The following is a 114,189-nucleotide window of genomic DNA, read 5'->3' as shown; positions in this document are numbered from 1 at the left end:
GTTGGGGGCGTTCACGCACGAAGCGGTGGCGGTGGACCCGATTGGCCGGCGGCTGTACCTCACGGAGGACACGCCCACGGGGCGGCTCTACCGCTTCACTTCGGCGAAGTGGCCCTCGCTCGAGGAGGGCACGCTGGAGGCGGCTCGCGTGACGGGAGACCCTCGCACGGGAGTGAAGGTGCAGTGGGTGCCCGTGTCGCCCCAGGCTCCGGCAGCGATGCAGGCGGCGGGGAGGGAGACCACCGCGTTCCCGGGTGGTGAGGGCTGCTGGTACGACGGCGGCGTGGTGTACTTCACCACGAAGCATGACAACCGAGTGTGGGCGCTCACGCCGCTGACGGGGCGGCTGGAGGTGCTGTACGACGCGGCCACGTATCCGAGCGCGCCCCTGCGCGGCGTGGACAACGTCACCGTGTCACGGGCGCGGGAGTTGTTCATCTGCGAGGACGGAGATGACTTGCAGATGTGCCTGCTCACGCCGGACCGGAAGGTGACGCCGTTCCTCCAGGTGATGGGGCACGCGGGTTCGGAGCTCGCGGGCGCGGCGTTCAGCCCGGATGGCAAGCGGCTCTACTTCAGCTCCCAGCGCGGCTCGGACAGGCGCGGGGTGACGTACGAAGTGAAGGGCCCCTTCCGCGCCCGTGGCTAGGGGACCGTGGCAGCAAGCCCCCGAGACGGCTCGTCAAACGTGATGGGGCAGCCCTCCTTCAGAGCCCGCGTGTCGGATGGTGACCGGGCGGACGAGCGTTCCTCTGGAAACCTCCCCCTCCGGAGGCATACCTTCCGGTAGCGATGGGAGTTCCCCCTTCACAGCTCGGGCTGTTCGACACGGTGCGGACCGAACGGCCCGCGTCGACGCCTCAGCCCGGCCGCGCGCAGAAGCCAGCCTCCACCGCGCGACCAGGTCGCGAGGAGCAACGGCGCGCGGCGGCACTTCCCGTTCGCGACGAGCCCGCTCCCGCGCCTCGCTTCGCCGAGGATGTCGAGGCGACCACCGCCCCACTCTTCTCCGAGCACGACGAGCCTGCGCCTCTCTTCGCCGAGGATGTCGAGGCGACCACTGGGCCGCGCTTCTCCACGCACGGCGAGCCCGCTCCCCCGCCTCGCTTCCCCGAGGATGTCGCGGCGACCACCGCCCCGCTCTTCTCCGAGCACGACGAGCCCGCCCCCGAGCGCCGCCTGCCCGAGCGTGAAGAAGCGCTGCTCCAGGCCGCGAGCCTCGCGCGCCGCCTGGCCGTGGAGCTGGGCGCACCGGTCCACCTTCGACTCACCGACAACCGCGCCACGCTGGTCAGCTTCCGCCGCGTCGCCCAGGGCCTGCGGCTGCGCGTGCACCACCTCTTCCTAGAAGCCCCCGACGATGTCGTGCGCGCCATCGCCCGCTATGCCGTCCGGTCCGACGCGAGCGCCGGTGAACTGCTCGAAGCCTACGCCCGCGAACGACAGGGACTCGTTCGCCGCGAGCGGCGGCCCGGCAAGGCCCTGCGCACCCGGGGCCGCTGCTACGACCTGCGCGCCGTGCAGTCACGCCTCAACGCGGACTGGTTCGACGGCCGCGTGCGCGTGGACATCGGCTGGGCGCGACGCCCCTCCAAGGGTCGCCGGCGCACCATCCACCTGGGCGGCTATGACGCGCGGCTGCGGGAAATCCGCATCCACCCCGCCCTGGACCGCCCCCACGTCCCCGCCTTCGTCGTGGACTACCTCGTCTTCCATTCGATGCTGCACGCCGACCTCCACGAAGAGGGCGGCTCCAACCTCGACGCCGAGGGACGCTGCACCCCAGGCCACTCGCCCGCATTCCTCCAGCAAGAAGACACCTTCCCGCTGCGAGACACCGCCCAACGCTGGCTGCAGGACAACCACACCTCCCTGCTGCGCGGCTGAGCGTCGACACGTCTCCACACGCCCGCCGACTCCGTGCGGTTGTCCGCGCTCCGGAAAACGAGCGATGGCGGCGGCGTGGCAGACCCCTGCATGCTCCACGGCCATGCGCTACTTCAGCGTCGACGAAGCCAACCGACTGGTGCCCCTGCTGAGCCGCACCTTCGAGCACATCCGCCCGTGGGTGGAGCGCGTGCAACAGCTCGTGGAGACGCTGGGCACCCCCGAGGGCAAGGCCCTGTCCAATCAGGAGGCGCTGCGCGAGGAGCGCGACGCCCTGCTGGAGAGGGTCCGCACCGAGCTGCACCACTTCCACGAGATGGGCCTGGAAATCAAAGGCGCGCAGGGGCTCGTCGACTTCCGAGCCCACCGCGGTGACGAGCCGGTGTACCTGTGCTGGCGCATCGGCGAGTCCGCCGTCTCGCACTGGCATGGCATGTACGACGGCTTCTCGGGGCGACGTCCCATCGACAGTCCGGACGAGTTCGCCCCCACGTACCTCAGTTGAGCCACACCCTCGGCTCAGCCGCCGTTGAAGCTCTTCTGGAGCAACGTCATCTTGTTGCGCGCGGCCAGCAGTTGCTGACGCAGGGAGTCCGCCTGCCGCGCGATGTCGTTGAACTCGCTCTGCTCCGCGGCCTGGCTCAACGACTGGGCCTCGTCCGCCACCTCGGACATGCGGTCCTGCAGGGACTGGAACGTCACGGCCAGCGCGGCCTGCTCCTCCGGCGTCTTCGCGTTCTGGCGCTGCGTGGCGAACTCCTGCATCCGCACGTTGAGCTCCGCCGCGCTCTGCCCCAGGCCGCCGTAGCGCACCAGCAGGTCCTTGAAAGTCTCGGTGCGCGCCTGGAGTTCCTGCGCGCGCACGTGCACGGCCTCGGCCTGGGCCTGCTGCCTGTCACGCACCTGGGAGATGGCGCCCACCAGGGCGCTGACCCGGGCCCGCAGCTGCTCGTCCATGTCGGCCAGGGCCTTCAAGGTGGCGGAGGCTCGCTCCAGGTGTTTCTCCGCCTGAAGGGGCGCGTCCTGGAGCTGTTGGGCCAGGGCCTCGAATCGCTCCAATCCCTCGTCCAGGGAGCGGGCGGCCTCGACCAGCTCGGAGTCCTGCGGTTTGTCTCGCTTGCTCATGGGCGAGCGGGAACATGGCACGCGCGAGGGGCACAAGGGGCGAGGACTTCACGGCGGATACGTCCAGGGCCCGCCTGCCCCCTGCCCGGCGGGCCCGGCCATGGGCACGGGCGGCCCCTTTCCCACGCTCGCCAGACACACCCATCGTCCCCAACTTCCCGACATCCAGCAGACCTGTCTGTCGCGAGGTTCACACATGCCCAGGGCTCACTCCCTTTCCGTGCTCGTCACAGGCGCCACCGGTCGGCAGGGCGGCGCCGTGGCGCGCTACCTCCTTCACCGGGGACACCGCGTCGTGGCCTATGTCCGCCAATCCGACTCCCCTTCCGCGCGCGCGTTGGAGTCCCTGGGCGCCGAGCTGTCCGTGGGCGACTTCGACGACGTGGATGCGCTCGCCCGGGCCGCCAGCGGCGTGGATGCGTTCTACGCCATGGCCACGCCCTTCGAATCAGGTGTCGAGGCGGAGATACGCCACGGCCTGAACCAGGTGGACGCCGCGCGGCTCGCCGAGGTGAAGCACCTGGTCTACGCGTCGGTGGCGGGAGCGGACCGGCTGACGGGCATCCCCCACTTCGACAGCAAGCACCGGGTGGAGCTGCACGTGCGCCGCAGTGGCCTGCCCTTCACCATCCTGGGGCCCACGTTCTTCATGGAGAACTTCACCAGCCCCATGTTCGAGGAGGGACTGAGGGCGGGAGTGCTCGCCTTCGGGCTGCCCCCTTCACGCGGGTTGCAGATGGTGACGACCGACGACCTGGCCGCCTTCGCGACGCGGGTGATGGAGGACGCGGAGCGCCACGCGGACCAGCGCATCGACGTGGCGTCGGACGAGGTGACGGGCCAGCAGGCGGCGGGCCTCCTGTCGATGGTGAGCGGCCATCGCATCCACTTCGAGCAACTCCCGCTGGACTTCATCCGCGAGCGCAGCGAGGACCTGGCCACCATGTACGAGTGGTTGGACCGGGTGGGCTACCACGCGGACATCCTCACGCTGCGCCACAGCTATCCGGACCTGCGCTGGCACACCTTCGAGGACTGGGCGCGGCGTCAGGACTGGAGCGCGCTCACCTCGCCCGCCTGGCCGCACGCCGCCGCCGAGGTCACCCCGCCTGCCGAACAGTGAGGCCCCGCGCCCCCTGGCGACGCGCCGGGGTGGCGCCGCTCACGCGTGCTCGGCGTGCCTTGCCGCTGCCTACCTTCGAACAGAAGGAGGCATCTCATGCGCTCGCTCGTGCCCGTCGCCGCGATGTTGCTGGCGGCAGGCTGTGTCACTGAATCGAATCTGAAACCCTCGATGGAAGCCCAGGTCCTCCAGGGAGACAAGGACACCGCCGTCGCGGAGTCCTCGGGGGTGACCTTGGTGGCGGATGGCGCCGCGTGGAAGGGCAGCCCCTCCAACCTGGAGCGCGCCCTCACGCCCGTCTACGTACGACTGGAGAACCAGAGCGGCAGGACGCTGCGCATCCGCTACGAGGACTTCTCGCTCGTCGGCACGGAGTCGCGCTTCAGCTACTCCGCGCTGCCACCCTTCACCCTGCGACAGCCGGTGGCGTCGTCCTCGTCGATGGAGGGGACGCTGGAGGGCACGGGAGGCTCGGGGCGCGGCGCGGTGTACATCGGCGCGGGGCCCGCATGGCGCACCGGCAACTGGAGCTACGGACCGCGAGGCGCGTGGGGCAGTCCCTTCTACCCATATTATGGCCCGTACTACCCGGGGCCCTACACGACGTATCAATGCGAGGAGCCCCTGCCCACGCGGGACATGCTCCAGAAGTCCCTGCCCGAGGGCACGCTGGCGGACGGCGGCACCGTACAGGGCTTCATCTACTTCCAGGTCGTCACCGGCCGGGAGAACGGCGTCGTGCTCCAGGCGCGACCCGTGGACGCGAACAGCGGCGAGTCGTTGGGGACGCTCAACATCCCATTCCGGGTGGGAGAGAGCTGAGCGCCCACGCGCCGTCACCGTGACGGCGCGCGGGCCGATCGTCAGTGGAGCGTCATCGAGACGCAGCGCGAGGACGCGCGCCGGTGGCCGTTGAGCAGCGAGGCCTCTCCCGTGACGCCCAGCTCGCGGCGGATGTCCGAGCCGCGCATGGGAAGCCCGAAGAGGGGCCCCAGCAACACCAGGTCCAGTGATGCGGCGACCAGGGGTCCCAGGCCCAGCAGGGCCACCGCGGCGCCCCGGGCCGTCCCGGTACGCAACCCGCCCAGCACCAGACAGGAGCCCGTCACGATTCGCAGCCAACGCCCCGTTCGCGATGCCATGAAGCCGACGACCATGCGCACCTCCCCAGGGCGAAGATGGACACGCTCCGGCGAGCGACCACGGGCCTGACCTCTCCGCTCGGATGCCATGCGGGCGTCCGGACAAGCGCCCTCTTCAGTGGGTGGCCACCGCGTCTGGCTCGAGCGGCCAGGGCAACGCCGCGGCGGCCTGCCGCCCCAGCCTGCCCCGGGACTCCAGGAGGTGCTCCAGGGCCACGGCCGCGAAGTCCCGAGGTTGCTCGGGCGGGCGCCGCTGCTCCAGCGCATGGACCGCGGAGAGCTGCGCGCAGGAAGACACCAGCGCCATGTGCGTGAAGGCCTGGGGGAAGTTTCCCAGCGCCTCGCCGGTGAGCGGGACGGCCTCCTCCGCGTACAGCCCCACGTCGTTGGCCAGTCCCAAGAGCCGCGACAGCAGCACCTCCGCGTCCTCCCGCCGTCCCTCATGGGCCAGCACATCCACCAACCAGAAGGAGCACAGCAGGAAGGCGCCCTCTCCGCCCGACAGTCCGTCCGGCGCGAGGTAGCGGTACAGCAGGCCACCGGACTCCAGCCGCTCGCGCACCCGCCGCACCGTGCCGCGCACCAGCGGATGCGCCAGGGGAAGGAAGCCCAGGGCCGGCACCAGCAGCGTGGACGCATCCGCCACGTCCGAGCCCCGCGACTGCGGAAACCAGCCGTCCGCCGCGCACTCCATCAGGTAGCGACGCAAGGCCTCGCGCTCCCGAGCCCAGCGCACCAGCGGCACCGGCAGTCCTCGCTCCCGCGCCAGTCGCAACCCCCTGTCCAGCGCCACCCAGCACAAGAGCTTCGAGTGGATGAAGTGTCGAGGCGCGTCCCGCATCTCCCACAGCCCCTGGTCCGGCAGTCGCCAGCGTCGGCACACCTCTTCCACGAGTCCGGAGAGGAAGGCCCAGTTGCTCGGCGTCACCGGCCCGCCCGCGCGCGCATACAGCCACGTCGCCTCCAGCAGCTCTCCGGGGACGTCGAGCTGGAGCTGCTTCACCGCGCCATTGCCGATGCGCACCGGGCGCGAGCCCGCGTGTCCGGATAGGTGGCTCAGCTCCACCTCGGGCATCAGGCGATGGCCCTGGATGCCGTACATGATTTGCACGTCCTCCGCGCGCCCCGCGCTGGTGCGCCGCAGCCAGTACCGGAAGGCATCCGCCTCTTCGCGGTAGCCCAGCACCAGGAGCGAGATGAGCGTCAGCGACGCGTCCCGCAACCAGGTGAAGCGATAGTCCCAGTTGCGCGAGCCCCCGAGCTCCTCGGGCAGCGACGTGGTGGGCGCGGCCACGAGCGCCCCGGTGGGCGCGTACGTCAGGGCCTTCAGCGTGAGCGCCGAGCGCCGCACCGCCCTCGCGTGCTCGCCCGTGTATTCGCAGCGGCCAATCCACGTCCGCCAGAAGGTGAGCGTGTCCTCCAGGCGGCGACGGAAGTCGTCGAGGGACGGCGCGTCCGTGGGAACACGCTCGACGAAGGACGGCGTCCACGCGGCTTCAATCCACGCCTCGTCTCCCGCGCGCAGCGTCCAGCGGGCGCGCAGGGAGGACTCATGGGCCATGAGCGGATGCGTGGCGGCAATCCACAGCGCGTCCGCGCCGCCGACGACCTCCGCGGTGCGCGATGACGTCAGCCGCACGCGAGGGACGAAGGCGCCATACTCGAAGCGCGGGGCCACCACCGCGCGCACCCGGACCTCTCCGTCGAGACACCGCACACGCCGCAGCAGCGCGTGACGAGTGCTCACGCTCGTTCCGCCCGCCGCGCCGGGCGACACCGGCATGCAGTCCACCACCTCCAGCACACCACGCGACGTGGTGAAGACGGTGGCCAGGACGTTGGTGTCCTCCACGTAGGCGCGCGTGGCGGTGAAGGGGCCCTCGGGTGACACGCCAAAGCTGCCGCCCCGCCGCGCGTCCAGGATGCGGCAGAAGACAGCGGGCGCATCGAAGCGTGGGAAGCAGGCCCAGTCGATGGAGCCGTCCCGTCCCACCAGCGCCGCGGAATGACAGTCACCCAGGAGGGCATAGTCGGCGATGCGTCGCATCCACGCTTCCTTCCCGGGAAGGCTCGCTTGTTTCAGTCCTGGAGACAGACCTCCTCACACCGATGGGGACGCGCGGGCGCGGTTGCAACCAGGCTTCAGCCCATTCCCGGACTCACCGCGTCGGTCGCCTGCCTCCTGTGAAACATCCCTGTCGACTGAAACATCACCCGCACGCCCGGGCGCCGAGTCGCGGGGGTAGCCGTCTCCCGCAAAGCCTCCGAGGGGCCGTCTCACCGTGCGGGCGTTGCACCCGGCGAGGTCCCTCTCCAGCTTGGCCACGAGGGGCTTCTCCCACGCCCCCAGGGAGCTCCCATGTTCAGCCGAGCCGAGATTCAGAAGGGAATGAAGGTCCGCGGCAATGATGGCCACACCATTGGCCGCATCATCGACATCACGGAGAAGGAGCTCATCGTGGAGAAGGGCCTGCTGCGCCGCCATGACTTCGCGGTGTCCTTCGACGATGTGACAGAGGTCCTCCACGGAGAAGTGGTGCTGCGCCATGGACGCGACAGCCTCTTCTCCGCCCCCCGAGAGGTGCCCCCTGTCGAACACTGAGCGCTAGTCCGCGCGCGCGGCCCCGGGAGCGGCGGTCGTCAGCGGAGCATCATTCCACCCCGCGCGGGCGTCGTCCTCGCGAGCGGCGCGCTTGCCTGCCTCCACGTCCACGCGCCACAGCACCGCCGCGCCCGCGCCGAAGAAGCCGAGCAGCGACAGCACCGCCAGGCGACTGGAGCCCGTCAGCTCCACCGTGGCCGCGAACACCAGCGGGCCCGCCACCGCCGTCACCTTCTCGAAGACGCTGAACAGGCCGAACATCTCCGCGGCGCGGTGACGCGGAATCATCTGCGCGAACAGCGAGCGGCTCAGCGCCTGGCTCCCGCCCTGCACCATGCCCACCAGCAGCGCCAGCGCGAAGAAGTGCACGGGCGAGCTCATGAAGTAGCCCAGGAACGTCACCACCACGTACACCGCCAGCGCGAACATCAGCGCTGGCTTCGAGCCCACCCGCGACGCCGCCTTGCCGAACAACACCGCGCAGGGCACGCCCACCGCCTGCGTCATCAGGAGCGCTCCCATCAACGCGCCCTGGCCAATGCCCAGCTCCGTCCCATACAGCGTGGACAGCCGGATGATGGTGCCAATGCCATCGCTGTAAAGCAGATAGGCCACCAGCAGCAGCAGAGCCTGCCGGTACTGCCGCAGTGCCCGCAGCGTCTCCGCGAGCTGCGAGAAGACGCCGGTGAGCGACAGCCGGGGCAGGGGCGCGCCGCTCGGGGGCCGAGGCTCGGGGACGCGAAGGAACAGCGGCACCGAGAACGCGCCCCACCACAGCGCCACCGTCACGAAGGACACGCGCGAGGCCGCCGCCGCGTCCGGCAGCCCGAACCAGCCGGGCTTCACCAACAACACGAGCTGCGCGGCCAACAGCAGCCCGCCCCCCAGATAGCCCAGCGCGTAGCCCGCGGTGGACACCCGGTCCAGCTCCTCGTCCCTGGCGATGTGGCGCAGCAGCGCGTCGGAGAAGACGATGCTGCCCGTCACCCCCACGTTGCCCAGACCGAAGCACACCAGCGCCCAGGCCCAGTCACCGGGCCCCACGCCGGCCAACCCCACCGTGGCCAGCAACCCCAAGGCGAGGAAGCCGCCCAAGAGCGCCTTGAGTCGGCCCGCCCTGTCGCTCAGCGCGCCGAGGACGGGCGACAACACCGCCACCGTGCCCAGCGCCACGGCCGTGACGGCGGCGAAGCGGCCCGTGGCCACCTCACGCTCCAGCCCCTTCGACGCGACGGAGGCGTAGTAGATGGGAAACACCACCGCGATGACGGTGGTGACGTAGGCGGAGTTCGCCCAGTCGTACATCGCCCACGCGCGCAGCTCCGGCCGCGTGAGCCCCAACCGCGACATGAGCGAGTCCCAGACCCTCATGCGCTGAAGTCCAGGCCCTGGATGGCGTCATCACCCCGCGCGGCTTGATACACGTGCCACGCGGCCGCCAGGTCCTGGAAGGGCAGCCCCACCGCGCCAAACACCGTCACCTCTTGTGGAGACGTCCTGCCGGGTTTCAGCCCGGCAATCACCTCGCCCAGCTCCGCGTGGATGGCGTCCTCGCCCAGCCCCACGTTGCCCACGGCCCCACTGGTGACGGACAGGCCCCGGTGGTCGCAGATGAAGCGCGCCTGTCGCAGCAGCTCCGCGGAGACCTCCGCCTTGCCCGGCTCGTCCGCGCCCAGCGTGGTGACGTGCGTGCCCGGTCGCACCATGCCGGGGTGGAGGAAGGGCTGCCGGCTCCACGTCGCGGCGATGACGATGTCCGCGTCCGCCACCGCGTCCGCCACGGAGTCCTCGGGCCGCACCGGCAGGTTCAGCTCCTTGTACATTCGCGTGGCGAAGGCGAAGGCGCGCGTGGGGTCCGTGTCGTAGACCCGCACGTGGGACAGCGAGCGCACCAGGCGCAGCGACTTGAGTTGCATCACCGCCTGCGCGCCCGCGCCGATGATGGCCACCCGGCTCGCGTCCGGCCTCGCCAGCACGTCCGCCGCCAGCGCGCCCATCACCCCCGTGCGCACCGCCGTCAGGTGTCCGGAGTCCATCACCGCGAGCAGCTCACCGGTGGCCAGGTCATTCAGGTGCAGCACACCCTGGATGGCCGGCGTGCTCGAGGGGAACTTCGCGTGCACCTTCACCGTGTACGCGGGGATGCCGGGCAGACAGCCGGGGAGGAGCGCCATCACGGTGCCCTCGGCGTGCAGCGACGCGCGCACGCGCTGGGGAGCCACGGTGCGTGCCAGGGCATCGGTGCGGAAGGACTCTCGCAAATCCTCCAGCAGGGTGAGCGCCTGGAGATTGCGAGACACATCGGAGCGGGTCAGCAGGAGGGTGCGCATCTGCCACTCACCCTAACCGAGCGCGTGCACTCCGACAGCCCCCGACGTCGTCCTTCGGGGTCAACCGATTGCCGGTGGACGGACGAAGGCCTCGTCCAGCGGGGAGCGACGGACGACTCCGGCGGGCGCCACGCGGGCTCCTCGGATGACGAGGGTTCGGGGTGGCCCTCGCACGCGCGACTCCCGCCAAACGGAGGGGCCGGACATACATACAACTGCCCAGGTGCCCAGATTCAAGTCAGGGCGGCGCGAGGGGGCGGGGCCTCAGGAGGTCGGTGATGCTGGAGCCGGAAACACGCTCCACGGAGCACGGCGAGCCCGAGCGGGAAACACCGCTCAGGGCGTCGGACTTCCTGCGCGCGAATCGAGAGGCCCTCTTGTCGGAGTGGGAGCATGCGATGCACGCGCTCCACGCCGGCTTGCGCGAAAAGCCCTCCTGGTTGCTGGACCACATGCCGGGGCTGCTCGTGTCGCTGGCGGACGCGCTCGACCAGGGCGAACAGGGCCCCGACACCGCGCTGGCGGACGAGCACGCGGTGGTGAGACTGGACCAGGGCTTCGACTTGGGCGAGGTGGTGGCCGAGTACGCGCTCCTTCGCAAGTGCATCCTCCGGAGGCTGGAGGCCCAGGCCCGGCCCCTCGAACCCGGGGAGTTGGAGCGACTGGAAGGCGCCCTGGACCGGACGGTGGTGCGGACGGTGCAGCGCTTCGCGGAGGAGCGACAGCGCAGCCTCCAGGCGCTGGACCGCATGGCACAGGCCACGCTGGACGGCCCCGCGGTGGACACGCTCCTCGTGCGCCTGCTCAACGTGGTGATGGAGTCGACCCTTACCGTGGACTCGGCGGGGGTGTTGATGTTGGAGGCGGACCGCCTGGTGGTGCGCGCCGCGGTGGGGCTGGGCGGAGACAAGGCCCTGGGCAGCTCGCTGGCGCTGGGCGAGGGCTTCGTCGGCGAGGTCGCCGCGACACGCCAGCCCATGACGCTGCGCTCGGCCTCCACGGACTCGCGCGTCGTGCTGCCGGTGCTGCGCGACGTGGGGCTGCGCGCCGTCTACGGCGTGCCCCTGGTGGAAGGAACGCGGCTTTTGGGCGTGGCATACCTGGGCTCGCGTACGTCTTTTGGCTTCTCCGACGCGGACCTGTTGCTGTTTCGCACCATGTGTCAGCGCGCCGCCGCGTACATCCTCCAGGCCCGGCTCCAGGACATGGAGCGGGATGCGCGGGTGGAGGCCCAGCGCTCGCTGGCGCTGCTCGACGCGCTGCTGGCGGCCTCGCCCCTGGGCATGGCCTTCCTGGACCCGGAGCTGCGCTACCTGCGCATCAACCAGACGCTGGCGGACATCAACGGCTTCCCGCCCGAGGCGCACCTGGGCCGGACGCTGCGGGAGATGCAGCCGAAGGCGGTGGCGGACCTGATGGAGCCCTTGCTTCGGCGCGTGCTGGAGACGGGCGAGCCCCTGCAGTCCTTCGAGTTCGCCACGCCGACCTCGCTGATGCCGCCGCGAGGCAAGCGCATGTGGCAGGTGACCTTCTATCCGGTGCGCGAGCCCCAGGCCTCGGGGCTGTTGGGCCTGGGCTGCGTCCTGGTGGACATCACCCACCACAAGCAGACGGAGGCCTCGCTCCAGCGCGCGGTGGACTTCCGGGAACAGCTCCTCGCCGTCCTGGGACATGACCTGCGAAACCCGCTCAACGCCATTGGCGCCTCGGCCTTCCAGTTGGCGCGCGCGGAGGAGCTGGAGGCGCCGGAGCGCCGCGCGGTGGAGCGCATCCGCAAGTCCGCCGGGCGCATGGGGCGCATGATTACGGACATCCTCGACTTCGCGCGCAGCAAGCTGGGCGAGGGCATCCCCGTCTCACCCCAGCCGATGGACCTGGCGGACGTGTGTCAGGCGACGCTGGAAGAACTCCAGGTGAGCCACCCGGGGCGTCCGCTCCTGTTCGAGTCGTCGGGAGACACGTCGGGCGACTGGGACCCGGACCGGGTGGCGCAGGTGCTGGGGAACCTGGTGTCCAATGCACTTCAGCACGGAGGCGGCGACACGCCGGTGCACACCCGCGTGCGTGGAGAGGCCCACGACGTGGTGCTGGAGGTCCACAACCGCGGCGAGCCCATTCCCGCGGAGCTGCTGCCGCGCATCTTCGACCCGTTCAAGACGCCGGTGGCGACGTCCGAGTCGGCCTCGACGTATCAGAAGCAGCGCAGCCTGGGATTGGGCCTCTACATCGTCCACCAGATTGCCCGCGCGCATGGCGGCCGCGTGGAGGTGCGCTCCTCGGAGGAGGAGGGCACCACCTTCCGCGTGTACTGGCCCCGCGCGAAGAGCCCACCCGCGCGGGTGTAGCCCTTACTTCTCCTGCGCGGAGACGGGCGCGGGCGTGAGGGCCAGCGTGTGGATGGCCTCCGCGAGCATGCGCGTGCCCAGGTCCAGGCTCTCCAGCGAGATGGACTCGTCGGGCGCGTGGCCGGTGTATTCCTCGCCCGGGAAGCCAGGGCCGAAGTCCACCGCCTTGGGGAACAGCCGCGCGTAGGTGCCGCCGCGCACGGACGTCGCCTTCGCGTCTGGTGCTTTCTTGTGACGCTTGTAGATGTCCAGCAGCGTGGTGACGAGCGGCCCGGACGTGTCCGCCACGTGCGCGTCACCCACGTAGCGCCCGCCACCCTCCTTCACGCGGCCTCCGGAGTCCTGGCCCACGCGCTCCGCGGCGTGGTCCAGCGAAGCATTGAACGCCGCCGCATCCTTCCCCTGGGGACGGCGCATGTTGACGCCCAGGCTCACCTTGCCATCCGCCACGCGCAGCACGGTGGGCGAGACGATGAGCGTCCCCATCAGCCCGCCGTCCGAGTACACGAGACCCAGCTTCTCACCGTGGTGGTCGCGGTCGAAGCGCGTGGCCAGGACGTGCAGCATGGCGGCGATGCCGTTGTCCTCCATGAGCAGCCTCGCCGCGACACCGGACAGGCCCCACAGCGCGTTGTTTCCCTCGTCGGCGATGGAGGCATGCACCGCCTTGCCGTGGACGGTGAGCACCACCGCCCCACCCTCCTCCTTCACGTCCGCCTTCAGCCCGGGGCGCACCCGCTGCTCCTCGGTGACGGCGCTCCTGACGGTCTCCAGGGCAACGGCGAGCGAGCCCTCCTCACCGGGCAGGAGTTTCAGCGTGGCCATGCCGGGCACCTGCGTGAGGAACTCGCCGGCCTTCACGTCCACCGGCCGCAGCGCGACCTTGGAGGACTTCAGAGCCGGCCCCACGGGCGCGACGAGGTTCCACGCGACGAAGCCGGACTGCGCGGCGACGACGGGGTAGCCCGAGTCCACGGAGATGACGTGCGTGGGCTTGGGCTCGGTGGCCGCGTACTTCGCCATGCCGTTCCAGTCGCTCTCCTCGCCGTTGCCGACGATGACGAGCACCTTGCCCTGGGGCTTGAGCCCGAGCCTCCGCGCGTGGTCGAGCGCCACCAGCGCCGACGCGAGCGGCCCCTTGTCATCCTCCACGCCCCGGCCGAACAGGCGGCCCTCCTGGACATAGGGTTCGAAGGGCGGGCGCTTCCACTCGTGCACGGGGGCGGGGACCACGTCACCGTGGAAGACAAGGCCCAGCGTCGGCGCGCCCTCGCCCCAGGCAATCTCGAACACGTCGTTGTCGCCCACGACGCGGTACGCCATGCCATGGGCCTTGGCCCACTTCTGGAGGAAGCGGCCCATGGCGGCGATGTCGGGGCTCTTCGCGGGAGGCGCCTCGCTGCTGACCGTCTTGAAGCGCACCAGCTGCTTCGTCAGCTCCACCACCTCGTCGAGCGCACATGTTTGCACATACGCGGCATGGCGCTGCTGGGCGGAGGCGCCCTTCATTTCCTGCGCGGAGAAGCGGCTGGCGCGGCAGCGGGAATCCGCACCGGCGAGCGCGAGGGAGGGGACGAGACACAACAAGGCCGTGGCGATGGGGAGGCGCATTCGGTGGGAGACCCTATTTCAGCGGGGCAGGTCGGCCTACCTTGGCGGAGGAGGGCCTGTGGCCCCAACACCGCCTGTCTGGCCGTCTGCTCCTTCTAGGGGTGAAACCAGACGGGCGGGAGGCTATTCCTAGGGCATGTTCTTCAACTCCACCAAGAAGCTGCGGATGCCGTCCCCGGCGGAGGCGCTGCCGGGCCGTACGGAGGAGATGTCCGTTCCCCCCAAGCACGAGGTGCTGGGCACTCCGCTGAAGGGGCCTGTTCCGGAGGGCTACGAGGTCGCCATCTTCGGCCTGGGCTGCTTCTGGGGCGCCGAGCGCAAGTTCTGGCAGACGCCCGGCGTGTACAGCACGTCCGTGGGCTACGCGGGGGGCCTGACGCCCAACCCCACCTATCGCGAGGTGTGCAGCGGCATGACGGGCCACAACGAGGTGGTCCGCGTGGTGTTCGACCCGAAGAAGCTCAGCTACGAGCAGTTGCTGCGAGTCTTCTGGGAGAGCCACAACCCGACGCAGGGCATGCGGCAGGGCAACGACGAGGGCACGCAGTACCGCTCCGGCATCTACACCACCAGCGAGTCCCAGAAGCGCACCGCCGAGGCCAGTCGGGACGCCTACCAGAAGGCGCTCACCGCGAAGGGCCTGGACACCATCACCACCGAAATCATCCCGGCGCCCGAGTACTACTTCGCCGAGGACTACCATCAGCAGTACCTGGAGAAGAATCCTGGTGGGTACTGCGGCCTGGGCGGCACCGGCGTGAGCTGCCCCATCGGCGTGGGCGTCAGCGCCTGAGCCGAAGTCCGTGACAGGAGTCACCGGGAGGCACCTTGGGTGCCTCCCGTCGGGGGGCAGCCTGGGGGCTCGGTGGCCCTTCCGTTCGACCGATGCGGCTACTCTGGATCGAGTGCCCAGGTCCCTTCCTCCCAGCGCTTCAATGCCTGCCCGGCTTCGAAGGGCACGAGCCCCTTGCCCTGGGCGGCTTCTTCCAAAACCGCCTTCGCCGCGGCCGTCCGGTAGCGGAGCAGATGGGCGGCGGCCATGACACGCACATCCATGCGCTCATGCTTGAGCAGGACGAGGAGGGCATCACGCCCTGCGTTTCCATTGGCCAGGAGTTCGTCGACGGCGGCACCGTACTTCCTGGCGTGCTTGTTCCCGGTCTTGGCATCTCCTCGAAAGATGGCCTCGGTCTGCGCCGCCACGTTCAGCGCGAACTGCTCGACCAGTGTCTCCAACGTCATCGCCAGAACCCCTTCGCCACGTTCTCCATGGCCTGCAGCCCGAAGTCACGCTGGGCCTCATAGGACCGCGTGCTCAACCATTGCCGCACGGTCAAGGTGCTGGAGCCCGTGATACTACGCCGGATCGACGAGTAGAGAGCGCTGACGTCGGCGTGCAGGCTCTTGTCCAAAGGGATGATGTTCTCGGTGTTGTGGAGGGCCTGGGGGCCAAAGCGGTTCACGTTGCCCGGGGTCTGCTCGACGATGTGGTGCCACTCCTTGTTCTTGCCCGCCGGGCCCATGGCCTTCTTGAAGCCACTGAACGAGCCCCAGGCCCTGTAGCCCATGGGACGCGCCTTGGCGGAGGCGCCGCCGCCCGTGTCTTTGGCCGCCATGGCCACGGCACCGGGGGCGAGGGCGATGGTGACGGTCTCGGCGCTCACGGTCACCGCTCCCACGTCCGCGACCGCCGCGAGCCTGAGGCCCACCTGCGCTTCGGCCTGCACCGCTGCCTGCGCGGCGCCTGGGAGCCTTGGCACCTTCGACCCCACCCCCGCCGCCGTGTTTCCAATGGCGGCCACGGCCAACATGGCGAACGCGCGCGCCGCGTTGCGGCCCATGACCTGGCCGTAGCGCTCGCCCGCCTCGCGGAGCTCGTCAAACGTGGTGGCCCGCTCGGCCTCCTCCACCAGTCGATTGAAGCCCACGATGAGGGTCCAGAACGTATCGACCCCCACGTAGGCAATGAGGGTGGCGGTCATCACGGCGGCCACGCCCTTCGAGAAAGGCTCGGGCACCGCGAGCAAGATGCAGTACGTGGTCCACGTCCAAAGAACCGCCGACATCATGGCCTGGGGGTCGGTCATGTCCTTGAAGGCGTCCAGCATCTCGTCCAACACGACGCCCTGTGCCAAGGCCATGGCCAGGGCGTAACGGCCATCCCCGGTGACCGTGGGGCTCTCCACCAGGAGGCGCAGGCAATCGCCGGGCTTGTTCGTGCGCTCGCACCAGCGCAGGTATGCGCGCGTCAGCTCCACCTCTGTCGCGGGTTGTTCGCCCTCCAGGTGTTCGCCCGGTCCCAACGGGATGACGCGGTGGCCGCGTGGCTCGTACAAGTACGAGCCACTGCGCGAACCCACCTCGAACAACCGCCGGGCCATTTCCTGGGGACGAGTGGACGGCCGCACGTTCTGGGCGAGCGCTTCTACAGCTTCAACGAAGTCGTCTTCGTCCAACTCCACCGGCGCGGCATCGCCGCTGAGTGGGGTGAAGACGATGGGCTCGCCGTTGCCCGTGTGCAGGCGCACGGACTTCGTGGTGCCGCTGCATCCGGCCATCATCACGAGCAGCAGCGGAATCGACCATCGCGGCGACATACGAAGCCCTCCTGGCGATGGCCCCCATTCGTCGGGAGTCCGTCGTCGACTTAAAATCGTGAAATACCAGATAGAGCTGACAGATGCTCCGAGACTTAGCTGCGCCCGTGAGCTGGAGATTCGGGGCGCCGGCGTTTGAGGAAGGGTTCAGGTCTGGGCTTCTCCAACGCGGCCCCGGCCATGCTGGTGCGGGCCCGCCCCTCGCCCCGGATGGACGAGGTGGCGACTGAAACGTTGTCTCTCCCCCGCGAGCGCACCGAAGCGACACACGGCCACGCAATCGAGCCGCCGCTGAGCCGTAGGTGCGTTGGATATCAGAGGGGGAGCAACACACCATGCGTGTCGACGGCTCATCACGCCCGACTCAAACCATCTCATCCGAAGGCGCGACTGAAACAGCCCGGAACGAGACATCGTCTCAAAACCACGTCGTCGAGCAGGAAGACACTTCCGGCACGGAGGGCTTCGACTCGACCTCCCGCTTCGAGGACGGTGACGGCGGCGCCGTCCACCGCGAGCGGCTCCAGCCACCACCACCTCCACCTCCTCCCGAAGAAGAAGAGGAAACCCCCGTCCCGCTTCCGCTGAAGGACCTGAAGCGCGGCGACTCCGGCCCCGAGGTGAAGGCGCTGCAAGATGCACTGGTGACGCTGGGCTATCTCACCGAGGAGCAGGTCGCCACGGGGCCGGGCCAGTTCGGCCCGAAGACAGCGGCGGCACTGGAGCGCTTCCAGGCAGAACACGACGTGACGGCCACCGGCCAGTACGCGGCGGGGACACGCGAGGCACTCACCCAGGCCCTCACGACCCAGGGCGGCGCACGGCGGCCAGCCATGTCCGCCGAGGCCGCGTTCATCACCCAGTTCACCTCCGAGTACAACCCGACGGGTCCGCGCGGCAGCACCAACTGCGGGCCCGCGAGCCTCGCGATGTCACTGGCATACACGGGCCACATGCCCCCGGGGCTCTCCAAGGAGCAACAGGTGGACTACGCCCGCGCGCTGATGAGCCCACGTCGCGAGAGCGAGTTCACCCACGTGAAGGCGTCCGACGGCACGCGCGTGCCGCAGTTGGACAGGGACCGCGAGCTGACGGGCGGCACCATGGTGGGTGATGGCATCAAGGCCGCGGGCCTCGGCTCTCGCTACGGCCAGGGCTGGGAGGCACTGGACCAGCAGCTCGCGGCGGGAAACCCTGTCATCGCGAATGGCCAGACGAACGCGAAGTGGCGCGACCAGTTCCCCGAGCGCATGGGCTCCGGAGACATCGGCCACCTCAACGCCATCCTCGGCAAGACGCCCGACGGCAAGTACCTCGTCGCGGACCCACTGCACACCGGTGGCCCCGTGGCGATGACGCGCGAGCAGCTCGGCGTCTTCTTCTCCCCCACTCGGGGACAGCCGTCCTTCACCGCGCTGGAGGGCGCCTCGCGAGCCACGAGTCCAGCCGCCAACGCGGGCTCCAGCGCGGGCACGAGCGTTGGCGACTCCATCGCGGGCAGGCTCGACGAGGCCGCCCAGGGACTCCCTGTCCCTGAGCCCGAGCTCACCACTCCGAAGTCGGGCGTGGGCATCGTCAGCGTCTCCGCCGGCACGGATGTGAAGACGCGCGCGGCGCAAGACGCGAAGGCGTTGGAGAGCACGCTCAAGAACAGCCTGGAGCAGGGCGCGCGTCAGTTCGAGCAGTTCATCGCCAGCAACCCGGACCCCGTCTACCAGGAGGCGTTCGTCCGCGCCGCCGAGCCGTCCCTGGCGAAGATGGGCCAGCTCTTCGCCGGCGTGTCTCCGGAGACGAATCGCCAGCTCCACCCCCGTCCGCCGCTGCGCCAGCCCGACCTGGACAATCCGGAGGTGCTCAAGAAGCTTGCGGACCAGGAGAACCGCATCGAGCACCAGACGTTCTACTCCCTGACGCGCGCCACGGAGCTCTTGAAGGACCCCGCCGCGGGAATGGTGGGCAAGGCCTTCACGCGCGACGCGCCTCCGGGCTTGGTGAACATGTCGATGACGAGCGCGGTGCGCACCGCCGTCAACTTCGGGCTCGGCACTCGACTCGCGTTCGACATCGAGCGCTCGCTGAATCGGAGGGAAGTGATTGCGCCGGGCAGCACCGCGCCCACGTACGGCAAGGACCAGGCGGCGCTTCACCGCACGCTGTGGAGCGCCATCGACGGCGTGCGCGGCGACTTCGCCATGGCCGCGGAGAAGGCGGAACTGCACCAGAAGAAGCTCACCGCGCTGCTCGGCGGCCCCTCCGCCATCCTCACGCCCCAGCAGCAGAAGGACTTCATCTCCGCCTATGTCGGGCAGGCCGGCATCCAGAAGGACCTCGCGGAGTTCGAGCGGCTGGGCAAGCTGCTCGCCACCGCCGCGCCGGACGGCGTGCCTCAAGGCTCGGATGACCCGCGTGTCGCCGCGCTCGCTCGCGAGCTGCCCCGCATGGCGGAGACACAGGGCGGCGCCAGCTACCTCGCCGGACAGCTCGCGGCCAAGGCGGAGGACGCACCGCTCTTCCTCGACGTCGTGGGCAAGCTGAAGGACGGCAAGGACTTCGACGAGAAGCTCGCCCTCGCGCTCGTGAAGAGCGCGGGCACCGGCGCCCTGCTCGCGGCCGGCGGCAAGTCCCCGGGCACCGCCCAGAAAATCTTCGACGGGCTCGCGCGCTGCTCGGATGTGTTCGGCATGAAGCCGGACGACATGAAGGCCTACGTCCGCCTGCTGCGGACCATCAAGCCAGGCACCTCCGAAGCGGACGTGCGCAAGACGACGCAGTCCCTGAACGCCCTCCTGACGGAACAGGAGACGGGCCTGCCCTACAGCGCGAACTCTCCTCGGGGACAGGCGCTGCGCGGGCTGGGGTTGCTCGTCGTCGGCACGGCGTTCGCCGGAGACGCCAGCAACTGGAGTCAGGCGGACCTCGCCGCGAAGCTCAAGATTGTCGGCGACGGCCTCAGCTTCACCGCGGACGGCGGAGTGTTCCTCGCTGGCGTGCTCGGCAAGACGGCGACGGCGGCTTCTACCGTCGCGGCGCTCGGCAAGGCGTCCGCCATCGGCGCGGTGCTGGGCGCGGCGGGAGACGCGTTGCAGAGCTTCCAGTACCTGCGCGAGGGCGACGGCTGGAAGGCCAGCGCGTCCGGAGCCCAGGCCCTGGGAGGCGCGTTGATGGCGGGAGCGGCGCTCTTCAGCTGGGCACCGGGCTTCCAGGTGCTCGGCGCGGCCCTGTTCCTCGGAGGACTCGGCGCCAAGTACCTGGACCCGGAGAAGGAGCGCACCCGCGAGGAGCAGGTGAAGCTGCTCACCGCCAGCGGCATGGACGCCACGCTCGCGCGCAACCTCATCACGCTGGGGCCGGAGCTGCTCGACCAACGGCTGTGCCAGGACCTGGCCATGTCGCCGGAGCAGGTGCAGAAGCTCATCGCGGACCACCCGTCGCTGGGGCAGAGCGCCACCCACCTGGACAGCCTGGTGCAGGCCGCCGACGCCATGAAGATTGACGGCGCGCGCTTCCAGGAGTTCCTCGAGCGGCTCGCGAAGGCCCACGGCGTCGACGTGGGCACCCTCGCCCGCGAGGTGCACACGCGCTTCTTCGGACACCCGCCCTCCAGTGGCGCGGGCGGCGGCGAGGTGTACCTCTCCCAGGCCCATGAGTTCCGCGCCTGGGTGGAGTCACGCACGCCCGAAGTCGCCACGTGGGCAAAGCAGAACGAGACGCGCTGAACCCGCATCGGTCGAAGTGGGCGCGCGACAACACTCGCCGCGCGCCCGCACCCGACGCCCTTGTCGACAACGCAACGCGGCACCCGCGTAACCTGATGAAACTTCAACGCGGAGCACCGTCACGCCTTTCTCGACTTGCCGCGTTAGCAGGTCTTCGTTTGACTTTCTTTGCCGTCCGAAGAAATAGAATCATGGGTTGAAAGGAAAGGACCGCTCGGACGCAGAACCGTCTCGGTATGCGCTGGCTCACCCCCTCCCCTACTTTCTCCAGCGGCCCGCTTTTCGTCCCCATGCGATTACCAACCCCTTTTGTGCAGGCCACGCACCGTGTCAGGAGTCTGCTGACGCGGGTGTGTGCGACAGCGGTAGCAGTGGGTGTGATGGCGTTCGGCGCGGACGCGAGCGCCCAGGCCGGAAACCTCGCGCTCAACCGACCGACGGTGACGTCGTCCGCGGAGCCGGGACTCACGGGCAACTACGCGGTGGATGGAGATGGAGGCACGCGGTGGGGCAGCACCTTCACCGCGAACGAGTGGATCTACGTCGACCTGGGAGCGAGCACCACCATCAGCCGCGTGGTGCTGACGTGGGAGACGGCGTACGCCATCGGCTACAAGGTGCAGACGTCCCCGGACGCGGCGAACTGGACGGACCTCCGCACCATCACCGACGGCGACGGCGGGACGGATGACCTGACGGTGTCAGGCACGGGCCGCTACGTGCGCATCCTCGGCACGGTGCGCGGCGCGGTGGACTACGGCTATTCGCTGTGGGAGTTCGCCGTCTACAGCGGCACGGCCACCACGGGCGACCTGGCGAAGAACCGTCCCGCCACGGCCTCGACGGTGGAGGGCAACGCGGCTCACCTCACGCCGGGCTATGCGGTGGACGGCAACACGACGACGCGCTGGTCCTCGGACCCGCTGGACGGCCAGTGGATTCGCGTGGACCTGGGCTCGGCGAGGACGCTCGGCAAGGTGGTGCTGAACTGGGAGGGCGCCTATCCGTCGACGTATGCGATTGAAGGCTCGACGAATGACAGCACCTGGTCACCGCTCGCGACGAACATCACCGACGGCGCGCCGGGCCGCCGCGAAGTCACCGTGTCCGGCTCCGCCCGCTACGTACGCGTGCGCGGCATCACCCGAGGCACCGGCTACGGCATCTCCCTCTGGGACTTCGAGGTCTACGCGCCCGGTGACGGACCGCAGGAGCCGCCGCCGCAGACGACGAACCAGACCATCAAGCTGATGTTCCCGGAGCTGGCGTACGCGAAAATCAACGTCTCGCCCGCGCCCATCAGCGTCACGCCCACGCCGGAGGAAGGCAACACCACGCCGTCGGTGCGCAACCCGCCCGGGCCCTTCACCTACGAGCTGACCTTCGCTCCCAACACGACGATTACGCTCTCCAAGAATCAGTTCTCGCCCACCGCGCCCAACACGGACATCCGGCTGGCGGTGACGACGTCCACCGGCACGGTGCTGCGCGGGCAGAGCGTCACCTCGCTCGCGGTGCAGGGCGCGGAGTGGAAGGTCGAAATCTTCACCACGGGCGGGCCTCCGGACGGAAGAGACCGCACCATCATCCCGGACCCGTACCAGGCGCCCGCGCCTCCCGCCATCGCGGGTGCGTTCGCCGTCGTCGCTCCGGCCAACAACGCCATGGTGACGAACACGCGCCGTCCCACGTTCCAGTGGGCCGCCGTCGCGGGCGCGGCCAACTACAAGCTGTATCTGAACATCAGCCGCGTCGACTACGACTGGATGGCCGCCGGCAGCCTGCTGGACCGCTACACGCTGATGACCACCACGACGGGCACGTCATTCACGCTGACGCAGGACCTGCCGGACCGCTGGACATACAAGTGGTACGTCGTGGCCACGCAGGCCAGCGGCACCACCAGTCGCTCGGACTTGCGCCAGTTCAGCCTGTACCTGCCGGTCGTCGAGACGGCGGCGGACGGCGTCGCGCTCATCAACGGCATGCGCGACTTGAACAAGAACGGCGTCATCGACCCGTACGAGGACTGGCACAACCCCATCGTCACCCGCGTCAACGACCTGATGGCGCGGATGACGACGCGCGAGAAGGCGCTGCAGATGTTCTACGAGGCCAAGACCTTCCCCGAGGCGGGCTTCACCATGGGCCCCTTGAGCCCGGAGGACATCGTCAGCTTCCAGCGCGCCTCGGCGGGCACGCGGCTGGGAATCCCGAACGTCGACGCGGGTGACTCCATCCACGGCTACAAGACGAGCTGGCCCACGCAGCCGGCGCTGGCCGCCTCCAGGGATTTGGACACCGTCTACGAGCTGGGTGACATGCAACGCCGCGAGCAGCTCGCGGTGGGCAGCCGAGGCACCCTGTCGCCGCTGGCGGAGGTGGGCACCAAGGTCCTCTATCCGCGCATCCAGGAGGGCAACGGCGAGGACGCGGACCTGTCGGCGGGTCTCACCCGCGCGCTCATCGCGGGCCTGCAGGGCGGTCCCGAGGTGAACCCGCACTCCATCTGGGTCACCACCAAGCACTGGCCCGGCCAGGGCGCGGGCGGCGAGGCCGGAATCACCTATGACGGCACCACCATCCACTACCACATGCGTCCGTGGCACGCGGCGCTGGAGGCGGGCACCAGCGGCATCATGCCCGGCTACGCGGGCAGCTGGCTGTTGGGCCCGGAGGGTTACGGCGCCGGTGACAGCGTGGGCATCCTCAACTACCTGCGTGTGAATCTCGGGTACCAGGGCGTCATCTGCTCGGACTGGCTGCCGTCGGGTGCGTGGACGCGCTCGGCGACGGCGGGCTCGGACGTCATGGGCGGGGCGAACCCCGCGCAGATGGGCGACTTCGAGACGGCGGTGCCCATCGCCCGCATCAACGACTCCGTGCGCCGGATTCTGGACCTGAAGTTCCGCCTGGGCATCTTCGAGGACCCGTACCGCAGGGGCCTCGCGGGCACGTCCGAGTGGCACACGGCGGACCACAAGGCGCTGGTGCGGCGCGCGGCGCAGAACGCGATGACGCTCTTGAAGAACGACGGTGCGCTGCCGCTGCGGCTGGGCGCGGGCTCGAGCATCGTCGTGGCGGGGCCTTGCGCGGATGCGGGCCCCTGCATGGTGACGTGGCGCTCGGACTTCCACGGCACGGAGTTCGGGGACCTGACCATCTACCAGGCCATCAAGCAGCGCGCCGAGGCGGCCGGCATCACCGTCTACAAGGACAACGCTCCGGCGGGAGTCACGCCCAACGCGGCCATCGTCGTGGTGGGCGAGAGCTACTTCACCCACGGCACCGAGTGGGACAAGGAGAAGCCCTACCTGCCCGGAGACCCGATTGGCCCGGCGCATGATGCCAAGTGGGGCAACCAGTACGGCCTCATCACCGGCTTCCGCGCGCGCAACATTCCCACGACGACGGTGCTCATCCTGCCGCGTCCGTATGTGCTGACGAACGTCGTCCCGCAGACCAATGCGCTCCTGGTGGCGTACCGGCCTGGAGACTCGGGAGGCCCGGCCGTGGCGGACATCCTCTTCGGCGACGTGTTCCCGCGCGGCAAATTGCCGTGGCAGTTGCCCAGGGGCATGGACCAGGTCGGCACCGACGTGGAGAACAACCAACTGGAGCAGTGGGACATCCCGTTCGACTTGGGCGCCACCGCCGCCGAGCGGGCGGCCATCAAGTCTCGGATTGCCCAGGGCCTGCCCATCCTGCCCATCTATGGCAACCCGCTGTTCCAGTACGGCGCGGGCATCCAGGGCTTCGGGCTGACGGATGCGACGCCGCCCACGGCGTTCACGTTGCAGACGCCGGCACCGGGCTCCACCATCACCACGCGGCCGAACTTCACGTGGACGGCGAGCAGCGACCCGCAGACGGGCATCCACCGCTACGAGGTGTTCCTGGACGGCAGCCCCTTCCCTGTCGCGACGACGCGCACGAACTCCGCGCCCGTCATCAACGCCGCGCTGGGCAACGGCGCGCACACGTGGTTCGTGAGGGCCTACAACTGGGCGGGCGGTGTCACGCAGTCCGCCACGGCGACCTTCACGTTGAACGACACGGCGCCTCCGGCGGCCTTCGCGGCGCTGGTGCCCGCGGCGGGCGCGGCGGTGCCGGGTGCGTCGACGACGTTCATCTGGGAGCAGACGACGGACGTGGGCGCGGGCGTGTCCAGGTACGTGCTCGTGGTGGACGGCACGGACCGCGCGCCGGACGTGACGCCGAAGGCCTACGTGGGCACGTCGACGAACCTGGCGCTGGCGAAGAACGTCTCCGCGACGTCGTCGGAGTTCGGCAGCCCCAACGACGCGGTGGACGGCAACGTCACCGCCACGCGCTGGTCCAGCCGCACCGACGTGGCCAGCCCTGACACGGAGTCCATCACCGTGGATCTGGGCGCCGTGTACTCCATCAAGCGGGTGAACCTGTTCTGGGAGGCGGCGTACGGCAAGCAGTACGCCATGGAGGCCTCCGTGGACGGCACGACGTGGAGGGCCGTGTACACCGAGGCCAACGGCAATGGCGCGCAGGATGACCTGCTCAACCTGAGCGGCGTGGGCCGTTACGTGCGCATGCGAGGCATCCAGCGCGCCACGGGCTATGGGTACTCGCTGTGGGAGTTCGAGGTGTACGGCGTGGGGACCGAGCAGACGACGCTGACGGGCCTCGCGGCGGGCAGCCACACGTGGCGGGTGCGGGCGGTCGACGGAGCGAACAACACCACGCTCTCCAGCGGCCCCATCACCTTCACCAAGTAGTCGGCCCGCACCGGGACGAGGGGAAGACGGCGGCTGACCTCCCGGCCGTCTTCCCTTCGCGTGTCGGGGCAAGCCCTGGTGCCAATACTCACAACGAAGCAGCACGGGCTCGCTCATGGCGAGCGCCCGGTTCTCCGAGCCGCGCTTCTTCCGGATGCATGTGACACGGCAGCACCCGGTCAACAGTCGTACAACCGACGCCACTCTGTCCCCATCGCGTCGCGTGACAACCTGTCACGACACCCTGTCACCCGTGAATCCGCGACGCGTGACAGGAGGGGTCTTCGCCAGGCCCGCAAGACAACGCGGGCCCGCCCCGGCGCGACGCGGCCCCGAGTGAAGACAGACACGCGCACGTCCCTGGCATCGAGCTTGCTCTTGTCTCCTTCACCCTTCACGGGGGAGGAGGCAGGACACGATGAAGCACAAAGTCTTCTGGCGGTACGCGGGGTTCCTCTCTGGCGCGCTCATCCTCGCGGGAGCACTGGTCGCAGCACGCACGTTCCATCTCTTCACCAAGCCCCCGCTCGACGATTCCGACTCGAGCGTGGACATCCGAAGCGTGGGCGAGAACGCCTACGAAATCACCAGCAAGGACCCGCTCGTCGACACGTTGCAGCCCCGGCACTCGGAGATGGCGATGCAGGCCCGCATCGTCCCCGCCTTCAAGGATGGCAAGGCGCAGGGCTTCAAGCTCTTCTCCATTCGCGAGGGCTCGCTCTACGACAAGCTGGGCTTCCAGAACGGCGATGTCATCCAGCGCGTCAATGGAATCTCGCTCGACACGCCGGAGAAGGCGCTGGAGACCTACGCGCTCTTGAAGACCGCCCGCAGGCTGGAGGTGGACCTGCACCGCGACGGAGCCCCGCTGCGCAAGGTCTATGACGTGAAGTAGGGGAAGGACAGCACAGGCCCGGAGACGGGGACGCTCGTGACGAGCGCCCACTCCATCCCGGGCCCACGGACCACTCAACCCAGGTTGTGGAAGACGCGCTGCACGTCGTCGTCCTGCTCCAGCGAGTCCACCAACTCGAGGACCTCGTTGGCCTTGTCCTCGGGCAGCTCGATGAGGTTCTCCGCGATGTACTCGGAGTCCGCCGAGATGGGCGTCAGGCCCTTGGCTTCAATCGCCGTCTGCAGCTTGCCGAAGTCGGAGAAGTCACACCGGATGATGAGCTGCTTCTCGCCCTTCTCACCCGTGCCCTCGCCCAACTCCTGGAGGCCGTGGTCGATGAGCTCCAGCTCCAGCTCGTCCTGATTGAGCCCCTCCGGGTTGAGGCGGAACACGCCCATCCGCTTGAACATGAACGCGACGCTGCCCGCGTTGCCCATGTTCCCGGAGTACTTGTTGAAGCGCATGCGCACGTTGGCCACGGTGCGCACGACGTTGTCCGTGGCGGTCTCCACCAGCAGCGCGATGCCGTGGGGCGCGTAGCCCTCGTAGAGGACGATTTCGTACTGCGTCGCCGTCTGGCCGCTGGCGCGCTTGATGGCGGCCTCGACCTTGTCCTTCGGCATGTTGGCCGCACGGGCATTCTGGAGGACCCGGCGCAGCGTGGAGTTCGTGTCCGGATTGGGCCCACCGGACTTCACCGAGATGGCGATGTCCTTGCTGATCCGCGTGAACACCTTCGCCATCTTGTTCCAGCGGGCCATCATCGTGGCCTTGCGCGTCTCGAAAATGCGTCCCATGGGTCGATGCGACTCTTTGGTAGGGGGGCGTTGAAGCGGTGCGGCCAATCTAGCGCAACTCGGGTGGGGCGCCCGCGCTTCGTGTGCGGGGCGGCGGCCTACCCGGCGCTCGGTCCACGAAACGGGCGGGCGGCGACCTCCAGGCCACCGCGCCAGTCCCCTCCCAAGGGCCCTGCGAATGACTCAGCGCGCCTGCTGCGCGGGAGCCTGGGGCTGCGCCTGCTGCGCGGGCGTGAGGCTGTTGGCCCCCGTCCCCTGCTCGCCGTTGGCGAAGGCCCGCTCCATGTGGGCGTCGAGCTGCCCCACCGCCATCAGCCCCGCCATCCGGAAGTCGGAGATGAAGGACCAGAGCGGGTACTTGAAGCTCGCGGGCTTGTTGCGCTCGATGAAGAAGTGGCTGAACCACGCGAAGCCGTAGGCGGCGACCAGGGCGGCCGGCACCAGGGCCCCGCGTCCGGTGACGATGGCCGCCACGCCCGTGGCCAGTCCCAGACTGGTGCCCACGAAGTGGAACCGTCGAGTCACGGGCAGTGAGTGCTCGCGCAAGTAGAACGGCCAGAACTCGCCATAGGTCTGGAGGGGCTTGGGCATGGAGTGAAGTTGTGTCCAGGCAGGGGCATCCCGTCAACCCGCTCCAGGTCGGAGCGTGAAATCAGGGCCCTCGACGGCCCCCGAGGGCATGGCCAGCGAGCGGGCAAGCGGCCCCCTGGTGCGCATTTCCCGACAGGTGGGCCCCCTCCCCCGCCGGGGACGACCGGACTCCGAGCCCGGGGCTACTTCTTCACCTTCTTCGCGGCGGCGCGGAAGCACGCCTCGAACTTCTGGGTCTTGCTCTGGACCAGGCCCAGGTGCTTCATCATCGCCATCGTGGCGGAGCTGCTCCTGTCGCGGATCTCCGTATCCATGCACGTCATCGCCGCGTCCCAGCGCGAGCACATGCCCGTGTCGCTGAAGAGGTTCTGGCCCTGGATGCACTTGTCGAGGAGCGGCAGGAACCCCTTCACCGTCGACTGGGCACACGGCATCAGGTGCTTGTCGAAGCAGGCCGACGCCTCCTTGAGGAAGCGCTCCGGGAGCGGCTTCTCACCGACGACGGCGCACACCTTCGCCCGGTCCTCTTGAATCGTCTTGAAGAGCGCCAGCGTGGTGGACATGGTGGCCCCCGCCACCTCGGGACATTGCTGGGCCCGTGCCCGCAACGGACAGATGGCGATGACGGCGACGAACAGCACTCCCGCGAATCTCGACATGTCGTGCTCCTGGTGCCCCGCCCACCAGAGGGTGCCGCCGTGGACGTCCGGGCGTTCTCCTGAAGTTCTAGCGCCAGGGACAGCACTAGAAAAAGCAGGAAAACCAGTACCTCTGGTATGAGGGCTCGCGGCCTCTTGGGACGGCTTCTCGCCCCCCTCGTCGCCCCTGGCGCATGCCGTCGCTCCACAGTTTTCCGCTCGTCATGCATCGCGAGACGGGCCCTCTCCACCTCGTACACGGGTCGTGGGAGACTCGGAGCTGATGACGGATTGGATTCCCAAGCCGAACCCCCAGGTGGACCTGCGCTCCCTGGTGCTCAGCGCGGAAGAAGGCTTCGTGCTCTCGCGGCTGGATGGAGCGACCGCCGCGCGGAATCTGCCCGCCCTCACCGGTCTGCCGCCCGAACGACTCCAGGGCATCCTCACGCGACTGGTGTCGCAAGGCGCGCTGCTCCCCGCCGCGCAGCAACCAGCGCCCGCCGCCACGAGAAGTCCCGCCGCGAGCCCCACGCCGCCCCTCCCCGGCGCCGCGAGGCCCCTGGCCACGATGCCCCCAGGTGGAGCAGCCACGGGAGGCCCTGTTGTCACGGTCCCCTCCCCTGTCGGTGGCTCGGCGCCCGCACCGCGCACCGCCTCGCCCTCCACGGTGAGCCCGGGCTACGAGCCGCTCGCCGCACCCGCCACGGAAGCCTCGTCGCCGGACGACGAGGAGCTGCCGATGCTCGACCTGCTGCCCCAGGAGGCGGAGGAGCCCGACTCCTCGGAGTCCGGAGCCCCTGACGGCGAGGCTCCGGAAGAGGACACGGAGGACGTGCCTGAAGTCGCGCTGGGCAACTTCCGCCAGCTCTTCGAGACGCGGTTGCATCCGCAAACGGAGGATCAACGCGTGGCGCTGGCTCGCGCGTGTGAGGACCCGGAGCTGTCCGCGCTGTGCTTCGACCCGCTGCCTTCCGTCGTCAAGGCGGTGCTGGAGAACTCTCGTGTGGGGCTCGCGCATGCGCGGCTCATCGCGCGCAACCACCGCAACCCCGTGGGACTGGAGGCGCTCTGTGGCCGCGCGGCCTTCACGGCGGACACGGGCGTGCGCCGGTGGCTGGTGCGCAATCCGCAGCTGCCCTCGGGACTCTTCCGGCGCCTGTGGAGCTCGCGGCGACTGATGGAGCTGTACAAGGTGACCATCGACCGCGACGTACCAGAGGGAACGCGGCGCTCTTCACGCGAGGTCCTCCGTCAACGCTTCACCACCGGCCCCGCCGAGGAGAAGGTGGAGCTCATCCTCAACACGGAAGGCCGAGCACTCGCGTCGCTCATCGGCATGTCCGTGGACGGCAAGACGGCGTCTCTCTTGTGCGGGCGCACGTATCGCTCACCGATGCTCATCCAGAACATCGCCCGCTGGAGCGCGGCGCCACCGCCCCTCATCGCGCACCTGTTGAAACAGGAGGCGGTGCGCCGCCAGCCTCAGTTGCGCATGTTGCTCACGCGCCACCCCAATGCTCCGGCGGACGTGAAGCGCGGCGGCGGCTGAACCTCACGGCCTGCGCGCGGTGAGGATGGGCTGGTGGAAGCCGGTCTCCTCGGGCGAGTACCAGCGCGTATCCATCAGCCCCGCCCGGGTCAGCGCGCGCTCCACCTCCACGCGCTGGAGGGCCCGGTAGACGCCGGTGTGCTCCGTCGCCTGCCAGCCCGCGCCCTCGGGACGGAGGATGAACTGGTGCACCGTGTACGTGCGGCCGTCGGCGGCCCAGTCCCAGACCTGAAACAGAATCCGGCGCCCCTCGGGGGCATCCAGCACGCGCTCCGAGGTGAAGCGCGGCTGCTGCGCCATCAACAAGTCGTAGTCGCGCACGCTCAGCGCCAGCATGCCGCCCGGCTTCAGCTTGGAGGCCATCGCGTGCGCCGCGGCATCCAGGTCCTCGTCGGTGAGCAGGTGCGGCACGGCGTTGTCGAAGGCGAGCACCAGGTGGAAGGTGCCTGACACCTGCGTGTCCAGATGCCGCATGTCCGCGACGCCCGTGGTCAGCGTGATGCCCATGGCGCGCGCTTCGCGCTCGGCGCGAGCCACGGCTGCGGGGCTCAAGTCCGTGGCATGGACGACGTAGCCTCGGCCCGCGAGCCCCAGGGCCTGGGTGCCGATGCCGCACGCGCAGTCCAGCACGCGCCGAGGGGGAGGCTCGCCACAGCGGCGCAGCAGCGCATCCAGCGCGGCGCCCTGCCGCTCCACCGACTGCGCCCAGTTGACGAAGAGCAGGTGGTACTCCTCCGCCAGCCCCTCGTAGAACCCGAGCACGGAGTCACTCATGCGCACGGGCTCCGTGAGCACAAGTCCCGTCTTGGAGTGAGTCGCTCCGGAGGTCTCATGTCCCGAACGACCGTCCCTCCACGGCCTCGATGGCGGCGCGCAGGTGCGCGGGCACGGGCACGGTGTCGTTGGTGACGTAGTTCAGGGTGACGATGACGGCGGTGCCCTTCGTGTAGAGCACACCGTCCTCCTCGCCGAACACGGCGTGCTCCAGCGTGACGGACGTCGTGCCGATGCGGGAGACGCGAGCGCAGGCCACGAGGCGCGCCGGGAAGACGACGGGGCGCACGTATTCGGCCTGGGTGGCCTTGAGGATGGGGCCCACGCCGCCCGGGGCCCGGGTCTCTCCCGTGCCCGACGGGCCCGTCATTCCGATGCGCACGAGGTAGGAGATGCGGGCGGACTCGAACCACGTGAAGGTCCGAGCATTGTTGGCGTGGCCGAACGCGTCCATCTCACTCCAGTGCAGGGTGAAGGGGACGGCAACGGGGAAGTCCTGGGAGGTGAGGTCCGCCATGTCGGGCAGGGTGCCCCAGTCGAGGCCATGAGGGAACGAAGAACACCGCCTGCCTGCCCTCCAGTCAGGGGCCGTGGCCGTGATAATCCAGCTACACGATGAGTCCACGACTCCAGATCTCCGCGCTGGCCCTCATGGGGCTCGGTATCGCCACTCCAACCTGGGCCGGCGAGCCCGCGCCCCAGACATCGCCCGGTGTGAGCTCGCCCCGTCCGACTGTCGACACATCGCGAGCCACCGCCGCGCCAGGCGCGAAGCCCACGCCACCCGCCGACACGCGAAGCGCTCACGCCTCGAGCCCCACCGCCGCGCCGGGCGCGAAGCCCGTGCGACACCGCGTCACCACCGCCGAGGCCCCGCGTCACATCATCGCGGGAGGCAAGGGCCGCGCGACGCTGTTCCTCAACGAGGGCACGGGCGCCACCGCCGCCTCGCTGACGCTGCTGGAGCTCCAGCCCGGAGGCGAGGTCCCCGAACACACGCACGACACGAGCGTCGAGATTCTCTACATCGAGGAAGGCGCCGCGGACATGACGGTGTCGGGGCAGACGATGCGCGTGAGCAAGGGCGACGCGGTCTACATCCCCGCGGGAGCGAAGCACTCGGCACGTGTCGTCTCTCCAGGCGCGCCCTTCAAGGCCGTGCAGGTCTACGCCGGCCCCGGACCCGAGCAGCGCTTCACCCAGGGCCCGAGGGAGAACATCCCCCATGGCAAGTGAGCGGGACGGGGCGGCGGCGCGCAAGGACGGCGAGGCACCCGCGACACAGTCCGCGAAGGTGACGACGGGTGAGCGTCCTCACCTGGTGGAGTCGAGAAACGAAGCCGCGCTCATCTCCGACAGCGGCACGGCGACGAAGCCTCGGCGGCACGCGGGCATGGTGCGCTGGCTGCACCCGGCCCAGCTGTTGCGCACGGGCCTGGATGCGCTCGTGGCGGCCGTGTTCGGCGCGCGCGCGGACCATCGCCTCATCGAAGCGGTGGTGCGTCCGCAGGAGCCCTACTTCGACTACTCGCAGGAGACGCTGCCCGACGGCGACTTCTGGCTCGACTACGTCGCGGACACGGGAGACGGCTGGGACTCCACGTACACGGTGGCGCGACTGCTGGCCCTGCCGGAGCTGAAGCTGACCGTGCGAGGACAACCCAGGGCGGGTGAATACGACACGAAGCGTGGACGCGTGCTCGTCTCTGGCGGCGACGGCGTCTACCCCGGCGCCAGCCGTGAGACCTACGAGGAGCGGCTGATACAACCGTACGAAGCGGCCATGCGTCGCTCTGTCGCGCCCAATCCGGACCTGTTCGTCATCCCGGGCAACCACGACTGGTATGACGGCCTGTCTTCCTTCATGCGGCTGTTCTGCGCGAACCGGTGGATTGCCGGACGGCGCACGCGGCAGAGCCGCAGCTACTTCGCGCTGAAGCTGCCGCATCGCTGGTGGCTCATCGGCACGGACGTGCAGCTCAACAGCGACATCGACGTGCCGCAGGTGGAGTACTTCCGGCAGGTGGCGGAGAGCATGGGCCCGGAGGACCGCGTCATCCTCTGCAACGCGGAGCCGGCGTGGATTCTCGCGGCCACGCAGCGACGCAAGGGCAGCTACCTGGAGAACAACCTGGAGTACCTCCAGGAGAAGGTGCTCGGCCGGCGCATCAGCGTCTTCCTCGCCGGAGACCTGCACCACTACCGGCGCCACGAGGATGCCGCGGGCCGGCAGAAAATCACGGCGGGCGGAGGCGGCGCGTTCCTGCACCCCACGCACGCGCCCAAGGCGCACGTGCTGCGCGACGGGTACAAGCTGGAGAAGAGCTTCCCGGACGAGCGCACCTCGCGGAAGCTCGCGCGAAAGAACCTGTTCCTCATCCGCTACAGCCCGCTGTTCGGCTTGATGACCGGGGCGCTGTATCTGCTGCTCGCGCTGGCCGCGTACGCGGAGGTGGGCTCGCTGGGCGTCGCTCAGCTCGGCGACGTCGTGATGGCGGTGGCCAACAGCATGGTGAGCCGTCCCTGGACGATGGTGCTGGGGCTGGGCACCATCGGCGGGCTCATCGGCCTCGCGGATTCAGCATTCGGGAAGTGGCGGTGGTTGGCGGGCACGCTGCACGGACTGGGGCACATCCTCGCGGCCTTCTTCGTGGCCTGGGGTGGGACGTACATCGCGGTGAGCGGGCTGGGCATCTGTCCGGAGCTGACGCCCGACGGACTCAACTGCACGGCGGGCTGGGCACACCTGGCGGGCAAGTTCCTGATGTCCTCGGGGCTGACGTTCCTGGGCGGCTTCCTGGTCGGCCCCTTCGTCATGGGGCTCTACCTGTGGCTGAGCGTCAACGTCTTCGGGGCGCACTCGAACGAGGCGTTCATCTCGCTGGCGCTGCCGGACTGGAAGAACTTCCTGCGCCTGCACATCAACGAAGCGGGGCACCTCCTGGTGTACCCGGTGGGAATCGAGCGGGTGCCTCGCAAGTGGAAGCAGGTCCACGCCGGTCCCCATGCGCCCGCGTACGAGCCGGATGACTCGAAGGCCACGCCGCCCGCGCTCATCGAACCACCCCTGCGCGTCTAGGCCGTTTTCCCTGGAGGCGGACGTGCCACCTCCGAACGCGGCCGTCCCACAAGCGCACAGTGGATGAGGCTCCCCTGACGACGCACGTCGTCACTTCGCGCCCTTGAGTCGGGGCGTCGGGTTGGCACGCGAATGGCTTTGAGGTGGGGCATGCCCTCTTTCATCCAGGACCTGCGCCACGGCGCCCGCTCACTGCGTCGCAGCCCCGGCTTCACGCTGGCGACGGTGCTGGCGCTGGCGCTCGGCATCGGCGCGAACACCATGCTCTTCAGCGTGGTGAGCGCGCTCCTGCTGCGCCCGCTTCCCCTCCCTGGAGCGGACAAGCTGCTGTCGGTGTGGGGGCAGGATACGCAGCGGACGGACCGGAACACGGGCCTGTCGCGGCTCGACGCGGAGGACCTGCGGCAGAAGGTGAAGTCCTTCGACGGCTTCGTGGCCTTCGACGTCAATGGCGTCACGCTCACCGGTCCGAACCTGGAGCCCGAGCGGGTGGAAGCCGCGGCGGTGTCGGAGGACTTCTTCCGCGTGGCGGGGGTGAAGCCCCTGCTCGGTCGGGTGCTCATCGACGAGGAGTTCCTGCCCAACGGCGCACGCGCGGTGGTGATTTCGCACGGGCTGTGGAAGCGCCGCTTCGGGGCGGACCCGCGCGTCCTGGAGCGCATGGTGGAGATGGAGGGAAACGCCTACCAGGTCGTCGGGGTGATGCCGCAGGGGTTCGACTTTCCGAGGGAGGGCGCCAGCGAGCCGCTGGGGCTCTGGGCCTCGCTGGCCTCGCAGGACTTCATCCGTGACAACTGGGACAGCCGAGGCACGCACCTGCTCGTGGGCATGGCGCGGCTGGCGCCCGGAGCGACGGTGGAGCAGGCGAACGCGGAGGCTCGCTCGGTGATGGCGGCGCTGACGCAGGCGTATCCGGACTCCAACCAGCGCACGAGCGCGACGGTGATGGGCTTGCAGGCGCGGCTGTCCCAGGACACGCGCCGTCCCGCGCTGCTGCTTCTGGGTGCGGTGTCGTTGTTGCTGCTCATCGCCTGCGTCAACGTGGCGCAGTTGCTGCTGGCGCGCGCGCTGGCTCGGCAGCAGGAGTTCGCGGTGCGCACGGCGCTGGGAGCGGGTCGGCTCGCGTTGGCGCGGCAGTTGTTGGCGGAGGGCTCGTTGCTGGCCGTCACGGGCGGAGTGTTGGGATTGCTGTTGGGAACCTGGGGCACGGATGCGCTGAGCGCGCTCCTGCCCGAGTCCGTGCAGCAGGTGCAGACGGTGAGCGTGGACGGACTGGCGCTCGTGTATACGGCGGGGTTGGTGCTCGCGGTGGCGTTGTTGTGCGGGTTGGCGCCGCTGGGCACGGCGGTGAAGGCGAGCCTCGGCGGTCTGCTCCAGAGCACACGTGGCACGAGCGCTAGCAAGTCCGCGTTGCGCTGGCGCGCCGTGCTGGTGTCCACGCAGGTGGCGCTCGCGTTGGTGTTGCTGGTGGGGGCGGGGTTGTTGGTGCGCAGCGCGCAGCGACTTGCGGCGGTGGACCCGGGCTATCGGTCCGAGAACGTGACGCTGATGCGGTACAACCTCCCGGCGGCGCGCTACACGGGCGAGACGATGGCGACCTTCTACGCGCGCTTGCTGGAGCGGGTGCGCGCGCAGGCGGGCGTGGAGGCGGCGGCGCATGTGACGCCGGGCGTGGTGACGGGCGGAGGCATCAGCCTGACGATGGACATCCCGGGTCGGCCCACGGCACCGGGCGAGCAGCAGGACACGAGCTACCGGGCGATGAGCGACGGGGCCTTCGCGACGCTGGGGATTCAGCTGAAGCGGGGCCGGGACTTCACGACTCAGGACACGTTGACGTCGCCGCCGGTGGTGGTGGTGAACGAGTCCTTCGCGCGGCGCTTCTTCCCTGGGGAGGAGGTGCTCGGCAAGCGGGTCATGATTGGTTACGGCGACAAGGTGGAGCGCGAGGTGGTGGGGGTGGTGGGAGACGTGCGAGGGCGGGCGCTGGACAGTCCGGCGGAGCCGGAGCTCTACGCGCCGCTGGGGCAGACGCCGTGGCCGGGGACGACGCTGATGGTGCGCAGCCGCCTGCCGATGGAGAGCGTGGCGGCGGCGGTGAAGGCGGAGATGGCGCAGCTCGACTCGCAGTTGTCGATGCGCAAGCCCACGACGCTGGAGGCGAACCTGGAGCGCTCGGTGGCGGACCGGAACTTCCAGCGGGTGTTGCTCCTGGCCTTCGCGGTGTCGGCGGTGGCGCTGGCGTCGCTGGGTATCTACGGGTTGATGGCGTACAGCGTGGCGCAGCGCAGGCGGGAGCTGGGCATCCGGCTGGCGCTGGGAGCGATGCCGGCGGACGTGGTGCGGCTGGTGATGAAGCAGGCGCTGCGGATGTGCGCGGTGGGCCTGGGTGTGGGATTGCTGCTGGCGCTGGCGATGTCCCAGGTGCTGGAGGGCATGCTGTACGACGTGAGCGCGACGGACCCGCTGACCTTCCTGGCGGTGCCGGTGCTCCTGCTCACCGTGGTGGCGCTGGCCAGTTGGCTGCCCGCGCGCCGGGCCTCGAAGGTGTCGCCCGGCGTGGCGATGTCCGCGGACTGAGGCGCTGACCTGACGGCTCGAGGCTCTCCACCCCGCGGGCCGAGGTGGACCCCGCGCCGACCTGAGAGGAAACATCGTTCCATCAGGTGCGAGCCCGGGCGACAGCGGCTCACCATCGGGTTGTCATCTTTCAGTCCGGCGACGCTCAGCACTGCGCCGGCTCCTCCTGGATTCCCCACGGTGGGAAGTCATTTTCCCACCCCCGTCGGGCATACGCCTTGCTGTGCATCTGGCGGCAGCGAGATGCCCTGGGAGGGTGGATGCGCGGTGGGTGGCGATGGGCGACGGCAGTGGGCATGGCGGTGTTCCTCGGCGCATGCGGTGACTCCTCCGACGCGGACGACATCGATTCGCCTGATGGCCCGGGCCCCTGGCCCACGGACGCGGTGAAGGACTACGCGGCGTCGTTTGGCATTGGCGCCGGTGTCCAGAGCATCGGCGTCGACGAAGGGCACAACATCTGGCTGCTGAAGGGCGCGGAGATCGGCGTGCTGCGTCCCGGCGACACGGCCCCCACGTGGACGCGCGGCGTCGGACAGGCATCGGAGGGCTTCGGGCGGGACAAGAAGGCGCTCGGCTCCACCGTCATCTGCGGCGGCGAGGCGGGGCGCGCCTACGTGGGCTACCACACCTACGAGCTTCAGCCCGAGGTGCCGGAGAAACCCCACGCATACATTCCCGTGGAGGGAGAGCCCCACTACTCCGCGGAGCGCTTCGCGGAGTACCAGAAGGGTGACCTGGACGCGGTGCGCCTGGGGTCCGACGGCAAGGTGGAGTTGGAGGAGCACCTGTGGCGCAGCTCGGGCGTATCCGGCGGGAAGCAGCAGCTTGGCCTCCGCAACACCAATGACTTCCACTACGACGAGGACCGCTCGGTCCTCACCTGTCAGCGGGTGATGCGCGGAAGGGACCGGGGTGATGTCTACATCGGCACCAACCACGGCGTGACGCTGATTCGCGGCCTCACGTACAACAGCCACCGTCACGCGGCCTGGTATCGCGAGACACCGCGCGAGGATGGCAGCGTGTCCCAGTCGCTCCAGGCGGGCTTCAACTGGGGGCTCGGAGTTGGCCCCGACGGTGAAGTGCTGGTGGCCAATGACTGGCTGGTGGGCATCCTCGAGCCCAATGGCGTGCTGGAGGACTTCGACAAGGAGCGCACCTGGGAGGGCCCGGTGCCCTGGAGCTACAAGGGACACAACTCTCAGCTCAACAGCCTGGAGGAGTTCGACCACTGGCGCGCCGTTGCTCGCACGAAGGCGGGTGCCACCTGGGTGGGCAGTCGCGACTTCGGCCTGTGGCGCATGGAGCAGACGGACCGCTCCAGTGCGAACTACACGCGCATCACCGCCCTGCCCTCAGACAACGTGACGGCGCTGGCGGCCACCGACGAGGGCATCGTCTACGTGGGCACCGATGACGAGGGACTGTGGCGCATCGAGGAGGACGCAGAGACGCTCACCCGCCTGGACTCCGTGAATGGAAAGCACGTGCTCCAGCTCGTGTATGACCCCACCGTGGCACCAGCCATGCTCTATGTCCTGACCGACGCGGGTCTCACTGTGTTGCGGGAGTAGCGGGCACCTGCCACGCCAACTTGAGGGGGATCTTCTGGACGAGGGCCTCGAAGCCCCGCCGTGCCTCATCCGGTGGAATCCCCATCTGCTCCTCAATCTCCTTCAACCGCGTATCGTCGACCGTGGCGCTCGGGTCCATGTAGCTGGTGTCACGGTACTCATTGACGAGCAACAGGCGCACCTCCAGCTCGCCCTCCGAATACAGTCCTGCAAGAAGCTCCAGGGCACGCACTCGTGCCGAGAGGGACTCGGACGCAAGCTTCGGGATGAGAAATGCCCTTCCCCGCTCATCACCCAATCGAGCCAGGGCTTCCGCCGCGCCCAAAGAAGTGCGCTCGTCTGGCACCGACAGCCAGGGCACCAGCCACTCTACGGAACCCCTGTCGCCAAGCTTGCCCAATACATGAAGGATAGCCGGGCGCAGCTCGGAGCCCACTTGGCCGAGAAAGGTCTTGAGCGGCTCGACAACGCTCGAATCCCGAATCTCTCCCAAGGCCAATGCGGCCTCAGTCCACGGGAGTCGCGGGTCCAAGAACTGCTCTTTAAAGCTGCCATCTCCCCGAAGTTCCGTGGCAATGAACTCCTCCCCTACCAGCAGCTTCAGCGAACGCTGCATCCATGCCAGCAGTGGCGCGACTGCTAGGGGCGACTTCAGCTCGGCCATGATGCGAACCGCATCGAGGCGGACGGCCACGTCCGGGTCATCAAGCAACAGAATGAGAAGCTCCATATCCGCAGGCTGCATGCGCTCCCACAGGCGCCATGCCAGGGTGTGCCGAACGTTCTCGCTTGGATCGCCAATCACTTCGCGCAGCGCGGCGACGGGGACCGGGCCCGGAAGCAAGGAAAGCGCTTCAACCACAGTGGATCGCATGCCTTCCTCTGGATCCTGGAGCTTTTCGCGGAGGAGTCCCAGGGCACGCACATCACCCAGGCGTCCTAACGCCAGTATCGCCTTCTCCTTCACTTCACGATCCGCGTCCTCGACAGCCTGGGTCAACGGGGCCAGCGCTCGCATATCCTGGATCAATCCCAATGCTTCGGCGGCAGCCGCTCTGAGCGCCGGGTCCTCACTCGTCAGCCTGGGGATAATGGCGTCTACGGCACCCGCCACCCGTGCACCGCCCAAAACAGTCGTCAACGAAAGCAACGCTCCCCTGTCTGCGTTCTCGGAGGTGTATGCAGAGACGAGTTGCTCTATCTGCGACGAGGTGGGCACCCAGCATGTCATATATTGACCAAAGCCGCTCAGCCGGAGCAGCGCCATCGCGGAGGCATGAGATATTGGCCCTCCATGTTTGACCAGAGCGATCAACTCATCTCCATTCACAATGGGAGGCGTTCGGTCGTTCGCCCAGAAGCGCTCCACTGAAAGCCGGAGCGCCGACGCAATGACGTCAAGCTCATCCTCTGCCGAGAGTTTGGCGATCCACGAAGAAACCCAGTCCTGAGGAGTCGTTCCGGCCTCGTATTTCCATTCCGCCAGGAAGTGATTGATGACCTGCCATACGAAACCTCGCTCGCGAGATTCTCTGCTTCTGAACTCCTGCGCCAGCACGCGCATCAACTCCCAATTCCAACGCGTTCTCATCAACGGAGAAATGATGGACGCCAAACCTTGCGACAGCTCCTCGTAATCGAGGTGTTTTACAGTTTCGGACAGGATGCGGTGCGCCAATGCGTCCGAAACATCGGGCTCATCTGCCAAGCATAGTGCCGCGTGGAATGCGCGCAAACCCACTGCTATCTCCAGGGGTTCGCCCGGGAGTGGCGTGAGGATGGCCAGCAACACGGCATCAACATCAACGTGCCGACAGGTGGCGACGCAGAGGCGGAGCACCTCCAGCCAGCTCTCGGCATGCTGTAACTGGGCCTCCTCCGTTCCACTGACCGTCGCCAGCTTCATTGCCAGGGGAGCGACGTTCTCCGCCAGGGAGCCCTGTGGCGCAAAAGGAAAGCAGTAGTCCACGAGGGCTCGCGCCGCGAGGTATTCCTGGAACGTCAGGTGGCGGAACTCATAGACAGGGACGCTCATGCCCAGGTGCTTCTCGTGCCCTGATTCAATCAGGATACCCGTGTATCTCTCGATCAGGATGAGGAAGTCCTCGGGAGAGTGGCGCCGCACATCGTGGAGCCGTGGATACTCTTCCCGGACCTGATGCAGCAGAAAAAGAACTTCATCCCGGCGCAGCCGCTGCACACCACGGTCACACATCGCGTAGGCGATAAACCCGAGCTGCGGCAGCGCTTCCCAGAGTTCGAGCGGGTCGTTCGACTCCGCCCGGCGCCAGTTGAGTAGTACCTGCACCGCCTCCCAGTACAGGTCCGTCCGCCGCCGGGGGAGCTTGCCAACCTTGCGCTTTACGAGCGCCATGGTCGTCAACAGCATCGGGTTGCCCGTGAGCCGCTCAATCCGGTCAGTGCTGTGGATGTCCGAGATCAGCTCCTCCTCTGTCGATGCCCGGCGATCCGCAGGCTCGGTCACGGCACACCAGCGGCGCACGAAGTCGTCCTTGTCCTCGGGGGACAGGTCATCCACCGTGACATGCTCGAAGCCACGACCAATGCGATGCCCCCTCATCTCGCGGTAGCCAACGATGCGCGAGGTCACCACGATGGGAGCAGCCGGCATGGCAACGTGAATCATCTCGAGCTGCTCGCAGAAGCGGACCCGCGCTCCTGCTTCGGAGATTTCATCGAGCCCGTCGATGAGCAGCAGCGCCTCCCCTTCGGCAAGCTTTCGGAGCAGGACCTCTTGCAAGGCTTCGACCTCTGCCTCCGACATCTCCGATTTACGCAACGTATGTCGGAGGATGCTGCTGAGCGAGCCACTGATGGAGACTGCGTCCAGGTCGCGACACCGGACGATGATGGGCAGCCAGTGCCGGTCGGGCAGCGTCGCGATGTCCGGAAGGGCGTTCCATTCTGAGTCCTGCTTCAACCGCAGTAGATAGGCCGTCGCCAGCCACCGGAGGAGCGTGGACTTCCCTGCCCCCGGGTCTCCCAGCACCACCAACCGCTTTGCCTCCGCCAGCCGCTCTCCTAACGGCAAGCGTATCTGCATCTCGGTGTCGGGAACTCCTCGCAGTGAGGCGTCACGACGCTGCTCCAACGCCTTCAGTCGGGCATCGGCCGCCTCATCCTGAGAGGACGCCTCCACCCTGACCCGCAGGGGTACGTAGAGCTTGCGCAGCTCGAGCTTCCGGCTGACGACATCGCGCTCACCCTCTGGCAGGTTGGCCAGATTGATGATGTCGCACGCCTCCAGCGCGAGTTGGCGGTAGCGCCGCTCCGCATCGAACCGCGCCACCTCGGCGGAGGCTCGCTCATCCAGCGGGTAGAACCGCTTCAAGGTTGCCACGAGCCGCTGCTCGGCGGCGACATTGTCCCGCCACCACTCAGGGACTTCCTCGTCGAGTGAGAGGAGTCCGACGTATGCATCTTCCTCCATCTGCACCAGAAAGGTCCGACCACGCCTGCTCTCCCGACTGGCATTCACGAGACGATGGGCAAAGTTCGTACCGACAGCCTTCACCGTCACGCAGACCACCACCGGACCATCCGCCGCGAGCTGTTTCTGCGCTTCCTCCACGATGGACTCGCCGACGAGGACAGTGCCGTGGTGGACGACCTCGTACCCGGCCTCCATGAGAGGCCGGGCAAGGGCTTCGGCCCGCGCCACCTCTCCCTTCGCGTGCGCGATGAAGACCCGCCGCTTCATGGTGGTCACTTGATGGCGCGGAGGAGCTCCGCGACGCCTTTGGTCCAGTCCTTCACGAGGTCGGCGTACTTGATGTCCGCCAGGATGGCCGGAGGCTTTCCGCCTGTGAGCACCACGGGCAACACCTTGACGCCGGGGCCCGACAGCTGACGCGCCAGGGCGGACAGCCACTCGCGGCTCATCCACGGCGCGTCCACGCCCGAGGATGAGTAGCAGAGCACGAGGTAGGCGGCCCCCTCCAGTCCCTCGTTCATCCTGCCGACGATGGAGTCACCGATGTTGAGCTCCCACCCGTCGAACCACACCTTGTGGCCAACAGCCTGGACAGCCTGCGCGAGCCGCTCTGCCTCGGCGGTATCCGAACTGCGATGCGAGATGAAGACGTTTGCCATGGTTTCCCTGGGAGTGCCCCCACGATTCCCAGGCACTCTATCGCCAGGGGCCATGCCCAGGCGTGGATTCACGGTGCCTGGCATCCCGTTCAACCCATTCTCTCCACCTCGAAACAGAGGGAGGGAAGCCCCTAATGGCGTCAGCCACGACCCACACCGGCATTGCCATGCTGCGGCACGGCGACCCCTCCATGTCCATCATCCGCACCCGACCGTGATGACCGCCACCACACGCGCTTCGCCACGATTGCCGAGCCAGTGCTTGCCATTCGCGCTCAGGCTAGGACCAGACACGAGCGCCGACCCGGAGCCGTGTGTACTTCGCGCCTCATGTCGGGGCACGCACAGGAGGGGTGTATGAACAGGAAGCGAAGCAGTCTGGCCGCGCTGTTGCTGCTGTTGCTCCCCATGACGGGATGGGCTTCGGAGCCTCCCGTTCCCGAGGAAGAGGCGTCACCCATCGCACAGGCCCCTTCAGCGCGCAGGTGGAACTACCTGACGCGCGTGGAAGCGACGACGCTGTCGCTCCTTCCTCGTGCTGGCGTGGGGGAAGACGAAGGCTTCATCCAGGTGGAGCCCACGCTCATCATCGATGGTGGCCCGGAGTTCGGCTTCAACGTGGGCGCTCCCGTGCGCTTCCGCATTTGGGGAGGCGGTGATGGCGCGGCCCTTGTGCGTCGTGAGGACTGGGACACGCTCTCCGACTGGGGGCAGCTCGTGCGCGCCCTCATGCTGGGTTCCGACAACGCGCCCATGGGCATCTGGTTTGGCGCCCTGGAGGAATACCGACTCCTCTCCGGGCATCTGGTCCGCCGCTACTCCAACCGCACCAATCCCGACTACCACCCGGCCGGGAGCTTCTTCACAGGCACGTTGGGCCCGCTCTACACGGAAGCCTTCGCCTCGGATGTGCTGGGCGCGCGGTTGATGGGCGCTGAGCTCTCCCTTGACATGGAGCACATCCTGTTCGGCAAGCCCAAGGAGAGCGGGCGTTACACACTGGCACTGTCCGCCGTGCATGACTGGGGGCGAGCAGGTGGACGCGCGCCCTCGTTGACGTTGGCCCACCTGGACGCAACGGCGGTGGTGCGGGTTCGACCTGACTACGAGGTCCACCTGATTGCGGGCTGGGGCGGCCGTCCTGGTGAGGGAGGGGCGTGGGGTGCCGTGGTTGGCGCGGGGGTAGATGGTGGAACGGAGAAGCTCGACCTGCGTCTTCGGCTGGAGGCGAGGCGCCAGCATGGCGGTTTCCGTCAAGGCTTCTTCGGCGCTGACTACGAGCTGGCGCGCCTCAAGGCGCCAGGCCCTGACGGCGTCCCCCTCGCGGATGCGACCTTCCCAGCTGGCTACTCCGCATTCGGGGAGGCAGAGGTGACCTGGGACGCGGTCAGCTATGGGGGCCTCTACAAGCACCTCAAGCTGTCGCTGGGCGCGGAAGCTTTCTTCTGGGGACGCTTCGATGTGGACGGGCGCGTAGCGGTGCAGTTGTTCGAGCGCGGCTTGGAAGTGGCGTTGAAGGGGCTCGCGGTAGGCGCGGGCAAGCCCGCAGCGCGCTACCTGGGGGCCGCGGACGTGCGCTGGCGGTTCCTGGGAGGGAAGCTCTACGCGATGGGGACGGGCGGCACGCTGCTGTTCCCCACGGCGGAAGGGACGTTGCGGCCGGGGGCCTTCGCCTCGGTGGGCCTGGGGGTGGACAATGCGCGCTGACGCTCGGCTTCTGGTCGTGTTGCTGCTGGCCACGGGATGCGCTTCGGTGCCGCACGCTCCTGGGCGTGGCCGACCACTGAACGACACGCCCCGCGTGGCCACTCCCCCTGCGGTGACAGATGCGTCGAGCGAAGAATACCCGCGCGCTTTTGTCCCCTCGCATCTCTCCATGTCGGGGCCAGAGGTGCACCAGCGGCGATTGCGCCGCCAGGGGCCACGTCACGACGCAACGCGAGCTGGGCCGGGCACTGCGTCTGGAGCTGCCGCGGGCGGCGAGCAGAGTACCGCGCCAACGCGAGAAGCAATCCTCGCGGCCATTGACGAAGTGAAGCGTTCCATGGAGAGCAGCGAAGAGGTGCGCTCGCGGCTCGCATCGCGTTTGACTGCCCTCGGTGGCCGGGGGCTCGACGGCGTGTTCACGCGCTATCTCGACCACTGCGCCAATCAACAGACGTGGCTTCGAGGTGCGTTGGGGAGTGCCACCGCGCTGGCGGGAGTAGCGTCGGAGGTGGGGGATTCGGACATGGAGCTGAGCGTCCTCCGCATGTCGGGACCTCGACTCCAGGCCGCGATGTTCGGCACCCTGCTGCTGGCCACGTGGGTGGACTTCCTCCAACTTACTGACGCCCTGCTTCGAGACTGCCCCATGTGCGGCACTGAAAAGCTGTTCGTGGACCTTCATCGCGTCCAGGGCTTGATGGAGCCCACGCTGGCGGACCTCGCCTCACTGGACCTGGAGCGGGGAGCGGCAGCGGCGAACGCGATGCCCGAGCTGATGGGGAAGCTGACCCATGAGTTCGACGCGCTTCATCGAGACGCACGTTCGGCCATGGAATTGGGTGGAAAGGTCATGGTGGCGGTGCAGGTGCTGGAGATGCTCACCCTGATTTCCACGCTGAAGATGTCGCTACCCCGCCCGCCCCCGGCTGCTTCCATGACGCTCAGCGTGGGCCTCGTGATGAGTTCAGGGGGCGTCATGGCCGGCTCGCGGCTTGTCGTCTCCGCTGAGTGGGTGGAGATGATGCGAAGGCTCGTGCAGGCGGGCGTCATCTCCGTTCCGGCAGTGAGCGCGGCCGTCCGCATCCACGGCGGTCGGGTGATGATGGCGCAAGCGCACCAGGACTTGCCTGAGGGCGTGCGCGATGCCTTAGGGGACAGTCCCGAGGTGCGCGGCATGCAGGTGACGGGGAGAGCGGGAGCGGGCATGTCCGAAGCGCCACGGCACCACGTGATGCCGAAAGAGCACCGCGAGTGGTTCGAGCAGCGCGGCTTCAAGGGCGACATGGACATTGACCAGTTCTGCGTGAGGCTGGAGAAGTCCCAGCACGAAGCGATTCACGGCGGGGGGAACTGGAAGCTGGGGCGCACATGGCCCGGTGAGTGGAACCGCATGATCATGGATGCACTACAACGAGCCGAACGCAGGGATGGCCAGATGTTGACGCGGAACACGATCCTGCGGATCGTCGCGGAGAACATGAAGCGCTACGACATCCCGATGAAGTTCACCAAGGGGGGAAGGCGATGACCGATGGACGTTCGTGGCAGGGGAACTGGAAGGCCCGCCTGTACGAAAAGGTCCGCGAGCGAGGGTACGAGTCCCTTATGGCCTTTGCCGAAGCACGCCCAACCGCATCACTGGTGGCGCTGGCCGAGGAACTAGGCAAGGACGACATCGCGGGGGTGCAGGTGTTCAGCGTGCTGGTGGCGGAGGCCGAGCGAAGCAAACAGCTCACGCGATTGGTACGCGGGCAGTTCGTGCGGGAACTGTACACATGCCTCCCCAACGGCTGGCCTGACGTACTGAATCGCGAGGCACGAACAGAGGTTGCGATAGTGCTCGGCCAGTGGTTCGCCTACACCCCGGAAACCCACAAGGAGATGGTTGACCGGGCTAGCGATGCCCTCCTTGCCAACCCGCCTCTCGCTGGCTGGCACCCGCTCGGTCCTGACGACGAACTTCTCCGGACGCTCTTGCCTGACAAGGAAGCCTGACCGGTGGCGTCGACGCCACCAGCCAGTGCGGCACTCCTATGCCGCCGCCCACACAATGCGCACCGAAGCGCTCCGGCACGGGGGCAACCGAAAGTTGGGGGCCACTAGCGAAAGACTGTGCAGTGGCCCCCCTTGAGAACGACGACGCGGCGTGAAGACTCACCAGACCTGCACGGGAGCAGCCCGGATGAGTGACAGCCCGGTGCCAAGCTGTCCATTGGCGCTACCGCCCCAGGACCAGAGGCTCCGGTCCGCGAGGATGGCGTGGGAATGGTCTCCTCCGGCGGCGACCGCCACGGCGGTACCAAGCGCGCTCACTCGCGCGGGCAGGAGCTTCGACGTGGACGGGACTCCATCTCCCAGCTGTCCCTGCTCATTGCGTCCCCAGGACCAGACCAGTCCTCCCACCGTGATGGCGAGGTTGTGATTCACACCCGCCGCGATGGACAACACTCCGGTCAGCACCTTCGTCTGGACGGGGATGAGCTTGCCGACCGTGGTGCCCTCCCCCACCTCTCCGTAGGAGTTGGAGCCCCACCCCCACACCGTCCCGTCGGACTTCAAGGCCAGGACATGGCTATTTCCCGCCGACACGGCGGTGATGGCCGTGAGCCCCGGCACCTGGACGGGCAGCGAACGCGGCACCGTGGAGTTGATCCCCAACTGCCCCTGACTGTTGGCGCCCCAGGTCCACACCGTCCCGTTCGCCCTCAAGGCCACCGAAAAGGAGTTCCCCGCCGCGATGGCAGTCACCTGCGTCAGCCCCTGCACCTGGACCGGCTGGGAGCGCAGGGTCTGCGTCCCGTCCCCCAGCTCTCCATATCCATTGCCCCCCCAGGCCCACACCGTCCCATCTTCCGCCAGGGCCATGCTGTGCGCGGACCCCGTGGAGATGGACAGAAACCGGGTCGAGGGCATCACCTGCACGGGATTGAAGCGCTGGGTCCGCGTCCCGTCTCCCAAGGTTCCACTCGAGTTCGACCCCCAGGCCCACGCCGTTCCGTCTGACTTCAACGCCAGCGCATGGGAATACGCCATGGAGACAGCCACCATCCCCGTCAGCCCAGGCACCTCGATGGGCTCCGGCCGGGTGAATCTGCTTCCGTCCCCCAACTGCCCCCACGTGTTCACGCCCCAGGTCTGGACCTTGCCGTCCGGAGTCAATCCCATCGAGACCTGAGTGGCCGCGGCCACCCCACGCGAGCGAAGCACCAACGAGGGAACAGGGCTCGCCTTCCTGTCGGTCACCCCATCACCAATCTGGCCGTAATAGTTGTGCCCCCAGGACCACAGCGTCCCGTCGTCCTTCATCACCAGGGAATGCGTCCCGCCCGCCATCAGGGACCGGACATTGGACACACCCGGAACCTGCGCGGGCAGCGGCCGCGACGCGGAGACGCCCCCGCCCAGTTGCCCGAGCGAGTTCCCGCCCCACGTCCACACCGTCCCGTCCGCCTTCAGCGCCGATGAGAACGCCCCATTCGCGGACACGGCGACCACCCCCGACAGCCCCACCACCTGGGCAGGCGCCATCCGCGACACGAAGGTGCCATCCCCCAGCTGCCCGGAATCGTTGTTGCCCCAGGCCCAGACCGTTCCGTCCGCCTTCAGCGCCACGGAGTGGCTGTTGCCGCCCCCCACGGCCACCACGTCCGCCAGCCCCTGCACCTGCGTCGGGGCCACCAGACCCGGTCCAATCGGCTCCTCGGGGTCCAGCTCCATCGGGAGCGTGCTGTTATAGCCCCACGTCCAGACCGTGCCGTCGGACTTCACGGCCAACGAATGCGCCTCGCCCGCGGCGATTGAAACGATGCCCAACAGCCCCGGGACATAGGTGGGCAGGGTCCGGTTGAGTGCCGTCCCATCGCCCAGCTGTCCGGCGGAGTTCGCACCCCAGGACCACACCGTGCCGTCCGCCTTCAACGCCAGGGAATGACGGATGCCGGTGGCCACGGCCACGGCCACCAGCGGACCTGGGACCTGGACCGGGAGCTTTCGCCAGGTCGTCGTCCCATCTCCGACGGAGCCGTAGCCGTTGTAACCCCAGGACCACACCGTGCCGTCTTCCCTGAGGACCACCGAATGCACTCCTCCGGCGGCGACCGAGCCCACCAGGGGCAGCCCCGGGAGCGTGACCTTGATGGGCCCCCAGCGCGACTCGGTCGACCCATCACCCATCTGCCCATACAGGTTGCTGCCCCAGGACCAGACAGTGCCGTCCGCCTTCAACGCCAGGGAATGGCTCTGCCCCCCCGAGGCCTCGACTCGCTCCAGCCACGCGCGCGTCGCGATGGGCACCGACTTCATCAGATACGACCCGTCGCCCACCTGCCCGTCGCTGTTCGAACCCCAGGCCCAGACTTCGCCACTCGCCTTCACCGCCACCGAGTGCTGTCCACCGCCCGCCGACACGCCTCGGACCTGCGTGAGGCCTGGCACCTGCACGGGCGACAGCCGCTGGAGCATCGTCCCATCACCCAGCTGCGACCTCGCGTTGCTGCCCCACGCCCACACCGTCCCATCGCCCTTCAGCGCCACGGTGTGCTGCCCGCCGCCCACCACCGCCTCGACACCGCTCAGCGCCGGAACCTGCGTGGGGACGAGGCTCACGCCAGTCGACCCCAGGCCGAGCTGTCCTTCGTCGTTCTTGCCCCAGGTCCACACCGTGCCGTCCACCCTCAGCGCCACCGTGTGCGAGCCGCCACCCGACACGGACGTCAGGCCCGTCAGGCCCGGGAGCGCCGCGGGCAGGGTGCGGCCCGTGAGGTCTCCGGTTCCCAGCTGTCCGTCCGCGTTGCCGCCCCAGGACCAGACGCGCCCATCCGCGGTCAGCGCCAGTGAATGGACATTGCCCGCGGAGATGGCCATCACCCCGGACAGGCCCTGCACCTGCACGGGCGACGTCCTGCGCGTCGTCGTCCCATCCCCCAGCTGTCCCGTCGCGTTGTTGCCCCACGCCCACACCGTTCCATCCGACTTCAGGACCAGGGAGTGGGAGAAGCCCGCGGCGATGGCCACGCCGTTCGTCAGTCCAGGTACGGGCACCGGCACGTGACGCGAAGTCATACTCCCATCCCCGAGCTGTCCACTCATGTTGTTGCCCCACGCCCACACCGTCCCATCCGACTTCAGCGCCAGCGAATGCAGCTCACCCGCGCCGAGCGCCCGGATGTCGAACAAGCGCCACACCCGCACGGGGAACGGACGCGAGCGCGTCGTGCCATTGCCCAGTTGTCCGAAGGTATTGCCACCCCAGGACCACACCGTCCCATCCGAGCGCAGGGCCAGGGAGTGGTTGCGCCCCGCCAGCACCGTTCCCTGACGAGAGAAGCCTTCCGCGGCGCGCGCGGAGGCGGGCTCGGGTGTCGTCTCCTCCGGAGCACTTCCTGTGCATCCCCCCATCCACAGCGCGCACAGCAACCCGCACCACGCCGCGATGCCAGACATCCGTCTCGTGCCACGATTCATGAGTGAGTCCCCCTTTTCAAAACAGCTCGGGAACCAAGCACCCGTGAGGACAAAGAACAAGACCCCGAATGTCTCTCACGGCCTCACGGGCGTGAAAAACGTCTCGGGACTGGCTGACACGTGTGTCTCGGTTGCATCCAACCGCCAGGTCAATGGAGACCTCCAGGTTGGGGTTCGTGTGGTGACGGGAAACGCAGGCCGTTACGCTGCGCCTCCCCTCCTCCCCTCACGACACGAACATGCCTACTCTCTTCGACCCCATCACCGTGGGCGACCTGCGGCTCGCCAACCGAATCGTCATGGCGCCGCTGACGCGCAACCGCTCGCCCGGCGCCATCCCTCCGGACCTCGCCGCCACCTACTACGCCCAGCGCGCCTCCGCCGGGCTGCTCATCAGCGAGGCGACCGCCATCAGCCACCAGGCGCAGGGCTACGCCGACGTGCCCGGCCTGTACGCCCCCGAGCAGCTCGCCGCGTGGAAGAAAGTCACCCACGCCGTGCACGAGGCCGGGGGCCGCATCGTCACCCAGCTCTGGCATGTGGGGCGCGTATCCCACACGGAGCTTCAGCCGGGCAACGCAGCGCCCGTGGCTCCCTCGGCCGTCGTCGCCAACACCCGGACCGTGTTGTTCAGGAACGGAGTCCCCACGTTCGAGCCGACCTCCGTTCCTCGCGCGCTGGAGGTGGCGGAGCTCCCCGGCATCGTTCGTGATTACGCGCGCGCCGCGCGCGACGCCGTGGAGGTCGCGGGCTTCGATGGGGTGGAGATTCATGGCGCCAACGGCTACCTGCTCGACCAGTTCCTCAAGACGGGCTCCAACCAGCGCACGGACAACTACGGCGGAAGCATCGAGAACCGGGCCCGCCTGATGCTGGAGGTCACGCGCGCGGTGATTGACGCCGTGGGGGCCGGACGCACGGGCATCCGCCTTTCCCCCGTCACCACCGCCAACGACGCGTTCGACGCCAACCCGCAGCCGCTCTTCGAGTCCGTCGTGCGTGAGCTGGCGAAGCTCGGCCTCGCCTACGTCCACATCATCGAGGGGGCCACCGGGGGAGCGCGTGAGCTGGCGGACCGTCCATTCGACTACGCAGCGCTGAAAAAGGCGTATCGCGACGCGGGCGGAAAGGCGGCGTGGATGGTCAACAACAGCTACGACGGGGAGCTCGCGAGCAAGGCCGTCGAAGCGGGCGCGGACCTCGTCTCCTTCGGCCGCTTGTACATCTCCAACCCGGACCTCGTGCGCCGGTTGCGTGAGAACGCGCCCCTGGCCCGGCTCGACAAGACGACGCTCTACGGCGGCGGCGCCAAGGGCTACATCGACTATCCCAGCCTCTGACCTGGGGCGGGGTAGTGCCACTGCCAGACATCGGCGTGGCCTTCACCCACTCCGCGCGACTCAGGGTGCGCGAAGCTCCACCTGCGAGGACTGTTTGCCCAGCCATTCACCTCGCAGGTGGTTGTTGCCAACCTCCAGTCGCAGCTGCGCCACCGGGGTGCCGTCCGCATCCTGCTCCTGCAGGTCGAGCTTCCCGCCTTCTTCCTGGCCGTTCAGCTCAATCCGCTTGCGATATTTCTCGTAGAAGTACACGCCGGACACCGAGTTGTCGTACTGCTTCTCCAACACCATGACAATCGGCTGCTTGCCGATACGACCGCGCAGCACCTGACCCAAGACATCGCCTGACAACGCCTGGCCTTCACCCAGCAGCACGCTCTTGCCATAGGCCGTCAGATGCGGACGCAGGGTGGCGTACGGCAGTGACAGGCTGACACCGCCTACGTCGTCGAGCGCGCGCGAGGCGTGGTTGCTGCAGCGCTCCGCCGTCAGAACGGCTACCTCCGCATTGAACTCCCAGCGCTCATCGAAGGAGGTCCTGGCGGACGCTGCCTCTGCATCCTGCGCATTGCTTGCCAGACACTCGCGATTGAGGGCGATGCGCGCCTCCAGGTCGTCAAGCGTCTCGCTATCAGCTTTCTGCTTGCGTGACGCCTTCAGCTCCTTCTCATGCTTCGCCATCTGCGCCCGGTAGACGCGCTGTTTTTCTTTCTGCATGCGTTTGCTCAGCGCCTGCACTCCGACACGGGTGAACAACTCCTGCGGATTGAGCAGGCGGCCGGTCCGTGTGTCGAAGCTGAAGGCGACATGGTCCGTCTCGCAGTAGGCGCCGCAGACTTCGGCCTTGAATCCAATCGTGAGCAGCCGCGCATCGTTGCGCTTCACTCCGAATTCCTGACCGGCCAGGCCCGCCAGGTCGAGTTCCTGAGCTGGCAGTCGAGGTTCCGCCTTGGCTGGCGCCAGCGCCTTGAACCGGGCGATGAACAGGCGGTCATTGATATTGGCGGCCACCTCCGGCTTGTCGTGGGTGATGAACGGCATCTGGATGACGTCCTGCGGATAGGGGTGCTCCGCATCAGGCTTGGGGATGACCGTGAGTGTCGTCACCTTCAGGTCGGCCGCCTGGGTACCGCCCGCGAGCAGCGTGGCCAGAAGAGGGAGCAGCGCGAGACGTACAGGAAGACGGTTCATCAGGAATCCTTGGACATGACGACGACGTCGGCATCCTGCCGCATGGAGCAGCCGAAGAGCAGCCCATGCACCACGTCGTGGACTCGCGCCTGGCGTTATTGCAGGCTTCACTCGTAGGCCGTGCGGGATATGACACTCCGACGGCCCTGCACGGCTTCACAACCGCCGTACCCACTCGACCCGGAGGACCTCCATGCCCCGTTCCGCTTCCGCGCTGCTTGCCCTGGGACTGCTGCCTTTCGCCCTGACCGCCTGTGGTTCCGCCGAGGAGCCCACCCTCGGTGACGACGCCCTGGGTGAGGCCGAGCAGACCGTCTGCACCCCGAACATGTCCGTCACCTTCGGGACGGCCGACAACTTCGGCGGAGGACCGGACCCGTTGCCCTACGCCCCCACGGCGATGCCCGAGTTCGTCACCTACCTCGCGGCCAACGGCATCCCGGCCAGCCAGCTCAAGACGCTGGATGACGCCACCTCCAACCGTCATACCGTGGCCACGCTGCGGCACGGACTTCGGAGCTGTTTCACCCAGACACCGTTCTGCACGCTGACGCTCTGCGCCTATTCCCGGGCGCTTCCGACGACCCCTCAGAACGACACCATCACCGTGCACGACACGGACTTTGGCACCTACAGCTTCCCCATCATCGCCAACACGGCCGTGACGCCCGCGCTGACCCCGACGTGGAACCCGGGCAACACCGCCTTCCTGTGCATGCCGCTCCCCATCACCTCGGTGGGCGACATGCTGCAGTTCCGCATGCAGAACGAGTCCATGGTGGACTTCATCCGCATCAACCTGAACTGCTGACACTCGCATGAGCCGGGCCATGGTCTGTCTCCCCTGGCCCGGCCCTGGAGGCATCGCGAACCCGCGCCCCGTCAGGGACTACTCACACTTCAGGGGGCAGCGCTCGGTAATCGTCTGACACCACGCCTGGGCCGCTGGCGTGGTGGCGTTCTGCCAGCACCTGCCGCTCTGAACCGCGCAGGCCTCCAGACAGGCCGCGCGTGCATCCAACGGCTGTGCGACCGCCTGCGTGTCCATCGCCTCTTCTGTCTCCGCTCCACCACAACCCGTCAACAACCCGGCTACGAACGCGACCGCGAGGAAGGTCTTTCGCATGGGACACTCCTGATTCAGCGTGAATGCGGCTGGGGGACTTCGGTCCGCAGAATGACATGAAGCCCGAGCAGGACCAATCCCTCACATGTCTGGCATCACCTCCCAAGGGAGACCCGAGGCAGGAATGACTCCGGAGGCAATACCTCCCGCGCAAGGCGACAGGCAGCCGCTCGTGGCCGGGCGAGTCGCTCCGCGAACTCGTCCTGGCACAGTTGGCGTCCCAACCCCGCGCGACCCGCCGTGAGGCGGTGTACACAGAGGCCATGCGTGCCCCTGTCTCCTTCTTCCTGACTCCCCCCGAGGGACTCGCCGGTGTGCTGACTCCCACGCGACTCGCAGCCATGCGCGCCACGGTGGCCGAGGGCCTGGAGGACCCCGAGGAGGACGATGACGACGTCCTGCTCCTGGAGCTGATGGACCACCTGTCCCGGCACGGCGCTGACACCGTGACCCGGCTTCCCGAGCGACTCGAGGACGGAGTCTGGGACCTGCTCGACGTGCTCGCGGACGAACTCGTCCACCTGGACGAGGACACGCGAGGGGAGCCCCTGGAGCTGGCCACGCAGCTCCATCCCAGCGAGTACGACCTCCAGGCGGCGGAGGCGGTCGTCGGCACATCCTGCCCGGAGCCCATCCAGCGACTCTGGCGCTTCACCGTCTCGGGCCGCATGCCCGGAAAGGATGGACCCATGGGCCGTGGCTTCAAGCGCGTGTACCCGGCCCTCGGCTTCTGGACGGGCTCCGAGGTCCGCCAGCTTCGCGAGGGCCTGCGCGAGCACCTGGCCGGCGCCCCCGACTACAAGCCCCTCCTCCGCTCCGCCCGCCTGAGCGCCTGGTTTCAGCGCAAGCTGTCCCTCGCGCGACGCGGCGACCCGGCGCGCGCGCTCGACGCGGCCACGCACGCCCTGGACAAGGCCTCCCGCCAGGGCCTGGGCCTCCTCTTCATTCGCTGAAGCCCCGTCACGCGAGGCTGCGCGCCAGGCTCCCCAGCGTGGACACCGCAGCTTCGACTCGCGGCGTCCACGGCTGACCACAGCTCAGTCGGATGAAATTCCGATATGAGTCCGGCCGCGCGGAGAAGATGGGCCCGGGCGCGATGCTGATGCCCGCCTCGATGGCGCGCTCATGCAACGCCAGTGAGTCCACCTTGGGCGGCAGCTCCACCCACAACAACGAGCCCCCCGACGGCCGAGCCACCCGCGTCCCCTCCGGGAAATACTCCGCCACGCCCCCAGCCATGCTCTCCACCTGGGACATGAGATGGCGGCGCAGCGAGCGCAGGTGCCGGTCATACCCGCCCTCTTCCAGGAACCGCGCAATCGCGAGCGGAGGCAACGACGCCGTGGCAATCGTGTGCGAGAACTTCAGCAACTCCACCCGCTCGCGGAACCGCCCCGGCGCCACGTACCCGACGCGGAACCCCGGCGCGAGCGTCTTCGAGAACGAGCCACACAGCAGCACGTTCCCTGACGTGTCGAAGGACTTGCACGTGCGCGGGCGCTCCGCGTCGAAGTGCAGGTCGCCATACAAGTCATCCTCGATGAGCGGAACGCCCCGCGCCTCCAGCATCGCCACCAACCGACGCCGCCGCGCCTCCGGCATGCAACTGCCCACCGGATTGCTGAAGCTCGGCACCACCAGCACCGCCGCCACGCGCCGCCGCTCCAGCGCCGCCTCCAACGCATCCAGCTCCATCCCATGTCGCGGCGAGCACGGAATCTCCAGCGCCTTCAGCCCCAGCGACTCGATGGCCTGCAACGTGCCGTAGTACGCGGGAGACTCAATCGCGATGGTGTCCCCCGTGCGCGCCACGGCGAGCAGGCACAGGTGAATCGCCTCCGCCGCGCCACAGGTGATGATGAAGTCCTCGGGTGCCAGCGCCCCACCCCAGTCGAGCGAGCGCCGCGCCAGCTGCTGCCGAAGTTCCGGGCACCCCGGCGGCGCGTCGTACAGCACCCCCACGTCACCGGCCTCGCGCGTGAGCGCGTTCAGCTCCCGGTACAACCTGCGCGTGGGCAACAGCTCCGGCGCGGGCCACGCCCCACCGAGCTGCACGATGCGAGGGTCCCTCATCGCCTGGTACACGCGGGACACCAGCCCGCTGATGGTGACGGGCGTGGCGCTCGTCGCGGGCCGGGACACCTGCGGCTCGGCGAGACGCGGGCGCTCGCGGCGACGCACGTAGTGGCCCGACTGCGGCCGCGTCTCGATGAGCCCCACCGACTCCAGGTGCAGATACGCCTGGAGCACCGTGGAGACACTCACCCGCTCACGCAGGCTGAGCTGGCGCACCGAGGGAAGCCGGTCCCCCGCTCGCAGCGTCCCCGCGGCGATGGCCTCCTCCAGTCGCTCGGCCACCTGCTCGTACAGCTTCGGTTTGTGTGCCAGCGCGCCCATGCCACCTCCGTCGAGATGCCGTCCCGGGACCTGTATCGGTACCGGGCCCGACGCCCGCTGCCCAGATACACCTGACCGCATGTCGGACCGGTACAGTTTCCCACCCCGGGACTGTACTGGTCACAATGACAATCGGCTGCATCTGTTCTGTTCCCGCGACAGGGCGCATGTTGCGACGCGCAAGGAGGTCATGGAGCCATGGAGTCGATGTTCGCTCTGACGCGGCGGAGCTGGTGGAGCACGCTGTGGAGTCACTTGAAGCCGGAAGCACACCCGGAAGCGGAGTCAGGCTGCTTCGGACTGGTCCAGGGCGCGCTCTGGAGTCGGCGCGTGCGAGGAACCGAGGGCCTGACGCTCACCTGCACCGAGGGTCGGCTCTGGCTCACGCTCGACGCGGACCCGACGGACTACGTGCTGGAGCCCGGCGCCACGCTGCGCCTGGAGCAGGCAGGCCACATCGTGGTGCAGGCCCTGAGGCCGGCGCGCTTCCGCCTGACGAAGGGCGCGCACCCGCCTCCCTGTCCCTCCTGAGTCTCACCCCTCCAGCTTCACGGGCGCGGGCACACCCACCGCGTCCGGACGCTGGCCCAGCACACTCAGGAGGAAGGCCGCCCCCACCCCCAGCATCAGCACGGGTGGGAGCACCCCCTGCTCGAGCTGCGCGGCGAAGGACAGGTTCGGCTGGGCCTCGCGGAACAGGAGACCGACCAGGGCCAGGCCCCCCTGCAGCGCGAAGAACAGCCCGCTCAGCAGCCCCACGGGCCGCGAGCGCCACAGCGCACGCACCGCCAGCAGGACACCGCCCAACAGCAGTCCCTCCAGTAGGGCCTGATAGAGCAACACGGGGTGCCGCGCGGGGAGGATGCGGTGCAGCTCCGCGAGGAAGGTCGCATCCGCGCGCGCCAGCGCCGCCACCTCATGCCCCGGGGCATAGGCCAGGGTGGACACGTCGAACGACGGCGTCACCACGGGCTGGAAACCCGGCATCCCCACCTCGGCGGGAAAGCGCACGGCCCAGGGCACGGAGGTCACCCGCCCCAGCGGCGCGCCATCCATGAACACCGCGAGGTACGCCAGCAAGAACCCCAGCGGCGCGAGCACCGCCAGCGCATCCGTCACCTGGAGCCACGGGCGTCGCTGCTGGCGCGCGAAGTACACCGAGAAGGCGAGAACTCCCAGCACCGCCCCCAGCACCGACGCGCCTCCCTGTCGGAACTGGAAGAAGACCGAGCCGTCTCGCGAGAAGTCATCCCACTGGTGCAGCAGCACGTACCCCAGTCGTCCGCCCAGAATGACTCCGAAGAGGCCGGCGTAGAGCACGAAGCCCGACACCTCCTGCTTCGCGACAGGGCCTTCACCTCGCGCCGCCTGACGCCGGAGCACCGCGAACGCGAGCAGGAAGCCCACGAGGTATGCCGCCCCCGTCCAGCGAAGGGAGAGCGTCTCCGAGAAGCGGAACAGGAAGGGATTGATTCCGTGCAGGAAGGGGGTGTCCACGACGCCTCGCTCGGGAAGTCCCACGGGAGGGCGTGCGGCCCCACCCGTGGGCGCACGTCCGCTACTTGAAGAAGTCTTCAGGAGGGATGTTCGTGACTTCCGTCCCGACGACCTTCCGGAAATAGAGGGTGTACGAGCCACTGCTGGAATCGGCCTTCTGGTAGCGGAAGCCATCCAACTTGCCTTCGGTACGCAGCCGCTCCCAGTCCGCATAGTTGATGCGGATGGTCGCGCTGGTGCCACAGCAGTTGTAGGTGACGTCCTTCGTGACGATCCCCGAGCCCCAGGACATCGTCATGCAGCCCTGCTCATACAAACCCAGCGTCACCGTGGAGGCACCCTGGTTCATCGTCTTGATGCAATCCTCGGCCCCCTGCGCCGTTCCCTGAGACAGACACAACCAGACAAGACACAGTCCCGCCATCATCTTCTTCATGGGGTTTGCCCTCCGTGGGGTTTCGAGTCGGGGCTACAGCAGCGGCTTGCTGGCGGTCTCGGTGGCCTTCGTGTCCACCTTCTTGTTCTTCGGGTCCTGCTTCGCGGCCTTGTCCTCCTCGATGGTGAGCGTCTTGGGCGCGGCGGCCTTGGACTCCGGCGCCGGCTTCGTGGTGGAGGGAGGGGGCGTCTTGGCCGGCGGAGTCTTGTCCGCGGCGAATGCTCCAGACGCGACGCAGACAAGGCACAACGTCACCCAGTTCTTCATGGGAACAATTCCTTTCAAGACTGAAGGGATTCATGGGCCCCATGAATGACGCGAAAGCCACACCACGACGGGCCCACGCGCACTGTTGCTGCGTGGCACCCAACTCACAATCACCCTGGCAGGCTGGTTGCTGTTGATATTCAAACAGCGGAAGCGCTACCGGAGGCTTCTCTTCAGGTAGAGCGCGAACGGCACGTGGGTGACAGCCTCGCCGGTGAGTGGGACTTCCAGCATGCCGTCATACCGCGCGGGCCTGCGCCCCCGGGAGACGACCTCCGGCTGGATGGTGATGCTCATCCCCACCTTCAAGAAAGGCTCCCGCGAGTCCTCCACCTCGGGGGCCTTCAGTCCGAAGTAGAGGTCCAGCTCGTACCGCTGCGCCAGCTCATTCACCCGGAACGCGGCGCGCTCCACGAGCAACTTCTCCTCCAGCTTCTTCAGGACGCCCGGGATGAAGTCCACCTGGAAGGTCCCCTCCAGCGTCTGGATGACATCCTGGACGCTCTTGAGCGACTGGGGGTCGACAGCGATATCGAGTGCCATGGCGCGCCTCCGGCGACACAACCGCGTGGACAGTCCCTCGTCGGAGCGCTCCGCGTCGCGAAAGCCAGACACGTCGAGCCCCGGCCAGGCGCAGGTGATACCGCACCGTCCGGACGAGGCTGGGAGGCCATTTGACGGGGGCGTCGACTCCGCGACAGGGATGAAGCCCTCGTGTCGGGAAGTCCGCGAGCCGGAGACTGTCTGCCTTCACACGGCGGGCTCGGACCGCGGGGCGACGTGGGAACACCGTAGGTGCCCGAGGAGGCCCCCTGGTGTGCAGGGGGCCTCGTGCGGCGGAGGACGGCTCAGGGCACCGTGAGGATTTCGGCGCCCTGCTCGGTGACGAGCAGCGTGTGCTCGAACTGCGCGCTGCGGGTGCCGTCGGCGGTGACGGCGGTCCACCCGTCGTCCCACGTGCGGTGGCCCCAGCCGCCCTGGTTGATCATCGGCTCGACGGTGAAAATCATGCCCGTCTGGATGACGGTGTCGGCCTCCGGCTCGTAGTAGTGCGGAATCTGGAGGGCCGTGTGGAACGTCTCGCCGATGCCGTGGCCACAGTAGGCGCGCACCACGCTCACGCCGTTCTTCGTGGCGTGCGTCTCAATCGCGCGGCCGATGTCGCTGATGGGGCGGCCGGGCTTCACGGCGGCGATGCCCAGCTCCAGGCACTCGCGCGTGACGCGCACCAGTCGCTCGCTCTCCGGCTGCGGAGTGCCCACGAAGTATGTGGCCGAGCAGTCCCCATGCACCCCATCCAGGAAGATGGTGATGTCCAGGTTGACGATGTCCCCATCCTCCAGCGCGCGGCTGTCGGGGATGCCGTGGCAGATGACCTCGTTGACGGAGGTGCACAGCGACTTGGGGAAGCCGTGGTAGTTGAGCGTGCTCGGATAGCCGCCCCGGCGGATGTATGCCTCGTGGGTGATGGCATCCAGCTCGTCGGTGGTGATGCCCGGGCGGACGTGGCTGGCCACCTCCTGGAGCACCTCCGCGGCGGCCTTGCAGGCGCGGCGCATGCGCGCGATGACGTCCGGCGTCTTGATGTCGGAGTCCCCGCCGCCTCGACGCAGCGGCCGCCCGGACACGGCGTAGTCCGGACGAGGGATGTTCAGGGGCACATCGCGGCGGGGGCTGATGATGCCCGGCCGGATGCCATTGCGCGCCACCTCGGGGCCCTTCTTGCGGGCCTCGACGGCGTCGGCGCCACGGTGACACTTCTTGTACTTGGTGCCGCTGCCGCACCAGCAGACGTCATTGGGACCGGGCAGCACGGCGGGAGGGGTACGGGGACTGGCGGTGGTCATCACTCAACTCCGGTGTGGACCGTGTCGGACTTGCGGGCGCGCAGCCAGCGCATCACCTGGGGACGCAGCCACAACCGGGGACGTCCCGTGCCCAGGTCCAGGATGGGCCGGGGCATGTCCGGGTAGCGGCGCAGATAGGTGCTGACGCTGTTGGAGTGGCGCAGTTGCAGCAGCCCGGCCACGCCCTGTGCGTCGATGAGGTCTTCGGTCTTCACCATGGGACACATGAAGGGCTTGTCTATACCCTTAGACACGGCTCGGCGCACGGCTTCTTTCCGCCTCCCCGGGTGAGGGGCGGCCGGGCGACCAGTGGAGAACACCCCCCCCTGGGGGCCCTCCGGCCGAGGTCGGGGACGCCAGGGCCGGAGGGGAGCGGGCCCGCAGGTCGGCGAGCGCCTGGTGCCGGGCTCCAGGAGGCTTCCGCCCCATCTCGCACGGGTACGTCGAGCCCTCCCCTGGGAGTTGTCCGCAGGTGACCCACCATGGCAGGTCACACGACGAGGGTTCGACCTGCTAGGTTCAGCGACTTCCAGGAGACCTCTGACGACCATGAGCACGCGGACCCCATCGATGAATCCGGACGCCCTTCCTCCGGGCCTCGTCATCACGGGCGGATGGCGCGTCATCGAGCGACTGGGCTTGGGGGGCTATGGCGTCGTCTATCGCGTGGAGCCCACCGACGCGCCGGGGCGCTACTTCGCCCTCAAGCTGGCCCGCGACGCGTCCGAGGGCCGCGCGCTGCGCGAGCTCACCCTCTTGCTGGACCGCGCGGTGCATCCAAACGTGGTGGCGGTCCACGCCTGTGGCCGCTGGCCGGACATCGTCACCGGCCACTTCTACTTCGTCATGGACTGGGTGCCCGGGCCTCCGCTCCACGTCTGGGCGGACCACCACAACCCCACCTTCCGACAGCTCCTGGAGACACTCCGTCGCGTGGCCCTGGCGCTGGACACGCTGCACGCGGGGGACGTGCTGCACCGGGACCTCAAGCCGGAGCACATCCTCTTGAGGACCCCCGAGGGAGACCCGGTGCTCATCGACCTGGGCGCGGGCGTGTACACGGGTGCGCCCACGCTGACCACCGGTCCCCTGCCCCCGGGGACGCTCTACCTGCGCAGCCCGGAGGCCATCCGCTTCCACCAGCGCCACTGGCGTCATCCGGATGCCCGCTACACCTCCGTGGCCACCGATGACCTCTATGCGTTGGGGGTCTGTCTGTATCGCGCCGCCACGGGGCACTACCCCTTCCTCCCCGACTGGCCGGCGGACGTGCTGTGCGCCGCCATCACCTCGCAGGAGCCGCCCGCGCCCTCCACGGTGAATCCCCGCGCGCCGCCCGCGCTCGACGCCCTCCTCCAGCGGATGCTCGACAAGGACCCCGCGCGCCGCTTCCAGAGTGGCGCGGAGCTGGCATCGACGCTGGTCGCCACCCTGGAAGACACACCCGGCGAGGCCTGGGATGAGCCCCTCTTCGATTGGGCGGAGCCTCCGCTCGTCGCGGTGGACGGCGAGCCGTCGCAAGCCCTGCGCCGCGTGCGCCGTCCGGAGTGGGCATCACATCTGCGCAAGCCTCCATCGAAGGCACGGGCCCGGTTGCAACAACTGTGGGCCACGGTGCTGGGCACCTTGCGTCCACCACCGAGTCCCGCGCCATGGACCTCGCCCAGACACGCCACGCTGGAGGGCCAGGCGCGACGGCTGCATTCCCATCCCTATCGACGCCTGCTGTTGACGCTGGTGGGAGTGGTGGCTTTGGGCGTGTTCGGGAGCCGCTTCATGGGCGGGTGGAGACAGACAACTCCACAGGTCACCCATGAAATGACCTCCCCCACTGGTCAGAAACTGGCCAGCGCGCGTGAGTCGCCGCACAGTGGCGGAGTCGCGATCTCGCCCATGGCGGAGCCCACCCCCGCGACCGTCGCCCCCGTGGCGCCGTCACTCCAGGACCCCACTCCCGTGAAGAAGGCCCCCGCCCTGTCCGCGTCGCCCCCTGCTCCCGTGAAGCAGCGCTCCCCCTCCCTGCCCCGTCTGTCCAAGGTAGCCCTGGCTTGCACGGGGCTCGCATGCGCCGGCTCGCCATCTGTGGTGAAACACCAGCCAGTGCCTGCCGCCGAGGACTGCCCTCCTGGAGCGCGGGAGGCCATGGCCCGGCTCAACATCCGAATCGGCGTTCAGGTCTCCGCCTCCATCGGGGAGAGGGACCACACCGGACTTGCCCATGCGGACATCACCCTCCGCGAGTCTCGAATCTCGACCCATCTGGACCGGACGTTCGGAGCGCTCCGCCGAGGAGCGGAACTCATCACGAACATCTACGTCACCCCCACCCGGGTCTATGGCCGAGTCGTCGAGGCACGAATCGAGGGCAAGAGCTACCCTGTCTGCATGTCATATGTCGACCCCAATCAGAGAGGGGTGTATGGCATTCCCGCCAAGGCAGGCAGCGACGATGACCATGGTGTCGTGGCCAACAAGTTCGCCGTGCGCGCCGTGGGTCGCTTCCAGGAGACCGGTGACGAGGAGAATTAGCACGAGCCGTCCACGACCCCTCCTGCCGCTCATGATGTGCCTCGTCGCCATGAGCATGCGGAGCGAGCCCGCACTGGCGCAGTCTCACACGTCATCGTCTTCCTCGGAGGTCCGTCGCATCGACCTGGGGACACGACAGGGCCCAGCACCTGCCGAGATCTTCATTCGTCCCGGGGGCACCACCGCGCTCCTGTTCGACACATCTCTCGCACGAGACGCCGTCACGCTGGAGGGACGGGAGCGTTTTCACCGTGTGGTGATGAGCGAGGACACCCTCGTGCTCCTGCCCTCGGACAAACTCCAGGAAGGCACGCGGCTTCGTCTGACCCTGCGCTTCGAGGACGGCTCCACTCCCAGGGAAGCGAACTTTCTCCTCGTCGTGGCCCCGGGGCACTTCGATGCCCAGGTGGAGGTCGTGAGCGATCCACCAAGAGTGCGCAACAACCGGACCGAGACCGCCCAGCTCGAGGGCGAGCTTCTGAGGCTGCGCGAGGAGAACGCGAGGCTTCGAGCTGAGCAGGGTCCAACGGGCCTGACAGGACTTTTCGCCACAGGGCTTCTGAACGAGCAGGGCATTCTCGGAAACACACTCGGTCAGGACCTCTCAACGGCCCGGTCCATTCTGTCTCGTGAAACCGAGGCACAGGTCTTCAGGAGCATCTCCCGCGTCGCGGTGGCACTCGTGCTGGCTTCAGCCGGCCATCATCTCCCGTGGACCGCGAGCCGAGCCACGCTCAGGGACACCCTGGGTCGCCACTCCCATGAGCTGCGGGCCTGGCAGTCGAAGCCCCTGACCGCTGGCGACATCGAGGTGTTGCTCATCCTGGAGACAGAGGCCAGCCCGGACGAACTGCAAGGCACCTACACACTCGAACTGCGCGACGGGAACGATTCACGGGCCGTCATCATCGGACCCGTGAACTTCCCTCGGATGTGAATGGCGCACACCCTCTCCGGTCCTTGACAGGCGTCAGCCCGACGCGCTCAGGGCGCTCGTCGACGGCAGTGCCGACAGTGGGCGCATTTGCGCCTGCGTCATGGATATGATTCGAAACGCCAAGGAGGAAGCATGAGCAAGGTCTTCGCCAACGGCCGCGCCATCCTGCACAAGGGAAGCGGTAACACGCACACCTCGGCCGCACCCGACGTCTGCAAGGTGCCGACGCCGGGAGGCCCTGTGCCCACCCCCTTCGTCAACTCCGCTCAAGACTCCACGCTCACCCATGGAAGCACGAGCGTCACCATCAATGGCCACCCCGTGGCACTGACCGACTCCGAGTTGAGCATCAGCTCGGGCGATGAGCCGGGCACGGCGGGCGGCATCGTCTCCTCCAAGCTCAAGGGGAAGATGGCCTGGGGAAGCGGCAGCGTGGACGTGAGAATCGAGGGAAAGGGCGTCGTGCGCTACCTCGACGTCACCCTTCACAACGGCAACTCCTTCAACACCACGTTCATATCAAATGGGCAGGGTGGGACGGGATTCGCGTACGGGGACGACTTCGAGGGGCTGTGCATCATCTGCCAGAAGGACGCGGACAGCCATGCGGTGCTTGAGCGTCCAGAAGGAAGCCTCGACGTCGCCAACAAGATTCTCAAGGACCTCAAGGTCCGCGAGACCGAGTGGGCCAAGGTCCACCAGGAAATCACAACGAAGGTCGCCGAACTTGAGCGCCTCGGGCGTCAATCACCCCCACCCAAACAGACGACCCTGGATGAGCGGATGACGTATATCAAGGCCCTTGAGCGGACACGTGAGGGGCTTGAGAAGCATCGTCGCAGCAGGTCTGGCGGGTACATGTTCGGAGTCATGGTGTGCCTCACCGGCAGGAGATTCGCCGCGGTATCGGGCAACGAGGTGCCTCCCGGCTTCGCGGCCATCGCCGAGGCTCACGGTTGCACGGTCATCGAGCGGGCCTCCACCCTGGAGGACTTCATGGCCATCAACCCAAGGTGTGCCGCAGGAGACACCGAAGCCATCGACAAGGTGGCCAAACAGTGGGACGACACCAGGAACTACGTCATCAGAGGTGAGAGTGGATACAACAATGTCCCTGGAACCTGTGCAGGCGCCAAACTCATCGGAGCGAGCGGTCATGTCGCGCATTCGATGACCGAGATTTACTTCTCCTTCTCCAGTGAGAAGAAGCAGGTGAAATTCAATGTGCCCTATCGCGGCCCCATCGGCTTCGCGCCGTCCGAGGGGCCCTGGACGCCTCCGAGCGCCGCCGACATCATGGAAGACAAGGGCGGCGAGTATGTCGAAGAGCGCCGTGACATGAAGCGCAAAAAGGAGGTCACTGTCCTTTCCTGCCAGTCGTGTCAGGACACGCTGTTCATGGCCCGGTGCGACTTCAAGAAGCAGAGTTGCGCATGACCTGGTCAACGATTCTCAGGTCCCCTCCTGCCTTGTCGATGACGGGCCTACTCGCGTTCATGGAGCGATGGAAGCCCGGGAGCACTCATGGCTTCGAACCAGCAACGACCGACCAGATGACCGCGCTTGCCCAGCCACATGGAGGACTCGACGCGCTGCCTGGCCTGTATCGCGAGTTCCTCGCAACCATGGGTGCATCGACCGGCGAAATGCGGTTGATGTGGGGGACAACCTCAATCTCGGCCCTGCTAGAGGACCTTGAAGATTATCAACGCGAGCGGCCCGATTCTCGCCGCTACCTCAAATTCGCCATGGGTGAGGACGACTACAACGGCCGTCACCCGGACGACTTCTTTGATCTCTCCCGCCCAACACCGGACGGGCGTGACACGGCCATCCTCCGCATTCACGAAGAGGATTTAGTGAGCAGCAAGGTCGCGGCCGAGCAGCCCTTCCCGACTTTCTCCGACTTGCTACGAGCGGTCATCGTGGCCAGGGTCAGCTTGGAGGCCGCTCCTCGGAAACAAACGCAGACCTATAACCTTGGGCCGAATCCCGAGGCTCCGGCCAGGACCTACGAGTTCTTCGCACGTTTGGGATTCGCTCCAACGGAACTCGGGGCCTCGTCGTCAATCATTCCTCTTGAACACGCGGAGCGCGGCGCGGTCGCCCTTATCAGGGCGCCTTCGACATTGATCCCAAGAGCGGGCGTAGAAGTGCGCGCACGTGATAAGGCCCAGCAAACGCTCCTTGATGAAATCATCCAGGACCATCAGCAGGAGTTGAGCGGTGGTTGACGAGGGTCGCCATTCGCATGACCCGCGAGATTTCACCAGATTCCCGTCGACGTCAGAGCGGAGGCTCCCTCCGGAGGCGGCTTCACATCCATCCACGAGTAGAGTCTGGACAGGGCCTGAGCGCGTGAGCTCACCCATGATACTGCCCTGCAGTGGAAGAGGCGCTGTTTCGAGAAACACAAACTGCCGTATCTCAAGAGGCCACATCCATGACGTCGGCTAGATGGGACGGGAGCAGCTTCCTCTGGGTGGTCCTGAGCGTGTGGATGGCCTGTGTCGGGTGCCGGTCGAGTCACCTGCACACGCCTCCGTCATCCGTCACGGAGAGGGCGACGGAACACAAGGGCTTGATCGTCGGAATGCGGCGTACGGGATGTGATGGGTTGTGTCCCGTTTATGATGTTCATGTCTATGACGATGGATGCGTTGTGTATGAGGGAATGGAGCACGTGGAGGTCGTAGGGAGGAGGGATTCCCAATTGACTGGGGAGCAGGTTGGACGTCTCAGGACGATTCTCGCCGAGCATGTCCGTACCGCGGAGGTCTACGGAGGCGACACTGCGAGTTTCTTTACTTGTCCTCATGGTGTCATCGGGTTTGCGGGAGTCGTATTGACAGCTCCAGAGGTAGGGGTGGTGAATCCTGTTTGTTATGCTGAGTTCATCTCGAAGGGAGAGACGCCACTGCTTGGTGGGGTGGATTACCTGATCGACGAGTTGCTCGGGACTTCTCGCTGGATTGGATGTGCAACCGGTGTGAAGGGATATGGTGGGTGTTGAGGGATGGATGAGACGGCCACGCGCCTCCTCGACGAGGCGGTCCTGGAGCCCACGACCGCCCACCCTCTCCGCTGCCCCGCACATCAGGCCCGTTGAGCGTCGCCGGGGCCAGAGGACGTCAGACCGGGAGCCCCTCGGCCGCGAGCGCCTTGCGCACCGCCGGACGCGCGGAGACGCGCTCCATGAACGCCATGAGATTTGGGAAGCCGGACAGGTCCACCTTCACGTACTTCGCCCAGCGGGTGACGGTGTAGAGGTAGGCATCCGCGATGCCGAAGGTGTCACCGAAGAGATAGGCGCGCGTGGCCAGGCGCTCCTCGATGAGCTTGTAGCGTTTGAACAGGTACACCGTGCGCTCCTCGCGCGTCACGTCCGGCGTCGTCGGCTGGAAGAGCGGAGCGTACGTCTTGTGCAACTCGGAGTTGATGTAGCCGAGCATCTCCTGCACGCGGTAGCGCTCACGGCTGCCCTCCGCGGGCACCAACCCCGCCTCGGGCCGCAGGTCCGCCAGGTACAGCACGAGCGCGGGGCCCTCCGTGAGGACCTCGCCCGGCTCCAGCTCCAACGCGGGCACATAGCCCTTCGGGTTGATCTTCCAGAAGTCGCCGCCCGACTGGAGGACCTTCGTCTGGGTGTCGACCTTCTCGAGCTGGAGCTCGAGCCCCGCCTCGTGCGCGACGATGTGGGGAGACAGCGAGCAGGCGCCCGGGGCGAAATAGAGCTTCATTGGCTTCCTCGGAGTGAGTGGGAACGACGGCACATCCCTAACGGGCCTGGTTACCTTTGGATAGCAACGCGACTAAGGTAAGCGCACTTTCCACTCACCTCCTGGTAACTCCACTCACCTCGCGGTAACCGCCCATGTCCCTGAAGCTGAGGAAGAGCAAGGCCCCACCCCCGCCCCCGGGCTGTCCCATTCATGCCTGCATGTCGTTGCTGGGCGGAGCGTGGACCACCAGCGTCGTCTGGCAGCTCTCCGGTGGCCCCCGGCGCTTCGGGGAGCTGCTCCACGACATCCCCGGCATCTCACCCAAGGTGCTCACCACGCGGCTGCGGGAGCTGACGGCGAAGGGCGCGGTGACACGCGAGGTCCTCCCCACCTCGCCGCCCTCCGTGGAGTACGCCCTGTCCTCGCTCGGCCTGGAGCTGGTGCCGGTGATTGACTCCATCGTCCGGGTGGGCACCCGGCTGCGCGAGATGACTCTCGCTTCGCATCGCCACGACAAACCTTCCTCTCGGCGATGAGACGCGGCTGGAAGGAGGCCTCGTGGCCGACGATTCCACCGACCAGGGCCACGGAGGCCGTGAAGAGCAACGAACAGGGCCCCACCACTGGGGCCCTGTGGGGGACGTTCAGGACACGTCCCGCGAGCCCCCGACTACAGCGGCGGCCGTCCATCCACCAGCGGAGCCACCTCCTCCAGCCTCGTCGACGTCAGGGCGGAGACTTCCTCCGGAAGCGGCTTCGCATCCATCCACGCGTAGAGCCTGGACAGGGCCTGGGCGCGCTCGGGCGCGGACAGGTAGCCAATGAACGCGTCTTCATGGTTGGTGTTCGGCGCGGTGAATCGGAACGAGTCATTGCGCTCGCGCACCTCGAACGCCCCGGCGGACCAAGGGTCGGTCTCCCCATAGATGAACAACATCCGCTCACCCTGCTGACGAACCCAGCGCTCCACGTCGCGCATGAGTCCCTGGGAGAAGGGCACCTGCACGGGGAATGACAGGTACGTGGCGGGCACGTCCTGGCGCGGATAACTCAACAGGCCGCGCAGGTGCTTCGTGGGGAAGCGGTTCCAGCCCAGCTCCGTCGCGCTCTGGTAGTAGTAGGGCGCGTAGTAGAGCACGCCCGAGTCCGCATAGCTGACGTCCATGTGGGTGACGTTGCCGACGAAGTCGATCAGCTCTTTCGCCGGAGCCCCGGGCAGCGGGACGGTGTCGCAGCGAGACTCACGCTCGTACATCCAGAAGTAGAACGACGACTCGACGATGGCGAACTCCAGCGCGCGGTCCATGCCCAGCAGATTGAACTCCATTCCATACGACTCCAGCACCCGCAGCAGCTCCTCACGGCGGCGCAACGCGTCCTGCTGGAAGTCCCGCAGTCGCGCCCGGCAGGCCTCACTGCCCACCTGGTCGAGGAAGCGCACGAAGCGCTTGTCCTTCAGTCCATGGAGGCTTGGGGCCACGTACGCCACGGTGGCGTCCACGTCGTCCGGGTAGAAGTAGCGGTGGTACACGGCGGACATGCCGCCCTTGCTCGCGCCCGTCGTCAGCCAGCGCCTGGGGTACATCGGCTTGAAGGCCTGGATGATGCGGTGGTAGTCGCCCGCGGTCTGCTCGATGTCGAGCTTCGTCCAGTCAGCCGACTCGGGCCGCGAGGGACTGAAGAAGCGCTGCTCCACCGACAACTGGTTCGCATCCAGCAACATCGTCGGCTCGGACTGACCGGGAGTCGTGCGAATGGCGTAGCCCGTGCCATGCACCACCGTGGGCGCATCGAACGAGCGGTGCAGCAACGTGGCGCGCAGCCAGAACCACTCGCCGTCCTGAGCCCGGTGGTCCACGGGCTGGGCGAACCAGAGGGTGAAGAAGCGCGTATTCGGAAAGGGCGAGACCTTCTCGCTCGCCACCACCACGTCGGGCATCGCTCGCAGCCGCTCGAGGATGTCGTCCGACTCCGCCCCTCGCTCCAGCACCCCTACCTCTCGCGCGGGAGGCTCAACGACTCCAGGTTCGACTGGCTCCGCTCCACCACAGGCCTGTGACACCACGGCGGCGAACAGCAGCCAGGCCGCCCTGAAACCACCCGTCTTCTTCATGGGAACATTCCTCGCGATGCGACTCACTCCACGTCTCGCGCGTGGAGCGCCGGCCCTGGTGCCGCATCAACCCGTCACCGCGCGAAACTGCGCACGGCCTCCCGCATTCAGCGCCCCAACGCCGCGCACGTCATGCAGTAGCGCGCCTCGGGAATCGCGCGCAGGCGATGTCTCCCCATGGCACCCCCACACCGCTCGCAGCGGCCGAACTGGCCCCCGGCGATTCGCTGGAGCGCCGCGTCGATGTCGAGCAACTCCTGTCGCTCCGCTTCGGAGAGCAGCGTGCCAGGTTCCGGAACACTCGGCGGGGGTCGGGCCCGAGACCTCAGGCGTTCGCCACGTTGCACCAGGGCGTCCCGCGCCTCACGAGCCAGACTGTCCATGCTTCACTCCCGCCACCCCACGCCGGGCGCATCCGTCGCGTCCACCGCGACCGTCCTTCCCAGCGGAAGAGTGGAGGTCGGGCACTTCAGAAAGCATGCCACGTCACTCCAGAGCCTCCCGTCGTCCCCCACCCGCAAGGCTTGCGCGCCCCTCGAGGACGTCCGCAGCCCTTGCGGAAATCCGGCCCGCACGCCTGCCCGGCGGCCCTGCCGCTACTGCTCGAAGGGATAGATGACCTTCCAGTCCTTCTTCATGTCCACCAGGTACCAGCCGCGCCGAGGCGCCTCGTCCAGTCCCCGCGAGAGTTTCCCGATGTGAGCGTTCCGGTCATACGCCCACTCCCGCTCCGCGTCGGTGTGGTGGACGAAGAGCCCGAAGCGCGGCCCCTTGCCCGACGTCGTCCACTCGAGCATCTCGAAGTCCCCATCCGAGTTGCCGAAGGCCGCGAGCGGACGCCGACCGACGACCTGCTGGATGCCCACCGGCTTGCCGGCCTTGTCGTTCATCAAGTCGAGCTCCGGCAACAACAGCAGCGCCGGCGCGCCATCCCGGACCTCGTAGCGAAGCTTCGCCCGACTGCCGATGACCTGCTCGGGGGGAATCCCATACACGCGCTCGGCCCAGGCGCGCATGAAGCCCACGTCGCCGCCCGACACGATGAAGGTCTTGAAGCCATGGGCCCGCAGCAGCGCGAGCAACTCCAGCATCGGCTGATAGACGAGGTCCGTGTAGGGCCGGTTGAACCTCGGGTGTTTCGCCGTGGTAATCCAATCCTTCACGGTGGCGTCGAACGCCTCCGTGGTGACACCCGAGTGCGTCGCCGCCAGCAGCTCCATCAGCCCGCGCTCACCGCTCGCGGCCACCGCCTTGAGGTCGCCTTCGAGCACGCCCTGGAAGGGCTGTTGGTGCCTCCACTCGGGATGCTGGGGCGCGAGCGCCTTCACGCGGTCGATGACGAAGGCCAGCTCCACGGCGAGGGGCTGCTCGGTCCACAGCGTGCCGTCATTGTCGAAGGTCGCGATGCGCGCCTCGGCGGGAACGAAGTCGGGCCCGCCCTCACGGGTGACACGCTCCACGAAGTCGAGCAGCGCCGCCTTCGTGGGCCCCTCGTTCCACGAAGGCAACGGGTCCCCTTGTCCGGAGAGCCCCGAGCCGCCCCGCGCAAGGGTCGAAGGCTCCGGGGCGACGTGCTGCGTGGACTTGCAGCCCACCGAGACAAAGAGGGCACACAACGTCACCGCCAGCCAGGAGCGGGCCAAAGGCTCCCATCGATACCCGCGGCCCGGCGTTCCCCGCAGCGAAGCTCCGTCCATGGCATTCCCCCCAAGAGGCCATGTGCGTCACGAGCGGCCTCACGCCGCAACCTGCGCATCCCCCCATGGGTTTCCATCGTTCCGTCGAGGACCGGAAACACGCGGTGCTTCACGGAGGGGACATGGGTCCCCGCCACCCTAGACTGAGAATGAACGGTCGACACCGTGGGGAAATGTTTCCCTGACAGCTGTCCTCCATCCGCGCATCACCTGCACACAGGGATGAGCCCTGCCTGGCTGGCTCGTCTTCCCAGCGGGGGCACCCACACCTCGTCATCCTCCCGGACAAGCGTCGGGTCCGGTTCCACACTGGGCATGTGGATTGAACGGGCCGCGCTCCATGCGAATGAAAAAACAGTGGTTGCTGTTATCACTTCTGGTTCCATCACTCGCGACCGCGCATGACCTCGACTGTGAGGTCAGCGTCAACGAGCAGTCTGACCTCGTCATCCGCGAGTACCCCGCCACGCTCACCTTCAGACAGGTGGTGAGGAACATCCATCCCACGCTCCCGTCCACCCTCCAACAGGCGACGGACCCATTGCTGGAGCCCCTGGGTTGGTCCTTCACGCCTCCGCCCCCGGTGACGATTCCCGTCAATGACTCCCTGACGTACGAGTTCACCGTCACCGTGGAGAGCCTGGAGGACTGCGCGCGCATCGGACAAGTGCCTCCGTCGGAATCGGTGGAGTTCACGGACACACTCCAGATTGGCTGGGACCAGGGCATGGCGACGTGCTCCGCGCGAGTCCAGTGCGTGCCTGCCGACACCTTCGTCTGTGATGACACCATCTACGTGTCCTCCAGCGCGGGGACGAACACGGAGTTGATGACCCTGGACCCGGTCACCCTCGCGACGACCCCGGTCTCCAGCACCACCGAGTTCGGCTACGACGCCATGGGGCTCAGCCATGTCGACGGCTATCTGTATGCCATCAGCAATCGCAACCTGTCCGGCGACCCCATTCCCCACGTGGTCCGCGTCGACCGGGCGGGAAACATCGAGGACCTGGGAGGCCTGCCGGAGCTGGCTGGTCAGGAATGGATTGTCGGCACCATCATGGAGGATGGCAGCTATGTCATTGGTTCATTCCTGGGGAGCCACTGGCTGCGCCTGAATACCAGCACCCTCGAAATCCTGGGCCAGGGGACCCTCCCCACCACGACGCCCACCGCCTGGGCCACCAACCCGCTGGACAACAAAATCTACGGCTACCAGAGCTTCCTGGCCCGGATGAGCGTGTTCGACCCCTATACCGGCGTCCTCACCGTTTTTGGTCCCGTCCTGGGCAACGTGGGGATTCAGCCCTGCTCCTGTGCCTTCCAGCAGGATGGGACGTACCTGCTCTACTGCTACACGTCGGACCCGACGCTCGACGCCTTGTTCGAGGTGGACCTGGTCAACGGCGGCGCGACGCTCCTGGGCAGCACCACGTCGCTGGCCGCCGGAGACATGGCGTCCTGCGCGTTCCCTCCCACGGAGGGCGCGACGCCCGCCGTCCGCCCCGCGGGCTATTACATGACTCACGAGGCCGCGCTGGAGCGCTGTCTGGCCCCGGGTCCCGTGAAGCTGGGACTCCTTCCGGCCATCGTGACGAAAGAGGACGCGCTGCGGCTGCTCTGGTCGTCACCCGCCTTCACCCTGGGCGGTGAGCAGCGCTCCGAGGAGCAGGCCACCCGGCACGCCCTGGCCAGACAGACGCTCACCGGGGTCTGCAACCAACGGCTGTTCGGTGGCACGCCAGAGCTTCAGCGCCTGCTGCTCGACGCCTCCACCACGCTCGGCCGCACCCAGACCCTGTCACGTCTCGAACGACACCTCGGCGCAGCCAATGGCCGGGGACTCGATGTCGCGCTGCCCTTCTCCCTTCGGAGCCGCGCGACGCCATCCCATGCGCTGGAGCAGCTCCAGCCCAGGAGCTCTCCATGAAGAAGACCGTTTCCAGAATCCTCCCGTTCGTCATGTTGCTGTGGGGTGTTGGCCTTTCCGCGTGTGGAGACAGCGCCCCGGAACCTCGGCGCTATGAGCTGCGCCTCCAGGGAACCTCGAATCGCTTCTCCACCACCTACCTGACCGCGAACGCCGTGCAGGTGACCCTGGGAGGAGTGCCGCTGCGCACGGAGCTGCTGACGTCCTCACAGCGGATGGACGTGGCCAAAGCCACCCATGCGCACCTGGTGGCGTACTTCTGGCTCATGCCCGAGCAGGCCCGTGGCGCGCTGGAGGCCACCGTGACGCTGGATGACTTCGGCGCCTTCGAGGGCTCCGATGGCTCCGCGGGCTTCGTCGATGCCCGGAGTGCCCCGCTCCGCCTGAAGCTGGAAGGCGCCGCGCTGGAGCGCAATGGCCGGGCCGTCATCCACCTGGACCTGGACAGGTCGCTCGGCGCCGAGCGACAGGGGAGTCGTCCCCTGCTCCCCCATCTGCGGCTGGTGTACTGAAGCCCTCACCCCGTCGGGGCATGGGCCCGGCCCCCGAAAGAGGGCCTGGCCATGGACGGGACGGGAGAGGCGCGGAGCTTGTGCGCGGCAGGCGACGAGGCCGAAGACAGGCATCGACTTTTGGCGCGGGACGGGGCAAGCCAGGACTCCTATGCGCCCGCAACCTTCCGGTCCCCCGCCCGAGCGGGGCCTGTTCTGCAACCGCACCCTCAACCTGCGCGCCATCAAGGCCGTGGGCTACGACATGGACTACACGCTCATCCACTACCGCGTGGAAGCGTGGGAACGCCGCGCGTACGAGCACATCCGAGACAGGCTCGTGGCGCAGGGCTGGCCCGTGGGTGACCTCCAGTTCGACCCGGCGCTCGCCATCCGGGGCCTCATCATCGACACGGAGAAGGGCAACCTGCTCAAGGCCAATCGCTTTGGCTTCGTGAAGAAGGCCCTGCACGGCACGCGCTCCATGGACTTCATCTCCCAGCGCGACGAGTACTCCCACACCGTCATCGACCTGCACGAGCGCCGGTGGGTGTTCCTCAACACGCTCTTCTCGCTGTCGGAGGCGTGTCTCTATTCGCAGCTGGTGGACCGGTTGGACGCGGGGCAGCTGCCGGGGCCCATGGGCTACGCGGACCTCTACGAGCACGTGCGGAAGAATCTGGACGCCACGCACATGCAGGGTCAGCTCAAGGCGGAAATCATCGCCGACCCGGAGCGCTACGTGCTGGATGACCCGGAGACGCCGCTGGCGCTCCTGGACCAGAAGAACGCGGGCAAGAAGCTCCTGCTCATCACCAACAGCGAGTGGGCCTACACCGAGCCCATGATGCACTTCGCCTTCGACAAGCACCTGCCCGCGGGCATGACGTGGCGGCAGCTGTTCGACGTGGTGATTGTGTCCGCGCGCAAGCCGGAGTTCTTCACCACCCGCTCCGCGCTCTTCGAAGTCGTGGAGACCCAGGGCGAGGCGCTCCTGCGTCCGCACTCCGGTCCCTTCAAGCCCGGCACGCCGTACTTCGGCGGCAGCGCGCTGGAGCTGGAGCGCCACCTGGGGGTGAGCGGCGACGAGATTCTCTACGTGGGCGACCACATGTTCGGCGACGTGCACGTGTCCAAGAGCGCGCTGCGCTGGCGCACGGCGCTCATCCTCCGCGAGCTGGAGGACGAGGTGCGCGCCATCGCTGGCTTCCGCGCCACCGAGGTCCGGCTCGCCGAGCGCATGGTGCTCAAGGAGAAGCTGGAGTGGGAGAGCTGCCAGCTGCGGCTGGAACTCCAGCGGCGCCGCGCGGACTACGGGCCCCGGACGGAGGCCCCGCAGGAGACGGAGCTGGTGAGCCGGCTGGGTGAGCTGCGCGAGTCCCTGGAGGCCCTGGACGCGGAGCTGGGCCCCATGGCCCGCGCCGCCACCGAGCTGTCCAATCCCATCTGGGGCCTGCTCACCCGCGCGGGCAACGACAAGAGCCACCTGGCCCGCCAGGTGGAGCGCTACGCGGACATCTACACGTCACGCGTGTCCAACTTCCTGTTCGCCACGCCCTTCGTGTACCTGCGCAGCCCGCGCGGCAGCCTGCCGCACGACCCGAGCCTCCCCGGCGGCACCCCCGTCTTCCCCGCCACCGACAGCGGCGGCGGCATGGCGGACGCCGAGTAGCCAGGCGCGCCCGGGCCTGCCTGCCTGCCCAGGCAGACAACCCAGGTGCGCGGAATCACTGGATTTTCGTTCAGTGCCCCTGAACGAGGGGCGGGCAGGCATTTCCCCTCTGAAAGGCCGTGTCAGACCCCCCAGCTAAGAGTTGGGGGGTGAGCCACTCGAACCAGAACAGCTCTTCAACGCGCGTGCTCGAGCAGCGGAACCTGCTCGGAGGGATGGACCTCAAGCCCGTGCTCGGCCGTGGAGGGCGCAGGCGCGCCCGTAGCTTCCATGTCGCCACGGAGAAACGGGTGGGCTTCGCCGCGGCGCTGGCGCTGGTGGTGGCGCATGGCCGCGAGAAGGCCAAGGAGATTGGCGTCACGTCGCTCAAGCAGTGCCCGCGCTGCGACCACGTGGGCCCCACGGAGCAGGACTTCGGCTACCGCATCATGCGCGGTGAGCGCCGTCCCCAGTCCTGGTGCCGGGGCTGCCGGGGGCTGCACCTGGAGACCGAGGCCAGCGAGTCCACGCAGACGACCAGCGTCTCGCACAGCGAGGAGGGCTGGCTGTTTCCGCCCGAGACGACGACCAGCACCCGCCCGCCCCGGCGTGGCAAGCGCTCGTCGACGTGAAGCAGGCGGTTTGAAGTCTTCCGCCGAGGGCAGCGGGTTCCAGGCTCCGGGTCGACCCCGTGGCCGGGCCCTCTCCCTCGGGGGGACGACGGAGCGGCTGGGCGGCTTCCAAGCACGGAGCACAGCCCCTGCTTCCGTCCCTGGAGGGGGTTGGAAACGCCGTGGCTCCGTCCTTACCTCACCAGGGAAGGAGGGCATCATGGCGGTTCGGACCAAAATGGCGGGAATGAAGAACAAGCGACGGGTGGCCTCGGCGGACGAAGCACAGCCCAACGTCCAGGCCAGCCACGGGCGGAAGACACTCCCCCGGGATGAGGCGGCCGCGCTGCGCCGCACGAAGAACCTGTCGCGAGTGACGCTCGGCCCCGCGGCGGAGTCACATGAGCCCAAGAGCCAGCAGCGGCGGCGCACGTCGCTGAACGGGCGCAAGAAGGCGCCCAGCGAGATGGCCATCAAGCATCGGGGCGGGCCGCGCAATCGCGCGCGCCTGCACGGCGGCTGACACCCCAACCAGGGCCCCTTTCCACGGCCACACCGCCCCGTCCGGAAGCACCGGGCGCGGGCGGTGTCGTCGTTTCAGGGGCGGACTTCAGCTCACGGCGCGCTGGCGGCGCAGGCGGGTGACGAAGGCCTCGAAGGCGACGTAGGACAAGGGCAGCAGCAGGGAGAAGGTGACAGTGAGGCCCGTCAGGTACGGGAAGGCCAGGGGCTCGCGCAGGTGGGCGCCGATGGACGCGAAGAGGCTTCCGGGGTCCGTGAGCACGTGCCAGCTGTTCCACCGCTCCACCCGGCCCAGGTAGATGCCATAGCCGCACAGGAGCGAGGTGACGCCGACGAAGGCCCAGGCGCCAAACCGGCCCCAGCGCTCCTCCAGCCACTGCTTCCATATCTCCAGGGACAAGAGGCCCAGCATCCACCCGGTGGCGGCGAACAGGGCGAGCAGGGCCGCGTCGAACCACAGCGGGACGACGGGCCGCTGGTGCAGGTGGATGAAGTCGGTGAGGAGGTAGGGCGCGTTGGGGAACAGCGCGAGCCAGCCGGCGGCGAGCGGCGCCAGCACCCAGCCGCGTCCGTGGCCCCGCACCATGAGCACCCGAGCGAACAGCGCGAGGATGTAGGGGGCCCAGGCGAGGAACAGGTTCCACGCGAGGAAGGCGAAGCTGGCGCGCTCGCTCCAGTCGAGGCGGATGGCCAGCAGGCACGCCGCGAGGACGGTGCACAGCACCGCGGGCAGCAGGCCATGGCGACGCGACACGGACAGCAAGGACATGGAAGTGGACATGGCGTGCGGTGACGGAGCCGCACCCCGTGGCCCGGGGACCACGGTGGGACGGCGCCAGGAGTGGATGTTGCCAGGGAGCTCCGACAGCGGAGCCCGTTGCCGTCGACCTTGAGCAATGCGTGGGCCAACGCCCTGTTCAGATGACCCCGTTCACGGAGGTTCGGTTCCCTTCTCGGCGGACGGCCGCGCGCGGGCCCGGTCTTCGAGGGCTCGGTGGCCCTCAAGGGCCGGGCGGCCAGAGCGCGCTCACTCGAGGGTCCTCGGGAAGATAGACGACCCAGATGCGTTCCCCGGGGCGACGCTGGACATCCAGGGCGTGCGGGGACGGCATGTCACCGTGCAGCAGCTCACCATGCACGGTGAAGACATACGCGAGCCGCGCCACGCTGCCCGCCTTCACGGACGGGACGAAGTCTCGCTCCACGCGGGTGAGCTCCGCCGCCGCGGGCAGTCCCCAGCGCAGCGCGCGCAATCGCTGACGCTGCTCACGCCGGAGCGCCCGGGGCCAGGCCGTGCGCCGCAGCACCATCCCGAGCCCACCGAGGATGGCGGCCGGCACGCCCAGGGGCCGCAGGTAGGCCACCGCCACCGGCACCATCAACACGCCCACCGTGAGCAGGAAGGTGCCCAGCGCGTGCCGCGAGCTGCTCGCCGGACGCCACACGGCCTGACGCTGCGCCCGCGTGAGCGCACGCGGCGGCACTCCTCGGGCCGCGCGCAGGACTTCCGTCAAGGAGCCTCCACACTCCGCGCAGCGCTCCTCGGGGCCCACCAGGACGACATGCGCGCACGTCGGACAGACCAAACGCGCATCCACGGACTCCCGCGTCGGCTGGCCGTGTCGTTGCATAGCGCTGAATGGGAGCACCACCCCGTGCTCTCACGCAACCAGGCCAGGGGATGAACCCTCTGCGGAATTCGCAGCCTGGGATGCGGAATCCGCATCGCCACACGCAACCAGCACCCGAGGTCGTCCATGAAAACCACCCTCCTGCTGTCCTTGCTTCTCCTGTCGGCCTGCAGCGGACTCAAGACGGGCTCCACGGCCCCCGCGTCAAAGAGCGACCCCTTCGCCTTCGCCTCCTCCAATTCCAAGCCCACCTGCACCGCGGAATCGGACATGGTCTTCTGCGCCCACCACATCAAGTCCTGCGGACACGTGACCGGCGCCGACTCCTGCGGCAAGACACGCACCACGTTCTGCGGCACATGCCCTCCTCCCATTTCGTCGTGCGCCCGCACCTGCATCCCGCCCAAGACCTGCGGCGGAGCCGGTGTGCCCGGCGCCTGTGGGTAGCTTGAGCCACACCCTGCTCCGGAGGTCGCGACCCGCGCCATGAGCACGGGGCGCGCCTTCGGGGCGTCGTGCGCCACCGCCGAGGCGAGGCTTCAAATCGCGGGAAGAACAACCGTCAGGAAAACCGGCGCCTCAGCGTCACTGTGAACTGAGCGCGCCCGTCCGAAAAGGTCCTACACGCTCATCAATGACGGTTCGAGTCCGTCCACCTCCACTTGTTTATGGGGGTGACGCCGCGGGTGCGGCACCTGATTCGTAATCAGACTCAAACGGCTTGTTCACTCGGGCGCGCTCAAGCCTCCCCTTTCGTGTCATTTCATCCCACGGACGACCCACCGCTTCAGTGCGGGCTCGGGCGTCGCCGTGGACCGAATTCCTGACTCAGCTCCGAGGCACTCCCGACAGCGCCAGCACCCGTGACTCCAGGTCCGGATGACTCGCGAGCGACTGTTCGACCCAGGTCGAGACGAGCTGAGCGACGTCGGCCTTCGCTTCCGGATTCGCCAGCTGCTCCTGCGTGGGCCCGTACCACACGGTGTCAGGCACGACGAGCTCCAGCACGGCAGTGAGATGTCCCAACAGCGCGGCATCCGTGAAGGAGAGCGCCTCCTGCTCCGGGCCACGGGCCTTCATCCTGGCACGCAGCGCCTTGCGCAAGCCCAGCAGGAGCCCGTCATGGTGCGTGCCATCGCGTGTGCACTCGCGCACGTTCGCCCACGACCTCACCCCGGAGCCAGGGGCTTCGCCCCACTGAAGCGCGAGCCGCACCCGCGTCGTGCCCGCCTGCCCCTCGAAGCTCCAGGGCGCATGGATGGGACGCGAGGGCTCGGAGAACTCGGCGCACAAGTCCGGGAGTCCCCGCTCGCGCCGGTAGCACTCGTCGAGCCCGGACACCGCGTCGCGGAAGCGCCAGGTGAGGCCCGCGTGAAAGGCTGAGAACGAGGAAAGCCGATCCCTCAACCACTCCACTGCGAATCGGTGGGGCTGGTCGAAGATGGCGGCATCCGGCATGAACGTGATGTGGAGGCCCGAGTCCGAGGCGGACGGTTTCGCGCCGGGTGCGATGGCGTGCGGCTCGCCCTGGGGAAGCCCCTCCCTGAAACGCTGACGCCAGCGCTGTCCCCCGACCCAGGCGACGACCTCGAGCGACGAGGCGAGCGCGTTGACGAGTCCCAGGTCCACATGGGGCACCGGAAAGATGACGCCTCGGGGCATTCCGGGCGGCCTCACCGCATTCATGTCGAAGTTCACGAACGTGAGCCACCGCCCGACATCCGCGATGGGCGACGTGCCGGAAGCCAGGGGCCATGGCCAGCCATCGAAGGAAATCTCGCAGGAGCCATCCACCCCCAGGGACAGCGAAATCTCCCGCACCCGCCCTTCCCTGCCCGCGATGACTCCCAGCAAGAGGAGGGATTCAGCAAGCCGGGACAGGCCGTATGTCGCCGTGTCGCCGATGTACATTCCCGGCCGCCGGCGGATGGCCTGACGCAATTCCTCTCCGCTGTGGCTCATGTCTGGACAATACCAGACACGGCTCCAGGACTCAGGTGCCCATCGCCCGCGGAGCGCGATTTCCGAGGGCCGAAATCAACGCCGCCGCTTGACTCCCGCCAGCGCCAACACCCCGAAAATCACGAGCCCTGGAGCACTGGAACAGCCTCCCCCGGAGGCCTCGTCCGGTGCCTCGGGCTCGGGGTCGGGAGGCAGGGGTGTGCAGGGTGTGAAACAACGACAAGCGTCGTCTCCCTGCGACTCCAACCGGGCGCAGCGCCCTCCCGCTCCACACGCGGAATCCTCGGTGCAGGTCGCACCGAATGAGCCCTCTCGCAGGGCGGGCAGGAGGCAGCGACCCGGGGCTCCCTCCGTCGCGACACAGGTGAGTCCAGAGGGGCACTCGGCGTCTCGCTCGCAGGCTTCACGGCACAGCGCCTCGGGCTGAAGCGTGGGCTCCGGCGCCGGTGGAGCGCTCGCGAGAAACGGGCGGATGAAGTCCTCCAGCAACGCGTCCACTCGCACGTTGACGGCTTCGGCACGACAGGCCACGTCACCGCTCACAGTCAGCCCGATGAGGACTCCGTCGCTCGCGAGCACGGGGCCTCCGCTGTCACCCACGCAGCTCATGCCCGGTGCGGGACCTGCTCGAAAGGCCGCGGGCTCCACGCTCGTCACCTGGAGCGCTCCGTGGCGCCGACGGCCCGACGGCGCATTCGCGTCCTTCGTGTCGCCATACCCCACGGCTCGCACGTGCGTGCCCACGGACATGGACACACCGACAGCGGGAAGAGGCACGGGCGCGACATCGACAGGAGCAGCCAGTCGCAGCAGCGCCGCGTCATAGGCGTGGGTGCTCGGCACATAGCTCGGATGGATGGTCGCGCGAGAGACGCGGATGAAGCGGCCCGAGACCTCCGGCGTCGGCGACAACACCGTCCCGAAGAACACCTCGTGCGCCCCCTCCGCACCGAACAGGTCCAGACAGTGCGCCGCTGTCAGCACCACGTCCGGCGCGATGAGTACTCCAGAGCAGAGCAGCAACGGTGACTCTCCGCCGCACCGTGTCCGGCGAGCGAGCAGTGCCACGGTGGCGACGTCGTCGGGCGCGTCCGTGCCCTGGACGATGCGACGCGACACCTGGCCTGGAGGAACATCTCGCACCTCGGGCGCTTCCGAAACGGGCGCACACGCGACCAGTCCCACCAGCACCAGCAACACCATGCGAGCAGGAGGACGGCCGCGACACGAGGAGAGGTGCGTCATGCTGAAACCAGGAGTCATGGCACGCCTCGATGTCGTCGTTCGACAGCGTTGGCTCGGTGGATGTGGCAATCGAGCATCAGTCGGTGCACGGTGCCCTCTCCGGCGAAGCCCAGCCCCGAGGAACCCCGATGCCCTTGTCGATTCGACCCGAGACTCCCGCCGACAGCGCCACCATCGAGCGCCTCACCACCGCCGCGTTCCTGGACGCCCCGCACACGAGCCACACCGAGCAATTCATCGTCAACGCGCTCCGACGGGCCGGAATGCTGTCCGTGTCCCTGGTCGCTGAGGACGATGGTGTCATCGTCGGTCATGTCGCCCTTTCACCCGTTCGCCTCTCGTCCGGAGAGGAGGGCTGGTACGGCCTGGGGCCCATCTCCGTGCTGCCCGAGCGCCACGGCCAGGGCATCGGCGCCCGGCTCATGACGTCCGCGCTGGCTGAACTGCGCGCCCTCGGCGCCTCGGGCTGCGTGCTGCTCGGCGACCCGGCCTTCTACCAGCGCTTCGGCTTCCTGCCTCGACCGGGCCTGGTGCTGCCCGACGTGCCCGCCGAATACTTCCAGGCGGTCTCCTTCACCGGCCATTGGCCCGTCGCGCAGGTGACCTACCACGACGCGTTCAACGCGACGGAGTGAGCGACGGCATTCACGGAGCCGGGCGTCCTTCCCGAGCGGCCTCCGCCGCCGCCGCTTCGGTCAGCGTGCGGAGTTCCTCGCGCAGTCCCACCAGTCGACCATGATGACGCTTGAGCAGGGTCTCGAGCTGGTGAACGCGCCCCGAGTCTCCCCGAGCCTCCGCCAGCTCCCGCTCGTGCTCCAGCCGCTCCACATCACGCCCCAGCAGCGCGGTGATGTGCGTCGTCTTCTCCAGCTTCCACTGCGCTGTCTGGGGCAGCTCCGGCTGAAGCTCGTCATTCGTCTGCGGCGGAGGATTCGCCACCTCCGGCTCCGGCGCCACATCCCCGGGCCGCAGTGCCACCACGGTGGCGTCACGTGGAGCCGCCTGGGGCTCCGGAGGGGACTCGGGACGGGGCACCGCAGCAGCCACGGTGGGAGTCGGCACGGGCGATGACGGAGGCGGCGCGGAGGCAGCCTCCTCCATCACCTCGGGAGCCTCGGAAGGGGACGAGCGCCACAGCAGGCCCAGCGACACGGCCACGCCTAGCGCCACTGCCGCCATCAGCATCAGTCGGTATCGAGTCTTCATCGCTCGCCCTCTTCAGAAACGCACGCGCCAGCCGCCGGCCTGACGCTCCACGCGCAACAACCACGGCTCCTTGCCCACCTCGCCGTCACGCGCGATTCGCGCCCGCACCAGCACCGCGTCCGAATCCCGTCCGTCCAGCTTGGACTCGACGATACCGACAAGCGACAGGCCGTGCTCGTGCATCTCGCGCACGGCCTCCTCACACGGACGCATGCTTCCCCCGGTGGCGAGCAGCGGCCCCAGCACCGCGCAGTCCTCCGAGGGAAGCGCCTCGAAGAAGCGCCGCACCGTCTCCTCCGCGGCCTCCGTCTTCGAGGCCGTGGACGAACACGCGAGCAGGGCCCACACGGCCCCGCTCACCCACACGCCCCTGCTGCCACGACGGATGCGCATGTCTCAGTAGCAGTTGGAGGCGAACAGCTCGTCGTCCGTGGCGGACACGAACTGGTCATCACACCAGGCGCTCGCCAGGACGTGGCCGTTGCGCACGCAGCCGTCGTGGTTCGTCGCATCCAGCGTGTACTGGGTGTCACCCCCACAGCCACCGCCGCAGCGGCCGAAGCAGTTGCCCATCACCTTCGGGCGGGACCAGTGGTCCGGCTCGCCGCACAGCCAGGAGCTGCCGCTCAGGTAGAACTCATCCCCGCCGCACGACGTGTGGTCACCGAGCTGGGCAATCTGCTGGTTGCCCGCGTAGCTGAAGCCACCCTTGTTGCAGTCGTGCTTCGCATACGAGTACCAGTTGTAGACGCCGCCGCAGCTGCCGGTGTTCTTGCCATTGCAGCGCGCATAGCTGCACAGCATGGTGTAGCCACGGCCCTGCTCGCCCATCACCGTGCGCTGGAGCTCCACGGTGGACGGATGCTGCGCCCACAGGCCCACCGCGCGCCGCAGATACATCGCCTCCGGAGCCGCCGCGTCACCCGTGGGCAGCTGGGCGCTCAGCGCGTCGTAGAACGCCGACAACAGCTCGCGGTCCACGTCCGTCAACTGCGTGTCCGCCGCGCCCTCGTCCGCGAAGCCATCCATCGTCGACACACCGCTGGCCGGGTCCAGCAGACCCGCGAGCGTCATTCCTCTCAGCCGCACCTCCAGCCGGTAGACACCGGGCTCCACCTCTCGCGCGGAGAAGGAAACCTCGCCTCCGTCCCGAGCGAAGGTGCCACGCGTGTCGCCCGTCTCCGAGGACAGCGTCAGCCCCTCCTGCCGAGACTGAACCGTCTCACCGCCGCCAGAACCACCACAGGCCCACAGCATCAACGTCGCGACCGCACAGAGCGCCTTGCGCATACCGTTGCATTCCCTCCGGCCAGGGGACTTGGCCCCGAAAGACAAGCGGTGGTACCGGGCGCTCCTCGCTCACTCAAGGCCGGGTGCGTCACGGCTCATCCATCCCCGCGTGAAACACCTGGATGTCTCACGGGTGCAGAGGGACCCGGCCCAGACTTCAGCGTGAGACAGGCACACGGAAGACTGGCAGCGCACCCGCGACGCGCTCCAGGTCCACACCCCCTTCCGGAAGGGACTCCCGGGTGCCGATGACGAGCAATCCTCCTGGCGCGAGCCGAGCCACGAGCCCCGCGAGCACCTCGCGCTGGAGCGACGGCGCGAAGTACGTGAAGGCGACGTTGCGACACAACACGAGGTGGAACGGCCCCTCCTGCATGCGGGCTCGCAAGTCTTCATGGAGGAAAATGAGACCGTCACGGTACTCGGGGGTGAGACATGGCTCGGTGTCCGAGCCAGGAAAGGCTTCGGTCCGCCAGTCGGCCGGAAGCTCGCGCAAGGTGCCGCGCGGATAGCAGCCCCTTCGGGCCCGGGTGAGCAGGGCCCCGTCAGCCTCCGTGGCGACCAGCTCCAACCGCGCCCGCGGAAAGTGCGGCAGGAGGCCCCGCCGGAAGAGGATGCTCACGGTGTAGGGCTCCTCGCCGGAGGCACAGCCCGCGCTCCAGACTCGCAACACGGGGGACGACTCGAGGAGCGCGGGGAGCAGTTCGTCCCGCAGCGCATCGAAGACGCGCGCGTCGCGGTAGAAGCGGGAGATGGTGACGCGACAGAGCGCGTCCAGCACGGCCCACTCCTCTGGGTCCGAATCCAGCCGTTCGCGATACGCGGCGAGGTGCGGGAGCCCCAGCGCATGGAGCCTTCGGCCCAGGCGCTTGCAGACCTGCCCGCGCACCCGGTGGAACCCCTCCAGCCGCAATCGCAGCCGGGGCGCGGCCCACCGCAGCAGCTCCGTGCAGTCGTCGTCCTTCACCGCGCGCTCCCGCTCATGTGTCCACTCTCCAACCCCGTCAACGTCACCACCACCGTATGCCTCCTGCCCGCGCTGGCGAGCCCACCCGGAGAATGTCAGGCACGCCGGGGGACGGGCGAGCGAAGCAGGCCGGGATGTGGCATGACGCTCCGGCGTTTGCGTTGGAACCTGGAGGAATCTGCCCTTGAAGAGACTCACTGCGCTCACCCTGTCGGCGGCCCTGGCGGCGGTCGGCTGTACGCATGGCACCGCGGCCACCGAGCCGACCACCCCTCCCGAGCAGGCCGCCGCGCCCGCCGCGCCCGTTCAGGAGGCCGCGCCCGCCCCTCAGCCGCTTCCTCCGCCTCGCACGGCCGACGTGCTCTCCGGCACCGCGGAGGCGTTCAGCGCCGCGTGCACCGCCGACATCGAGCGGGCCCAGGGCCAGATCACGGCGCTGAAGAAGCTGGACGCGCGCAAGGACGGCAAGGCGGTCCTCGCGGCGTATGACGAGGCGACGGGTTCGCTCGTCTCCGCGGCCAACCGCTCCAGCCTCGCCCGCGAGGTCCACCCGCTGCCGGCCTTCCGCGACTCCGCCCGCGAGTGCGAGCAGCGCGTGGACACCACCAACGTGGATATCTCGCAGGACCGCGGCGTCTATGACGCCCTGTCCGCCGTGGACCTGTCGCAGGCGGACGGGCCGACGAAGTACTGGATGGAGCGCACGCTGCTGGACTTCCGTCGCGCCGGCGTGGACCGCGACGACGCCACGCGCGCCAGGGTGAAGTCGCTGAACGAGGAGCTGCTCAAGCTGGGCCAGCAGTTCGGCAAGAACATCGCCGAGGGCGTGCGCCAGGTGTCCCTCACGCCGAAGGAGCTCAACGGGCTGCCCGAGGACTACGTGAAGACGCACCCGGTGGGGAAGGACGGCAAGGTGGTCATCACCACCAACTACCCGGACTACTTCCCCTTCATGACGTACGCGAAGGACGGCAAGGCGCGCGAGAAGCTGTGGCGCACCTACCGTCAGCGCGCGTTCCCCGGCAACCAGGAGGTCCTGTCGCAGCTCATCGCCAAGCGCTACGAGCTGGCCACGCTGCTGGGCTATCCGAGCTGGGCCGCGTACACCACCGAGACGAAGATGACGCGCACGCAGCAGGCGGCGTCGGACTTCATCGACCGGCTGGCGGCGGCCACCCAGGCGCGCGCGAAGCAGGAGTTCGCGGACCTGCTGGCCCGCAAGAAGAAGGACGTCCCGAACGCGAAGACGCTCGAGCCGTGGGACCAGGACTACTACGAGGACCGGCTGCGCGCGGAGCGCTTCGGGTTCGACTCGCAAGAGGTGCGGCCCTATCTGGAGTATGGCCGGGTGAAGGCGGGGGTGATGGACATCACCTCGCGCATCTGGGGGATTACGTACCGCCGCGCCGACGACGCGAAGGTGTGGCACCCGGAGGTGGAGGCCTATGACGTGCTCGAGGGGAGCACGCTCCTGGGCCGCATCTACCTGGACATGCATCCGCGCGACGACAAGTACAAGCACGCGGCGCAGTTCGACCTGGCGTCGGGTCAGGCCGGCAAGCGGCTGCCGGAAGGCACCCTGGTGTGCAACTTCGCGCGGCCGGGCGAGCTGATGACGCACGACGAGGTGGAGACGTTCTTCCACGAGTTCGGCCACCTGCTGCACGCGGTGTTCTCCGGCAAGCAGCAGTGGAGTGGCATCACCGGCATCCGCACGGAGTGGGACTTCGTGGAGACGCCGTCGATGCTGCTCCAGCAATGGGCGGGCAATCCGCAGGTGCTGAAGGAGTTCGCGAAGCACCACCAGACGGGGGCGGCGATTCCCGCGGAGATGGTGGAGAAGCTGAACGCGTCGAAGGAGTTCGGCAAGGGCCTGTGGGCGCGGCGGCAGTTGTTCCTGTCGGCGGTGAGCCTGGATTACTACTCGCGCAAGCCGGGCTTCGACACGACGACGGCGCTGGTGGAGCAGCAGACGAAGCTCAGCCCGTTCAAGCACGAGCACCGTCCGGGCACGCACTTCGAGCTCGCCTTCGGGCATCTGGATGGGTACTCGGCGGCGTACTACACGTACCTGTGGTCCTCGGTCATCGCGAAGGACCTGGAGACGGAGTTCCAGAAGAACGGGTACCTGGACCGTGAGACGGCGATGAAGTACCGCCGCACCGTGCTGGAGCCCGGTGGCTCCAAGCCCGCCGCGGAGCTGGTGAAGGACTTCCTCGGCCGTGACTACGGCTTCGAGGCGTACCGCGCCTACGTGGACGCGGCGAAGTAGCCGCGAGAGCTGTTCCCGGGGAGCCCGTGTGTCACGGGCTCCCCTCGAGGTCTTCCTTCGCGAGCGCGGCTTCGACTTCCGCTCCCAGCGGGTAGATGACCAGGTGCCGCGAGGGCTCGCTGCCGTGGCTCACCGCTTCCAGCGGATAGCGGCTCACCAGGCGATGCTGGAGCTTGCGCACCCGGGACTGGCGCGGCGACAAGGCCACCGAGATGCCTTCACCCAAGGCCCGCTTCACCGCGTGCTCGGCCTCCGCGATGGCGTCTCGGACTTCTTCCTCGTCCACGCCCTCCAGCACGTTGAAGAAACCCTTCAGCGCCCGACGCAACTCCGTCGAACTGGCGCGCTTCACCGCTTCCACCCGCGCGCCCGTCTTCGCCACCACCCGTCGCATCCTCGGGTCGTTCGCGCGCGAGCGCAGCGTCACCACCAGGTCCGCGGACTCCAGTCGGCTTACCAACCGGACCTCCACCGGCAGCTCGCGCAGCACCCGGAGCAGCAGGTCTCGATTCACGCCGTGCGGATAGAGGCGCGTGAGCCCCTTGGGCTCCTCGGCGGGCCATGCGCCAGGGGAGTCATCGGCACGGCGCGGAGCGAAGCGCGTGGGCCGTGACGCGGAAGGCATCGAGGCGCCCATCGTGCTCCGAGAGTCCGGCGAGCCGATGCCCAGCGCAGTGACGCCAGCTCGCGTGTGACGCTCGGCATCCGCTTCCGTGAGCGGCATGGGGGGCGCGACGGATTGCTCCGTCCCGGCATGAGCGCCCGTCACTTCCTCATCATCCAGCGAGGCTTCGTCGTCCTCACCCACCAGGTGCTCGCTTCGGCGTGTGTCATCCGCGTGCGAACTCTCCTCCGTGCCAGCGGACTGAGTGACGCCCGTCTCCAAGATGCGTCCTGTCCTTGGCTCGCGGCGCGCGCCTCCCTCGCCAGCGGGCTGCGTGACGCCCGTCTCCGAGGGCTGACCGCGCAGCGCGCCTCCCTCGCCAGCGGGCTGCGTGACTCCCATCTCCGAGGGCAACCCCATCCTCGACTCACGCAGCGCGCCTCCCTCGCCAGCGGGCCTCGTGACGCCCATTGGTACAGCACGCGCCGCGGGCCGCTCCGCTCCCGAGCCCGTCCCCACCGGACGTCTCACCATCGGGCCTCGCCCCAACTCCACTGGAGGCAACGCCTTCGCCGGCTCCACCTCCACGCGCCCCGTCACTGCGTCCTGCCTTCGCCGCTCGCCACCCACGTCCTTGCCGGCCAGCAACCGGTCCACCGCATCCGCGGTGTCCGCGTGCACGCGCACCTCGTCGCGGCTCACCATCTCCACCACGATGTCGAACGTGGGCGGCGCCTTGCGCTCGCTCACCGTCTTCTGCGTGCGCCGACGCCGTGCCTCATCGTCGCTCAGCGTCACCGTGTGCACCCCGCCCACGAGGTCCGACAGCGTGGGGTTCAGCACCAGGTTCTCCAGCGTGTTGCCATGCGCCGTCGCCACCAACTGCACGCCCCGCTCCGCGATGGTCCTCGCCGCCGACGCCTCCGCCGCGGTCCCAATCTCATCCACGATGATGGCCTCGGGCATGTGGTTCTCCACCGCCTCGATCATCACGTCGTGCTGCCGGTCCGGCCGAGACACCTGCATCCGCCGCGCCCCACCAATGCCCGGATGCGGCACGTCCCCGTCCCCGCCAATCTCGTTCGACGTGTCCACCACCATCACCCGCTTGCCCAGGTCATCGGCGAGCACGCGCGCCACCTCGCGCAGCTTCGTCGTCTTCCCCACCCCGGGCCGCCCCAGGAGCAACAGGTTGCGCCCCGAGCCGATGAGGTCCTTCAACATGTCGATGGTGCCGTAGACCGCCCGCCCCACCCGCAGCGTCACCCCCCCCCCCCGCCTCCGCCGATTCCGGATGGCCGAGACGCGATGCAACGTCCGCTCGATGCCCGCCCGGTTGTCCTCCCCCGGCGCCCCCACCCGCTCCAACACCTGCTGCAAATCCTCGGGCCCCACCAACGCCTCTCGCAGCCGCACCACCCGGTCCACCAGCCGCGCCTCGGGCGCTCGCCCCAAATCCAGCACCACCTCCAACACCCCCGAGACAGCAAGCGCCCGCACGCCCTCCCTCAACCCCTCTGGCAGCACGTCCACCAGCAACAGGAAGTCGTCAGCAACGGCGGCATCGGCACGCGATGAAGTCATGGCGCGTCTCCTCTACCGGAGCCTCGAGGCCGCTTCCATGCCCCCCACGAATCCCCTCGTGCTCGGCCACCCGGTGCCCACCCAGGGAAACCCTCTTCACCCCCACATCCCTTCCGCGACCCAGGCGAGCACGGTCCCCACCCGTCCACCCCGCCCCCCAGGACGCCCTCCGCGTTCACTGCCCATCGCGAAGCCTTGGTGAGCGTCTTGCTTTGCCCCGACCGGATTCCGCCAGGCGCGGCGCTGCGAAAGGGGTTGAGGACGTGACTTCCAGGCCTCACGAACGAAGGCTCGGGCACTGGCTCGCGAGCGCGGGCTGCATGCTGCTGCTCGCCGGCTGCAAGGGCGACTCACTGCCCAAGGCTCGCGTCCTCCCCGACCAGGACAATCCCCACACCCAGAATGACGAGTGCGAGAACGTCTCCGGTGACCCCGGCCGCGTCACCCTGCACCGCCTCAACCGCGCCGAGTACGACGCCACCGTGCGCGACCTGCTGGGCGACACCACCCGCCCCGCCCGCGACTTCCCGACCGACGACCACGGCTACGGCTTCGACAACAACGCGGATGTCCTCAGCCTGTCTCCCCTCCTCCTGGAGAAGTACGCCACGGCGGCGGAGAAGCTCGTGGAGACCGCCTGGGCCCAGGGCAAGCTGCGCACCTGCGCACTGGACGCCATCAATCCCGAGCCCTGTGCCCGCGACATCGTCTCGCGCTTCGCTCGCCGCGCCTGGCGCCGCCCCGTGACTTCCGAGGAGGTGGACCGGCTGCTGCGCGCCCTCACGCTCGCGAAGCAACAGGGAGACACGCCCGAGGCAGGCGTGAAGCTCGCCCTGCGCACAGTGCTCGTGTCGCCCCACTTCCTCTTCCGCGTGGAGAAGGACCCGGAGCCGACCTCCGCCACGCCGCGCCGGCTCGACGACTTCGAGCTGGCCAGCCGCCTCTCCTACTTCCTCTGGAGCAGCATGCCGGACGAGCCGCTCCTCCAGGCCGCCGAGCAAGGCAAGCTGCGCACGCCCGCGGAGCTGGAAGCCCAGATGCACCGCATGCTCGCGGACCCGAAGGCCCAGGCCCTGGTGAGCAACTTCGCGGGACAGTGGCTGTTCACCCGCGCGCTCAACTCGGCGGAGCCAGACCCCGCGCTCTACGGCGCCTTCAACGAAAAGCTGCGCGAGGCCATGCGCCAGGAGACCGAGCTGGTCTTCCAGGAGTTCATCACCGGCGACCACAAGCTGAGGGACCTCATCGACGCGCCCTTCACCTTCGTGAACGACGCGCTCGCCACCCACTACGGCCTGCCCCCACCCGGCAGCGGCACACCGCGACGCGTGGACCTCTCCGGTCATCCGGAACGCCAGGGCATCTTCGGCCACGGCTCACTGCTCACCGTCACCTCCAATTCGGACCGCACCTCGCCCGTGCAGCGCGGCGTCTGGGTGCTGGAGCAGCTGCTGTGCTCCGCGCCGCCACCGCCGCCGCCGAACGTGGAGGGCCTGCCGCCCCCCGTGAATCCTCACATGACGATGAAGGAGCGCATGGCGCTGCACCGCAGCCTACCCCAGTGCCAGGGCTGTCACCGGATGATGGACCCGCTGGGACTCTCGCTGGAGAACTATGACCCCATCGGCCGCTGGCGGCTGAACGAGGTCAGCGGCGCGCCCGTGGACGCCACCGGAGACCTGCCCGACGGCACCGTGCTCAACGGCAGCGTGGACATGCGGCGCTTCATCAAGGAGGACCCGAAGCTGCCCTCCTGCTTCACCGAGCACCTGCTCACCTACGCGCTCGGCCGAGGCATGGCGGAGGCCGACCACTGCGCGGTGAGGGAAATCGCCGCGACGGCGGAGGCCAGCGGCGGACGCCTCAGTGACTACATCCTCGCCATCGTCCTCAGCGACCACTTCACCTCCCGACGGGGAGACCCGGAGGCCCAGTCACCATGAGCAAGAAGCTGTCACTGTCCCGTCGGACCCTGCTGCGCGGCGCGGGCGCGCTGATGGCGCTCCCCCTGCTGGAGCGGATGGTGCCCGGCACCGCGCGCGCCGCTGAGGCCCTGCCCACCGCCCGCCGACTGGCGGTCTTCTACGTGCCCAATGGCATTCACATGCAGAAGTGGACACCGACAGGCACCGGCGCCACCTGGGAGCTGACGCCATCGCTCCAGCCGCTGGCGCCCGTGAAGAGCGACGTGCTCGTCATCAGCGGGCTCGCCAACGACTCCGGCAGGCCGGACGGAGACGGGCACCACGCCGCGGGCACCGCCGCGCTCCTGTCCTGCACCAAGGCCTTCAAGACGGAGGGCACCGACTTCCACGCGGGCATCTCCATGGACCAGGTCATCGCCAACCACCTGGCCCAACAGAAGGCCACGCGTTATCCCTCGCTGGAGCTGGGCAACGACGCGGGCCGAGGCATCGGCAACTGCGACTCCGGCTACGCATGCCCCTACGCCAACAACATCTCCTGGGCAGGGCCCCGCACGCCCATGGCCAAGGAGGCTCGCCCCAAGGCTGTCTTCGACCGACTCTTCGCGGGCGTCGACCCCGGGACGACGCAGGCCCAGATAGAGAAGCGCCGCGCCTACGGCCTGAGCATCATCGACTTCGTTCGCGAGGACGCCACCACGCTCCAGAAGCAGCTCGGCGCCACGGACCGCCGCAAGCTCGATGAGTACTTCACCAGCGTGCGCGATTTGGAGAAGCAGATGGAGGCCCTGGGCCAGCAAGGCATCACGTGTGGAAGCCAGGTCGCCCCCAGCGAAGACGAAGACCCGCGCACCAAGACGAAGGCGATGATGGACCTCATCGTCCTCGCCTTCCAATGCGACCTCACCCGCGTCGCGACCTTCATGATGGCCAACGCGCGCAGCAACAAGGTGTATGGCTTTTTGGGACTCAGCGGCGGACACCACGCCTACTCGCATCACCAGTACGTCCAGTCCAACTACGACGCCCTGGCGCGCATCGACCGGTGGGAGGTGGAGCAGTACGCCTACCTCGTGCGGCGTCTGAAGGAGTCCCAGGATGGACCAGGCGCGTCGCTGCTCGACAGCTCGCTGGTGTACTTCACCAGCGAGGTCGAGGACGGCAACGCGCACATCCACCGGAACCTGCCCGTGCTCCTCGCGGGCAAGGGGGGTGGAGCCATCGGGACGGACCGGCATCTGCGCGCACCGGGCATGCCCATCGCGAACCTCTACATCTCCATGATGCGGGCCATGGGCGTCCCCAACGTCACCACTTTCGGCGCGGATGGCACGGGCGAGCTGGCGGGGCTCGGGGGGTAGACGCCGACCTCGCGGACGCGGGGATTCAACGTCACATGCACGCGTGGGAGTCCTGACGCATCATTCTCGTCATGCGTCCGTCTTCCCTCGCGCTTCGCTGGCCTCTCCTCGTCCTGCTCGTCCTTCCGCTCAGCTGCGTCCCGGCCACCTCCAAGTCGGGGCAGCGCAAGTCCTCGACGGCCCCGCGCGCCGCGACCACCGCGTCCCGGGGGCAGCAGACGTCCGCGCGCGGCACGCCCCAGGAGTCGCGCCCCACGCCGTCCCCCGCGAAGGACTTCGCGCGGGACATGGTGGAGGCGCACAACGAGGCCCGCGCGCAGGCTCGGCCGACACCGAAGCCTTCGCTTCCGCCGCTCGTCTGGTCCGAGGACGCCGCGCGACAGGCCGCCTCGTGGGCGAAGGCGTGCAAGTTCGACCACAACCCCGACCGGGGTGACTTCGGGGAGAACCTGGCCGCCGCCACTCCGGATGCGTGGGGGACACGACAGGTGGTGAAGAGCTGGGCGGATGAAGTCGCGGACTACGACCACGCGCGCAACACCTGCAAGAAGGGCAAGGTGTGCGGCCACTACACGCAGGTGGTGTGGCGCAAGACGGGCGCGGTCGGCTGCGCCACGGTGCTGTGCAAGAAGAACTCGCCCTTCGGCAGCCAGTTCCCCACGTGGCAGCTCTGGGTGTGCAACTACACGCCGCCCGGAAACTTCGTCGGACAGCGGCCCTACTGAGTCGGGCTGCCCGTGGGTACGCGGTCCGCACACCCTTTCGGACGTGGCGAGGGCGGCGGATAATCCGCGCCATGAACCGCTCCCTCGTCCGACCTCTGCTGACCTGCGGTCTCCTCGTGGCCTGGCTCGCCGGTGCCGGCTGCGGCTCGGATGAGCCGGACGATGACGGCCCGGACACCGGAGACTCCGGCACTCCCGACTCGGGTTCTGGCACGCCGGACTCCGGTTCGGGCACACCTGACTCGGGTTCCGGTACGCCGGACTCCGGTTCGGGCACACCTGACTCGGGCTCTGGTACGCCGGACTCTGGTTCGGGCACACCCGACTCGGGCTCTGGCACGCTGTCGCCGTTCGCCCAGGACATGCTCGCGGGACACAACGCCACCCGCGCCGCCGCACAGCCCACGCCGAGCCCCGCGCTGGACCCACTCACCTGGGACACGGCGGCGGAGAACGTCGCGAAGGCGTATGCGGCGAAGTGCAAGTTCGAGCACAACCCCGACCGTGGCAGCTACGGCGAGAACCTCACCGCCGCCACGCCGAACTCCATGTCCACCCGGAACGTGGTGGAGGGCTGGAGCAGCGAGGTCAAGGACTACAACTACGCGAACAACACGTGCACGAGCGGCAAGATGTGCGGCCACTACACGCAGGTGGTGTGGCGCAACACGAAGCGCGTGGGCTGCGCCACGCAGGTGTGCACGATCAACTCGCCCTGGGGCAGCCAGTTTCCCACGTGGCAGCTCTGGGTCTGTAACTACGCGCCCCCGGGCAACTACTCGGGCCAGCGGCCGTACTGAGTCTGGCCCTCAGCGCTCCAGCGCGCGAAGCCACGCGGAGAGGGTGTCGAGCGCATCGCTCGTCACCACCTCCACTCCCGGCTGGTCCTCCCGCGCCGGCTCCGCGAGCCAGTGGTCCGCGCGAGCAATCACCTTCACCAGCGCCCTTCCCGGCGCGCCGGGCCGCAGCTTCAGCCCGCGATTCAGCGCGCGCGCCGTGAGCGAAGCGGGCGTCGTCTCATCGCGCTCGCCCAGGAGCGCGAGCACCGGCCCGCGCACCCGCCGCAGGTCCTCCGCCGCGTCGTAGGACAACACGTTGCGCCACATCTTGCGCTGCACGTCCAGGAAGCGCGCCACCGGCAGGCCCTTGAAGGGCGGCATCGCCGTCACCGCATACCAACGCTTGCGCTTGGCCCGCTGGAGCTGGAAGTCGAGCGTCTTCAACGCACGCGCCGCGCCCTCGTCCGTGTACAGGCGCGCGTCGTACAGCACGTCGAGGAACTCCGTCAGGTCCACCAGCTCCGGCCCCGTGAGGCCCCGCCGCCGACCCTCGTTGCGCATGCGGTGCTGCTCCTGCTTCCACACCGCGCCGCCCCCTCCGGACACCAGCACCAGGAACCCCACGTCCTCCGGCGACTGCGCCGCCGCGCTCACCGCCGTCCACGCGCCCTGGCCAAAACCCATCAACCCCACCGCGCCACCCGGCGCCACCCGCTCCCGCAACAGCCGCGCCGCCACCAACCCATCCACCGCCCGCTCCCGCACCCCGGACTCCCACGGCTGACTGTCCCCCGTGGAGCGCCCCGTGCCTCGCGCATCGAACGTGAGCACCGCGAGCCCCTGCTCGACGAGGAACGCCGGATAGGGCTCCAGCGACTCGCGCGTGCCCTGCCCCGCCTCGTGCAGCAGCACCACCGCGTGCCGGGGCGGCCCTCCCGCCGGCAACCACAGCGTCGCGGACAAGGTGACGTCGCCGCTGCGCAACGAGAGCTCCTCGGTGCGCACCGGCACGGGCTCCAGCACGAGCGCCCCGGCGGCCACTCCGCTCAACGTCAACGTCGGCGCGCGCCACACGGCCAGCGCCGCGGGCCGGCTGCCCTCCAGCGACCACAACCCCTCGCCCCGAGGCTCCAGCCGCCAACGCCGCCGCGAGGCGAAGTCCATCAAGAAGGCAGACGACGCGTCCCGGCCCACCCGCACCAGGCCCCCATCGGGACGCCGCCACGCTCCCGCGAACGGCGGAGGCGCGTCAGCCACCACGGGCGACGCCGCCAGCGCCACGCTCCCGGAGAGCAGCAGCCCCAGGCCCACCACGACACTCACACCCATCCTCGACAACCGCACCTCCCGAAGCCGTGCTCCTGTTCAAGCCGACCTGGAGCCCAGGAGCAACCTCGCGTCACGCTCCCGCGAACACATGTGGACCGCTGGACATCCGCGCCCTGTCAGCGCCGCAGGTGGTGCTCGAAGAACATCGACGTCTCCGCCCAGGCCATCGCCGCCGCGCGCTCGTCGTAGCGCTGGCCGGACGGGTTGGCGAACGCATGCTCCCCTTCCAGCTCGACGATGCGGTGGCGCACCCCCGCCGCGTTCAACGCCTCCCGGAACTCTTGCACCGTCTCGGGCGGAATCGACGCGTCCTTCGTCCCGAAGATGCCCAGGAGGGGCGCCCGGATGGCCGCCAGCTCCTGAGGGTCCGTCACCGGGTTGCCATAGTAGATGACCGCCGCGTCCAGCTCCGGAATCGCCATGGCCGCATGCAGCGACCAGCTCCCACCGAAGCACCAGCCCAGGCTCCCCGTGCGAGTCGCGCGCACCCGCGAGTCCGCCTGGAGGAACACGTGCGCCGCCTTCAGCACCTGCATCCCACGCGCCGGGTCCACCGCCTTGAGCAGCGCGAGCGCCTCATCCGACGTGGTGGCCACCTTGCCGCCATACAGGTCCACCGCCAGCGCCGCGTAGCCGTTGGCCGCCAGCCGATCCGCCCAGTGTCGGATGTGAGGATTCAGGCCCCACCACTCGTGGATGAGCAGCACGGCGGGCAGCGGCGCCTTCGCGTCGGGCGGCAGGCTCAGGTACGCCTTCGTCCCGGCCACCTCCACCTCCTGGCCCAGGAGCTCCGGCGGCGCGTCACCGCGCAGGGTGTGCATCGCCTTGAACTCAGCCTCGGAGACCGCGCCCGTGGACGACGGCTCGCGCAGCACCTCGTGGGGCCTGCCCCGCGTGCAACCTCCCACCATCAACAACGCGCCCAACAGCAGCAGGTGACGGTGCATCGAGTTCCTCCCTCGGCGTGTGGCGCTCCGAGCGCCCCAAACGAAGAGGGCTGGCAAGGGATTCCCCTGGCCAGCCCTCCTCTCTCCCGCTCCGAGTGGAGCAGGGAGGTGACTACTTCTTCTGCGCGGCCGACGGAGGCGTCGCGGGAGCACCCGGCGCACCCGGCGCGCCAGCAGCAGGCGCCTCGGGGGGCTTGACGATCTCCAGCAGCTCCACCTCGAACACCAGGGCCGAACCACCCGGGATGTTCGGGGGCGCGCCGCGGTCGCCGTAGGCGATGTCGGACGGGCACACCAGCTTGGCCTTGCCGCCGACCTTCATCTTCTGCACGCCCTCCGTCCAGCACTTGATGACGCCCTGGAGCGGGAACTGCGTGGGCTCGCCCCGCTTGTAGGAGCTGTCGAACTCCGTGCCGTTGGGCAGCGTGCCCTTGTAGTGGACCTTCACGATGTCCGTGGCCTTCGGGGAATCACCCGTGCCCGCGGTCAGCTCCTTGTAGACGAGACCCGACTCGGTCTTCGTCGCGCCGGACTCCTTCGACGCCTCGTCCAGGAACTTCTTGGAGTTCTCCTTCTCCTTCTCCGCCTTCTGGGTGCTGCGCGCGCGCGCCAGCTCCTGCAGCTTCGGCCCGTACGTCTCCAGCTCCACCGCGGGCTTCTCGCCCTTGACCTGCGCGGTGAGGCCCGCCTTGACGTACTCCAGCTCCTCCGGAGTCATCTCGAACACGCTGATGCTCTTGCCGATGGACAGGCCGAGCGCGTACAGCGTCTTCTGGTCCTCGCTCTGCGGGGTGGCCGCCGCGCCCGGCGTCGTCGCCGTGGCACTGCCATCCTTCGCACCCTGAGGCTGGCACGCCGCCACGCTCAGCATCATCGCAACCAGACACATCTTCCGCATGTGTTTGCCCTTCCTTGGCTTGCAGCGGCAGCGAACCCGCTGCCAGTCACAGTTCCGGAGGGGCGACTTACTACAGAAACGCGCGTTCATCTGCTCGCCGGCACCACCTGGACGCTCAACAGCGCCAGACTTTGGCCTTCATTCCATCTGGGTGGGATATTTCTCCACCCGGCGTCTTCGTCGCCCGGACTCAGGGTGACTCGGACGGGCCTTCACCCGTGGGGGGCGCCTCCAGGTACGCCAGCAGGGGCTCGCGCAGGGGGCCCAGGCGTTTGTAGCCGCTCATGTCATCGGGGACGGTGCGCAGCACCTGGGCCAGGCGGCGGCGGCGCTCGGGCGTGGGCACCTCGCCGGCGACGGGTGCCAGGTACGTGTGGATGGTGAAGAGGACGGCGCCGGACTCCGGGAGGCGGCTGAGCGTCTGACGCTCCAGGCGCAGGAAGCAGCGCTCACCGGCGTTCTGGGGGGTGAGGCCGTCGAAGAGGTGCAGCCACTCCGCCCGCGCCCGCGGCTCCATGCACAGCCGGTCCGTGACGGTGAGGGCCCAGTTGCAGCGCGTGACGGTGCGCCCCGGCTTGAGGCCCTCCATCAACCGCAGCGTGGCGGCACCCACCTGCTCGGCGAAGCGCGGCACTGGTGCGTGGACCTCCAACAACGGCCGGCCCAGCTTCTGGTCCAGGCACCACCCGGAAGGAAAACAGAGCTGGCCGGCGACCAGCGGAAAACCCTCACGCGCGCCGTCGAGCACCAGCAGATCCTCCTGCACCTGCCGGCCCACCCAGTCCAGCGGCGCCAGGGGCAGGCTTTCCGCGTCTCCCGGCACGAAGCGGGAATCCGTGCCGAGCAGCGCGTTGCGCCAGTGCCAGCGTCCGCCCTCGCCTTCGAGCCGCGTGAAGTGAGCGGGCGACTCGTCCGCCATGCGCGTCAGTAAAAGCCTCAAAACCTCCCATTGAAGCGGCTCCGTTCCTGGCAATGCCTGGAATCGCGCGCGGAAATCCTCGCGCAGCAGCGACGCCTTCAACGCCAGCTCAGCCGCATAATGCGGTGCGTCTATCTCGATGAGTGTTTCACCTGCCCGCAGGGCGCGTACTCCAAGTGCCGTCGCATAGGTGTCCTGCTCGAAGGGGAAGTAGGGCAGCACGAGGGACGCATCTCCTGACCCGCGAAAATACAGGCTCCATTCCATTGCACATCGCACCGCGTCACGAAACCCAGGCGTGGAGGAATTCCTCACCGAACGCTTGAGGTCGGGCGGCGCGGAGACGAGTATTCGCGCATCCCTCGCCGCGCTTCTCAGCATCGCACTCATGTGAGTCGAAGAGGCGCGCCTTTCCGCAGGAGGAAACCTGATGAACCGTCTGCCGCTTTCGCGCGTGTCACGTGCCGTGCTCGTCGCCACGCTGGGTCTGCTCGCCATTCCCGCATGCTCGGATGATGACGATGACCGGACGTTCGCGAGCGCCAACCCGGACCCGGGCCCCGGTGTGCCGGACTCGGGCACGCCGGATTCGGGGACCCCGGACTCCGGGACTCCTGACTCAGGTACCGTGTGGCCCGCAGAGTTCTCATGTACCGACGCGCAGCGGACGACGGTGACCTTCAATCCGGGTCAGGAGCAGGCGCTGCAGAACGAGGTCAATGAGCTCAAGCCCTGCACCACGATTCAGCTGGGCGCGGGCACGTTCCGCTTCGACAACGCGGTGACCATCCGCCAGGACGGCATCACCATCGTCGGCGCGGGCCGGGGCGCGCAGGGTGAGGGCACCGGTGGCACCGCCAGCACCGTGCTGGACTTCTCCAACGCCGCCTCCAACACCAACGGCATGGACGTGATTGGCAAGCTGTTCACGGTGCGCGACCTGGCGCTGTGGAACGCGAAGAAGGACGCGCTGCGCGTGGAGAACTCCGCCAACGTGTTCATCCAGCGCATCCGCACCGAGTGGGCGCAGGAGAACAACCCGGACAACGGCAAGTACGGCATCTACCCGGTGAAGTCGCGCTACGTGCTCGTCGAGGACAGCGAGGCGTACAACGCCGCCGACGCCGGCATCTACGTGGGCCAGACGCGCTACACCATCGTCCGCCGCAACATCGCGAAGAAGAACGTGGCGGGCATCGAAATCGAGAACACGAAGTACGCCTATGTGGAGGGCAACACGGCCATCGACAACACCACGGGTCTGGTGGTGTTCGACCTGCCGGGCAACCCCATCAAGGGCACCGACATCCTCATCACCAAGAACATCATCACCGGCAACAACCGCCCCAACTTCGCGTCGGTGACGACCAGCAGCAGCACGGTGTCGCAGGTGCCGGCGGGCACGGGCACGTTCATCCTGGCGTCGCGCCGGGTGGAGTTCGTGGGCAACACGTGGGGTGACAACGAGACGGTGGACATCGCGGTGCTCAGCGGCCTGTCCATCGAGCCCAACCCCGTCCTGTGGGCGGCGGCCTTCTACAACTTCGCCAGCGCGGACGTGAGCATCCACGACAACACCTTCACGGGTGGCAGCGGCGGCAACATCGACCATGGCGCGCCGAGCATGACGCTCCGTCCGCTGGGCTTCCTGATGTCCAACCTCTACGCCTACGGCAAGGCCGTGCACGGCGTGGAGCGGGTGGAGCACGTGCTGTGGGACGGCATCGACCCGTATCCGCGCAACGAGACCATCGCCAACGGCGTCAACATCTGCTTCGTCAACAACACGTTGCCGGCGTCCTCGAAGGAGTCCGTGGTGGACCTGGACCTGCTGGCCGTGACGGCGAAGCTCACGGCGACGACGCCCGACCCGACGGGTGCCTGGGCGGAGACGCGCCGCTACAACCAGGGCGTGGCGCCGTTCGACTGCTCGGGCTTCAGCCCCGCGCTGGCGCTTCCCTGAGCAGCGGTTCAAGGACTGACTCGCCATGCGCGCGCCGTACATGACTCGCCTGGGCCTCGCCGCGGTGCTGTTCGCCGCGGCGGTGGCCGCCTGCTCGGGTGGAAACGATGACCCACCGGGCGGCGACAACCCGCCTGACTCGGGGAACCACGACAGCGGCACCCCGGATGCGGGTGACTCTGGCACTCCGTCCACACCCGACGCGGGGCCGGACGCTGGACCGGATGCCGGTGAACCCGACGCCGGAGTGGATGCGGGGACGGACGCGGGCACTCCCGATGCGGGGCTGCCCGAGGGCACCGTCACCATCCCCAACAAGCTGTCGGAGCTGGGGCTGTTCACCGGGAGCCCGGCGACCAGCGACTTCCAGCCCGTGGCGGGCAACATCCCCTACGAGCTGACCACGCCGCTGTTCTCCGACTACTCGCTGAAGTCCCGCACGCTGTACGTGCCCGCGGGCAAGGCGGCGGTGTACTCGGCGTCGGACGTGTTGGATTTGCCGGTGGGGACCATCATCACCAAGACGTTCGCGTTCCCCGCCGACTTCCGGGAGCCGGACAAGAACGTGCGCCCCCTGGAGACGCGCATCCTGGTGCGGCAGCCGGGCGGCTGGGAGGCGTATCCCTACGTCTGGAATGACGCGCTGACGGAGGCAGACAAGGCCGTGGGCGGCAAGGTGTTCAAGAACTTCGAGTTCATCGACGCCCAGGGCGTGGCGAAGAAGTTCGACTACCTGGTGCCCCAGCGCAACCAGTGCCAGAAGTGCCACCACGTGGTGGATGAGCAGGACAACCAGCAGCTGCTGCCCATCGGCGTGAAGGCCCGGTATCTCAACCGGGACCATGTCTACGACGGACAGACGCTCAACCAGCTCCAGCACCTGGCGGACCTCGGGAAGCTGACGGGGTTGCCTCCCGCCATCCAGATTCCTCGCGCGCCGGACGCCTTCAACACGGCGGAGGCGAGCCTGGAGATTCGCGCGCGCACCTACCTGGATATCAACTGCGCGCACTGCCACAACCCGAAGGCGCAGCCCGGCATCACCAGCCGGCTGTTCCTGGACATCAAGACGACGGACGAGTTCAGCCTGGGCCACTGCAAGCGGCCGGGCTCCGCGGGCAACGGCGTGGGCGGTGAGTTCGACATCGTCCCCGGAGACCACTCCACGTCCATCCTCTGGTACCGCATGAACACCGAGGAGTCGGGAAAGATGATGCCGGAGATTGGCCGCGCCCTGCGCCACGACGCGGGCTCGCAGCTCATCGCCGACTGGATTGACGCCATGACGCCCCGCACCTGCAAGTAGGGCGACACGCGTGTCGACTGACAGCCCCCTTCGTGCCTTCCGGGCGCGGAGGGGGCTTTCCTTTTGAAGAGGCGTCCGCGAGGGACGGCGACTTTCGGCGGGGGTGCCGCATAATCCCGGGCGAATGTCCCTTCCCACCCTGGCCCGAACGGCCGGCCTCCTCCTCGCGCTGGCCGTGTTCGCCTCGTGTCGCATCGAGTCCGCCGCGCCCTCGTCCGGCGCCACCCTCTCCCACGAGGGCGCCCCGTCCGGCGAGGTCTGGGTCTACACGTCCATGTACCAGCACGTGCTGGACGCGCTGGAGCCGCTGCTGAAGAAGAAGCTCCCCGGCGTCACGGTGCGCTGGTACCAGGCCGGCAGTGAGAAGGTGGCCAGCCGGGTGGAGGCCGAGCGCGCCGCCGGCGCCGTGCGCGCCGACATCCTCTCCGCGTCGGACCCGTTCTTCGTCGAACGGCTGGCACGCTCCGGCGCCTTCCTTCCCTATGCCTCCCCGCATGTGCTGCGCGTCCCGCGCTCGCTGCTGGATTTGGACGCCCGCCATGCCTCCATCCGCGTATCCACCATGGTGCTGGTGCACCGCGAGGACTCCCCTCCTCCGCCCACGTCCTTCGCGGCGCTGGTGGACGGGACGTGGACGGGACGGGTGGCCATCGGCGACCCGCTCACGTCGGGCACGGCCTTCACCTGGGCGGTGTTCTGTCAGTCGAAGTATGGCGACGGGTACTTCACCGGCCTGCGCGAGCGCGGCGCCATCGTCGCGGGCGGCAACGCGGCGGTGCTCCAGAAGGTGGAGAGCGGCGAGGCGGACGCGGGCGTGCTGCTGCTGGAGAACGCGCTGACGGCCCGCTCACGCGGCAGTCGGATTCGCGTGGTCTGGCCCACCGACGGCGCCGTCACCATCCCCGGGCCCGTGGCCCTCTTCGCGACGACACCCAACCCCGTGGCCGCGAAGGCGGTGGTGGACGTGCTCCTGTCTCCCGAGGGCCAGCGCCTCATCGTCGAGAAGGGTGACATGCACGCGGTGGATCCACGCCTCCCCGGCCCCGGCGGCGAGCCCGGCGTGGACACCCTGCTGACACGCACGCAGCCGTGGACAGCCGCGCTGATGGAAGAGGGCCTCACGCGCGGTGGCGTCATCAAGGAAGCCTTCAGCCGGGCCTTCTCGAAATGAGCCCCCCGGCGCGGTGGCTCGGGCTGTTCGCGTGGCTTGTGCCCCTGGTCCTCTTCGCGGTGGGCCCGGTGGTGCTGCTGCTCGCGCGCGGCGCGGGAGCCCCGGGAACGCTCGGCTGGGATTGGCTGGCCTCGGAGGCGGGCGCGCTGGGCAACACGCTGGCCATCTCCGGCGGGGCGGCGGTGCTCGCGCTCGTCCTGGGCACGCCCCTGTCGCTGTTGCTGTTCCGCACGGACCTGCCGCTGCGCGGCGCCTTCACCGTCCTCTTCACCCTGCCCTCGGCGATTCCCGCGTTCATCTGGGGCATGGGTTGGCTGTCATTGGCCAGTCCGCGCGCGGGCTATCTCAACCGGCTGCTGGGTGAGGGCACGCTCGACATCCACGGCCCGGTGGGCATCGCCTTCGTGGAGGGATTGTCCGGACTGCCGCTGGTGCTGCTGGCGGGCGCGGCGGCCTTGCGACGCGTGGACCCCGCATTGGAGGAGGCCGCGCGCGTGTGCGGCGCCTCGCCCGCGCGGGCCCTGCTGACGACGACGGTGCCGCTGGTGCTCCCCTCGCTCCTGTCCGGCGCGGTGATGGTGTTCCTGATGGCGGCGTCGTCGTTTGGCGTGCCGTACCTGCTGGGCGTGTCCGCGTCTCCGCCCACGCGCGTGCTCACCACGCGCATCTACGAACTCGTGCTGCTCGGGGACGAGGGCCTGGGCCGGGCCTCCGCGCTCGCGCTCGCGCTGCTGCTCCTCACACCCCTGTCCCTGCTGGCGACGTGGGCCCTGGGCCGCTCGGGCCGCGTGCGGCTGAGCACGGGCAAGGGCCTGGCCTCGCGTCCCCTGCCCCTGGGCCGCGCGCGCACCGGGGCCACCGTGGGGGTCGCGAGCACGTGCGCGCTGCTCGTGTTGCTGCCGCTCGCCGCCATCCTGCTCACCTCGCTCCAGCGCAGCTTCGGGGCGAGGCTTGCGTGGGAGGAGCTCACGCTCGCGCACTGGTCCGGCGTCCTGCTGGAGCCGCGCACCCTGCGCGCCACGGGGCTCAGCCTGCTGCTCGCGACGGGAGCGGGCGCGCTGGTGTGTGGGCTGGGGCTCGCCGCGGCCCTGCTCCAGCGGGCCTTCCGCCGACTCGGCGCGGGCGTGGAGGCCGTCGCCGTATGGCCCTATGCGGTGCCGGGCACGGTGCTGGCCCTGGCGCTGCTGCTCGCCTTCTCGCGGGACTGGCGCTTCATCCTCGTGGACAAGGTGGCCTTCGTGCTCGCGCTGGCGCACACGCCGTGGCTGCTGCTCATCGCCTACGCGGCGAAGTACCTGGCGCTGGGGACGCGCAACAGCGCGGAGGCGCTGGCCCAGTTGGACCCGTCCCTGACGGAGGCGGCGCGCATCAGCGGAGCGGGGCCGCTGCGGGCCTTCGTCGACGTGCCCCTGCCCCTCTTGCGACCCGCGCTCACGGTGGCCTTCATCCTGGCCTTCCTCTCGTGCGCGACGGAAATCACCATGTCCGTGTTGCTGGTGCCCGCAGGCTCGGAGGTGCTGGGCAAGCTGCTGTTCGACCTGCAGAGCTACGCGGACCCTGCCGCGGCGGCGGTGCTGGCCTGCGCCTTCGTCGCGCTGGTGGTGCTGGGACAAGCGGTGCTCGCGCTGGTGGCCCGGCGCGCGGCGGAGGCGCGGTGATGGCGGCGATTTCGTTGGAGGGGTTGTTCAAGTCCTACGGCGCCACGCCCGTGGTGCGCGGCCTGAGCCTCGAGGTCCGCGAGGGCGAGCTCGTCTCGCTGCTGGGCCCGTCCGGCTGCGGCAAGACGACGACGCTGCGGATGCTCGCGGGCCTGGAGCACCCCGACACGGGCGTCATCCGCATTGGCGGGGAGATGGTGGCGGGGCCGGGCGTGCGCGTGCCGCCCGAGCGGCGCGGACTGGGCATGGTGTTCCAGGGCTACGCCGTCTGGCCGCACCGCTCGGTGGAAGAGAACGTGGCCTATCCGCTGACGCTGCGTCGCATGTCGAAGACAGAGGTCGCCGCGAAGGTGCGCGAGGCCCTGCGTTGGGTCCGCCTGGAGGCGCTGGCGACTCGAAGGCCCCACGAGCTGTCGGGCGGACAGCTTCAGCGCGTGGCCCTGGCGCGCGCCCTGGTGGCCAGCCCCCGCGTGCTGCTGCTGGACGAGCCGCTCTCCAACCTGGACGCGGCGCTGCGTGAGGAGCTGCGCGCGGAGCTGGCGGCCCTGCGCGCGCGGCTGGGCACCACGCTCGTCTTCGTCACGCATGACCAGGGCGAGGCGCTCGCGCTGTCGGACCGCATCGCGGTGATGAACCAGGGCGTGCTGGAGCAGGTGGACGCGCCCGAGACGCTGTATCGCGAGCCGGCCACGCCCTTCGTCGCGGGCTTCGTCGGCGGAGCGAACGTCCTCACCGGCGAGGTGCGCGAGGGCGCCTTCCACACCGCGCGGAGCGGCACGGTGTTCCAACTGCCGGCCGACACCTCGGCGCCCCCCGGCCCCGCGACCCTGGTCGTGCGGCCCGAGGACCTGGCGCTCGGTGAACAGGGCACCCCTCTGCCCCTCTCCGCGCGCCTGTTCCTCGGACACGCCGCCGAGTACCGCTTCCCCGTCGACGGCACCCTGCTGCGCGTGGTGGCCCCACCACTTGAAGTGCGCCCGGGTCAGACACTCAAAGTCCTGCTCCGCAAGGCGCGCCTGTTCTCCGTCGGCTGAGATTTCGAGAGTCTTCGGAGGAGTCGCCCTGGATGATTCCGGACTCGTTGATTGAAAAACGAGGCTCCGACAACAATCCCGTGTCCCCCCGGTATTCGGAGTCACCTTGCCCCGTCACATCCCCTTGCTCGCGCTCCTCGTGCTGTCCCTTGGCCTCTCCGCCTGCACCGAGGACGACGTCTGTACGGAGATTTCCACCTGCGGCTCGTGCGCGAGTGAGTACGTCGCCAATGCCTGCAAGTGGTGCCCGTCCGACAGCACCTGCTCCGCGTATGGTGAGAACAGCTCGTGCTCGTATTCGGAGCTGAAGGACGACGCGGACGAGTGTGGCGGCACGTCGGGCTCGTGCACCAGTCCGTACTCGGGGCCGGCGGCGGACCCGCAGTCCTCCGCGTTCTGCCAGGCCGCGTACCACTACGGCTGCCAGGGCAACACATTGAAGCGCAACGACAACTGCCGCGTGTACGCCCAGTTCGAATCAGACAATCCGGGCATGCCTTCCTGCCCCTACTGCCCCTGAGCCGATAGGTTCGAGGAATCCATGAGCGACGAAAACCCGAGCATCCTCTCTCACGTCTCCGTCGGAACGAATGACTTCGCCCGCGCGGTGGCGTTCTACGACCAGGTGCTCGCCACGCTGGGCTGTCGTCGGGTGCTCGACTTCCCCAACGCCGTGGCCTACGGCAAGCAGTTCCCGGAGTTCTGGGTGCAGATGCCCCTCGACGGACAGCGCGCCACCGTCGGCAACGGCACGCACTTCGGCTTCATCGCCACCTCGAAGCAGATGGTGCACGCCTTCCACGCGGCCGCGCTCGCGGCGGGAGCCACCGACGAGGGCGCCCCCGGGCCGCGCCCGCTCTACGGCGAGCCCTACTACGGCTGCTTCGTGAGGGACCCGGACGGCCACAAGGTGGAGGCGTCCTTCTGGGATGCCTCGCTGGGTGACGCGCACGGCGCCTGAAGCAGCCCCCACCCACGAGCGATGCGGGCCCGCGCGAGGAGGACTCGTCGGGCCCGCGGAAGGTTCGTTCAGCGGGCGGCGGAGGGCACCGCGGGCTCGGTGTCATGGCGGTAGATGACGCCCTCCTTCATCACGAAGAACACGGCCTCCGTCTTCCGGATGTCCTGGAGCGGATTGCCCGGCACCGCCACCACGTCCGCCAGCTTCCCCGGCTCCAGCGTGCCCAGCGTGGCGGACACGCCCAGGAGCTCCGCCGCGTGCACCGTCGCCGCGCGCAGGGCCTCGGCCGGCGCCATGCCCGCTTCCACCAGCAGCGCGAACTCGCCCGCGTTGCGCCCATGCTCGAAGACCCCCGCGTCCGTGCCGAAAGCGATGCGCACGCCCCGCGCAATCGCCTTGCGCAGCGACTGCTTGCGCGCCTCGTCCACCGCGCGCACCTTGCGGATGTTGTCCTCCGGCAGGCGGCCCTGGTCCGCGCGCTCCTTCACGCCCTGGAAGGCCATGGCGGTGGGCACGAACCAGGTGCCCTTGCGCTTCATCAAGTCGAGCGCCTCGTCATCCAGCAGCGAGCCGTGCTCGATGGAGTCCACGCCGGCGCGGATGGCCCGCTTGGCGCCCTCCGCGCCGTGGGCATGCGCCGCCACCTTGCGCTTGCGCGCGTGCGCCTCATCCACAATCGCATCCAACTCCGCCTGCGTGAGCTGCGGCGAGTCCACATCCGAGTTGAGGCTCAGCACGCCGCCCGTCGCGCACACCTTGATGAGGTCCGCGCCGTACTTGAGCGTGTCGCGCACCTTCGCGCGCAGCGCCTCCGGCCCGTCCGCCACGCCCGCGCCCGTCTCGTCCGCCAGCACGCCCTTGCGCCAGGAGTTGCCCTCGTCGCAGTGGCCACCCGTGGTGCCCAGCCCCGCCGTGGCCGTCAGCATGCGCGGCCCCACCACCGTGCCTCGGCGGATGGAGTTGCGCAGCCCCACGTCGATGAAGTCTCCGGCGCCCAGGTTGCGCACGGTGGTGAAGCCCGCCATCAGCGTCGCGCGCACGCGCGGCAGGGACTCCAGCGTCTGCTCCGGAATGGTCCGCTGGAGCGAGTCGATGACGTCCTGCCTCCAGTCCTCGCCCGGCTCGCCCGTCAGGTGCGTGTGCGAGTCCATGAAACCGGGCAGCAACGTGGCATCCCCCAGCTCCACCACGCGCACGCCCTCAGGCGCCTTCGCGCCCGCGCCCACCGCCGCCACCTTGCCGTTCATCACCACCACCACGCCCGGCGTGACGAGCTTCCCCGTCTTCGCGTCGAACAGGCGCGCGGCCTTGAGCACGTAGGCCCGGGGCGGCTCGGCCGCGGAGGAAGGGAGTCCCAACAGCAGGCAGGCCACGAGGAGCGCACGTCTCATGGGGCCCATTGCCCTCCGCTCCCCCCACCCGAGTCAAGCGCCCGGGTGCATTCCCACCGTGAGCGCACCGCGCGCTCACGGAAGAAGCCGGAAGCCCCCTACACCTCGCGGAGCTTCCAGGTGCCTCGCCGGAAGAGGATGGCGGAGACGATGGCCAGCATGGAGAAGGCCACCGTGAGGGCCAGGAAGACGCCCGAGGGCCCCATCCCGACAGGCCCCGACAACACCCACGCCAGCGGCAGCTCGAGCAACCAGAAGCAGAAGATGTTGATGAGGGTGGGCGTGGCGGTGTCCCCCGCGCCGTTGAACGACTGCGTGAGCACCATGCCGAAGGCGTAGAAGAGGAAGCCTCCGCTGATGATGCGCAGCGCGTGGGCCCCGTAGTCCACCACCGCCGCGTCGGGCGAGAAGGCGCTCACCAGGGGCTGGGCGAAGACGATGAACAACAGCCCCAGCGAGCCCAGGAAGACGGCGTTGATGACGCCCGCGGTCCACACCGCGCGCTCACCGCGCTCCGGCTGCTTCGCCCCCAGGCTCTGCCCCACCAGCGTGGCCGCCGCGTTGGCCAGGCCCCACGAGGGCAAGAGCGCGAAGAGGACGATGCGCATGGCGATGGTGTAGCCCGCCACCGCCGCGCTGCCGAACGTCGCGACGATGCGCGCCAGCACCACCCAGCTCGTGGTGTTCACCAGCGACTGCGCCGTGCCCGCGCCGGACAGCTTCAGCATGGCCAGCATCGTCCCAGGCTCCAGCCGCAGGTGCTCGCGGCGCACCTGGAGCCGCCCGCTGCCACGCGCCAGCCGGTAGAGCTGGTACACCACGCCGCAGCTGCGGCCGAACGTGGTGGCGACCGCGGCGCCCATGACGCCCAGCTCCGGGAAGGGCCCCAGGCCGAAGATGAGCATGGGCGCCAGGACGATGTTGATGGCGTTGGCCAGCCACAACACGCGCATGGCGATGGCCGCGTCCCCCGCGCCCCGGAAGATGGCGTTGATGAGGAACAGCAGCAGCACGCTGCCCATGCCGCCGAGCATCACCTGTGTGTAGCGCACGCCGTGCTCCAGCACCCACGGCGAGCCGCCCATCAGCTCCATCAACGGCCGGGCGAACACGACGCCCGCCACCGCCACGGGAATGGCCAGCAGCACCCCCAGGCCAATGGCTTGCACCGCCGTGCGCGCGGCCCGCTCCGGGTCCTTCTCACCGATGCGGCGCGACACCAGCGCCGTGGCGCCGATGCTCAGACCCGCCGCCGCCGCGTAGATGATGGTGAGCAGCGACTCCGTCAGGCCCACCGTCGCGACGGCATCCGCGCCCAGCCGCCCGACGAAGAACACGTCCACCACGGCGAAGATGGACTCCATCACCATCTCCAGCACCATGGGGACCGCGAGCAGGAAGATGGCCCGCTTCACCGGCAGACCCGTGAGGTCCCGCTCGGTGCCATGCATGGCTTCCTTCAGCGAAGCCCAGAGCCCCACCGCGGGTTCCCGCGACGACGGCGCATCCACCTCCGACATTTCCGGCCTCCATGCCGCCCCGAACCTGGGCCCTTCTGGCAGGAAGGCGCGGGCGCGTCCAGGGACGGCCGCCGCCGTCATCGGCTGACCCCGGGCCCGGAGCACGGCGGACGGACGAGCGGGCGGGCCCTTGTCCTTCGCGCCCGGACGAGCGTGCGTGGAAGTCTCTTGCCCCGTACCGGAGGCGGAGCCCCGAGGGCTCGGTCGTCCTGCCTCGAACACCCATCCAGCGCCGGCGGGCCGTCCTTCTGTCCCGGGCCGAGGTGTAGCTTGCCTCCACTCATGGTGACGAGCTTTTCGCGTGTGGCACCTTCCACGGACCCCAGTCAGGGCGCCGCTCATTTCCGTCTGGCCAGCAGTGCGCGCGTCCTGGGACGCATGCACCTGGGACCGGGGGTCCACGTCGCACAAGGCGCGGTGGTGTGCTCTCCGGAAGGCGCGGTCCAACTGGGCGCGGGCTCCGCGGTCCGGGAGAACGCCGTGGTCATCGGCACGGCCCGGCACCCCGTCGCCGTGGGAGAGAAGACCGCGCTCGGTCCGAGGAGCCTCATGCTCGGCGCATCGGCGGGCCACCTGTGTGACGTGGGCGCTGGCGCCATCCTCATGCCCGGCGCACAGCTGGGAGACCGCTGCCTCGTGGCGGATGGCACGCTGGTGCCCGCGGGCATGTTCGTGCCCTCCGATTCCGTCGTCGTGGGGCGGCCCGCCCGGGTCGTCCGCCGGGTCGACACCGGGGACCTGGAGCGGCTGCGCACCGCGCGAGGCGGCACCCTCTCGCTGCCCGAACAACCCCTCACCCCCTTCTTCGCGAGAGACCGCGCCGAGGACGCCCCCATGGGACAGTTGTACTCCTTCCGAGACAAGCACCCGCTCGTCCACCCCACCGCCACCCTCTTCTCCTCCTGCGAGGTGACGGGAGACGTGCTCATCGGACCGGGCGCCATCATCGGCCCCGGTGTGAGAATCGTGGGCGAGTCCCACGTCCCGCTGCGCATCGGCGCGGGGGTGCGCATCCACGCCAACGCGGTGGTGCACCTGCAGCCGGGCGGCTCGCTCGTCATCGAGGACGGCGTCTTCATCGGGCCAGGCTGCCTGGTGCACGCCTGCTTCGTGGGCGCGGGGACGGTGGTGGAGCCAGGCGCCATCCTCTGCGACCGCAGCCGCCTGGGCCGGGGCTGCATCGTCGGCGCGGGCAGCCTCGTCCGCGCGGGGACCCTGTTCCCGGACGCGGCGCAGGTGGACGGCTTTCCCGCGGTGCAGACGGGCTTCCTCTCCGCGCTGCCACCCGCGCCCGTCTGGGCCCTGCGGCCCGAGGACCTGCCCGAGCTGCGCCGCGTGAGCTGAAGACCGTGTCCGGCGGGCGCGCCACACCCGGAGGCCGGGCGAGGCCCCGGCGGGTCGCCCGTCAGCGCGTGCGCCGCGCGTGCCGTAAGGCACCTCCGTCCAAATCGTGAAGGAAGCGGGAAGCCGCGCGGGGAGTGGCCGGGTGGGCCTGGCCGCGCGGGGACCGGACGGAGGGCTTTCACGGCGAGGGCGAGATGTGGCAGGCGCCGGGCACCGAAGGACTTCAGGAGATTCATCGAGGACGCCGCTACGTCGTCCTGCGGACCTGGGGACAGGACGGCAGACCCCTCGTCATCAAGCAGGTCCGCCGAGGTCCGCTCGCCGTCGGCAGCGGCCCCATGCTGCGCCACGAGGACGCGCTCCTGCGCGAGCTGCGCGACGCGGTGCCGGACATCTCCCGCGTCGTCTCGCTCACCGAGGAGCCCTCGCAACCGCTCGCGCTCGTCCTGGAGGACGCCGGGCCCCACAACCTCCAGGAGTGGCTGCATCGCAGGCCGGTGGGCGTGGAGGTCTTCATGGAGCTGGCCCTGCAGCTCGCCGGCATCCTCTCCCGCCTGCACCAGCACCACGTCATCCACCGCGACCTCAACCCCACCAACCTCGTGATGAGTGCCAGCGGCCAGCGCCTCACGCTCATCGACTTCGACCTGGCCACGCGCGTCTCCGGACTCGCGCCCTCCGGGGACATGCCCGGAGAGCTCCAGTGGGCGCTGGCCTATATCGCCCCGGAGCAGACGGGCCGGATGAACCGGCTCATCGACCACCGCGCGGACCTCTACTCCCTGGGCGCGACGTTCTACGAGCTGCTCACGGGCCTGCCGCCCTTCACGTCCGCGGACCCCGTGGAGCTGGTCCACGCCCACCTGGCCCGGCATCCCGTGCCGCCCGCGTTCGCCAACCCCGCCGTCCCTCGCGTCGTCTCCGACATCGTCCTCAAGCTGCTCGCGAAGATGCCCGAGGAGCGCTACCAGAGCGCCGACTCCCTCCTCGTGGACCTCCAGGAGGTCCGCCGCAGGAAGGGCGCGGACCTGTCCGACGACTTCGAGCTGGGGCGGCTGGACCTGGCCCGCCAGCTGTCCCTCCCCGAGCGGCTGTATGGCCGCGAGCCGCAGCAGGCCGAGCTGCGCGCGGCACGGGAGCGGGTGCGCCAGGGCACCAGCGAGCTGCTCCTCCTGTCCGGCGCGGCGGGCATCGGCAAGTCGGCGCTGGTCCACGAGCTGGCGCGAGACGCGGCGCGCGGCGACCGACTGCTGACCGGCAAGTTCAACCAGCTCCAGGGCAACGTGCCCTACTCCGCGTTCGTCCAGGCGTTCCAGGGCCTGCTGCGCGAGCTGATGGAGGAGGCCCCGGAGGCGCGGGACATCTGGCGTCAGCGGCTGCTCGGCGCCCTGGGCCCCCACGCCCGCGTCATCAGCGACGTCATCCCCGCGCTGGAGGAGCTGCTCGGCCCGCAGCCCCTGCCACCGAAGCTGGGACCGGTGGAGGCGTCCGCGCGCTTCCACCTGCTCTTCCAGTCCTTCGTGCAGGCGCTGGCGACGCCCCGCCACGTCCTGCTCCTCTTCCTGGATGACCTCCAGTGGGCGGACCCCGGCTCGCTCCAGCTCCTCAAGAGCCTCTGCGGAGACCCCGGCTCGCTCCACGTCCTCTTCGTCGGCGCCTGGCGCTCCCAGGAGGTCAGCCCCGAGCATCCGCTGCCGCGGCTTCTGCGCACGCTCGAGGAGCAGGGGGCGATTCCCTCCCACTCCTTCGAGCTGGCGCCGCTGGATGCCGCCGCCATCACCGCGCTGTGCGCGGACACCTTTCGCCGAGAGCCGTCGGAGGTGGCGCCCCTGGCGGAGCTGCTCCTGAACAAGACGGCGGGCAACCCGCTCTTCCTCACCCGCCTGCTGCGGCTCCTGCACACGTCCGGACTGCTGAACTTCGATTTGGAGCAGGGCACGTGGACGTGGGAGTTGGAGCGGCTGCGGCGCGTGGAGGTGACGGAGAACGTGGTGGAGCTGATGCTCGCCGCCATCCGTCGGCTGCCGGAGCGGGCGCAGTACGTGTTGGAGGTCGCCGCCTGTCTGGGGGACCGGGTGGAGCTGGGCCTGCTGTCATCACTCGTCGACGAGCGCGCGACGGAGGACACGGCCTCCGCCTTGTGGAGCCTGCTGCGCGAGGGGCTGCTCATTCCGGAGAACGAGCCCTCGCGCCCGCAGGCGCGCACGGAGGACACCCCCATCACTCCCGAGGCCACGTATCGCTTCGCGCATGACCGCGTCCGACAGGCCGCGTACTCGCTGCTCACCGAGGACCAGCGCGAGGAGCTCCATCTGGCGGCGGGGCGCCAGCTCTTGCGCGGGGCGCGAGGGGACTTGCTCGAGGAGCGCCTCTTCGCGGTGGTGGACCACCTGTCTCGCGGCGCGCGCAAGCTCAGCGGCGCCGGGGAGAGACAGACGCTGGCGGAGCTGCTCTTTCGCGCGGGCCTCAAGGCCAAGGAGGCGTCGGCCTTCGGCGCGGCGCTGGTGTACCTCACGCGGGGCCTGGCCCTGCTGCCCCGCGAGGACTGGCCCCGGCGACACGAGCAGATCTTCCAGGTCCACAAGGAGGCGGCGGAGTGCGCCTACCTGTCCGGCAACGGGAAGCTGGCGGAGGAGCTGCTCCACACCGCCCACGAGCACGCCGCCTCCGCGCCGCGCAAGGTGGACCTGTACGTCCTCCAGGTACTGGCGCTCCTGATGAACGGCCACTACGCGGAGGCCCTGCGCGCGGGCCAGGAGGGGCTGCGTCTGTTCGGGCTGGAGCTGCCCGAACATGGCTACGCCCAGGCGCTCGCGTCGGAGCGGGCGCGGATGGAGCAACACCTGCGCGGGCGCGCGGTGGAGGAGCTGCTGGAGGCGCCTCTGCTGGAGGACCCGCGCCACCTGGCCTGCGTGCAGCTCCTGTCCGAGCTCGTCACGCCCGCGTTCTTCGTCGACCCGAACCTCTTCTCGTACCTCAACACCCTCGCCCTGGTGCTCACGCTGGAGCACGGCAACTCCCGCTGGGCCCCCGCGGTGTACGCCTGTCATGGGATGCTGCTCGCCAGCGAGGGCGACGCCGCGAGCGCCTATACCTGGTGCAACCTGGGCGTGGCGCTGGCGCGGCGGCTGGGTGACGCGCGCCAGGAGTGCCGGGCCCTCATCACGCTGACCCTCAACATCAATCACTGGCGCGCGCCCCTGCGCACCAACCTGTCGCTCTTGCGGCGCGCCGTCACCACGGGGCTGGCCAGTGGAGACCTCCAGTTCACCAGCTACGCGCTCACCACCGTCGTCTCCACCGAGCTGGCCATGGGCACCGAGCTGGTGCGCGTCCTGGGCTCCATCGACACCAGCCTGTCCTTCGCGCGCCGCGCGGGCGTCCAGGTGATGGCGGACGTGTCCATCCTCTCCCGTCAGGCCATTCGCGCGCTCCAGGGCCGCACCCACCAGCTCGCCCGACTCAGCGACGACGACTTCAACGAGCAGGACTTCCTCGACTCGGGGCTGACGACGCACACCAGCCTCTATCTGCACGCCCTCTTGAAGCTGCTGGTGGCGTATGTGCTGGGCGACCTGGACGAGGCCCTGAAAATGTCGCGCGAGGCGCTGCCCTACGAGCACTTCGCGCAGGGCTTCTTCCGCAACGTCGACTTCAACGTGCTGACGTCGCTGACGCTGGCGGCGCGGGCCACCCGTCTTCCCGAGGAGCGCGAGGCGATGCTCGGCCTGCTCGCGGAGAACCAGCGGAAGCTCGGCGGCTGGGCGGAGACCTGCCCGGAGAACTTCCGCCACAAGCACCAGCTCGTCTCGGCCGAGGTGGCCCGCCTGGAGGGGCGGCACCTGGAGGCCATGGCCCTGTACGACAGCGCCATCGACGGGGCCCACACCGAGGGCTTCCTCCAGGACGAGGCCCTCGCGAACGAGCTGGCGGGGCGCTTCCACCAGCAGCTCCATCACAAGCGCTTCGCCACGCTCCACCTGCGCGCGGCCCTGGACGGCTACACGCGCTGGGGCGCGCAGGCCAAGGTGGTGCTGCTGGAGGAGGAGTTCCCCGAACTCAAGTCCCTGGTCGACCGCTCCTGGAGCGAGCCGGGCATCACCCCGACGAGGCCCGATGCCCCGGGCGCGTCGCTGGATTTGCTCACGTTGCTCAAGGCGTCGGAGACGCTGGTGGGCGAGGTGGTGCTGGACCGGCTCCTGGAGAAGCTGATGGCGGTGTGCTTCGAGGCCGCGGGCGCCACGCGGGGCGCGCTGGTCCTGGATGAAGCGGGCGCGCTCCGGGTCCGCGCCGTGGGCGCCATCTCCGAGCCCGTCAGCCTGGAGCGCACGCCCCTGGCGCATGCCAGCCAGGTGCCCATCACCCTGCTGGAGCACGCCTTCCGCACCGGGGAGACGCTGGTGCTGGCCGACGCCGCGCACCAGGGGCGCTTCGTCCAGGACGCCTATGTCCTCCGCCGCGCCGTGAAGTCCGCGCTGGCCATCCCCATCCAGCGCCATGGCAAGACGGTGGGCGTGCTCTACCTGGAGAACGACCTGGCCACCCGCGCCTTCACGCCCGAGCGCGTGGGGGTGCTGCGCACGCTGTCGTCGCAAATCGCCATCTCCCTGGAGAACAGCCGCCTGTTCGAGCAGCTCCATGTCGAGGTGCAGGAGCGCCGCCGCGCGGAGCGGGCCGTGCGCTTCCTGGCCGACTCCGGACTCGCGCTCGCGGAGTCGCTGGATTTGGAGCAGACGCTCGCGAAGGCCACGCGACTGGTGGTCCCCTTCCTCGCGGACTGGTGCATGTTCACCGTCGTCGAGCGAGGCGACACGCTGCGCACGCTGGCGGTGGCCCACGTGGACCCGGTGAAGGAGGCGCGCCTGCGCGAGCTGCTGGAGCACTACCCCGTGGACTGG

General features: G+C 68.7%; 93 protein-coding genes (2 of these 93 cut by a window edge). 49 read left to right on the top strand and 44 right to left on the bottom strand.

The features are described 5' to 3' along the window. The 3 genes from HUA76_RS09575 to HUA76_RS09565 all read left to right on the top strand — a co-directional run. On the top strand, positions 1-649 hold the 3' portion of the coding sequence (locus HUA76_RS09575) for an alkaline phosphatase PhoX (protein ID WP_174460664.1). Its footprint begins 515 nt before the window's first position; 649 of the gene's 1,164 nt are visible here — the last part of the coding sequence; its start codon lies off the left edge, out of view; the stop codon is at positions 647-649. 143 nt (positions 650-792) lie between these two features. Continuing rightward, positions 793-1,887 (top strand): hypothetical protein, encoded by a 1,095-nt coding sequence (locus HUA76_RS09570; RefSeq protein ID WP_174460663.1) that lies wholly within the window; start codon positions 793-795, stop codon positions 1,885-1,887. A gap of 103 nt (positions 1,888-1,990) precedes the next feature. Continuing rightward, complete coding sequence (locus tag HUA76_RS09565; protein ID WP_174454338.1) at positions 1,991-2,392, top strand: DUF2203 domain-containing protein; 402 nt, start codon at positions 1,991-1,993, stop codon at positions 2,390-2,392. A 14-nt stretch (positions 2,393-2,406) separates the two neighbouring features. Here the strand turns inward: HUA76_RS09565 and HUA76_RS09560 are convergent, their stop codons facing one another. After that, the gene (locus tag HUA76_RS09560) at positions 2,407-3,012 is read right to left on the bottom strand and encodes a hypothetical protein (RefSeq protein WP_141640413.1); all 606 of its coding nucleotides are present in this window, start codon (positions 3,010-3,012) and stop codon (positions 2,407-2,409) included. Between the two features lie 220 nt (positions 3,013-3,232). On the opposite strand from HUA76_RS09560, the gene HUA76_RS09555 reads away from it, so the two are divergent. Continuing rightward, positions 3,233-4,135 (top strand): NmrA/HSCARG family protein, encoded by a 903-nt coding sequence (locus HUA76_RS09555; protein ID WP_371823455.1) that lies wholly within the window; start codon positions 3,233-3,235, stop codon positions 4,133-4,135. A 96-nt stretch (positions 4,136-4,231) separates the two neighbouring features. Then, the gene (locus HUA76_RS09550) at positions 4,232-4,957 is read left to right on the top strand and encodes a hypothetical protein (RefSeq protein WP_174453840.1); all 726 of its coding nucleotides are present in this window, start codon (positions 4,232-4,234) and stop codon (positions 4,955-4,957) included. A 41-nt stretch (positions 4,958-4,998) separates the two neighbouring features. Here HUA76_RS09550 and HUA76_RS09545 read toward each other — a convergent pair whose 3' ends face one another. Both HUA76_RS09545 and HUA76_RS09540 read right to left on the bottom strand, forming a co-directional pair. Beyond that, entirely contained in the window at positions 4,999-5,292 is a 294-nt protein-coding gene (locus HUA76_RS09545) for a hypothetical protein (RefSeq protein WP_174453839.1), read from the bottom strand. A 100-nt stretch (positions 5,293-5,392) separates the two neighbouring features. Continuing rightward, complete coding sequence (locus tag HUA76_RS09540) at positions 5,393-7,324, bottom strand: glycoside hydrolase family 15 protein (protein WP_174460661.1); 1,932 nt, start codon at positions 7,322-7,324, stop codon at positions 5,393-5,395. 312 nt (positions 7,325-7,636) lie between these two features. Here HUA76_RS09540 and HUA76_RS09535 point away from each other — a divergent pair, with 312 nt between their 5' ends. After that, positions 7,637-7,879 carry a hypothetical protein gene (locus tag HUA76_RS09535; RefSeq protein ID WP_141640408.1) on the top strand — a complete coding sequence of 81 codons (243 nt, stop codon included), beginning with the start codon at positions 7,637-7,639 and terminating at the stop codon, positions 7,877-7,879. A gap of 3 nt (positions 7,880-7,882) precedes the next feature. On the opposite strand, the gene HUA76_RS09530 is transcribed toward HUA76_RS09535, so the two are convergent. Further along, the gene (locus HUA76_RS09530; protein ID WP_141640407.1) at positions 7,883-9,250 is read right to left on the bottom strand and encodes an MFS transporter; all 1,368 of its coding nucleotides are present in this window, start codon (positions 9,248-9,250) and stop codon (positions 7,883-7,885) included. Next, positions 9,247-10,209, bottom strand: coding sequence for an ornithine cyclodeaminase family protein (locus HUA76_RS09525; RefSeq protein WP_174453836.1), 963 nt, complete (start codon positions 10,207-10,209; stop codon positions 9,247-9,249). Before HUA76_RS09525 ends, HUA76_RS09530 begins: the two co-directional genes overlap by 4 nt. Before the next feature lie 278 nt (positions 10,210-10,487). Here HUA76_RS09525 and HUA76_RS09520 point away from each other — a divergent pair, with 278 nt between their 5' ends. After that, positions 10,488-12,554 (top strand): ATP-binding protein, encoded by a 2,067-nt coding sequence (locus HUA76_RS09520; protein ID WP_174453835.1) that lies wholly within the window; start codon positions 10,488-10,490, stop codon positions 12,552-12,554. Positions 12,555-12,557: 3 nt separating this feature from the next. Here the strand turns inward: HUA76_RS09520 and HUA76_RS09515 are convergent, their stop codons facing one another. Further along, on the bottom strand, positions 12,558-14,165 hold the full coding sequence (locus HUA76_RS09515; protein WP_174460660.1) for a Sapep family Mn(2+)-dependent dipeptidase: 1,608 nt from the start codon (positions 14,163-14,165) through the stop codon (positions 12,558-12,560). Between the two features lie 136 nt (positions 14,166-14,301). Between HUA76_RS09515 and msrA the strand changes: the two genes are divergently transcribed. After that, entirely contained in the window at positions 14,302-14,958 is a 657-nt protein-coding gene (msrA, locus tag HUA76_RS09510; protein ID WP_174460659.1) for a peptide-methionine (S)-S-oxide reductase MsrA, read from the top strand. Positions 14,959-15,056: 98 nt separating this feature from the next. Here msrA and HUA76_RS09505 read toward each other — a convergent pair whose 3' ends face one another. Beyond that, complete coding sequence (locus HUA76_RS09505) at positions 15,057-15,407, bottom strand: DUF2019 domain-containing protein (RefSeq protein ID WP_174453833.1); 351 nt, start codon at positions 15,405-15,407, stop codon at positions 15,057-15,059. Next, positions 15,404-16,762 (bottom strand): hypothetical protein, encoded by a 1,359-nt coding sequence (locus HUA76_RS09500; RefSeq protein ID WP_174460658.1) that lies wholly within the window; start codon positions 16,760-16,762, stop codon positions 15,404-15,406. The genes HUA76_RS09505 and HUA76_RS09500 overlap by 4 nt, the downstream gene beginning before the upstream one ends. Before the next feature lie 335 nt (positions 16,763-17,097). Here HUA76_RS09500 and HUA76_RS09495 point away from each other — a divergent pair, with 335 nt between their 5' ends. The 3 genes from HUA76_RS09495 (at position 17,098) to HUA76_RS46250 (ending at position 26,127) form a co-directional block, all read left to right on the top strand. Next, positions 17,098-20,478 (top strand): peptidoglycan-binding protein, encoded by a 3,381-nt coding sequence (locus HUA76_RS09495; RefSeq protein ID WP_174460657.1) that lies wholly within the window; start codon positions 17,098-17,100, stop codon positions 20,476-20,478. Between the two features lie 380 nt (positions 20,479-20,858). Continuing rightward, positions 20,859-25,232, top strand: coding sequence for a discoidin domain-containing protein (locus HUA76_RS09490; RefSeq protein WP_174460656.1), 4,374 nt, complete (start codon positions 20,859-20,861; stop codon positions 25,230-25,232). A gap of 418 nt (positions 25,233-25,650) precedes the next feature. After that, complete coding sequence (locus HUA76_RS46250; RefSeq protein ID WP_141640399.1) at positions 25,651-26,127, top strand: hypothetical protein; 477 nt, start codon at positions 25,651-25,653, stop codon at positions 26,125-26,127. 74 nt (positions 26,128-26,201) lie between these two features. On the opposite strand, the gene HUA76_RS09480 is transcribed toward HUA76_RS46250, so the two are convergent. The 3 genes from HUA76_RS09480 to HUA76_RS09470 all read right to left on the bottom strand — a co-directional run bounded on the left by HUA76_RS09480 (position 26,202) and on the right by HUA76_RS09470 (position 28,174). Continuing rightward, positions 26,202-26,924, bottom strand: coding sequence for a YebC/PmpR family DNA-binding transcriptional regulator (locus HUA76_RS09480; protein ID WP_174453827.1), 723 nt, complete (start codon positions 26,922-26,924; stop codon positions 26,202-26,204). 183 nt (positions 26,925-27,107) lie between these two features. Beyond that, a complete protein-coding gene (locus tag HUA76_RS09475) occupies positions 27,108-27,515 on the bottom strand; it encodes a DUF962 domain-containing protein (protein WP_141640397.1) in 408 nt (135 codons plus the stop codon). Positions 27,516-27,697: 182 nt separating this feature from the next. Then, the gene (locus tag HUA76_RS09470) at positions 27,698-28,174 is read right to left on the bottom strand and encodes a hypothetical protein (RefSeq protein WP_141640396.1); all 477 of its coding nucleotides are present in this window, start codon (positions 28,172-28,174) and stop codon (positions 27,698-27,700) included. A 262-nt stretch (positions 28,175-28,436) separates the two neighbouring features. Here HUA76_RS09470 and HUA76_RS09465 point away from each other — a divergent pair, with 262 nt between their 5' ends. Continuing rightward, the gene (locus HUA76_RS09465) at positions 28,437-29,702 is read left to right on the top strand and encodes a hypothetical protein (protein ID WP_174460655.1); all 1,266 of its coding nucleotides are present in this window, start codon (positions 28,437-28,439) and stop codon (positions 29,700-29,702) included. Between the two features lie 3 nt (positions 29,703-29,705). On the opposite strand, the gene HUA76_RS09460 is transcribed toward HUA76_RS09465, so the two are convergent. Both HUA76_RS09460 and HUA76_RS09455 read right to left on the bottom strand, forming a co-directional pair. Further along, complete coding sequence (locus tag HUA76_RS09460; RefSeq protein WP_174460654.1) at positions 29,706-30,476, bottom strand: bifunctional 2-polyprenyl-6-hydroxyphenol methylase/3-demethylubiquinol 3-O-methyltransferase UbiG; 771 nt, start codon at positions 30,474-30,476, stop codon at positions 29,706-29,708. A gap of 55 nt (positions 30,477-30,531) precedes the next feature. Then, positions 30,532-30,993 (bottom strand): thioesterase family protein, encoded by a 462-nt coding sequence (locus tag HUA76_RS09455; protein ID WP_174453825.1) that lies wholly within the window; start codon positions 30,991-30,993, stop codon positions 30,532-30,534. A gap of 98 nt (positions 30,994-31,091) precedes the next feature. On the opposite strand from HUA76_RS09455, the gene HUA76_RS09450 reads away from it, so the two are divergent. The 4 genes from HUA76_RS09450 to HUA76_RS09435 all read left to right on the top strand — a co-directional run bounded on the left by HUA76_RS09450 (position 31,092) and on the right by HUA76_RS09435 (position 37,712). Beyond that, positions 31,092-31,712 carry a cupin domain-containing protein gene (locus HUA76_RS09450; RefSeq protein WP_254614118.1) on the top strand — a complete coding sequence of 207 codons (621 nt, stop codon included), beginning with the start codon at positions 31,092-31,094 and terminating at the stop codon, positions 31,710-31,712. 157 nt (positions 31,713-31,869) lie between these two features. Beyond that, positions 31,870-33,555: a metallophosphoesterase gene (locus HUA76_RS09445; RefSeq protein ID WP_254614182.1), complete on the top strand. Its 1,686-nt coding sequence runs from the start codon at positions 31,870-31,872 to the stop codon at positions 33,553-33,555. 150 nt (positions 33,556-33,705) lie between these two features. Continuing rightward, positions 33,706-36,135, top strand: coding sequence for an ABC transporter permease (locus tag HUA76_RS09440; RefSeq protein ID WP_174453822.1), 2,430 nt, complete (start codon positions 33,706-33,708; stop codon positions 36,133-36,135). Positions 36,136-36,395: 260 nt separating this feature from the next. Next, positions 36,396-37,712 carry a hypothetical protein gene (locus tag HUA76_RS09435; protein WP_174460652.1) on the top strand — a complete coding sequence of 439 codons (1,317 nt, stop codon included), beginning with the start codon at positions 36,396-36,398 and terminating at the stop codon, positions 37,710-37,712. Here HUA76_RS09435 and HUA76_RS09430 read toward each other — a convergent pair. Both HUA76_RS09430 and HUA76_RS09425 read right to left on the bottom strand, forming a co-directional pair. Beyond that, positions 37,693-41,433: a HEAT repeat domain-containing protein gene (locus tag HUA76_RS09430; RefSeq protein ID WP_174460651.1), complete on the bottom strand. Its 3,741-nt coding sequence runs from the start codon at positions 41,431-41,433 to the stop codon at positions 37,693-37,695. The two genes, HUA76_RS09435 and HUA76_RS09430, sit on opposite strands and share 20 nt — an antisense overlap. Positions 41,434-41,438: 5 nt before the next feature. Further along, on the bottom strand, positions 41,439-41,825 hold the full coding sequence (locus HUA76_RS09425; protein WP_174460650.1) for a toll/interleukin-1 receptor domain-containing protein: 387 nt from the start codon (positions 41,823-41,825) through the stop codon (positions 41,439-41,441). 357 nt (positions 41,826-42,182) lie between these two features. Here HUA76_RS09425 and HUA76_RS09420 point away from each other — a divergent pair, with 357 nt between their 5' ends. The 3 genes from HUA76_RS09420 (at position 42,183) to HUA76_RS09410 (ending at position 45,527) form a co-directional block, all read left to right on the top strand. Then, the gene (locus HUA76_RS09420; RefSeq protein ID WP_174460649.1) at positions 42,183-43,532 is read left to right on the top strand and encodes a hypothetical protein; all 1,350 of its coding nucleotides are present in this window, start codon (positions 42,183-42,185) and stop codon (positions 43,530-43,532) included. 337 nt (positions 43,533-43,869) lie between these two features. Further along, positions 43,870-45,060 carry a DUF2380 domain-containing protein gene (locus HUA76_RS09415; protein WP_371823454.1) on the top strand — a complete coding sequence of 397 codons (1,191 nt, stop codon included), beginning with the start codon at positions 43,870-43,872 and terminating at the stop codon, positions 45,058-45,060. Further along, positions 45,057-45,527 (top strand): NUDIX hydrolase, encoded by a 471-nt coding sequence (locus HUA76_RS09410; RefSeq protein WP_174460647.1) that lies wholly within the window; start codon positions 45,057-45,059, stop codon positions 45,525-45,527. The genes HUA76_RS09415 and HUA76_RS09410 overlap by 4 nt, the downstream gene beginning before the upstream one ends. Before the next feature lie 159 nt (positions 45,528-45,686). Here HUA76_RS09410 and HUA76_RS46245 read toward each other — a convergent pair whose 3' ends face one another. Next, a complete protein-coding gene (locus HUA76_RS46245) occupies positions 45,687-48,995 on the bottom strand; it encodes an RCC1 repeat-containing protein (protein ID WP_174460646.1) in 3,309 nt (1,102 codons plus the stop codon). 239 nt (positions 48,996-49,234) lie between these two features. Here HUA76_RS46245 and HUA76_RS09400 point away from each other — a divergent pair, with 239 nt between their 5' ends. Then, entirely contained in the window at positions 49,235-50,335 is a 1,101-nt protein-coding gene (locus HUA76_RS09400) for an alkene reductase (RefSeq protein ID WP_174460645.1), read from the top strand. A gap of 60 nt (positions 50,336-50,395) precedes the next feature. Here the strand turns inward: HUA76_RS09400 and HUA76_RS09395 are convergent, their stop codons facing one another. Continuing rightward, a complete protein-coding gene (locus HUA76_RS09395; RefSeq protein WP_174460644.1) occupies positions 50,396-51,526 on the bottom strand; it encodes a hypothetical protein in 1,131 nt (376 codons plus the stop codon). A gap of 193 nt (positions 51,527-51,719) precedes the next feature. Here HUA76_RS09395 and HUA76_RS09390 point away from each other — a divergent pair, with 193 nt between their 5' ends. Continuing rightward, positions 51,720-52,337, top strand: coding sequence for a hypothetical protein (locus HUA76_RS09390; protein ID WP_174453817.1), 618 nt, complete (start codon positions 51,720-51,722; stop codon positions 52,335-52,337). A 78-nt stretch (positions 52,338-52,415) separates the two neighbouring features. On the opposite strand, the gene HUA76_RS09385 is transcribed toward HUA76_RS09390, so the two are convergent. After that, positions 52,416-52,652: a hypothetical protein gene (locus tag HUA76_RS09385; protein ID WP_174460643.1), complete on the bottom strand. Its 237-nt coding sequence runs from the start codon at positions 52,650-52,652 to the stop codon at positions 52,416-52,418. Positions 52,653-52,915: 263 nt separating this feature from the next. On the opposite strand from HUA76_RS09385, the gene HUA76_RS09380 reads away from it, so the two are divergent. Further along, on the top strand, positions 52,916-53,605 hold the full coding sequence (locus HUA76_RS09380) for a hypothetical protein (RefSeq protein ID WP_174460642.1): 690 nt from the start codon (positions 52,916-52,918) through the stop codon (positions 53,603-53,605). A gap of 7 nt (positions 53,606-53,612) precedes the next feature. On the opposite strand, the gene HUA76_RS09375 is transcribed toward HUA76_RS09380, so the two are convergent. After that, the gene (locus tag HUA76_RS09375; protein WP_141640384.1) at positions 53,613-55,049 is read right to left on the bottom strand and encodes a PLP-dependent aminotransferase family protein; all 1,437 of its coding nucleotides are present in this window, start codon (positions 55,047-55,049) and stop codon (positions 53,613-53,615) included. Between the two features lie 198 nt (positions 55,050-55,247). On the opposite strand from HUA76_RS09375, the gene HUA76_RS09370 reads away from it, so the two are divergent. Beyond that, positions 55,248-55,580, top strand: coding sequence for a DUF2917 domain-containing protein (locus tag HUA76_RS09370; RefSeq protein ID WP_254614117.1), 333 nt, complete (start codon positions 55,248-55,250; stop codon positions 55,578-55,580). Positions 55,581-55,583: 3 nt separating this feature from the next. On the opposite strand, the gene HUA76_RS09365 is transcribed toward HUA76_RS09370, so the two are convergent. From HUA76_RS09365 to HUA76_RS09340, 6 genes are all read right to left on the bottom strand, one after another. Continuing rightward, positions 55,584-56,546 carry a prolipoprotein diacylglyceryl transferase family protein gene (locus tag HUA76_RS09365; RefSeq protein ID WP_174460641.1) on the bottom strand — a complete coding sequence of 321 codons (963 nt, stop codon included), beginning with the start codon at positions 56,544-56,546 and terminating at the stop codon, positions 55,584-55,586. A 61-nt stretch (positions 56,547-56,607) separates the two neighbouring features. Further along, a complete protein-coding gene (locus HUA76_RS09360; protein WP_174460640.1) occupies positions 56,608-56,982 on the bottom strand; it encodes a hypothetical protein in 375 nt (124 codons plus the stop codon). 33 nt (positions 56,983-57,015) lie between these two features. Beyond that, positions 57,016-57,249: a hypothetical protein gene (locus HUA76_RS09355; protein ID WP_174460639.1), complete on the bottom strand. Its 234-nt coding sequence runs from the start codon at positions 57,247-57,249 to the stop codon at positions 57,016-57,018. Between the two features lie 156 nt (positions 57,250-57,405). After that, a complete protein-coding gene (locus HUA76_RS09350; protein WP_174460638.1) occupies positions 57,406-57,792 on the bottom strand; it encodes a hypothetical protein in 387 nt (128 codons plus the stop codon). A 305-nt stretch (positions 57,793-58,097) separates the two neighbouring features. Then, complete coding sequence (gene map, locus HUA76_RS09345) at positions 58,098-59,096, bottom strand: type I methionyl aminopeptidase (RefSeq protein WP_141640379.1); 999 nt, start codon at positions 59,094-59,096, stop codon at positions 58,098-58,100. Further along, positions 59,096-59,314 (bottom strand): hypothetical protein, encoded by a 219-nt coding sequence (locus HUA76_RS09340; protein WP_174454334.1) that lies wholly within the window; start codon positions 59,312-59,314, stop codon positions 59,096-59,098. The genes map and HUA76_RS09340 overlap by 1 nt, the downstream gene beginning before the upstream one ends. Before the next feature lie 331 nt (positions 59,315-59,645). Between HUA76_RS09340 and HUA76_RS09335 the strand changes: the two genes are divergently transcribed. The 5 genes from HUA76_RS09335 (at position 59,646) to HUA76_RS46410 (ending at position 65,575) form a co-directional block, all read left to right on the top strand. Next, a complete protein-coding gene (locus HUA76_RS09335) occupies positions 59,646-61,625 on the top strand; it encodes a serine/threonine-protein kinase (protein WP_174460637.1) in 1,980 nt (659 codons plus the stop codon). Further along, a complete protein-coding gene (locus HUA76_RS09330) occupies positions 61,546-62,562 on the top strand; it encodes a DUF2381 family protein (RefSeq protein ID WP_217439513.1) in 1,017 nt (338 codons plus the stop codon). Before HUA76_RS09335 ends, HUA76_RS09330 begins: the two co-directional genes overlap by 80 nt. Before the next feature lie 87 nt (positions 62,563-62,649). Then, entirely contained in the window at positions 62,650-63,999 is a 1,350-nt protein-coding gene (locus HUA76_RS09325) for a DUF4150 domain-containing protein (protein WP_254614115.1), read from the top strand. Positions 64,000-64,037: 38 nt separating this feature from the next. After that, a complete protein-coding gene (locus HUA76_RS09320; RefSeq protein WP_254614114.1) occupies positions 64,038-64,796 on the top strand; it encodes a hypothetical protein in 759 nt (252 codons plus the stop codon). A gap of 209 nt (positions 64,797-65,005) precedes the next feature. Further along, positions 65,006-65,575, top strand: a complete 570-nt coding sequence (locus HUA76_RS46410; RefSeq protein WP_371823473.1) for a DUF6438 domain-containing protein — start codon at positions 65,006-65,008, stop codon at positions 65,573-65,575. 118 nt (positions 65,576-65,693) lie between these two features. Here the strand turns inward: HUA76_RS46410 and gstA are convergent, their stop codons facing one another. Beyond that, on the bottom strand, positions 65,694-66,302 hold the full coding sequence (gene gstA, locus HUA76_RS09315; protein WP_174460634.1) for a glutathione transferase GstA: 609 nt from the start codon (positions 66,300-66,302) through the stop codon (positions 65,694-65,696). A gap of 134 nt (positions 66,303-66,436) precedes the next feature. On the opposite strand from gstA, the gene HUA76_RS09310 reads away from it, so the two are divergent. Next, entirely contained in the window at positions 66,437-66,820 is a 384-nt protein-coding gene (locus HUA76_RS09310; protein WP_141646175.1) for a helix-turn-helix domain-containing protein, read from the top strand. A gap of 134 nt (positions 66,821-66,954) precedes the next feature. On the opposite strand, the gene HUA76_RS09305 is transcribed toward HUA76_RS09310, so the two are convergent. The 3 genes from HUA76_RS09305 to HUA76_RS09295 all read right to left on the bottom strand — a co-directional run bounded on the left by HUA76_RS09305 (position 66,955) and on the right by HUA76_RS09295 (position 70,094). Continuing rightward, a complete protein-coding gene (locus tag HUA76_RS09305) occupies positions 66,955-68,397 on the bottom strand; it encodes a S28 family serine protease (protein ID WP_174460633.1) in 1,443 nt (480 codons plus the stop codon). Positions 68,398-68,504: 107 nt separating this feature from the next. Next, positions 68,505-68,780 (bottom strand): TraR/DksA C4-type zinc finger protein, encoded by a 276-nt coding sequence (locus HUA76_RS09300; RefSeq protein ID WP_174460632.1) that lies wholly within the window; start codon positions 68,778-68,780, stop codon positions 68,505-68,507. Positions 68,781-68,993: 213 nt separating this feature from the next. After that, positions 68,994-70,094, bottom strand: a complete 1,101-nt coding sequence (locus tag HUA76_RS09295; RefSeq protein WP_174460631.1) for an HAD family phosphatase — start codon at positions 70,092-70,094, stop codon at positions 68,994-68,996. A 340-nt stretch (positions 70,095-70,434) separates the two neighbouring features. Between HUA76_RS09295 and HUA76_RS09290 the strand changes: the two genes are divergently transcribed. The 5 genes from HUA76_RS09290 to HUA76_RS09270 all read left to right on the top strand — a co-directional run bounded on the left by HUA76_RS09290 (position 70,435) and on the right by HUA76_RS09270 (position 75,300). Next, a complete protein-coding gene (locus HUA76_RS09290; protein ID WP_174460630.1) occupies positions 70,435-72,024 on the top strand; it encodes a hypothetical protein in 1,590 nt (529 codons plus the stop codon). Beyond that, on the top strand, positions 72,021-72,536 hold the full coding sequence (locus HUA76_RS09285; RefSeq protein ID WP_174453801.1) for a hypothetical protein: 516 nt from the start codon (positions 72,021-72,023) through the stop codon (positions 72,534-72,536). The genes HUA76_RS09290 and HUA76_RS09285 overlap by 4 nt, the downstream gene beginning before the upstream one ends. A gap of 151 nt (positions 72,537-72,687) precedes the next feature. Next, the gene (locus tag HUA76_RS09280; RefSeq protein ID WP_174453800.1) at positions 72,688-74,187 is read left to right on the top strand and encodes an HAD-IG family 5'-nucleotidase; all 1,500 of its coding nucleotides are present in this window, start codon (positions 72,688-72,690) and stop codon (positions 74,185-74,187) included. A 149-nt stretch (positions 74,188-74,336) separates the two neighbouring features. Further along, the gene (locus HUA76_RS09275; RefSeq protein ID WP_371823453.1) at positions 74,337-74,798 is read left to right on the top strand and encodes a hypothetical protein; all 462 of its coding nucleotides are present in this window, start codon (positions 74,337-74,339) and stop codon (positions 74,796-74,798) included. A gap of 226 nt (positions 74,799-75,024) precedes the next feature. Further along, positions 75,025-75,300, top strand: coding sequence for a hypothetical protein (locus tag HUA76_RS09270; RefSeq protein ID WP_254614113.1), 276 nt, complete (start codon positions 75,025-75,027; stop codon positions 75,298-75,300). A gap of 87 nt (positions 75,301-75,387) precedes the next feature. Here HUA76_RS09270 and HUA76_RS09265 read toward each other — a convergent pair whose 3' ends face one another. The 4 genes from HUA76_RS09265 to HUA76_RS09250 all read right to left on the bottom strand — a co-directional run bounded on the left by HUA76_RS09265 (position 75,388) and on the right by HUA76_RS09250 (position 80,155). Further along, positions 75,388-76,068 carry a DUF1361 domain-containing protein gene (locus HUA76_RS09265; protein ID WP_254614112.1) on the bottom strand — a complete coding sequence of 227 codons (681 nt, stop codon included), beginning with the start codon at positions 76,066-76,068 and terminating at the stop codon, positions 75,388-75,390. Between the two features lie 232 nt (positions 76,069-76,300). Then, positions 76,301-76,813 (bottom strand): hypothetical protein, encoded by a 513-nt coding sequence (locus tag HUA76_RS09260; RefSeq protein ID WP_254614111.1) that lies wholly within the window; start codon positions 76,811-76,813, stop codon positions 76,301-76,303. Positions 76,814-77,758: 945 nt separating this feature from the next. Next, complete coding sequence (locus tag HUA76_RS09255; protein WP_174453796.1) at positions 77,759-78,892, bottom strand: DNA gyrase subunit B; 1,134 nt, start codon at positions 78,890-78,892, stop codon at positions 77,759-77,761. A 75-nt stretch (positions 78,893-78,967) separates the two neighbouring features. After that, a complete protein-coding gene (locus HUA76_RS09250) occupies positions 78,968-80,155 on the bottom strand; it encodes a trypsin-like serine protease (RefSeq protein ID WP_254614110.1) in 1,188 nt (395 codons plus the stop codon). 11 nt (positions 80,156-80,166) lie between these two features. Between HUA76_RS09250 and HUA76_RS09245 the strand changes: the two genes are divergently transcribed. Continuing rightward, positions 80,167-80,772: a GNAT family N-acetyltransferase gene (locus tag HUA76_RS09245; RefSeq protein ID WP_254614109.1), complete on the top strand. Its 606-nt coding sequence runs from the start codon at positions 80,167-80,169 to the stop codon at positions 80,770-80,772. Positions 80,773-80,782: 10 nt separating this feature from the next. On the opposite strand, the gene HUA76_RS09240 is transcribed toward HUA76_RS09245, so the two are convergent. The 4 genes from HUA76_RS09240 to HUA76_RS09225 form a co-directional block, all read right to left on the bottom strand. Beyond that, complete coding sequence (locus tag HUA76_RS09240) at positions 80,783-81,343, bottom strand: hypothetical protein (RefSeq protein ID WP_174460626.1); 561 nt, start codon at positions 81,341-81,343, stop codon at positions 80,783-80,785. 12 nt (positions 81,344-81,355) lie between these two features. Then, positions 81,356-81,736: a hypothetical protein gene (locus HUA76_RS09235; RefSeq protein WP_141646162.1), complete on the bottom strand. Its 381-nt coding sequence runs from the start codon at positions 81,734-81,736 to the stop codon at positions 81,356-81,358. A 3-nt stretch (positions 81,737-81,739) separates the two neighbouring features. Next, positions 81,740-82,633, bottom strand: a complete 894-nt coding sequence (locus HUA76_RS09230; RefSeq protein ID WP_174460625.1) for a hypothetical protein — start codon at positions 82,631-82,633, stop codon at positions 81,740-81,742. A gap of 157 nt (positions 82,634-82,790) precedes the next feature. Continuing rightward, positions 82,791-83,600 (bottom strand): CheR family methyltransferase, encoded by an 810-nt coding sequence (locus HUA76_RS09225; RefSeq protein WP_174460624.1) that lies wholly within the window; start codon positions 83,598-83,600, stop codon positions 82,791-82,793. Positions 83,601-83,784: 184 nt separating this feature from the next. On the opposite strand from HUA76_RS09225, the gene HUA76_RS09220 reads away from it, so the two are divergent. Then, entirely contained in the window at positions 83,785-85,872 is a 2,088-nt protein-coding gene (locus HUA76_RS09220; protein ID WP_217439512.1) for a M3 family metallopeptidase, read from the top strand. 31 nt (positions 85,873-85,903) lie between these two features. Here the strand turns inward: HUA76_RS09220 and HUA76_RS45200 are convergent, their stop codons facing one another. Further along, positions 85,904-88,060: a R3H domain-containing nucleic acid-binding protein gene (locus tag HUA76_RS45200; RefSeq protein ID WP_254614108.1), complete on the bottom strand. Its 2,157-nt coding sequence runs from the start codon at positions 88,058-88,060 to the stop codon at positions 85,904-85,906. A gap of 263 nt (positions 88,061-88,323) precedes the next feature. Here HUA76_RS45200 and HUA76_RS09205 point away from each other — a divergent pair, with 263 nt between their 5' ends. The 4 genes from HUA76_RS09205 to HUA76_RS09190 all read left to right on the top strand — a co-directional run bounded on the left by HUA76_RS09205 (position 88,324) and on the right by HUA76_RS09190 (position 92,871). Next, positions 88,324-90,003, top strand: coding sequence for a DUF1592 domain-containing protein (locus tag HUA76_RS09205; RefSeq protein WP_371745637.1), 1,680 nt, complete (start codon positions 88,324-88,326; stop codon positions 90,001-90,003). Then, positions 90,000-91,346 (top strand): DUF1552 domain-containing protein, encoded by a 1,347-nt coding sequence (locus tag HUA76_RS09200; RefSeq protein ID WP_174460623.1) that lies wholly within the window; start codon positions 90,000-90,002, stop codon positions 91,344-91,346. The genes HUA76_RS09205 and HUA76_RS09200 overlap by 4 nt, the downstream gene beginning before the upstream one ends. Before the next feature lie 71 nt (positions 91,347-91,417). Further along, on the top strand, positions 91,418-92,071 hold the full coding sequence (locus tag HUA76_RS09195; RefSeq protein WP_174460622.1) for a CAP domain-containing protein: 654 nt from the start codon (positions 91,418-91,420) through the stop codon (positions 92,069-92,071). A gap of 71 nt (positions 92,072-92,142) precedes the next feature. After that, positions 92,143-92,871 (top strand): CAP domain-containing protein, encoded by a 729-nt coding sequence (locus tag HUA76_RS09190; protein ID WP_174460621.1) that lies wholly within the window; start codon positions 92,143-92,145, stop codon positions 92,869-92,871. 9 nt (positions 92,872-92,880) lie between these two features. On the opposite strand, the gene HUA76_RS09185 is transcribed toward HUA76_RS09190, so the two are convergent. From HUA76_RS09185 to HUA76_RS09170, 4 genes are all read right to left on the bottom strand, one after another. Further along, positions 92,881-94,179 (bottom strand): alpha/beta hydrolase, encoded by a 1,299-nt coding sequence (locus tag HUA76_RS09185; protein WP_174460620.1) that lies wholly within the window; start codon positions 94,177-94,179, stop codon positions 92,881-92,883. Positions 94,180-94,295: 116 nt separating this feature from the next. Next, positions 94,296-95,126, bottom strand: a complete 831-nt coding sequence (locus HUA76_RS09180) for a dienelactone hydrolase family protein (RefSeq protein ID WP_174460619.1) — start codon at positions 95,124-95,126, stop codon at positions 94,296-94,298. Positions 95,127-95,238: 112 nt separating this feature from the next. Next, a complete protein-coding gene (locus HUA76_RS09175; protein ID WP_141645450.1) occupies positions 95,239-96,024 on the bottom strand; it encodes an FKBP-type peptidyl-prolyl cis-trans isomerase in 786 nt (261 codons plus the stop codon). A gap of 190 nt (positions 96,025-96,214) precedes the next feature. Further along, entirely contained in the window at positions 96,215-97,165 is a 951-nt protein-coding gene (locus HUA76_RS09170; RefSeq protein ID WP_174453789.1) for a DUF3445 domain-containing protein, read from the bottom strand. Between the two features lie 208 nt (positions 97,166-97,373). On the opposite strand from HUA76_RS09170, the gene HUA76_RS09165 reads away from it, so the two are divergent. The 7 genes from HUA76_RS09165 (at position 97,374) to HUA76_RS09135 (ending at position 105,036) form a co-directional block, all read left to right on the top strand. Next, positions 97,374-98,906 (top strand): parallel beta-helix domain-containing protein, encoded by a 1,533-nt coding sequence (locus HUA76_RS09165; protein WP_174460618.1) that lies wholly within the window; start codon positions 97,374-97,376, stop codon positions 98,904-98,906. A 25-nt stretch (positions 98,907-98,931) separates the two neighbouring features. Further along, positions 98,932-100,212 (top strand): SO2930 family diheme c-type cytochrome, encoded by a 1,281-nt coding sequence (locus tag HUA76_RS09160; RefSeq protein ID WP_141645447.1) that lies wholly within the window; start codon positions 98,932-98,934, stop codon positions 100,210-100,212. A gap of 124 nt (positions 100,213-100,336) precedes the next feature. Continuing rightward, positions 100,337-101,383, top strand: coding sequence for an ABC transporter substrate-binding protein (locus tag HUA76_RS09155; RefSeq protein WP_174460617.1), 1,047 nt, complete (start codon positions 100,337-100,339; stop codon positions 101,381-101,383). Further along, positions 101,380-103,041: an iron ABC transporter permease gene (locus HUA76_RS09150; RefSeq protein ID WP_174460616.1), complete on the top strand. Its 1,662-nt coding sequence runs from the start codon at positions 101,380-101,382 to the stop codon at positions 103,039-103,041. The genes HUA76_RS09155 and HUA76_RS09150 overlap by 4 nt, the downstream gene beginning before the upstream one ends. Then, positions 103,041-104,075, top strand: coding sequence for an ABC transporter ATP-binding protein (locus HUA76_RS09145; protein ID WP_174460615.1), 1,035 nt, complete (start codon positions 103,041-103,043; stop codon positions 104,073-104,075). The genes HUA76_RS09150 and HUA76_RS09145 overlap by 1 nt, the downstream gene beginning before the upstream one ends. Before the next feature lie 106 nt (positions 104,076-104,181). After that, positions 104,182-104,595, top strand: a complete 414-nt coding sequence (locus HUA76_RS09140; RefSeq protein WP_141645443.1) for a hypothetical protein — start codon at positions 104,182-104,184, stop codon at positions 104,593-104,595. 21 nt (positions 104,596-104,616) lie between these two features. Beyond that, positions 104,617-105,036, top strand: a complete 420-nt coding sequence (locus HUA76_RS09135; protein WP_141645442.1) for a VOC family protein — start codon at positions 104,617-104,619, stop codon at positions 105,034-105,036. A gap of 68 nt (positions 105,037-105,104) precedes the next feature. On the opposite strand, the gene HUA76_RS09130 is transcribed toward HUA76_RS09135, so the two are convergent. Continuing rightward, complete coding sequence (locus tag HUA76_RS09130) at positions 105,105-106,427, bottom strand: amidohydrolase family protein (RefSeq protein WP_174453784.1); 1,323 nt, start codon at positions 106,425-106,427, stop codon at positions 105,105-105,107. A 98-nt stretch (positions 106,428-106,525) separates the two neighbouring features. Continuing rightward, positions 106,526-107,947 carry an MATE family efflux transporter gene (locus tag HUA76_RS09125; RefSeq protein WP_174453783.1) on the bottom strand — a complete coding sequence of 474 codons (1,422 nt, stop codon included), beginning with the start codon at positions 107,945-107,947 and terminating at the stop codon, positions 106,526-106,528. A gap of 378 nt (positions 107,948-108,325) precedes the next feature. Between HUA76_RS09125 and HUA76_RS09120 the strand changes: the two genes are divergently transcribed. Together HUA76_RS09120 and HUA76_RS09115 are read left to right on the top strand one after the other, a co-directional pair. Further along, the gene (locus HUA76_RS09120) at positions 108,326-109,291 is read left to right on the top strand and encodes a gamma carbonic anhydrase family protein (protein WP_246137437.1); all 966 of its coding nucleotides are present in this window, start codon (positions 108,326-108,328) and stop codon (positions 109,289-109,291) included. 194 nt (positions 109,292-109,485) lie between these two features. Further along, positions 109,486-114,189: the 5' portion of an AAA family ATPase gene (locus HUA76_RS09115; protein ID WP_174460614.1), read on the top strand. The gene runs 1,011 nt beyond the window's last position; the window shows 4,704 of its 5,715 coding nt (coding positions 1-4,704); the start codon lies at positions 109,486-109,488; its stop codon lies beyond the right edge, outside the window.

The sequence above is a fragment of the Myxococcus sp. CA056 genome (assembly GCF_013336715.1).
Lineage (GTDB): Bacteria > Myxococcota > Myxococcia > Myxococcales > Myxococcaceae > Myxococcus > Myxococcus llanfairpwllgwyngyllgogerychwyrndrobwllllantysiliogogogochensis.
Note: the sequence above shows the minus strand (reverse complement) of the source record. Positions and strands in the feature narration are given on the sequence as shown.

Excerpts from the sequence above, each read along its gene's own strand:
- HUA76_RS09570 (WP_174460663.1), top strand. The coding sequence starts at position 793 with ATGGGAGTTCCCCCTTCACAGCTCGGGCTGTTCGACACGGTGCGGACC.
- HUA76_RS09565 (WP_174454338.1), top strand. The coding sequence starts at position 1,991 with ATGCGCTACTTCAGCGTCGACGAAGCCAACCGACTGGTGCCCCTGCTG.
- HUA76_RS09560 (WP_141640413.1), bottom strand. The coding sequence starts at position 3,012 with ATGAGCAAGCGAGACAAACCGCAGGACTCCGAGCTGGTCGAGGCCGCC.
- HUA76_RS09550 (WP_174453840.1), top strand. The coding sequence starts at position 4,232 with ATGCGCTCGCTCGTGCCCGTCGCCGCGATGTTGCTGGCGGCAGGCTGT.
- HUA76_RS09545 (WP_174453839.1), bottom strand. The coding sequence starts at position 5,292 with ATGGTCGTCGGCTTCATGGCATCGCGAACGGGGCGTTGGCTGCGAATC.
- HUA76_RS09540 (WP_174460661.1), bottom strand. The coding sequence starts at position 7,324 with ATGCGACGCATCGCCGACTATGCCCTCCTGGGTGACTGTCATTCCGCG.
- HUA76_RS09535 (WP_141640408.1), top strand. The coding sequence starts at position 7,637 with ATGTTCAGCCGAGCCGAGATTCAGAAGGGAATGAAGGTCCGCGGCAAT.
- HUA76_RS09530 (WP_141640407.1), bottom strand. The coding sequence starts at position 9,250 with ATGAGGGTCTGGGACTCGCTCATGTCGCGGTTGGGGCTCACGCGGCCG.
- HUA76_RS09525 (WP_174453836.1), bottom strand. The coding sequence starts at position 10,209 with ATGCGCACCCTCCTGCTGACCCGCTCCGATGTGTCTCGCAATCTCCAG.
- HUA76_RS09520 (WP_174453835.1), top strand. The coding sequence starts at position 10,488 with ATGCTGGAGCCGGAAACACGCTCCACGGAGCACGGCGAGCCCGAGCGG.
- HUA76_RS09515 (WP_174460660.1), bottom strand. The coding sequence starts at position 14,165 with ATGCGCCTCCCCATCGCCACGGCCTTGTTGTGTCTCGTCCCCTCCCTC.
- msrA (WP_174460659.1), top strand. The coding sequence starts at position 14,302 with ATGTTCTTCAACTCCACCAAGAAGCTGCGGATGCCGTCCCCGGCGGAG.
- HUA76_RS09505 (WP_174453833.1), bottom strand. The coding sequence starts at position 15,407 with ATGACGTTGGAGACACTGGTCGAGCAGTTCGCGCTGAACGTGGCGGCG.
- HUA76_RS09500 (WP_174460658.1), bottom strand. The coding sequence starts at position 16,762 with ATGTCGCCGCGATGGTCGATTCCGCTGCTGCTCGTGATGATGGCCGGA.
- HUA76_RS09495 (WP_174460657.1), top strand. The coding sequence starts at position 17,098 with ATGCGTGTCGACGGCTCATCACGCCCGACTCAAACCATCTCATCCGAA.
- HUA76_RS09490 (WP_174460656.1), top strand. The coding sequence starts at position 20,859 with ATGGCGTTCGGCGCGGACGCGAGCGCCCAGGCCGGAAACCTCGCGCTC.
- HUA76_RS46250 (WP_141640399.1), top strand. The coding sequence starts at position 25,651 with ATGAAGCACAAAGTCTTCTGGCGGTACGCGGGGTTCCTCTCTGGCGCG.
- HUA76_RS09480 (WP_174453827.1), bottom strand. The coding sequence starts at position 26,924 with ATGGGACGCATTTTCGAGACGCGCAAGGCCACGATGATGGCCCGCTGG.
- HUA76_RS09475 (WP_141640397.1), bottom strand. The coding sequence starts at position 27,515 with ATGCCCAAGCCCCTCCAGACCTATGGCGAGTTCTGGCCGTTCTACTTG.
- HUA76_RS09470 (WP_141640396.1), bottom strand. The coding sequence starts at position 28,174 with ATGTCGAGATTCGCGGGAGTGCTGTTCGTCGCCGTCATCGCCATCTGT.
- HUA76_RS09465 (WP_174460655.1), top strand. The coding sequence starts at position 28,437 with ATGACGGATTGGATTCCCAAGCCGAACCCCCAGGTGGACCTGCGCTCC.
- HUA76_RS09460 (WP_174460654.1), bottom strand. The coding sequence starts at position 30,476 with ATGAGTGACTCCGTGCTCGGGTTCTACGAGGGGCTGGCGGAGGAGTAC.
- HUA76_RS09455 (WP_174453825.1), bottom strand. The coding sequence starts at position 30,993 with ATGGCGGACCTCACCTCCCAGGACTTCCCCGTTGCCGTCCCCTTCACC.
- HUA76_RS09450 (WP_254614118.1), top strand. The coding sequence starts at position 31,092 with ATGAGTCCACGACTCCAGATCTCCGCGCTGGCCCTCATGGGGCTCGGT.
- HUA76_RS09445 (WP_254614182.1), top strand. The coding sequence starts at position 31,870 with ATGGTGCGCTGGCTGCACCCGGCCCAGCTGTTGCGCACGGGCCTGGAT.
- HUA76_RS09440 (WP_174453822.1), top strand. The coding sequence starts at position 33,706 with ATGCCCTCTTTCATCCAGGACCTGCGCCACGGCGCCCGCTCACTGCGT.
- HUA76_RS09435 (WP_174460652.1), top strand. The coding sequence starts at position 36,396 with ATGCGCGGTGGGTGGCGATGGGCGACGGCAGTGGGCATGGCGGTGTTC.
- HUA76_RS09430 (WP_174460651.1), bottom strand. The coding sequence starts at position 41,433 with ATGAAGCGGCGGGTCTTCATCGCGCACGCGAAGGGAGAGGTGGCGCGG.
- HUA76_RS09425 (WP_174460650.1), bottom strand. The coding sequence starts at position 41,825 with ATGGCAAACGTCTTCATCTCGCATCGCAGTTCGGATACCGCCGAGGCA.
- HUA76_RS09420 (WP_174460649.1), top strand. The coding sequence starts at position 42,183 with ATGAACAGGAAGCGAAGCAGTCTGGCCGCGCTGTTGCTGCTGTTGCTC.
- HUA76_RS09415 (WP_371823454.1), top strand. The coding sequence starts at position 43,870 with ATGGAGAGCAGCGAAGAGGTGCGCTCGCGGCTCGCATCGCGTTTGACT.
- HUA76_RS09410 (WP_174460647.1), top strand. The coding sequence starts at position 45,057 with ATGACCGATGGACGTTCGTGGCAGGGGAACTGGAAGGCCCGCCTGTAC.
- HUA76_RS46245 (WP_174460646.1), bottom strand. The coding sequence starts at position 48,995 with ATGAATCGTGGCACGAGACGGATGTCTGGCATCGCGGCGTGGTGCGGG.
- HUA76_RS09400 (WP_174460645.1), top strand. The coding sequence starts at position 49,235 with ATGCCTACTCTCTTCGACCCCATCACCGTGGGCGACCTGCGGCTCGCC.
- HUA76_RS09395 (WP_174460644.1), bottom strand. The coding sequence starts at position 51,526 with ATGAACCGTCTTCCTGTACGTCTCGCGCTGCTCCCTCTTCTGGCCACG.
- HUA76_RS09390 (WP_174453817.1), top strand. The coding sequence starts at position 51,720 with ATGCCCCGTTCCGCTTCCGCGCTGCTTGCCCTGGGACTGCTGCCTTTC.
- HUA76_RS09385 (WP_174460643.1), bottom strand. The coding sequence starts at position 52,652 with ATGCGAAAGACCTTCCTCGCGGTCGCGTTCGTAGCCGGGTTGTTGACG.
- HUA76_RS09380 (WP_174460642.1), top strand. The coding sequence starts at position 52,916 with ATGCGTGCCCCTGTCTCCTTCTTCCTGACTCCCCCCGAGGGACTCGCC.
- HUA76_RS09375 (WP_141640384.1), bottom strand. The coding sequence starts at position 55,049 with ATGGGCGCGCTGGCACACAAACCGAAGCTGTACGAGCAGGTGGCCGAG.
- HUA76_RS09370 (WP_254614117.1), top strand. The coding sequence starts at position 55,248 with ATGGAGTCGATGTTCGCTCTGACGCGGCGGAGCTGGTGGAGCACGCTG.
- HUA76_RS09360 (WP_174460640.1), bottom strand. The coding sequence starts at position 56,982 with ATGAAGAAGATGATGGCGGGACTGTGTCTTGTCTGGTTGTGTCTGTCT.
- HUA76_RS09355 (WP_174460639.1), bottom strand. The coding sequence starts at position 57,249 with ATGAAGAACTGGGTGACGTTGTGCCTTGTCTGCGTCGCGTCTGGAGCA.
- HUA76_RS09350 (WP_174460638.1), bottom strand. The coding sequence starts at position 57,792 with ATGGCACTCGATATCGCTGTCGACCCCCAGTCGCTCAAGAGCGTCCAG.
- map (WP_141640379.1), bottom strand. The coding sequence starts at position 59,096 with ATGACCACCGCCAGTCCCCGTACCCCTCCCGCCGTGCTGCCCGGTCCC.
- HUA76_RS09340 (WP_174454334.1), bottom strand. The coding sequence starts at position 59,314 with ATGGTGAAGACCGAAGACCTCATCGACGCACAGGGCGTGGCCGGGCTG.
- HUA76_RS09335 (WP_174460637.1), top strand. The coding sequence starts at position 59,646 with ATGAGCACGCGGACCCCATCGATGAATCCGGACGCCCTTCCTCCGGGC.
- HUA76_RS09330 (WP_217439513.1), top strand. The coding sequence starts at position 61,546 with ATGACCATGGTGTCGTGGCCAACAAGTTCGCCGTGCGCGCCGTGGGTC.
- HUA76_RS09320 (WP_254614114.1), top strand. The coding sequence starts at position 64,038 with ATGACGGGCCTACTCGCGTTCATGGAGCGATGGAAGCCCGGGAGCACT.
- HUA76_RS46410 (WP_371823473.1), top strand. The coding sequence starts at position 65,006 with ATGACGTCGGCTAGATGGGACGGGAGCAGCTTCCTCTGGGTGGTCCTG.
- gstA (WP_174460634.1), bottom strand. The coding sequence starts at position 66,302 with ATGAAGCTCTATTTCGCCCCGGGCGCCTGCTCGCTGTCTCCCCACATC.
- HUA76_RS09310 (WP_141646175.1), top strand. The coding sequence starts at position 66,437 with ATGTCCCTGAAGCTGAGGAAGAGCAAGGCCCCACCCCCGCCCCCGGGC.
- HUA76_RS09305 (WP_174460633.1), bottom strand. The coding sequence starts at position 68,397 with ATGAAGAAGACGGGTGGTTTCAGGGCGGCCTGGCTGCTGTTCGCCGCC.
- HUA76_RS09300 (WP_174460632.1), bottom strand. The coding sequence starts at position 68,780 with ATGGACAGTCTGGCTCGTGAGGCGCGGGACGCCCTGGTGCAACGTGGC.
- HUA76_RS09295 (WP_174460631.1), bottom strand. The coding sequence starts at position 70,094 with ATGGACGGAGCTTCGCTGCGGGGAACGCCGGGCCGCGGGTATCGATGG.
- HUA76_RS09290 (WP_174460630.1), top strand. The coding sequence starts at position 70,435 with ATGCGAATGAAAAAACAGTGGTTGCTGTTATCACTTCTGGTTCCATCA.
- HUA76_RS09285 (WP_174453801.1), top strand. The coding sequence starts at position 72,021 with ATGAAGAAGACCGTTTCCAGAATCCTCCCGTTCGTCATGTTGCTGTGG.
- HUA76_RS09280 (WP_174453800.1), top strand. The coding sequence starts at position 72,688 with ATGCGCCCGCAACCTTCCGGTCCCCCGCCCGAGCGGGGCCTGTTCTGC.
- HUA76_RS09270 (WP_254614113.1), top strand. The coding sequence starts at position 75,025 with ATGAAGAACAAGCGACGGGTGGCCTCGGCGGACGAAGCACAGCCCAAC.
- HUA76_RS09265 (WP_254614112.1), bottom strand. The coding sequence starts at position 76,068 with ATGTCCTTGCTGTCCGTGTCGCGTCGCCATGGCCTGCTGCCCGCGGTG.
- HUA76_RS09255 (WP_174453796.1), bottom strand. The coding sequence starts at position 78,892 with ATGAGCCACAGCGGAGAGGAATTGCGTCAGGCCATCCGCCGGCGGCCG.
- HUA76_RS09250 (WP_254614110.1), bottom strand. The coding sequence starts at position 80,155 with ATGACTCCTGGTTTCAGCATGACGCACCTCTCCTCGTGTCGCGGCCGT.
- HUA76_RS09245 (WP_254614109.1), top strand. The coding sequence starts at position 80,167 with ATGTCGTCGTTCGACAGCGTTGGCTCGGTGGATGTGGCAATCGAGCAT.
- HUA76_RS09240 (WP_174460626.1), bottom strand. The coding sequence starts at position 81,343 with ATGAAGACTCGATACCGACTGATGCTGATGGCGGCAGTGGCGCTAGGC.
- HUA76_RS09235 (WP_141646162.1), bottom strand. The coding sequence starts at position 81,736 with ATGCGCATCCGTCGTGGCAGCAGGGGCGTGTGGGTGAGCGGGGCCGTG.
- HUA76_RS09230 (WP_174460625.1), bottom strand. The coding sequence starts at position 82,633 with ATGCGCAAGGCGCTCTGTGCGGTCGCGACGTTGATGCTGTGGGCCTGT.
- HUA76_RS45200 (WP_254614108.1), bottom strand. The coding sequence starts at position 88,060 with ATGACTTCATCGCGTGCCGATGCCGCCGTTGCTGACGACTTCCTGTTG.
- HUA76_RS09200 (WP_174460623.1), top strand. The coding sequence starts at position 90,000 with ATGAGCAAGAAGCTGTCACTGTCCCGTCGGACCCTGCTGCGCGGCGCG.
- HUA76_RS09195 (WP_174460622.1), top strand. The coding sequence starts at position 91,418 with ATGCGTCCGTCTTCCCTCGCGCTTCGCTGGCCTCTCCTCGTCCTGCTC.
- HUA76_RS09190 (WP_174460621.1), top strand. The coding sequence starts at position 92,143 with ATGAACCGCTCCCTCGTCCGACCTCTGCTGACCTGCGGTCTCCTCGTG.
- HUA76_RS09185 (WP_174460620.1), bottom strand. The coding sequence starts at position 94,179 with ATGGGTGTGAGTGTCGTGGTGGGCCTGGGGCTGCTGCTCTCCGGGAGC.
- HUA76_RS09180 (WP_174460619.1), bottom strand. The coding sequence starts at position 95,126 with ATGCACCGTCACCTGCTGCTGTTGGGCGCGTTGTTGATGGTGGGAGGT.
- HUA76_RS09175 (WP_141645450.1), bottom strand. The coding sequence starts at position 96,024 with ATGCGGAAGATGTGTCTGGTTGCGATGATGCTGAGCGTGGCGGCGTGC.
- HUA76_RS09165 (WP_174460618.1), top strand. The coding sequence starts at position 97,374 with ATGAACCGTCTGCCGCTTTCGCGCGTGTCACGTGCCGTGCTCGTCGCC.
- HUA76_RS09160 (WP_141645447.1), top strand. The coding sequence starts at position 98,932 with ATGCGCGCGCCGTACATGACTCGCCTGGGCCTCGCCGCGGTGCTGTTC.
- HUA76_RS09155 (WP_174460617.1), top strand. The coding sequence starts at position 100,337 with ATGTCCCTTCCCACCCTGGCCCGAACGGCCGGCCTCCTCCTCGCGCTG.
- HUA76_RS09150 (WP_174460616.1), top strand. The coding sequence starts at position 101,380 with ATGAGCCCCCCGGCGCGGTGGCTCGGGCTGTTCGCGTGGCTTGTGCCC.
- HUA76_RS09145 (WP_174460615.1), top strand. The coding sequence starts at position 103,041 with ATGGCGGCGATTTCGTTGGAGGGGTTGTTCAAGTCCTACGGCGCCACG.
- HUA76_RS09135 (WP_141645442.1), top strand. The coding sequence starts at position 104,617 with ATGAGCGACGAAAACCCGAGCATCCTCTCTCACGTCTCCGTCGGAACG.
- HUA76_RS09130 (WP_174453784.1), bottom strand. The coding sequence starts at position 106,427 with ATGAGACGTGCGCTCCTCGTGGCCTGCCTGCTGTTGGGACTCCCTTCC.
- HUA76_RS09125 (WP_174453783.1), bottom strand. The coding sequence starts at position 107,947 with ATGTCGGAGGTGGATGCGCCGTCGTCGCGGGAACCCGCGGTGGGGCTC.
- HUA76_RS09120 (WP_246137437.1), top strand. The coding sequence starts at position 108,326 with ATGCACCTGGGACCGGGGGTCCACGTCGCACAAGGCGCGGTGGTGTGC.